The organism is Paenibacillus borealis, from assembly GCF_000758665.1.
In the GTDB taxonomy this organism is placed as follows: Bacteria; Bacillota; Bacilli; order Paenibacillales; family Paenibacillaceae; genus Paenibacillus_AQ; species Paenibacillus_AQ borealis.
In genome coordinates this window covers 576,716-692,058 of the sequence record NZ_CP009285.1, presented here as the reverse complement: position 1 = coordinate 692,058, position 115,343 = coordinate 576,716, and the positions used below count along the sequence as shown (strand labels likewise).

The 115,343-nt window shown below is 52.6% G+C and carries 112 protein-coding genes, 1 pseudogene and 2 riboswitches (2 of these 115 running past the window's edge); of the genes and pseudogenes, 26 read left to right on the top strand and 87 right to left on the bottom strand.

From position 1 onward, the window contains the following. From PBOR_RS03050 to PBOR_RS03030, 4 genes and pseudogenes are all read right to left on the bottom strand, one after another. A protein-coding gene (locus PBOR_RS03050) for a YneF family protein (protein ID WP_042133331.1) crosses the window boundary here: on the bottom strand, window positions 1-95 show its beginning. 157 nt of this gene lie to the left of the window's left edge; the window shows 95 of its 252 coding nt (coding positions 1-95); its start codon is at window positions 93-95; its stop codon lies off the left edge, out of view. 106 nt (window positions 96-201) lie between these two features. Continuing rightward, window positions 202-1,964 (bottom strand): annotated as a pseudogene (gene queG, locus PBOR_RS03040) (tRNA epoxyqueuosine(34) reductase QueG). 38 nt (window positions 1,965-2,002) lie between these two features. Beyond that, window positions 2,003-2,620 carry a signal peptidase I gene (gene lepB / locus PBOR_RS03035; protein WP_081971889.1) on the bottom strand — a complete coding sequence of 206 codons (618 nt, stop codon included), beginning with the start codon at window positions 2,618-2,620 and terminating at the stop codon, window positions 2,003-2,005. 209 nt (window positions 2,621-2,829) lie between these two features. Beyond that, window positions 2,830-3,249: a GNAT family N-acetyltransferase gene (locus tag PBOR_RS03030; protein WP_042210400.1), complete on the bottom strand. Its 420-nt coding sequence runs from the start codon at window positions 3,247-3,249 to the stop codon at window positions 2,830-2,832. Window positions 3,250-3,728: 479 nt separating this feature from the next. Between PBOR_RS03030 and PBOR_RS03025 the strand changes: the two genes are divergently transcribed. Then, the gene (locus tag PBOR_RS03025) at window positions 3,729-4,337 is read left to right on the top strand and encodes a superoxide dismutase (RefSeq protein ID WP_042210399.1); all 609 of its coding nucleotides are present in this window, start codon (window positions 3,729-3,731) and stop codon (window positions 4,335-4,337) included. Between the two features lie 464 nt (window positions 4,338-4,801). Here the strand turns inward: PBOR_RS03025 and mutY are convergent, their stop codons facing one another. Both mutY and acpS read right to left on the bottom strand, forming a co-directional pair. Continuing rightward, window positions 4,802-6,199 (bottom strand): A/G-specific adenine glycosylase, encoded by a 1,398-nt coding sequence (gene mutY, locus PBOR_RS03020; protein ID WP_042210397.1) that lies wholly within the window; start codon window positions 6,197-6,199, stop codon window positions 4,802-4,804. 81 nt (window positions 6,200-6,280) lie between these two features. Next, a complete protein-coding gene (gene acpS / locus PBOR_RS03015) occupies window positions 6,281-6,673 on the bottom strand; it encodes a holo-ACP synthase (protein ID WP_042210396.1) in 393 nt (130 codons plus the stop codon). Between the two features lie 224 nt (window positions 6,674-6,897). On the opposite strand from acpS, the gene PBOR_RS03010 reads away from it, so the two are divergent. After that, window positions 6,898-7,716: an alpha/beta hydrolase family protein gene (locus tag PBOR_RS03010; RefSeq protein WP_042210395.1), complete on the top strand. Its 819-nt coding sequence runs from the start codon at window positions 6,898-6,900 to the stop codon at window positions 7,714-7,716. Window positions 7,717-7,823: 107 nt separating this feature from the next. On the opposite strand, the gene nadE is transcribed toward PBOR_RS03010, so the two are convergent. The 3 genes from nadE to PBOR_RS02995 all read right to left on the bottom strand — a co-directional run bounded on the left by nadE (window position 7,824) and on the right by PBOR_RS02995 (window position 11,092). Continuing rightward, window positions 7,824-8,633, bottom strand: a complete 810-nt coding sequence (gene nadE / locus PBOR_RS03005) for an NAD(+) synthase (protein WP_042210394.1) — start codon at window positions 8,631-8,633, stop codon at window positions 7,824-7,826. Between the two features lie 126 nt (window positions 8,634-8,759). Beyond that, window positions 8,760-9,194 carry a BrxA/BrxB family bacilliredoxin gene (locus PBOR_RS03000; RefSeq protein WP_042210393.1) on the bottom strand — a complete coding sequence of 145 codons (435 nt, stop codon included), beginning with the start codon at window positions 9,192-9,194 and terminating at the stop codon, window positions 8,760-8,762. Window positions 9,195-9,370: 176 nt separating this feature from the next. Next, on the bottom strand, window positions 9,371-11,092 hold the full coding sequence (locus PBOR_RS02995) for an ATP-binding protein (protein ID WP_245648013.1): 1,722 nt from the start codon (window positions 11,090-11,092) through the stop codon (window positions 9,371-9,373). Window positions 11,093-11,252: 160 nt separating this feature from the next. Here PBOR_RS02995 and PBOR_RS02990 point away from each other — a divergent pair, with 160 nt between their 5' ends. Further along, window positions 11,253-12,521: a BaiN/RdsA family NAD(P)/FAD-dependent oxidoreductase gene (locus tag PBOR_RS02990; RefSeq protein ID WP_042210392.1), complete on the top strand. Its 1,269-nt coding sequence runs from the start codon at window positions 11,253-11,255 to the stop codon at window positions 12,519-12,521. Window positions 12,522-12,587: 66 nt separating this feature from the next. Here PBOR_RS02990 and PBOR_RS02985 read toward each other — a convergent pair whose 3' ends face one another. Together PBOR_RS02985 and PBOR_RS02980 are read right to left on the bottom strand one after the other, a co-directional pair. Next, on the bottom strand, window positions 12,588-13,838 hold the full coding sequence (locus tag PBOR_RS02985) for an ABC transporter permease (RefSeq protein ID WP_042210391.1): 1,251 nt from the start codon (window positions 13,836-13,838) through the stop codon (window positions 12,588-12,590). Continuing rightward, window positions 13,835-14,578: an ABC transporter ATP-binding protein gene (locus PBOR_RS02980; RefSeq protein WP_042210389.1), complete on the bottom strand. Its 744-nt coding sequence runs from the start codon at window positions 14,576-14,578 to the stop codon at window positions 13,835-13,837. Before PBOR_RS02980 ends, PBOR_RS02985 begins: the two co-directional genes overlap by 4 nt. Before the next feature lie 401 nt (window positions 14,579-14,979). Between PBOR_RS02980 and PBOR_RS02975 the strand changes: the two genes are divergently transcribed. Further along, a complete protein-coding gene (locus PBOR_RS02975; protein WP_042210387.1) occupies window positions 14,980-15,447 on the top strand; it encodes a MarR family winged helix-turn-helix transcriptional regulator in 468 nt (155 codons plus the stop codon). Between the two features lie 133 nt (window positions 15,448-15,580). Here the strand turns inward: PBOR_RS02975 and PBOR_RS02970 are convergent, their stop codons facing one another. The 3 genes from PBOR_RS02970 to PBOR_RS02960 all read right to left on the bottom strand — a co-directional run bounded on the left by PBOR_RS02970 (window position 15,581) and on the right by PBOR_RS02960 (window position 18,146). Continuing rightward, complete coding sequence (locus PBOR_RS02970; protein WP_425415513.1) at window positions 15,581-17,038, bottom strand: MDR family MFS transporter; 1,458 nt, start codon at window positions 17,036-17,038, stop codon at window positions 15,581-15,583. Between the two features lie 74 nt (window positions 17,039-17,112). Beyond that, window positions 17,113-17,673, bottom strand: a complete 561-nt coding sequence (locus tag PBOR_RS02965; protein WP_042210385.1) for a GNAT family N-acetyltransferase — start codon at window positions 17,671-17,673, stop codon at window positions 17,113-17,115. A gap of 173 nt (window positions 17,674-17,846) precedes the next feature. Then, the gene (locus PBOR_RS02960; protein ID WP_042218848.1) at window positions 17,847-18,146 is read right to left on the bottom strand and encodes a hypothetical protein; all 300 of its coding nucleotides are present in this window, start codon (window positions 18,144-18,146) and stop codon (window positions 17,847-17,849) included. 221 nt (window positions 18,147-18,367) lie between these two features. Here PBOR_RS02960 and PBOR_RS02955 point away from each other — a divergent pair, with 221 nt between their 5' ends. Then, window positions 18,368-18,847: a GAF domain-containing protein gene (locus PBOR_RS02955; protein WP_042210384.1), complete on the top strand. Its 480-nt coding sequence runs from the start codon at window positions 18,368-18,370 to the stop codon at window positions 18,845-18,847. A 138-nt stretch (window positions 18,848-18,985) separates the two neighbouring features. On the opposite strand, the gene PBOR_RS02950 is transcribed toward PBOR_RS02955, so the two are convergent. The 3 genes from PBOR_RS02950 to PBOR_RS02940 form a co-directional block, all read right to left on the bottom strand. Continuing rightward, window positions 18,986-21,418 (bottom strand): glycogen/starch/alpha-glucan phosphorylase, encoded by a 2,433-nt coding sequence (locus PBOR_RS02950; protein ID WP_042210383.1) that lies wholly within the window; start codon window positions 21,416-21,418, stop codon window positions 18,986-18,988. Between the two features lie 105 nt (window positions 21,419-21,523). Further along, window positions 21,524-22,627, bottom strand: coding sequence for a glucose-1-phosphate adenylyltransferase subunit GlgD (glgD, locus tag PBOR_RS02945; RefSeq protein WP_042210382.1), 1,104 nt, complete (start codon window positions 22,625-22,627; stop codon window positions 21,524-21,526). Between the two features lie 22 nt (window positions 22,628-22,649). Continuing rightward, window positions 22,650-23,813 carry a glucose-1-phosphate adenylyltransferase gene (locus PBOR_RS02940; RefSeq protein WP_042210381.1) on the bottom strand — a complete coding sequence of 388 codons (1,164 nt, stop codon included), beginning with the start codon at window positions 23,811-23,813 and terminating at the stop codon, window positions 22,650-22,652. A 482-nt stretch (window positions 23,814-24,295) separates the two neighbouring features. Between PBOR_RS02940 and PBOR_RS02935 the strand changes: the two genes are divergently transcribed. The 3 genes from PBOR_RS02935 (at window position 24,296) to PBOR_RS02925 (ending at window position 27,392) form a co-directional block, all read left to right on the top strand. Further along, window positions 24,296-24,982, top strand: a complete 687-nt coding sequence (locus PBOR_RS02935) for a response regulator transcription factor (protein ID WP_042210380.1) — start codon at window positions 24,296-24,298, stop codon at window positions 24,980-24,982. Continuing rightward, complete coding sequence (locus PBOR_RS02930) at window positions 24,979-26,643, top strand: sensor histidine kinase (RefSeq protein WP_042210379.1); 1,665 nt, start codon at window positions 24,979-24,981, stop codon at window positions 26,641-26,643. The genes PBOR_RS02935 and PBOR_RS02930 overlap by 4 nt, the downstream gene beginning before the upstream one ends. Window positions 26,644-26,825: 182 nt before the next feature. Continuing rightward, a complete protein-coding gene (locus PBOR_RS02925; RefSeq protein WP_042210378.1) occupies window positions 26,826-27,392 on the top strand; it encodes an FAD-dependent oxidoreductase in 567 nt (188 codons plus the stop codon). A gap of 679 nt (window positions 27,393-28,071) precedes the next feature. Here the strand turns inward: PBOR_RS02925 and galU are convergent. The 11 genes from galU to PBOR_RS02870 form a co-directional block, all read right to left on the bottom strand. Continuing rightward, complete coding sequence (gene galU / locus PBOR_RS02920) at window positions 28,072-29,004, bottom strand: UTP--glucose-1-phosphate uridylyltransferase GalU (protein WP_042210377.1); 933 nt, start codon at window positions 29,002-29,004, stop codon at window positions 28,072-28,074. A gap of 22 nt (window positions 29,005-29,026) precedes the next feature. Next, complete coding sequence (locus PBOR_RS02915; protein WP_042210376.1) at window positions 29,027-30,010, bottom strand: glycosyltransferase family 2 protein; 984 nt, start codon at window positions 30,008-30,010, stop codon at window positions 29,027-29,029. 30 nt (window positions 30,011-30,040) lie between these two features. After that, window positions 30,041-32,218, bottom strand: coding sequence for a glycosyltransferase family 39 protein (locus PBOR_RS02910; protein ID WP_042210375.1), 2,178 nt, complete (start codon window positions 32,216-32,218; stop codon window positions 30,041-30,043). A 254-nt stretch (window positions 32,219-32,472) separates the two neighbouring features. Beyond that, window positions 32,473-33,018, bottom strand: a complete 546-nt coding sequence (locus PBOR_RS02905) for a DUF1697 domain-containing protein (protein WP_042210374.1) — start codon at window positions 33,016-33,018, stop codon at window positions 32,473-32,475. A 25-nt stretch (window positions 33,019-33,043) separates the two neighbouring features. After that, window positions 33,044-33,859 carry a phosphotransferase family protein gene (locus tag PBOR_RS02900; protein ID WP_042210372.1) on the bottom strand — a complete coding sequence of 272 codons (816 nt, stop codon included), beginning with the start codon at window positions 33,857-33,859 and terminating at the stop codon, window positions 33,044-33,046. A 17-nt stretch (window positions 33,860-33,876) separates the two neighbouring features. Beyond that, window positions 33,877-34,173, bottom strand: a complete 297-nt coding sequence (locus PBOR_RS02895) for an antibiotic biosynthesis monooxygenase family protein (RefSeq protein ID WP_042210371.1) — start codon at window positions 34,171-34,173, stop codon at window positions 33,877-33,879. Window positions 34,174-34,188: 15 nt separating this feature from the next. After that, window positions 34,189-34,809, bottom strand: a complete 621-nt coding sequence (locus tag PBOR_RS02890; protein WP_042210370.1) for a BTB/POZ domain-containing protein — start codon at window positions 34,807-34,809, stop codon at window positions 34,189-34,191. A 119-nt stretch (window positions 34,810-34,928) separates the two neighbouring features. Continuing rightward, a complete protein-coding gene (locus PBOR_RS02885; RefSeq protein ID WP_042210369.1) occupies window positions 34,929-36,029 on the bottom strand; it encodes a GerAB/ArcD/ProY family transporter in 1,101 nt (366 codons plus the stop codon). A 28-nt stretch (window positions 36,030-36,057) separates the two neighbouring features. Then, window positions 36,058-36,261: a hypothetical protein gene (locus PBOR_RS02880; RefSeq protein ID WP_042210368.1), complete on the bottom strand. Its 204-nt coding sequence runs from the start codon at window positions 36,259-36,261 to the stop codon at window positions 36,058-36,060. Window positions 36,262-36,263: 2 nt separating this feature from the next. Next, a complete protein-coding gene (locus PBOR_RS02875; RefSeq protein WP_052429305.1) occupies window positions 36,264-37,418 on the bottom strand; it encodes a Ger(x)C family spore germination protein in 1,155 nt (384 codons plus the stop codon). Continuing rightward, window positions 37,415-38,962 carry a spore germination protein gene (locus PBOR_RS02870; protein ID WP_052429304.1) on the bottom strand — a complete coding sequence of 516 codons (1,548 nt, stop codon included), beginning with the start codon at window positions 38,960-38,962 and terminating at the stop codon, window positions 37,415-37,417. Before PBOR_RS02870 ends, PBOR_RS02875 begins: the two co-directional genes overlap by 4 nt. 281 nt (window positions 38,963-39,243) lie before the next feature. Here PBOR_RS02870 and PBOR_RS02865 point away from each other — a divergent pair, with 281 nt between their 5' ends. Then, window positions 39,244-39,636 (top strand): MGMT family protein, encoded by a 393-nt coding sequence (locus PBOR_RS02865; protein ID WP_042210366.1) that lies wholly within the window; start codon window positions 39,244-39,246, stop codon window positions 39,634-39,636. On the opposite strand, the gene PBOR_RS02860 is transcribed toward PBOR_RS02865, so the two are convergent. From PBOR_RS02860 to PBOR_RS02820, 9 genes are all read right to left on the bottom strand, one after another. Beyond that, on the bottom strand, window positions 39,612-40,319 hold the full coding sequence (locus tag PBOR_RS02860; RefSeq protein WP_042210364.1) for a DUF1361 domain-containing protein: 708 nt from the start codon (window positions 40,317-40,319) through the stop codon (window positions 39,612-39,614). The two genes, PBOR_RS02865 and PBOR_RS02860, sit on opposite strands and share 25 nt — an antisense overlap. A 173-nt stretch (window positions 40,320-40,492) precedes the next feature. After that, window positions 40,493-42,271, bottom strand: a complete 1,779-nt coding sequence (locus PBOR_RS02855) for a SulP family inorganic anion transporter (protein ID WP_042210363.1) — start codon at window positions 42,269-42,271, stop codon at window positions 40,493-40,495. Between the two features lie 108 nt (window positions 42,272-42,379). After that, on the bottom strand, window positions 42,380-42,706 hold the full coding sequence (locus PBOR_RS02850) for an ArsR/SmtB family transcription factor (protein WP_039306638.1): 327 nt from the start codon (window positions 42,704-42,706) through the stop codon (window positions 42,380-42,382). A gap of 112 nt (window positions 42,707-42,818) precedes the next feature. After that, entirely contained in the window at window positions 42,819-43,196 is a 378-nt protein-coding gene (locus PBOR_RS02845) for a hypothetical protein (RefSeq protein WP_042210361.1), read from the bottom strand. Between the two features lie 64 nt (window positions 43,197-43,260). Continuing rightward, window positions 43,261-44,889, bottom strand: coding sequence for a phospholipase D-like domain-containing protein (locus PBOR_RS02840; protein ID WP_052429303.1), 1,629 nt, complete (start codon window positions 44,887-44,889; stop codon window positions 43,261-43,263). 230 nt (window positions 44,890-45,119) lie between these two features. Continuing rightward, window positions 45,120-46,307 carry a pyridoxal phosphate-dependent aminotransferase gene (locus PBOR_RS02835; protein WP_042210360.1) on the bottom strand — a complete coding sequence of 396 codons (1,188 nt, stop codon included), beginning with the start codon at window positions 46,305-46,307 and terminating at the stop codon, window positions 45,120-45,122. A 26-nt stretch (window positions 46,308-46,333) separates the two neighbouring features. After that, window positions 46,334-46,630 carry a putative quinol monooxygenase gene (locus PBOR_RS02830; RefSeq protein ID WP_042210359.1) on the bottom strand — a complete coding sequence of 99 codons (297 nt, stop codon included), beginning with the start codon at window positions 46,628-46,630 and terminating at the stop codon, window positions 46,334-46,336. A gap of 131 nt (window positions 46,631-46,761) precedes the next feature. After that, the gene (locus PBOR_RS02825) at window positions 46,762-47,397 is read right to left on the bottom strand and encodes a nitroreductase family protein (RefSeq protein WP_042210358.1); all 636 of its coding nucleotides are present in this window, start codon (window positions 47,395-47,397) and stop codon (window positions 46,762-46,764) included. A gap of 39 nt (window positions 47,398-47,436) precedes the next feature. Then, window positions 47,437-47,865 (bottom strand): MarR family winged helix-turn-helix transcriptional regulator, encoded by a 429-nt coding sequence (locus tag PBOR_RS02820; protein WP_042210357.1) that lies wholly within the window; start codon window positions 47,863-47,865, stop codon window positions 47,437-47,439. A 108-nt stretch (window positions 47,866-47,973) separates the two neighbouring features. Here PBOR_RS02820 and PBOR_RS02815 point away from each other — a divergent pair, with 108 nt between their 5' ends. Beyond that, window positions 47,974-48,753: a carbon-nitrogen family hydrolase gene (locus PBOR_RS02815; RefSeq protein WP_042210356.1), complete on the top strand. Its 780-nt coding sequence runs from the start codon at window positions 47,974-47,976 to the stop codon at window positions 48,751-48,753. A 585-nt stretch (window positions 48,754-49,338) separates the two neighbouring features. On the opposite strand, the gene PBOR_RS02810 is transcribed toward PBOR_RS02815, so the two are convergent. Continuing rightward, complete coding sequence (locus PBOR_RS02810; RefSeq protein ID WP_052429302.1) at window positions 49,339-50,235, bottom strand: lipoate--protein ligase family protein; 897 nt, start codon at window positions 50,233-50,235, stop codon at window positions 49,339-49,341. Between the two features lie 286 nt (window positions 50,236-50,521). On the opposite strand from PBOR_RS02810, the gene PBOR_RS02805 reads away from it, so the two are divergent. Continuing rightward, complete coding sequence (locus PBOR_RS02805) at window positions 50,522-51,433, top strand: CHAD domain-containing protein (protein ID WP_042210355.1); 912 nt, start codon at window positions 50,522-50,524, stop codon at window positions 51,431-51,433. A gap of 108 nt (window positions 51,434-51,541) precedes the next feature. Here the strand turns inward: PBOR_RS02805 and PBOR_RS02800 are convergent, their stop codons facing one another. The 4 genes from PBOR_RS02800 to PBOR_RS02785 form a co-directional block, all read right to left on the bottom strand. Then, window positions 51,542-51,883, bottom strand: coding sequence for a thioredoxin family protein (locus PBOR_RS02800; protein ID WP_042210354.1), 342 nt, complete (start codon window positions 51,881-51,883; stop codon window positions 51,542-51,544). A 63-nt stretch (window positions 51,884-51,946) separates the two neighbouring features. Continuing rightward, the gene (locus PBOR_RS02795; protein ID WP_042218844.1) at window positions 51,947-52,312 is read right to left on the bottom strand and encodes a MerR family transcriptional regulator; all 366 of its coding nucleotides are present in this window, start codon (window positions 52,310-52,312) and stop codon (window positions 51,947-51,949) included. Window positions 52,313-52,449: 137 nt separating this feature from the next. After that, window positions 52,450-53,085 carry a ThuA domain-containing protein gene (locus tag PBOR_RS02790; protein WP_042210353.1) on the bottom strand — a complete coding sequence of 212 codons (636 nt, stop codon included), beginning with the start codon at window positions 53,083-53,085 and terminating at the stop codon, window positions 52,450-52,452. Between the two features lie 76 nt (window positions 53,086-53,161). Then, the gene (locus PBOR_RS02785; RefSeq protein WP_042210352.1) at window positions 53,162-53,884 is read right to left on the bottom strand and encodes an SDR family NAD(P)-dependent oxidoreductase; all 723 of its coding nucleotides are present in this window, start codon (window positions 53,882-53,884) and stop codon (window positions 53,162-53,164) included. A gap of 231 nt (window positions 53,885-54,115) precedes the next feature. Between PBOR_RS02785 and ytxJ the strand changes: the two genes are divergently transcribed. Beyond that, complete coding sequence (gene ytxJ / locus PBOR_RS02780) at window positions 54,116-54,442, top strand: bacillithiol system redox-active protein YtxJ (protein ID WP_042210350.1); 327 nt, start codon at window positions 54,116-54,118, stop codon at window positions 54,440-54,442. Further along, entirely contained in the window at window positions 54,439-54,681 is a 243-nt protein-coding gene (locus PBOR_RS02775) for a glutaredoxin family protein (protein WP_042210348.1), read from the top strand. The genes ytxJ and PBOR_RS02775 overlap by 4 nt, the downstream gene beginning before the upstream one ends. A gap of 73 nt (window positions 54,682-54,754) precedes the next feature. Here the strand turns inward: PBOR_RS02775 and PBOR_RS02770 are convergent, their stop codons facing one another. Then, a complete protein-coding gene (locus PBOR_RS02770) occupies window positions 54,755-55,777 on the bottom strand; it encodes an oxidoreductase (protein WP_245648011.1) in 1,023 nt (340 codons plus the stop codon). After that, window positions 55,774-56,175, bottom strand: coding sequence for a MerR family transcriptional regulator (locus tag PBOR_RS02765; RefSeq protein WP_042210347.1), 402 nt, complete (start codon window positions 56,173-56,175; stop codon window positions 55,774-55,776). Before PBOR_RS02765 ends, PBOR_RS02770 begins: the two co-directional genes overlap by 4 nt. Window positions 56,176-56,751: 576 nt before the next feature. Then, a riboswitch (cyclic di-AMP (ydaO/yuaA leader) is annotated at window positions 56,752-56,919 on the top strand. Window positions 56,920-57,094: 175 nt separating this feature from the next. Here PBOR_RS02765 and PBOR_RS02760 point away from each other — a divergent pair. Next, window positions 57,095-57,541 carry a hypothetical protein gene (locus PBOR_RS02760; RefSeq protein ID WP_042210346.1) on the top strand — a complete coding sequence of 149 codons (447 nt, stop codon included), beginning with the start codon at window positions 57,095-57,097 and terminating at the stop codon, window positions 57,539-57,541. A gap of 387 nt (window positions 57,542-57,928) precedes the next feature. Here PBOR_RS02760 and PBOR_RS02755 read toward each other — a convergent pair whose 3' ends face one another. Beyond that, a complete protein-coding gene (locus PBOR_RS02755; RefSeq protein ID WP_042210345.1) occupies window positions 57,929-58,117 on the bottom strand; it encodes a hypothetical protein in 189 nt (62 codons plus the stop codon). 324 nt (window positions 58,118-58,441) lie between these two features. Between PBOR_RS02755 and PBOR_RS02750 the strand changes: the two genes are divergently transcribed. The 3 genes from PBOR_RS02750 to PBOR_RS36770 all read left to right on the top strand — a co-directional run bounded on the left by PBOR_RS02750 (window position 58,442) and on the right by PBOR_RS36770 (window position 59,648). Next, on the top strand, window positions 58,442-59,176 hold the full coding sequence (locus PBOR_RS02750; protein ID WP_042210344.1) for a zeta toxin family protein: 735 nt from the start codon (window positions 58,442-58,444) through the stop codon (window positions 59,174-59,176). Window positions 59,177-59,231: 55 nt separating this feature from the next. After that, complete coding sequence (locus tag PBOR_RS36775) at window positions 59,232-59,393, top strand: hypothetical protein (RefSeq protein ID WP_157763960.1); 162 nt, start codon at window positions 59,232-59,234, stop codon at window positions 59,391-59,393. A gap of 105 nt (window positions 59,394-59,498) precedes the next feature. Next, window positions 59,499-59,648, top strand: a complete 150-nt coding sequence (locus PBOR_RS36770) for a hypothetical protein (protein WP_157763959.1) — start codon at window positions 59,499-59,501, stop codon at window positions 59,646-59,648. Window positions 59,649-59,811: 163 nt separating this feature from the next. On the opposite strand, the gene PBOR_RS02745 is transcribed toward PBOR_RS36770, so the two are convergent. The 14 genes from PBOR_RS02745 to PBOR_RS02680 form a co-directional block, all read right to left on the bottom strand. After that, entirely contained in the window at window positions 59,812-60,009 is a 198-nt protein-coding gene (locus tag PBOR_RS02745) for a hypothetical protein (RefSeq protein ID WP_042210342.1), read from the bottom strand. A gap of 57 nt (window positions 60,010-60,066) precedes the next feature. Then, window positions 60,067-60,261 (bottom strand): hypothetical protein, encoded by a 195-nt coding sequence (locus PBOR_RS02740; protein ID WP_042210341.1) that lies wholly within the window; start codon window positions 60,259-60,261, stop codon window positions 60,067-60,069. 12 nt (window positions 60,262-60,273) lie between these two features. Continuing rightward, on the bottom strand, window positions 60,274-61,563 hold the full coding sequence (locus PBOR_RS02735) for an ABC transporter permease (RefSeq protein ID WP_042210339.1): 1,290 nt from the start codon (window positions 61,561-61,563) through the stop codon (window positions 60,274-60,276). Further along, window positions 61,556-62,458: an ABC transporter ATP-binding protein gene (locus PBOR_RS02730; protein ID WP_042210338.1), complete on the bottom strand. Its 903-nt coding sequence runs from the start codon at window positions 62,456-62,458 to the stop codon at window positions 61,556-61,558. The genes PBOR_RS02735 and PBOR_RS02730 overlap by 8 nt, the downstream gene beginning before the upstream one ends. 3 nt (window positions 62,459-62,461) lie before the next feature. Then, window positions 62,462-63,391 (bottom strand): ATP-binding cassette domain-containing protein, encoded by a 930-nt coding sequence (locus PBOR_RS02725; RefSeq protein ID WP_042210336.1) that lies wholly within the window; start codon window positions 63,389-63,391, stop codon window positions 62,462-62,464. A 21-nt stretch (window positions 63,392-63,412) separates the two neighbouring features. After that, window positions 63,413-63,808 (bottom strand): GntR family transcriptional regulator, encoded by a 396-nt coding sequence (locus PBOR_RS02720; protein WP_042210333.1) that lies wholly within the window; start codon window positions 63,806-63,808, stop codon window positions 63,413-63,415. A gap of 54 nt (window positions 63,809-63,862) precedes the next feature. Beyond that, window positions 63,863-64,594, bottom strand: coding sequence for a hypothetical protein (locus PBOR_RS02715; protein ID WP_042210332.1), 732 nt, complete (start codon window positions 64,592-64,594; stop codon window positions 63,863-63,865). Window positions 64,595-64,879: 285 nt separating this feature from the next. Continuing rightward, window positions 64,880-65,344 (bottom strand): DUF420 domain-containing protein, encoded by a 465-nt coding sequence (locus PBOR_RS02710; RefSeq protein ID WP_042210330.1) that lies wholly within the window; start codon window positions 65,342-65,344, stop codon window positions 64,880-64,882. Between the two features lie 18 nt (window positions 65,345-65,362). Continuing rightward, complete coding sequence (gene ctaG / locus PBOR_RS02705) at window positions 65,363-66,289, bottom strand: cytochrome c oxidase assembly factor CtaG (protein ID WP_042210328.1); 927 nt, start codon at window positions 66,287-66,289, stop codon at window positions 65,363-65,365. Between the two features lie 24 nt (window positions 66,290-66,313). Next, complete coding sequence (locus tag PBOR_RS02700) at window positions 66,314-66,637, bottom strand: cytochrome C oxidase subunit IV family protein (RefSeq protein ID WP_042210327.1); 324 nt, start codon at window positions 66,635-66,637, stop codon at window positions 66,314-66,316. 4 nt (window positions 66,638-66,641) lie between these two features. Further along, a complete protein-coding gene (locus PBOR_RS02695; RefSeq protein WP_039306709.1) occupies window positions 66,642-67,268 on the bottom strand; it encodes a cytochrome (ubi)quinol oxidase subunit III in 627 nt (208 codons plus the stop codon). A 6-nt stretch (window positions 67,269-67,274) separates the two neighbouring features. Then, a complete protein-coding gene (gene ctaD / locus PBOR_RS02690; RefSeq protein WP_042218842.1) occupies window positions 67,275-69,113 on the bottom strand; it encodes a cytochrome c oxidase subunit I in 1,839 nt (612 codons plus the stop codon). 130 nt (window positions 69,114-69,243) lie between these two features. Next, window positions 69,244-70,293 carry a cytochrome c oxidase subunit II gene (gene coxB / locus PBOR_RS02685; protein WP_042210324.1) on the bottom strand — a complete coding sequence of 350 codons (1,050 nt, stop codon included), beginning with the start codon at window positions 70,291-70,293 and terminating at the stop codon, window positions 69,244-69,246. A 403-nt stretch (window positions 70,294-70,696) separates the two neighbouring features. Beyond that, window positions 70,697-70,885, bottom strand: coding sequence for a hypothetical protein (locus PBOR_RS02680; RefSeq protein WP_019913840.1), 189 nt, complete (start codon window positions 70,883-70,885; stop codon window positions 70,697-70,699). Window positions 70,886-71,521: 636 nt separating this feature from the next. On the opposite strand from PBOR_RS02680, the gene PBOR_RS02675 reads away from it, so the two are divergent. Together PBOR_RS02675 and PBOR_RS02670 are read left to right on the top strand one after the other, a co-directional pair. Further along, window positions 71,522-71,860, top strand: coding sequence for a DUF4870 domain-containing protein (locus PBOR_RS02675; RefSeq protein ID WP_042210323.1), 339 nt, complete (start codon window positions 71,522-71,524; stop codon window positions 71,858-71,860). 87 nt (window positions 71,861-71,947) lie between these two features. Next, window positions 71,948-72,895: a diacylglycerol/lipid kinase family protein gene (locus tag PBOR_RS02670; protein WP_042210322.1), complete on the top strand. Its 948-nt coding sequence runs from the start codon at window positions 71,948-71,950 to the stop codon at window positions 72,893-72,895. A 905-nt stretch (window positions 72,896-73,800) separates the two neighbouring features. Here the strand turns inward: PBOR_RS02670 and PBOR_RS02665 are convergent. The 4 genes from PBOR_RS02665 to PBOR_RS02650 are packed head-to-tail and all read right to left on the bottom strand — an operon-like array spanning window position 73,801 to window position 76,424. Continuing rightward, window positions 73,801-74,376 carry a xanthine phosphoribosyltransferase gene (locus PBOR_RS02665; protein ID WP_042210320.1) on the bottom strand — a complete coding sequence of 192 codons (576 nt, stop codon included), beginning with the start codon at window positions 74,374-74,376 and terminating at the stop codon, window positions 73,801-73,803. A 42-nt stretch (window positions 74,377-74,418) separates the two neighbouring features. Continuing rightward, window positions 74,419-74,724: a hypothetical protein gene (locus PBOR_RS02660; protein ID WP_042210319.1), complete on the bottom strand. Its 306-nt coding sequence runs from the start codon at window positions 74,722-74,724 to the stop codon at window positions 74,419-74,421. 43 nt (window positions 74,725-74,767) lie between these two features. Continuing rightward, window positions 74,768-75,586 (bottom strand): TrmB family transcriptional regulator, encoded by an 819-nt coding sequence (locus PBOR_RS02655; RefSeq protein WP_042210318.1) that lies wholly within the window; start codon window positions 75,584-75,586, stop codon window positions 74,768-74,770. Between the two features lie 37 nt (window positions 75,587-75,623). After that, the gene (locus PBOR_RS02650) at window positions 75,624-76,424 is read right to left on the bottom strand and encodes a zinc ribbon domain-containing protein (RefSeq protein WP_042210317.1); all 801 of its coding nucleotides are present in this window, start codon (window positions 76,422-76,424) and stop codon (window positions 75,624-75,626) included. 190 nt (window positions 76,425-76,614) lie between these two features. Here PBOR_RS02650 and PBOR_RS02645 point away from each other — a divergent pair, with 190 nt between their 5' ends. After that, window positions 76,615-76,989 (top strand): hypothetical protein, encoded by a 375-nt coding sequence (locus tag PBOR_RS02645; protein ID WP_042210316.1) that lies wholly within the window; start codon window positions 76,615-76,617, stop codon window positions 76,987-76,989. Window positions 76,990-77,273: 284 nt separating this feature from the next. Then, window positions 77,274-77,948, top strand: coding sequence for a GTP pyrophosphokinase (locus PBOR_RS02640; RefSeq protein ID WP_042218840.1), 675 nt, complete (start codon window positions 77,274-77,276; stop codon window positions 77,946-77,948). A 74-nt stretch (window positions 77,949-78,022) separates the two neighbouring features. Here the strand turns inward: PBOR_RS02640 and PBOR_RS35200 are convergent, their stop codons facing one another. The 3 genes from PBOR_RS35200 to PBOR_RS02625 all read right to left on the bottom strand — a co-directional run bounded on the left by PBOR_RS35200 (window position 78,023) and on the right by PBOR_RS02625 (window position 85,342). Continuing rightward, window positions 78,023-78,808, bottom strand: coding sequence for a hypothetical protein (locus PBOR_RS35200; protein ID WP_052429301.1), 786 nt, complete (start codon window positions 78,806-78,808; stop codon window positions 78,023-78,025). 34 nt (window positions 78,809-78,842) lie between these two features. After that, the gene (locus PBOR_RS02630; RefSeq protein ID WP_042210315.1) at window positions 78,843-81,935 is read right to left on the bottom strand and encodes a DEAD/DEAH box helicase; all 3,093 of its coding nucleotides are present in this window, start codon (window positions 81,933-81,935) and stop codon (window positions 78,843-78,845) included. A 947-nt stretch (window positions 81,936-82,882) separates the two neighbouring features. Further along, window positions 82,883-85,342: a glycoside hydrolase family 31 protein gene (locus tag PBOR_RS02625; protein ID WP_042210314.1), complete on the bottom strand. Its 2,460-nt coding sequence runs from the start codon at window positions 85,340-85,342 to the stop codon at window positions 82,883-82,885. Between the two features lie 230 nt (window positions 85,343-85,572). Here PBOR_RS02625 and PBOR_RS02620 point away from each other — a divergent pair, with 230 nt between their 5' ends. Next, window positions 85,573-86,337: a TspO-related membrane protein gene (locus PBOR_RS02620; protein ID WP_042210312.1), complete on the top strand. Its 765-nt coding sequence runs from the start codon at window positions 85,573-85,575 to the stop codon at window positions 86,335-86,337. An 89-nt stretch (window positions 86,338-86,426) separates the two neighbouring features. On the opposite strand, the gene PBOR_RS02615 is transcribed toward PBOR_RS02620, so the two are convergent. The 8 genes from PBOR_RS02615 to PBOR_RS02580 all read right to left on the bottom strand — a co-directional run bounded on the left by PBOR_RS02615 (window position 86,427) and on the right by PBOR_RS02580 (window position 92,851). Then, window positions 86,427-87,236, bottom strand: a complete 810-nt coding sequence (locus PBOR_RS02615; RefSeq protein ID WP_042210310.1) for an alpha/beta hydrolase — start codon at window positions 87,234-87,236, stop codon at window positions 86,427-86,429. 223 nt (window positions 87,237-87,459) lie between these two features. After that, on the bottom strand, window positions 87,460-88,035 hold the full coding sequence (locus tag PBOR_RS02610; protein ID WP_042210308.1) for a TetR/AcrR family transcriptional regulator: 576 nt from the start codon (window positions 88,033-88,035) through the stop codon (window positions 87,460-87,462). Window positions 88,036-88,196: 161 nt separating this feature from the next. Then, window positions 88,197-88,577 (bottom strand): RidA family protein, encoded by a 381-nt coding sequence (locus tag PBOR_RS02605; protein ID WP_042210307.1) that lies wholly within the window; start codon window positions 88,575-88,577, stop codon window positions 88,197-88,199. A 106-nt stretch (window positions 88,578-88,683) separates the two neighbouring features. Next, window positions 88,684-89,346, bottom strand: coding sequence for an NAD(P)H-binding protein (locus tag PBOR_RS02600; RefSeq protein ID WP_042210306.1), 663 nt, complete (start codon window positions 89,344-89,346; stop codon window positions 88,684-88,686). A 32-nt stretch (window positions 89,347-89,378) separates the two neighbouring features. Continuing rightward, the gene (locus PBOR_RS02595) at window positions 89,379-90,653 is read right to left on the bottom strand and encodes an MFS transporter (RefSeq protein WP_042210305.1); all 1,275 of its coding nucleotides are present in this window, start codon (window positions 90,651-90,653) and stop codon (window positions 89,379-89,381) included. A gap of 117 nt (window positions 90,654-90,770) precedes the next feature. Continuing rightward, window positions 90,771-92,168 carry an ATP-binding protein gene (locus tag PBOR_RS02590; RefSeq protein ID WP_042210303.1) on the bottom strand — a complete coding sequence of 466 codons (1,398 nt, stop codon included), beginning with the start codon at window positions 92,166-92,168 and terminating at the stop codon, window positions 90,771-90,773. Window positions 92,169-92,323: 155 nt separating this feature from the next. Beyond that, on the bottom strand, window positions 92,324-92,590 hold the full coding sequence (locus tag PBOR_RS02585) for a hypothetical protein (protein WP_042210301.1): 267 nt from the start codon (window positions 92,588-92,590) through the stop codon (window positions 92,324-92,326). Between the two features lie 57 nt (window positions 92,591-92,647). Next, entirely contained in the window at window positions 92,648-92,851 is a 204-nt protein-coding gene (locus tag PBOR_RS02580) for a CsbD family protein (protein WP_042210300.1), read from the bottom strand. A gap of 482 nt (window positions 92,852-93,333) precedes the next feature. On the opposite strand from PBOR_RS02580, the gene PBOR_RS02575 reads away from it, so the two are divergent. The 4 genes from PBOR_RS02575 to PBOR_RS02560 all read left to right on the top strand — a co-directional run bounded on the left by PBOR_RS02575 (window position 93,334) and on the right by PBOR_RS02560 (window position 97,868). After that, on the top strand, window positions 93,334-94,251 hold the full coding sequence (locus PBOR_RS02575; RefSeq protein WP_042210298.1) for a hypothetical protein: 918 nt from the start codon (window positions 93,334-93,336) through the stop codon (window positions 94,249-94,251). Window positions 94,252-94,300: 49 nt separating this feature from the next. After that, window positions 94,301-96,178 (top strand): FAD-dependent oxidoreductase, encoded by a 1,878-nt coding sequence (locus tag PBOR_RS02570; protein ID WP_042210297.1) that lies wholly within the window; start codon window positions 94,301-94,303, stop codon window positions 96,176-96,178. Window positions 96,179-96,419: 241 nt separating this feature from the next. Beyond that, a complete protein-coding gene (locus PBOR_RS02565; RefSeq protein WP_042210295.1) occupies window positions 96,420-96,869 on the top strand; it encodes a hypothetical protein in 450 nt (149 codons plus the stop codon). 18 nt (window positions 96,870-96,887) lie between these two features. Continuing rightward, the gene (locus PBOR_RS02560) at window positions 96,888-97,868 is read left to right on the top strand and encodes a polyprenyl synthetase family protein (protein ID WP_042210293.1); all 981 of its coding nucleotides are present in this window, start codon (window positions 96,888-96,890) and stop codon (window positions 97,866-97,868) included. Between the two features lie 954 nt (window positions 97,869-98,822). Here the strand turns inward: PBOR_RS02560 and PBOR_RS02555 are convergent. From PBOR_RS02555 to PBOR_RS37590, 13 genes are all read right to left on the bottom strand, one after another. After that, the gene (locus tag PBOR_RS02555) at window positions 98,823-99,707 is read right to left on the bottom strand and encodes a UbiA-like polyprenyltransferase (RefSeq protein ID WP_042210291.1); all 885 of its coding nucleotides are present in this window, start codon (window positions 99,705-99,707) and stop codon (window positions 98,823-98,825) included. An 18-nt stretch (window positions 99,708-99,725) separates the two neighbouring features. Further along, window positions 99,726-101,021: an aspartate aminotransferase family protein gene (locus PBOR_RS02550; protein WP_042210290.1), complete on the bottom strand. Its 1,296-nt coding sequence runs from the start codon at window positions 101,019-101,021 to the stop codon at window positions 99,726-99,728. Between the two features lie 165 nt (window positions 101,022-101,186). Continuing rightward, the gene (locus PBOR_RS02545) at window positions 101,187-103,112 is read right to left on the bottom strand and encodes a peptidase U32 family protein (RefSeq protein WP_042210289.1); all 1,926 of its coding nucleotides are present in this window, start codon (window positions 103,110-103,112) and stop codon (window positions 101,187-101,189) included. Window positions 103,113-103,133: 21 nt separating this feature from the next. Continuing rightward, on the bottom strand, window positions 103,134-103,925 hold the full coding sequence (locus PBOR_RS02540) for an energy-coupling factor transporter transmembrane component T family protein (protein ID WP_042218838.1): 792 nt from the start codon (window positions 103,923-103,925) through the stop codon (window positions 103,134-103,136). After that, the gene (locus PBOR_RS02535) at window positions 103,918-104,820 is read right to left on the bottom strand and encodes an energy-coupling factor transporter ATPase (RefSeq protein WP_042210287.1); all 903 of its coding nucleotides are present in this window, start codon (window positions 104,818-104,820) and stop codon (window positions 103,918-103,920) included. The genes PBOR_RS02540 and PBOR_RS02535 overlap by 8 nt, the downstream gene beginning before the upstream one ends. Next, entirely contained in the window at window positions 104,796-105,662 is an 867-nt protein-coding gene (locus PBOR_RS02530) for an ATP-binding cassette domain-containing protein (RefSeq protein WP_052429300.1), read from the bottom strand. The genes PBOR_RS02535 and PBOR_RS02530 overlap by 25 nt, the downstream gene beginning before the upstream one ends. Window positions 105,663-105,681: 19 nt before the next feature. Continuing rightward, window positions 105,682-106,245, bottom strand: coding sequence for a Gx transporter family protein (locus PBOR_RS02525; RefSeq protein WP_042210286.1), 564 nt, complete (start codon window positions 106,243-106,245; stop codon window positions 105,682-105,684). Then, complete coding sequence (locus tag PBOR_RS02520) at window positions 106,229-106,618, bottom strand: NusG domain II-containing protein (RefSeq protein WP_042210285.1); 390 nt, start codon at window positions 106,616-106,618, stop codon at window positions 106,229-106,231. The genes PBOR_RS02525 and PBOR_RS02520 overlap by 17 nt, the downstream gene beginning before the upstream one ends. Before the next feature lie 209 nt (window positions 106,619-106,827). Further along, window positions 106,828-108,363, bottom strand: a complete 1,536-nt coding sequence (locus tag PBOR_RS02515) for an HD-GYP domain-containing protein (protein ID WP_042210284.1) — start codon at window positions 108,361-108,363, stop codon at window positions 106,828-106,830. Between the two features lie 542 nt (window positions 108,364-108,905). Continuing rightward, on the bottom strand, window positions 108,906-109,718 hold the full coding sequence (locus PBOR_RS02510) for an inositol monophosphatase family protein (RefSeq protein ID WP_042210283.1): 813 nt from the start codon (window positions 109,716-109,718) through the stop codon (window positions 108,906-108,908). 53 nt (window positions 109,719-109,771) lie between these two features. After that, on the bottom strand, window positions 109,772-110,737 hold the full coding sequence (locus PBOR_RS02505) for an alpha/beta hydrolase (protein ID WP_042210281.1): 966 nt from the start codon (window positions 110,735-110,737) through the stop codon (window positions 109,772-109,774). A 275-nt stretch (window positions 110,738-111,012) separates the two neighbouring features. Beyond that, window positions 111,013-112,875: a choice-of-anchor A family protein gene (locus PBOR_RS36765; protein ID WP_157763958.1), complete on the bottom strand. Its 1,863-nt coding sequence runs from the start codon at window positions 112,873-112,875 to the stop codon at window positions 111,013-111,015. Between the two features lie 80 nt (window positions 112,876-112,955). Continuing rightward, window positions 112,956-113,045: riboswitch (cyclic di-GMP riboswitch) on the bottom strand. A 502-nt stretch (window positions 113,046-113,547) separates the two neighbouring features. Further along, window positions 113,548-115,343: the 3' portion of a choice-of-anchor A family protein gene (locus PBOR_RS37590; RefSeq protein WP_218918878.1), read on the bottom strand. Its footprint extends 1,309 nt past the window's final position; only the last 1,796 of its 3,105 coding nucleotides appear in the window; its start codon lies beyond the right edge, outside the window; the stop codon is at window positions 113,548-113,550.

Here is a 115,343-nt window from a genome sequence, read left to right as displayed (position 1 = left end):
ATCGTTGTCATTTGTCTGCGCAGATAGTACACACCGATAAAGAATCCGCCAATCAGACCTACAACAAGCGTAATAATAGGCAATGCAATATTCATCTGTAGTCCACCTTTGTACTCTATTGTCTGGCAATGCCCCTTTTTAAGGCACGCGAATCTATCATAGCATTTCAACAACTGGACAGCAATTGGCAAATCCCGTGCTTCAGAAGAGATAGGTGCCGCTTAAGCCGGGCCCCGCCTGCTCCGCTTCCAGCTGCCGGCTTTTGATGCCCAGGCCCCCGGCATAACCGACAAGCGAGCCTCCGGCGCCAATAATCCGGTGGCAGGGTACAATGACCGGAACCGGGTTGCGGTTATTCGCCCCGCCGACAGCACGTACAGCCTGCGGGTTGCCGATTCTCACTGCAATATCCTTATAAGAAGCCGACTCCCCGTAAGGCACGCTGAGCAGAGCTTCCCATACCTGGCGCTGAAATACCGTCCCGCGCATATCCAGCGGCACACTGAAGCTCTGCAGCTGCCCGGAGAAATACGCCGCAAGCTGCCGCTCAGCCTCGGACAGACTGCCGGCATCCGCATAAATCTGTGCAGCGGGTCCCAGCTGCGCCTTCACCCAGCCTGCAATCGTCTCCGAGTTCGCTTCATAGGTGCCGAACTTGATCATACACAATCCTGAAGCTGTCGCGCATAGCGTCAAAGGACCAATGATTGAACTGATCTCCTTATAATAGAGTGAAGCTTCTGTCTCACTCTTCTCCAGCCGGTGATTCATTCTTCATCCGCCTCCCTCTGCTCCAGCAGCTTGTCCTGTGCCCGGTTCAGCATCCCCCGCACCGTAACATCCTCTTCCTTGTGCAGTGCCTGTTCCACGGCTGTAAGGGCTTCACTGCCGCCGATGCGCCCCAGCGCCCAGGCTGCAGTCCCGCGCATCTCCGGACGCGGCTCCTGCAGCAGAATCTCGGTCAGCTTCGGCACGGCAGAGGCTTCCTTGAAGTTGCCAAGCGCAATTACCGCATTGCGCTGGATAGGCTTCTTGCCCCGCCATGCAGCCGAGCTGCTGCCGAATTTCTCCTTGAATTCACGATTGCTCAGATCCAGAATGGGCATCAGCAGCGGCTTAACAATCTCCGGATCTGGGAGCAGCTGCGGACGGTGGTTCCAGTTCTTACCGCGGTTATGAGGACAGACAATCTGGCAGGTATCGCAGCCGTACAGCCGGTTCCCGATCTTGGTCATGTAGTCCTCACTGAGGAACCCCTTAGTCTGTGTCAGATAGGAAATGCAGGCCTGGGCGTTGAGCTGTCCCGGACCAACCAGTGCGCCGGTAGGGCAGGCATCAATGCATTTCGTACAGTCCCCGCAGCCTTCCTGCACCGGCTGGTCTGGAGGAAGCGGAATATTCGTCACCATCTCCCCCAGATAGATCCACGATCCCCACTTGGGGGAGATAATCGCGCAGTTCTTGCCGCTGAACCCGATGCCCGCCCGCTCTGCAACCGCACGGTCTACAAGCGCGCCTGTATCCACCATACTCTCCAGTACGGCATCCGGAACACGCTCGCGGATGAAGTTCTCCAGCTTCGCCAGCGCTTCACGGAGTACATGATGATAGTCCTGCCCCCACGATGCCCTGGCCAGTATGCCTCTGCGTGCACCAGGTTCAGACTTGGGCGGATCCTCCATTTTGGAGGGATAGGCTACAGCAATTGCAATAATAGAGAGCGGCTTCTCTCCTGACTTCAGCGCCGGAACCGTCCGCTTGTCCAGATCAGGCTCCTCGAAGCCCGAGTCGTACCCGTTGTCCCTATGTTCCTGCAGGATATTTTTTAAATATAAAAACGGCTCTGCGGTGGTGAACCCGATATCGTCAATACCGAGCGCCGGCGCAGCAGCCTTGATTGCAGCCTTGAGATCCTCCCACTTGGAAGGCGGCGGAGCATAAGGTGACTGGAAGTTAGAATTCATTTCCGCCTCTCCTTTGTTGATATGTCTATACAATAGTCTTACAAAACTCTCATCTTAGCTACAGGCCACCAGATCAGGGATGCCTTCCCCACAATGCTCTCCTGTGCAACAGCGCCGAAATAACGGCTGTCCTTGCTGGCCCCGGCATGGCGGTTATCCCCCATCACAAAGTAGGTGCCTTCCTGCACAGTCATTTCGCTGAAATCCGGATCTTCAATTGCCGTATCGATATAGGGCTCATCCACTACCTTACCATTGACGTAGAGCTGCTGGTCCCGAACTTCCACTATATCACCGGGAATACCTATAATCCGCTTAACCAGATACTCCTTACGGTCCGGTCCGTTACTGGGGTCATGCAGAACAACAATATCACCCCGGCCCGGATTCCCGAAGCTCAGTGCAATCTTATTAATAATCAGCTTCTCCCCCTCATAGAGGGTAGGCTGCATGGATTGGCCTATTACAGTAGATACATTGAACACAAAAATATTAAGCAGTGACATTATTGCGAATACGATCCCCGCGGTGATGATCCACTCCCGCATATCCCTAAGCCAAATTCTTCTTGATTCCAGTTTGGACTTGTTATGGGTGACGGATCTGTATCTTTGCTTGCGGCTCCGCATGAATACTTCTTCAAGCTCCCGGTTCATAGGCCACCTACTTGCTTCGATTGGGTTTATAAGTCCATAACAATAGAAAAGCATATCTTCCGCCCATTTGCAATGCAATGGACACTGGGAAGATATGCTTTAGTATAATGAAACAGACTATGCAGATATGACCTTATTCTAAAAGTCCAGCCCGCAATAGTTCTCTACTCTACCAATTGTTTCCGCTTACAGCACCGGTTCAAAGTAAATTACCCGACAATGCTCAACTTGCGTACCGATTTGAAGATCTGGTCCTCACCATAACCCATGGCCTCATACAGCGGCAGTGCGAAGGAATTGTGTTCATCTACTGCTACAAAAATACCACTGACCTTACGCGCCTGGAATCTGTGTTCCATCGCCGATACGAGACTCTTGCCGACTCCTCTGCGGCGGTATTCAGGATGGACGGCAATGCGGAAATAACAGCCGTGGTTCTTCTCAATCGTACCAATCAGTGCACCGATGATTTCTCCTTCATCCTCTGCAACTACAATGAGATCTGAATCCCATGAAAGCTGCCTGGAGAAGGGCTCGATCGTGCTCTCGAAACATTCTTCCGATAATGCGGTCTGCAGCAATTCAGTCACTGGAGTAACATCGCTTAATTGAAAGGAACGAACGTGCATACTTAAAAGTCTCCCTTTTCTATGGCTTAGAATTTTACAAAAAGAAGGAGTTTCCATAACAGTATAAAGAGGAAAAAAGCATCAAAAACCGAGGAATACCTGCTTTTAAATCTATTAAAGCACACTTTTCTCGCGATATCATCAATTTTCTTTTGAAAGCGCTTGATATAAAGCGTTTTCAATGAATATTGTTTCATTTTTACATGATTTAGGAAATTATGCCGGCTAAAAGCCCGTTCCTGGGGAATTTATATAACTTTAACACAGCCTTAACATATGTAGTGAGCTAGGAAAGGAAAAAGACTTTTTAAACACTAATGTTTGTTTAATGTTGCATTATTGTTCCAGATACGCTTTAATAATAGTATCTCAACGGATCTTTAACCTACAAGCCGCATCGGAAATAAGGGGTTTTGACGTCAAGACCGCCAAAATTCTTTATGTATACAAATTCTAATATACTCAGGAGGGATTTTTCCATGGCATTTCAATTACCGGCACTTCCTTATCCAAACAACGCTCTTGAACCACACATCGACGCTTTGACGATGGAGATTCATCATGACAGGCACCATAACACTTATGTGACGAACCTGAACGCCGCACTGGAAAAAGCACCTGAACTGCAAGACAAGAGCATCGATGAGCTGTTGACTGACCTGAACGCTGTACCGGAAGCTATCCGTACTGCTGTTCGCAACAACGGCGGCGGACATGCCAACCACACTTTGTTCTGGGAAGTTATCGGACCGAACGGCGGCGGCGCACCAACAGGCGCACTGGCTGCTGCAATCGACAGCGAACTGGGCGGATTTGATAAATTCAAAGAAGACTTCGCTACTGCAGCTACTACACGCTTCGGCAGCGGCTGGGCCTGGCTCGTCGTGAAAGACGGCAAGCTTGCTGTTACCAGCACACCTAACCAGGACAACCCGATCAGCGAAGGCGCAACACCAATCCTTGGCCTCGATGTATGGGAGCATGCTTACTACCTGAACTACCAGAACAAACGTCCTGACTACATCAAGGCGTTCTGGAATGTAGTGAACTGGGAAGAAGTCGGCAAACGTTACGAAAGCGCGAAATAAAGAACTGCGGCTGTGATACCGCAGCATTATGGTATAACAGAACCGGGAGCACCCTTGTGGGTGCTCCCGGTTTTTTGTGCTGCTGGGGATGAAGCAGGAAGTATCTTGAAATCAATTGTAGATCTGTTGCACTTAGTACAATCAAATCTTGAATATCCGGGCTTATTAGGGCTGCTATTGTATTCTGTACAACAGAATCTAGTCTGAAGCGCTTAACCGAACCTATTTGCAGATTTCTATTGCACAAACTGCATTAGAACAGTCCCCAGACCGTCCCCTGACCCAAATCTAGTGTACAAAGTGCAATCCCCCGGATGAATGCTCACTATTCTGCGGATGCTCACCTTGTAACGGATGAATCCGGTTATATTTACGGTTAGATATAGAGTGAACTTATGAATCTACCTTGCTGTGCTGGCGAAATCCTGTATCAACAAGGGTATCGTCCTGCTGTACAGGGGGCCTCAGTTATCGGACTTCCCCTCCTGCTCATCAAAATAAGCGTTGAGCAGCTTGAGGAATACATTGGGGAAGGCATAGTTAGCCATGTCGCCGCGATTGATCCAGCGCACTGCGCCGGCATCCTCGGGATTACCGCCTCCGTCCGCGAACCGCTCCGCCGGGGCGGGCTCTTCCGCGAATAGATCGGCGGGAACGGACGCGGTGAGCCCGGCGTTGTACACGCCGGGGCTGGTGCCGGCGGCGGAGGAGGCGGCATAGTCTGCAGCGGCAGCCGGATCAGCCAGGCCGGAGGCTGAGGCGCTGCCCGGATCAGCCGGGCTGGAGGCTGCGCCGTATGGAACCCGCCCTTCCGCAGCCAGCGGCAGGGCCGGGGCCTCTTCTTCCCTGCAGCGGTACACCTGCAGGGTCCAGACAATATGGCTGAATGTATGCTCCGCAGCCATCCAGTGCCCCTCAGGCCGGGCGAAGATCCCGGCCTGAAGCAGGGACCGGCGCAGCCGGTCCTGCGCTGCCGTCTCCGGCAGCAGCGCAGCGGAAGCGCCGCCCTCTGCAGGCGGCGCCGGCCAGTGCGGCAGCTCCCACATGCGGGCAAGGAGCCCGCTGGATGGCCGCTGCCGGATGAGCACCCGGCCCGCGTGCCCGCCGCGGCCCTCTATCAGGGCTGCCAGCCGCTCTTCCGGGCGCGGCGGCTTGGCCTTGGTCTTGACGGGCAGCGAGGTCTCGCAGCCCGCGAGGCGCGCTGAGCAGTGCTCCATCACCGGGCACGGAAGACAGCGCGGTGATTTCGGCGTGCAGATCAGCGCTCCCAGCTCCATCAGCGCCTGATTGAAGTGCGAGGCTTCCCCTTCGGGAATCAGCTCTGCCGCCAGGCGCTCCATTTTGATGCGGGTAGGGCCTTTGGCAATATCATCCTCGATCAGGAAATAGCGGGACAGCACCCGCATTACATTGCCGTCTACCGCGGGCTCCGGCCGGTTGAACGCAATGCTGAGAATCGCTCCTGCAGTATATGGCCCCACGCCCTTAAGACTGAATACAGCATCACGGTCATCGGGAACCTGCCCGCCGTACTCATCCTTCACCTGCTTCGCCGCATGCTGCAGATTCCGGGCGCGTGAATAGTAGCCAAGCCCCTCCCAGCATTTCAGTACATCTTCCTCCGGCGCATCGGCAAGCGATTCCACCGTAGGGAACCGCTCGATGAAACGGTTGAAATAAGGAATAACCGTATCGACTCTGGTCTGCTGCAGCATAATCTCCGAAATCCAGATGTAATACGGATTGCGGTGGCGCCGCCACGGCAGATCCCGCTTCTGCCCATGGTACCACTCCAGCAAATTACGGCTGAAGTACAGCTTGGCTTCCTGTTGCTCTTGCTCTTGCTGTTCATCTATAGTCATCATTAAACTCCTTGCTTCTATATTGAATGTATCTATTTGCCTTGCTTCTATATTCACTGTATCTATTTTCCGCGCAACAGCTCAGTTCACCCGCTCCACCACAGCAAAGGCTGAAGCCAGATCCCCGCTGTGCGTAATAGCCAGATGGATGGTAGGGCGGCTGCCCGGCAGGAGCAGCCGGTCCCAGGCTGCCTCCGACAGTGAAACAACCGGTTTACCCTGGCTGTCCGGCAGGATTTCAATATCCTGAAATCCCACCTTTGCACCGATCCCGCAGCCCAGCGCCTTCACCACTGCTTCCTTGGCGGCAAATCGCCCGGCAGCGAATTCCGCAGCCTTGCCCTTCCGCCCTGCGGCCAGTTCAAGCTCACGTTCTGTAAGAATGCGCTGCAGAAATCCGCTTGCCTGTCCTCTTGACAGCAGAGCCGCAATCCGGCGGATTTCCAGCACATCATTTCCGATTCCGTAAATCACAATTTCCACTCCTTAGCTGTACAGGTATTCCGCAGTTACTGTAAGAAGCCGCCTATCCTTACCTGCTTTAATAATGGTATGATCTTCATAACCATTATCCATAAATATTATAAATTATAGCCGTATAAATTACTTTCTGCTATCTTAAGAAGAAATAACATGCCTTTCTTGCACTTATACATCCTACAAACCGTTTCAGATTATATAGAGAGGGGATTTACCCGATGACCCGTAATTTCCAATTGCCCGCAGGAGAAGATTCTGTGCTTCGCTGCTCGCATTTCCCGGCCCGTGACAAGGCTAAGAGTCTGATTGTTATTGCCCACGGTTACAAGGGATTTAAGGACTGGGGGATGTTTCCTTATGCTGCGGCAGCCCTCAGCCAGGAGCATGAGGTCATTACCTTCAACTTCTCACATGCCGGAATCGGCGAAGATCTGCAGAATTTCACTGAACTTGAGAAGTTCGCCCGCAATACCTACAGCCGTGAGATCAAGGATATGGAGATCCTGCTCTCTTATCTCAGCCAGCACCACAAATTCGGCAGCCTGCCGGTATTCCTGCTGGGCCACAGCCGCGGCGGCGGAGACAGCCTGCTGTATGCGCTGGACCATCCGGGAGAGATCACCGGAGTGATCTCCTGGAACGGCATTACTGACCTCGATCTGTTCACGGATGAACAGAAGCACGAGATGAAGCGCAGCGGCCGGACCCATGTGCTTAATGGCCGGACCGGCCAGCAGATGCCGCTGGATGCCGTGATCATAGAAGACCTGGAACAGCATGCTGAACGCTATAACCTGCTGGAACGGATGACCGCAGCCAGCTTCCCGGCGGTTCTAATTCAGGGAAGCCAGGATAGTGAACGGCTGCGCCGGGGATCAGAGCAATTGACCGAACTCCGCCCGGATATCCGCTGGGTACAGATTCCCGGCGGCAACCACACCTTCGGGACCGTGCATCCGTTCGAAGGGGCTACCCCGCAGCTGGAGGAGGCAATATCCGCCTCCCTTGAGTTTATTAACCAAATCCTGGCCGGCTAAGCTTCCAGGCATACTGCGGCCTTATCTCCGATGATGAAAACCAGAACCGCCGGAAATTCTGCGAACACATGCAGCTTCTCCGGCGGTTCTTTTATCCTTTTGACTGCTTATATTCCAGGGATGGCGTCCCGTTTATGCCCCGTTCTGCGGTAGTAGGCTTCAAGCTTCCCGGCGACCTCGGAAGTCACCGCTTTGCCCTCCAGATAATCACTGTTGTCATCGTAGGTGATCCCCAGCTCGGTTTCATCCGTCTGTCCCGGCCAGAGGCCGGCTGTCGGCGCTTTGGTCACGATATCGGCCGGCACGCCTAAGGCTGCAGCCAATTGCCGCACTTGGCGTTTGTTCAGCGAAGACAGCGGTGTAATATCTACCGCACCATCGCCCCACTTGGTATAGAAGCCTGTAATGGCTTCGGAGGCATGATCTGTTCCTACTACCAGCAGATTGTTCTCGAAGGCCAGTGCATACTGCATAACCATCCGTGTTCTCGCCTTCACATTTCCTTTGCCCTGATGGGTGATATGGCGGTGCTGTCCCAGCGACTTCAGGCTATGCTCCACCTCCAGCGCAATCTCATTTACAGCTTCTTCAATATTAGTCTCCACTGTATGTGTCAGCTCAAACGCCTTGGCCACCGCATAACTGTGCTCAATATCCTCCTGCTCGCCGTAAGGCTGGAATACACCCAGTGTAATATACTCTTTGCCTTCTTCTGCAGTCAGCTCGTCCGTGGCCTGTTTGCATAGCCCCGCAGCCACTGCACTGTCCACGCCTCCGCTGATGGCAATCAGCAGCCCTCTGGCACCCGCCTGCAGCGCATACGCTTTCAGGAAATCCACACGTTTGCGTATTTCCGCCCCGGTATCAATCACAGGCTTGACCCCCAAGGCCTTAATAATCTCTTCCTGCATACCCACTTACCGCACCTCGTTTCTTATAACTTGATTTGTCTGAAGGGACTGATGTGCTTATATATTCAGAAAAAAATCCCGCATGAGCCTAGCCTCCGGCTGATGCGGGAATATACATAATATTAATTGAACTTACTGGCACAGACGATTGAAAACGTCCTTCAGCTCAGCAGCAATTTCAGCAGCTGAACGGTCTTCAACGCCGTGACGTTCGATGAAATGAACCAGCTCGCCGTCCTTCATCAAGGCAATGGATGGTGAAGATGGCGGGTATGGTGCGAAATACTCGCGGGCCTTAGCTGTAGCTTCCTTCTCCTGGCCGGCAAACACCGTGAACAGGTGATCGGGGAGAATTTCGTTCTGCAGCGCCTGGGCTACACCGGGACGGCATTGGCCGGCGGCACAACCGCAAACGGAGTTAACGACCACAAGTGAAGTTCCCTTAACGGCTGGAAGAGTTGCTTCAACTTCATCCGGAGTCAACAGCTCCTGAAACCCGATACTTGTCAGATCATCGCGCATAGGCTGAATGGAATCCTTCATATATTGATTAAAAGACATGGACATTTCTCTGCACTCTCCTTTACCCTTTGAATAGTTGTCAGAACCCGGACAACGTCGCCGCGTTACTGCACTACTTGCTAACTTTATTATACATACATACTCTGCGAAAGCAAGAGAAGCAGCCTGCTCCCGGGCGTTATCCGCGCAGCAATATAACGCATAGTTACTGCTTCGGTTCCTTACGAATAGACTTGAATCTCAGCGGATTCGTCCTTTGGCTCAAAGGGAATTGTAACGATGACCGAGGTGCCTTTTCCCACTTCGGACTCCACATGGATGGTTCCGTTATGCTTCTCGGCGATGCTCAGGCATAGTGACAGTCCAAGTCCTGTGCCCTGGCTTTTGGTTGTGAAGAACGGGGCGAACAATTGCTTCAGCTGGCTCTGCGGGATACCGCTTCCCGTGTCCGTAATGATCAGCTGTGCGGTATCTTCATGCTCACAGGTCTCCAGCGTTAACACCCCCTTGGCATCCATTGCCTCCATACCGTTACGGGCCAGATTGAGAATCAGCTGCTTGATCTCCCTGACATTCAGCCGCAGGAGCGGCAGCGACGGACTAAGCTTCAGCTCAACGCTCTGGCCGCGAAGATTGGCATCCGCCCAGATTAAGGGGGCAAGCTCCTCCATAATCAGATGCAGCTGCACCATTTCCTTGTCCGATACACGGCTCTGGGCCAGCGATAGAAAGTCATTGATGATACTATTGGCCCGGTCCAGCTCCTCCATTACAATATGGTAATAGGAGTGCAGGTCGTCCGGGCTCTTTTCCCGCATCAGCTGCAGGAATCCGCGCACTACCGCCATCGGGTTGCGGATTTCATGGGTAATTCCGGCCGCCATCTGCCCGACCAGCGTCAGGCGTTCGACATTATCAAGCTCGCTGCGGATTTTCTCCTCTTCCGTAAGATCCTGTATAATCATGACAATGCCGCCCGGAACACCGGACTCATGCTGTAACGGCGCCGTGAATATATGATAAGTCATGGAATCATACTTGATTTTGGTATTGGCACGCTGCCTGTTCAGCAGGATCCCCCGTAAGCGTTCATAGATTTCCTGATCCATGCTATGGCCAAAGACCCGGTCTGCCGGCTGGGATAATATAATCTCTCTGGTCAGATGGGGGCAATGACGCTGAATCAGGCTGAGCATGTATTCATTCAGCTCCGTCACATATCCATTGTCATCAAATGACATAATATTCAGAGGCACCACATTAGTAATCTGCTGGAGCTTCTCCGATTCCCACTGGAATCTCTCGGAGATACCTTTCATCCGTTCGTTGACCTGCAGCCTGTCCCAGGCCGTTTCAATATATACAATAAACAGTCCGCCCAAAATAACAGCCGTTAATAAATACACCCCTACCAGAATCGCATCCGTGGGGGGTGTGTTGAAGATGCTTTGTCCCTGCATCTTAGGTACAATTACAATAAACAGCATACTGGGAAACAGAGTACCCCATAGCATGCCGACTTTTTGGATTAAAGAGGCACTCTTGAAGGGCTTGGCCATACCAAACAACAGCGGATACAGCAGTACCCCCGTATTTAATATGAGATGATCAAATCCTGAGGGAACCGAGAATAGTACAGTGCAAAAGATGAAATACATTGCCAGGTAAGCCCCTGAACAAAAAGTCCCGTACAAGATCCCTATATACGCCGGAAGGATAGCCAGATTCAGATACACTACTCCGAACATTGTAGTCGACAAGGCCATACACAATGTAACCCCGAGTGCACAGCATATTATCAGAAAAGTCTGGTCATCCGGAAATCTGCGGTTTCTGCGTGTGAAATGGCCCTGGTCCAACCGCCACTGAAACAGAAACAGGAAGGTGCACGCAGCCGATATTTGCAATAAAATATCCTTAACCGCATGAATAATCGCAATCACTCCCCAATTTGGACAAAATACCCTTTTCCCTTAGATTAAAGCACAACCGCGCACTCCTGACAACGATAATCACTTCAAGCCTCTCCGGGTCTGGCTACACTCCGGCCGGAATGGTATGATGCCGTTAGCAGAGTGTTGCCACATGTAAAGGAGCAGATTTATGAGTAACTATGATGTAATCGTTATTGGAGGCGGGCCGTCCGGATTAATGGCCAGTGTAGCTGCAGCTGAGCACGGGGCCGCTGTATTGTTGGTTGATAAGGGAGCGAAGCTTGGGCGGAAGCTGGGCATCTCAGGCGGCGGACGCTGTAATGTTACCAATATCAAGGAAACCTCAGAGCTGATCGCCCATATCCCGGGCAACGGCCGTTTTTTATACAGCTCGTTCGATCATTTCAACAACCGGGATATTATCGAGTTCTTTGAAGCACTCGGTATCGCCCTGAAGGAAGAGGACAACGGGCGGATGTTCCCTGTATCGGACAAGGCTGCAAGTGTTGTCTCTGCGCTGATTGGCAAAGTACGCAGTCTCGGCGTGCAGATTATGACGGACAGCCCGGTGCGCGAGGTTATATATGTAGAAGGTGCTGCCACAGGAGTGCGGCTGGAATCGGGAAAAGCCTTCAGTGCCGGGGCCGTTATTATTGCCACCGGCGGCAAATCCGTACCGCAGACCGGCTCTACCGGTGACGGATATCCGTGGGCGGCGGCTGCCGGACACACGATTACGGAGCTGTTTCCGACGGAGGTTCCGATCCTTTCAAGGGAAGAATGGATTAAATCAGGCGAGCTGCAGGGCTTATCCCTGCGTGATGTCAGCCTGACCGTCTGGAATCCCAAAGGCAAGAAGGTGATCTCCCACCGCGGAGATATGATCTTCACCCATTTCGGGCTGTCCGGCCCGATTGCCCTGCGCTGCAGCCAGTTCCTGCGCCAGGTTCAGAAGAAATCAGGAACAGATACCGTAGAGCTGTCTATCGACCTCTTCCCCGACCTGTCCCCGCAAGAGGCAGAGTCCCTGCTGCAGAACAAGCTGGAGCTGGAGCCCAAGAAGGCCATCCGCAATTCACTGAAGGGCCTGCTGCCTGAGCGCCTGATTCCGCTGCTGCTGGCCAAGAGCGGGCTGGACGGCGAGCTTACAGGTCATCACCTGCCGCGGACAGGTCTCCAGGCGCTGGCTGCCCTGCTGAAGCGGATGCCGGTTCTTGTATATGGAACGCGTTCCCTGGCAGAAGCATTTGTAACTGGCGGAGGAGTAAATCTGAAGGAGATTGATCCCAGAACAATGGAATCGAAGCTTACGCAGGGCCTGTATTTCTGCGGCGAGATTCTGGATATTCACGGATATACCGGCGGGTATAATATTACGGCTGCCTTCTCGACCGGATACACAGCAGGGAAACATGCTGCTGCGCAGCAGCACGGATAAGCAGCTGCTGCGGTTTAAACACAGGTAAGCCTTCCTCCGAAATTGCGGAGGAAGGCTTATTCTATGTTATCTGGCAAACCGCATGACACTGAAAATACGGCCGATCCAGATGGCTGCCGCAGCGCCTACCGGTATAAAGAGCAGAAGCCCCCACCAGCCATACGCGGGGATGCAGACAACGGCTGCACACAGGACCGCAAACGGCATTAATAGAATCGGCATGGCCTTGGAACCGGCATCCGCCTTCTGCGCTTTGGTGAACGGCAGAATACCGATGTATTCATCCCCGGAGAACAGCAGCCAGAAGGAAGACAGCCAATACGCCATCAGTGTTGTCAGGATGGCAAACAGCAGCCACTTCAGAACGACCGGCACAATAAGGATGGCCACAAGTGCCACGCCGGTAAACGACAAATACAGCTTGAAGTGGGCCGGATTGCGCAGCATCGCTTTAACCGCTGCTGCTGAGAAGCGGCTCTCCGGTTCCTTCGAGGCCAGCAGCGGCTGCGACTTACGGAAGATCCACGGCTTGTACCGCGTAGGCCGCGGCTTATCCAGCACACCGCGCAGCAGAATCGCAGCAATCCTCATCCGCTGCTTGTAGTCCTCACGCACATCGTTCATGAAGGTGCCGCGCAGCCGCAGGCGGGTCCTGAATGCCAAGGCTGTCACCACGGTGAATCCTCCGGCAGCGATGAACAGAAGGACCGGGCTGTCCTTCCAGAGGATAGCCAGGCGCAGATAGACTCCGCAGGGCACGGTGACTGCCGGAATCAGCCACAGCCAGCGGCGGAAGCCCTGCCGCTGTACCTTGACGATATGGCCCAGCAGCTTGACGGACCAGCTGCAGGTTATCGTCAGCGCGAGCAGCCCGTAGGCCCCCGCCGCACTGACTCCGAAGCCCTTGATCAGGAACGGCAGCAGAATGGCAAAGACCGCTGCCATCTTCAGCGTAGTTACCGCAAGGCTATAGACCATACCCCGCAGGATAATGGTGCTGATCCAGTTCTGCCGCTGTCTGAGGAACAGCGAGTCGCCTTCCTGCAACAGCAACACGACTCCTCCGGTAACAAGCAGAATGGCCAGAAGCGCAGGTATAAGCATATATGGAACGGAGCTGATCCACTCCGGCATCTCCCCATTCCAGTAACCATAATAGAATCGCCCTCCCAGCAAGCATCCCGGGATAAGGATATACAGCAGGACTGTCCAGTCCACAGCTGTACGGATGATGGTGGTCTGCTCACGGAAGTGGGAAATCAGCCGGCGCCGGAAAAGAGCCGCAGCCGTAGGAAACGCAAATGAATTCCTGCTCATGCTAATTCGTCGAAGCAATCAAACAACGACCCCTCCGGCAGTCCGGCATCCACGCGGATTTCTTCCAGTGTACCTTCAGCGGCAATTTTACCTCCGGAGATCAGAACGAAGCTGTCACAGATTTTCTCGGCGGTATCCAGCACATGTGTAGACATCAGCACGCCGGCTCCGCGTTTGCGCTCCGCTTCAAGCAGGCGCAGGAAATCCTTGGTTGCCCGGGGATCAAGCCCGATAAACGGCTCGTCCACAATGTAGACGTCGGGCTGGACCAGGAAACCTAGCATCAGCATCATCTTCTGCTTCATGCCCTTGGAGAAGCCGGCAGGCAGATCATTGCGTACGCCTTCCATGCCGAACTGGATCAGCAGCCGCTCCGCCGTAGTTTCAAAGGTTTCATAGCTTAGACCATAGGCTGCAGCCGCAAGATCAAGATGCTCCCACAGCGTAAGATCCTCATAGAATACCGGTTGCTCCGGTACATAGGCGTAGGATTTGTTCTCGCCGCCCAGCTTCACCTTCGCCTTGGCGTGTTTCAGCAGACCGAGCAGAGTCTTGATCGTTGTGCTTTTGCCGGCCCCGTTCGGTCCGATTAATCCAAGCAGTTCGCCCTTGCGGACCTGAAAGGAAATCCCTGATATCCGTATATCTCCGGCTTCGTAACCGGCTTCCTCAATAACAACATCAAGCACGATATCCTCATCGTCTTCACGCTCTTCGTAATAATTCGTAATCTGGTCCATATAACTCTCCATCTCCTAGCACTCGTTCATAGTAATGCGATCATAACACCATAGACGGTCCTATGCTGCAAGAATTTTCACCCCAGCTATCTGTCAGCTGCCTTGTCTCTATATCTCATTATACAAATTACCGGGAACAGACCTCAAACCCGCGCTGGAAGCCGCTATATCTTTCTTCGCTACAGCTTAGGCACAGAACATCATGTGAAAATCATGTGAAATCTGCAGCATCAATGCACCTTCAAAAAATTGTTTGATTTTTAATAATTAAAAGTGTGCTTATTGTGACAAATGACATGTTCTTCATTCCTGGTTTGAAGTAATGTAAAGCTAGATCAGGAAAAGCAGTATTCCAAACCGTGCGGGGAAGCCCGTACGATTAACAATAGAGGTGGAGAAGCATGATACAATCCTATGAACGCGATACTCAATTGACACTGCATTTGTACAGGGTTTTTGCCAAATCTTTCAAGAGCATTAACGAACATGCCGTTACCGGCAGCAAAATTGAAGGTTTCAATCCGACAGCCTTCGCCGTTATGGAGGTCCTCTATTATAAGGGGCCACAGCCTATCCAGCAGATTGGTGCCAAGCTGCTGCTGCAGAGCGGCAATGTCACTTACGTAATCGACAAACTGGAAGAACGCGGCTACCTGCAGCGCAAGCCTTGCCCAAGCGACCGCCGTGTGATTTTTGCCGAGCTCACTACAGAAGGTGAACGACTGATGAACGAGATGTATCCGAAGTATTCGGAACGCCTGCATCTTGCTTTCAGCGGACTGAGCGATGAAGAGAAGGAACAAATGATTATTCTTCTGAAGAAGATGGGCCTGCAGGCCGAGAAGCTTTCCCCGCTTCCACGCAAATAAGCGTAGTTGAGGCAGATGCGGTTGTGAAACTATTCACTATTCCGCGTAATAAGCAAGTAATAGTAAGACGGCTGCGCAATCCTGATGGATGGCGCAGCCGTTTTGTTATGAATGGGCAGGCTTGAGAATTATATTATAGCTTGGACGCAGGGCTTCCCTCCTGAATGGATGGCAGCCCTTTATTAAGACCTGCAGAAATAACCAGAGAGGCCACAGCGAAGACCGCCATCACCATGAAAAGCGAGTGCAGGCCACTCTCCAGCGCACCGTGCAGACTGCCCCAGGCTTCAGCAGACAGTGTGCTCCCGCTATGCGGGTTAAGGAGCTGGTTGATATCAGCCCCCGAAGCAGCAGCTCCGGGCTGCTCTGCCAGCTTGCTGTCAATGTTGTAGTTCAGCCAAGACCCGAAGATCGCCACACCCACCGTCTGCCCGAGTGAACGGGTGAAGGTATTCAGGGCAGTTGACGCACCGCGCTGCTCATGCTGAACAGAGGACTGGGCGATAATGGTGAAGACTGTCGAAGCATAACCGAAGCCCACGCCGCAGAACAGCATCAGAATCAATAACAGCAGCTGGGACGAATCCCCGTTCATCAGGGTTAGCCCTACTGCTGCAATAACAATGAGCGACAGCCCCAGCATCCCTGTACGGCGGGTACCCGCGCGCAGAATCATTCTTCCGCCAGCGATGGAGCCGAGCATCCAGCCCACCGACATCGGTGCGAGCAGCAGGCCCGAGAGGGCCGCACTTTTGCCGAATACGCCCTGCACCCACAGCGGCACATACGTAGACAGTCCAATAATCAAAGTGCTGACCAGCAGGTTCGCTCCTGTAGATACAGCGATATTGCGGATAGAGAACAGCTGGAGCGGCAGCATCGGCTCAGGAGCACGGCGCTCCACGAACAGGAACACGGCCAGCAGCACCGCAGCACCCGCCAATATAGCCAGCAGCAGCGGAGAGTTCCAGGCCAGACTCTGCCCACCTGCCGTAAGTCCAAAGAGCAGCGCTCCCATTCCTGCCGCGAACAGCAGCACTCCAGCCACATCGATCTTCGTCTTGCGCCGGATCTTCTCTTCCTTCAGATACCGGGAGATGAATATTATAGAGAGCAGTCCAAAAGGCAGATTAAAGACAAACACCCAGCGCCAGCTCAAATAATCGACCACATACCCGCCAAGCAGCGGTCCTACGAGAGAGGAAATGCCCCATACCGAGCTGAGCAGCCCCTGGGTCTTCGCCCGTTCCTTAATGCTGTAGATATCCCCGATAATGGTAAAAGTCATAGGAATGAGCGCACCCGCTCCGATCCCCTGTATCCCCCGGAAAATAATCAGCTGCTGCATACTCTGCGAAATTCCGCATAACAGCGAGCCGGCCAGAAAGACCACTGCTCCGCCAATGAACACAGGCTTGCGGCCAATCAGATCACTTAACTTGCCAAAAATAGGCGTCGTAACCGCCATAGCCAACAGATAAGCGGTAAATATCCAGCTGAGCCACTGCATTCCCTGAAAATCGCCGACAATGGCCGGTCCCGCCGGTCCCGTGACCGTCCCTTCAATTGCTGCCAGAAAAGTGGCCAGCAATACTCCAATTAAAATTAACTTGCGTTCAGTTTCACCTGGTGACTTCAACGAATCCAAATCCTCTCTCTATGTTCTCAGCCCCGCACTTTCTCTCCTTGCAGCAAGGAATACATCCTTACATCCTGATAGCCGGAAGCCGTATGCCGGTACTGCCGAAGCAGCCCTTCCTGCCGGAAGCCGAGCCTTGTAATCAGCTTCTCTGCCCGGATATTGTCAGGATGGCATAAGGCTTCAATCCGGTTCAGCCCCATACTGCCGAAGCCGAAATCCAGCATAAGCTCCATCGCTTCCCGCATATATCCCTGCCCCATGGCAGCAGGCGACAGCTCGAAACCGATCTCCCCCCGGTAAGCACCTTCAAGCTGCCAGTAATTATAGCCGCAGCTTCCGATAACCTTCCCTTCCGGTCCCAGAATGCTCCAGCGCAGGCTTTCTTCTTCCCGGGCCATTTGTAACAGCAGAGCAATCAGCGCCTCCGCTTCAGTAGCAGAAGACAAGGGAGGCGCGTCCAGCCAGGGCGCAACCCGGGGATGGCACCAGATCCCGAACAGCGCTTCTGCATCTCCGGCAGCCATGGCGCGGAGCCTTACTCTCCGGCCGGTTAATTCAGGGATTACTCCACCGCATATATACATCCTCCCGTCCCCTTTCCATCCTTATTAGTATACATCAGGTGTAAGCATTCCCTTAAGTCAAATCTGACATGAATCCGAACTCCGCGCAAATAGCGCCTGCTCCGCGCGGCTTGCTCCCGCGTGATCAGACGCTGTCCCTTATGCTAAATATGAGTTTGCTGTCCCATGTAGAGTTAACCCGATGTACCTGCAGCCTTAACCGGCTTAAGCACTTCGGTGCACAGCACTCCCAGCTTCGCCTGGATTGCTTTGAATTCCTCTATTCCCGTTCCGGTAATGCTGTAAGCCTCTCCATGGGAGGTGAGAAAGTTCTCCTGGGTCAGCCGTTCCAGCTCCTGTTTCACTTCGCGTTCCGCTACCCGGTAGCCTAATTCCTCCAGTTCCGGCTGCATCTCCGTCAGTGTCAGGTTCCTCTCATGTGCGAAATAAAGCATATGGATGCCTATAAACAAGTTCTGTACGTCGGCGCGCATATTCCACTCCTTCCGGCTATTAGCCTTCGGTATATTTATAAAAGCATTACCCTGCCCGGGGTACCCGGAAACATCGGCCCTGAGAATATTCATACATCTTCCTGATCTTCCATGAACCGGATAATCCCGTTAATGCTTGACGTATTGCGCTCCGCTGTACTATCTTGTTAGTTAACAGTTATGGATTCATACTGACTCAAGGTACAGGAAGGTGATGCTTCATGTTTCAAGCCATGCCGTATGATGGTACCCGCAGCGAACGGTTTGAAGCCGTTCTAAGCCAGCTCGGAGCACTTATGGAGGGCGAGCCTAATACAATCGCCAACTTAGCCAATGCTTCGGCTCTGCTAAAGCTTTCTCTACCGGACACCAACTGGACCGGTTTCTACTTATTTGACGGCAAAGAGCTGGTTCTGGGTCCGTTCCAGGGACTTCCGGCATGCATCCGCATTCCGCTTGGCCGCGGGGTATGCGGAACAGCGGCCGCTGAACGCCGCACTCTGGTCGTAGGCGACGTCCATGCCTTTCCGGGGCATATTGCCTGTGATGCCGCCTCGAACAGCGAAATCGTAGTTCCGCTGGTCAAAGGGGACACCCTGTACGGCGTACTGGATATTGACAGCCCGCTCAAACACCGCTTCGACGACGAGGAACGCCGTTTCCTTGAACGGTTCGCAGCCATGGTATCCGAGGTGCTGTAATTCTATTCCGTTCCATAAGCCTTAGCATGAAGAAGCCGCTCCATTGCAGGATGTCCTGCTGATGGAGCGGCTTCTTCATGTGGAGAAACAGTACAGGCTGAAGCTCTTCTTGCGGAGCTTCAGCCTGTACCTGCAGTGCTACACCTTGACTGGATTGATATGCCAGATCTCGGAAGCATAGCGGGCAATCGTATTATCACTGGAGAATTTGCCGGAATGGCCGATGTTGATAATCGACTTCTTAAGCCATTCCTTCTGGTTACGGTAGGCCAGGTCAATCTTAACATGGGTCTCCACATAACTGGCGAAGTCCTTGAGGACGAAGAACTCATCATTATTATCAAGCAGCGACTGGTAGAGCGTATCGAATTCCTGGGCATGAGCGCAGAACGGTCCAGGTACAATCAGCTGATCCAGCACTTCCTTCACCCGGCCGTCGCCATTATAGATATCGCGGGCGTGATAACCGCCATACTGGTAGTAATCGAGCACCTGCTCTGCCCGTAAACCAAACAGGAACATGTTATTGTCCCCCACCATTTCGTGCATTTCCACATTGGCTCCATCCATGGTTCCGATCGTCAATGCGCCGTTCATCATAAACTTCATGTTCCCGGTACCCGAGGCTTCCTTGCTTGCTGTAGAGATCTGCTCACTTACATCCGCTGCCGGAATAATCTTCTCCGCGAGCGATACTGAATAGTTCTCCAGGAAGAAGATGCGGATTTTTCCGTTAATGTCCGGATCCTTGTTCACCACATCGGCCACTGTATTGATCAGCTTAATGATCCGCTTGGCGAGATGATAGCTTGGGGCTGCTTTGGCACCGAAGATGAAGGTGCGCGGCACAATATTAATCGAAGGATTATCCTTGATCTGATTGTACAAGTGCATGATATGCAGTACATTCAGCAGCTGGCGCTTATACGCATGCAGCCGCTTCACCTGCACATCGAAGATGGAGTCGGGGTCCACCCGGACACCGTGCTTCCCGTAGATGTAATCGGACAGATGCAGCTTATTGCGGCGTTTGATTGCCGCCACCTGCTCCTGGAAGGAGGAATCCTCACTGTATTTGATGAGTCCGATCATCTCCTGCGGCTGATGGATCCAGCGGGTACCGATCGATTCGCTGATCAGTCCGGCAAGCTCCGGATTGGCATGCTGCAGCCACCGGCGGTGTGTGATGCCGTTGGTCTTATTGTTGAAGCGGTGCGGATACATCTCATTGAACAGGCGCATTTCACGCTTCTGCAGAATTTCCGTATGCAGTGCCGCTACCCCATTTACACTGTGGCTGGCCACGATCGCCAGATGCGCCATCCGCACCTGATCATCATGAATAATGGCCATCTGATTGATCCGGTTCTGGTCTCCGGGATACTTGCTCATCAGCTCACCGCAGAAACGGGCATTGATCTCCTCAATGATCAGGAAGATACGCGGAAGCAGCTCCTTGACCATTCCAATCGGCCATTTCTCCAGTGCCTCACTCAGAATAGTATGGTTAGTATAAGATACCATACGTGTCGTCATGCTCCAGGCCTGATCCCAGCCAATCCCATGCACATCCATCAGAATACGCATCAGCTCAGGAATAACCAGTGTAGGATGCGTGTCATTAATGTGCAGCGCGACCTTGTCAGGCAGGCTGTCAATCGGAGCCCCTGTCTTAGCGAAGGTACGCAGAATACTCTGCAGCCCTGCACTACACAGGAAATATTGCTGTTTCAGCCGGAGCAGCTTGCCTTCGTATTGCGAATCATCCGGATACAGGAATTCCGAGATGGATTCTACGGAGCGCTTGTACTCCAGGAATTTATGATAATCCGTACCACCCAGCGAGCCGAATACCCGCGATGGCTGCGTGATCGACTCTGCACTCCAGTTGCGCAATGTATTCACGTGCCTGCGGTCTGCTCCAATGACCGGAATGTCGTACGGAACCGCCCGCACAGCTTCGTAGTCCTTGTGCTCAAAGAACAGTTCATCATTCTCCCAGCGGGTATCCACATGTCCCCAGAAGTGGACTTCCACCTGTTTGTCTTCACGGCGGACTTCCCACACATTATCATTCTGCAGCCAGTAATCCGGCAGCTCCACCTGATATCCGTCTACAATCTTCTGCTCGAACAGGCCGTATTTGTAGCGGATACCGCAGCCATGCCCTGCATATTGCAGTGAAGCAAGTGAATCCAGGAAACAGGCTGCCAGGCGGCCCAGACCTCCGTTGCCAAGTCCAGCATCCGCCTCAACCTCTTCGATGTCCTGCAGGCAGAACCCCAGCTCCGAGAGACCTTCGCGGACGACCTCCAGAACACCCATATTCAGCAGGTTATTGCCCAGAAGCCTGCCGATCAGAAACTCCATGGAGAAATAGTAGACCTGCTTATCCTTATCAATCTTAAACTTCTGATTGGTGTCCGCCCAGTTCTTGCCGGCATTCTCGCGGATCATATTACCGAGAATATTGTAAATATCGGCGTTTGAAGCTTCTTCCAGCGGTTTGCCTAATTTCCCGATGAGTTTCTCGCGGAACACTTGTTTGAAAGTCTCTTTATCGTTGAACAACAGCAGGTTCCTCCTAACAGATGCTTGTATTTGTGGAAAATTATTGCCTATTACAACACTGGATCAGAAGAACTGCCATATAGCGCAGTTCCCCTGATCCAGTTATTATATCTTGCTGCTCTTGGCAATGACAAACGGACGCCTGCTGTCTCCGACGAGGATCCGTTCCTTGCTCAGATGCACGTCTTTGTCCATGATGACATTCTCAATCACGGCATTCTCTTCAATTACGCATTTCTGCATAATTACCGAATTGATGATTTTGGCTCCCTTGCGAACCTGAACACCGCGGAAGATTACGCTGTTCTCCACCGTTCCGGCAATAATGCAGCCGTTGGCTACCAGCGAGTTGCTGACCGAGGCGCTGTCCAGATAACGGGTAGGGGCTTCATATTTAATCTTGGTCTGCACCGGACTCTCTTTGAAGAGGCCGAAATAATTCTCCTGCTTCAGCAGCTCCAAGCTGTTCTTATAATAGCTCTCCAGCGAATTAATAACAGAATGATAACCTGTGTATTCATAGGCGGCAATCTTGAACTTGTGGCGGTTCTTCTGGATCGCATCGCGGAAGAAATAGCTCTCACCATGGGCAATGCAATGCTCCACCTGCTCCAGGAACAGCTTCTTCTCCATAATGAAGATATCCAGATATACATTGGGATGATGCTTCTCATGGTGAATATTCGTTACTCTGTTGTCTTCATCGACCTCTACCCGCAGGCAGGGATCATGCTCCGGCTGCAGTTGATCAATCTGCTTGTAGACCATGGTCACATCTGCGCCCTGCTCCAGGTGGTATTGGTACACCTCCTGCAAATCAACCGTGTTAATATGCTGGCTGCCCGAGAATACAATATACTTGGCTGATGCCCGTTTGAAGAAATCCAGATTATTATGATAATGCTGCAGATCGCCAAGGGACGTGTCCGTCGGGTCATTCCAGTCCGGCGGCAGAATGAACAAGCCGCCATGCTTGCGGTTCATATCCCAGGATTTCCCGTCACCGAGATGATCCATCAGCGAGCGGTATTTGCGGCGGACGAACAGCCCCACGCTCTCCAGTTCGGCACGCATCATGTTGGACAAGACGAAATCGATCAGCCGGTAGCGGCTGGCGAATGGGACTGCTGCCCCGCAGCGGAAATAAGTCAGTTCATTTAAATTATCCAGTTCATGGTCAAGATTGATTACGCCCATAAGCTCTTTCATCGGTATCCCCCGCCCTCTGTGGTTATATGGTTTTGGCTGCTACGGATTTGTTTTTTTTGCTGCGTTTGTCAATCAGCAGAATTTCATCCTCATTCTCCCGGTCGACGCCGATTTCCATATAATCCTCAATGACTGTGTTCTCACTGATGATCGCTTTGTGAATTCTCACATTCTTGCCGATCTTCACCTTAGGCATAATTACAGAATCCGTAATCACACTGCCTTCACCTACTTCAACCCCGTAGAACAGTACCGAATGCTTCACCTCACCATACACAATGCAGCCTTCGTTAATAATGCAGCTGGATACCTTGGCCCCCGGTGCAACATACTGCGCCGGCTGATTCGGATTGCGGGTGAAGATTCTCCAGCTGGTATCATTCAGGTTCAGCGGAGGAGTGTCACTCAGGAGATCCATGTTCGCTTCCCACAGACTGTCTACAGTACCAACATCTCTCCAGTAGCCTTCAAATGGATAAGCATACAGGGACTCTCCGTCATTCAGCATCAGCGGAATGATATCCTTCCCGAAGTCATGTGACGAGCCGGCGTTCTCCCCGTCCTCGAGCAGATGCTTGCGGAGAACATCCCATTTGAAAATATATACACCCATAGAAGCAAGTGTGCTCTTAGGTTTAGCAGGCTTCTCATCAAACTCGTAAATCTTGAGATCGTCTTCCGTATTCAGTATGCCGAAGCGGCTCGCTTCCTCCAAGGGAACGTCAATGACCGAAATGGTGCAGTCGGCGTTCTTGGATTTGTGATACTGCAGCATAGCATGATAATCCATCTTGTAAATATGGTCGCCGGACAGGATCAGTACATGCTCCGGATCGAATTGATCAACAAACTTAAGATTGCGGTAAATCGCATCAGCCGTACCGCGGTACCAGCTGCTTCCGTTCTCCCGTTCATGCGGCGGCAATACAAATACCCCGCCATCCTTGCGGTTCAAATCCCAGTCACTGCCGACTCCAATATACGAATGCAGCACAAGCGGTTCATACTGTGTCAGTACACCCACTGTGTCGATACCCGAATTCGAGCAATTACTTAAGGGGAAATCGATGATGCGGTAGGTTCCTCCGAAATAAACTGCCGGTTTGGCAATCGATTTGGTTAATCCCTTTAATCTTTTCCCTTGGCCTCCCGCCAATAGCATGGCTACCATCTCTTTTTTCTTCATGGAAGAGCCTCCTTGACTTATGGGTAATAAAACATGTAATAAATAGGTTGAATGATTAGTGCGGTGTAGTAGTGTAGAGCCCAAATAGAAACCCAAAAAGAAATGAAGCGGAAAGAAGCAAACCATAAGAAATGCGCGTGACAGGAATGAATAAGATTTAAAACGGGGAAGGAAACAAAGAATCGGGACATGTTGCCGGTTTTCCAGGAAAATCGCTCAAAACCCGGTTTGTATCCTTATTGTAAAGTGTTCTCTACCCGCCGTCAAAACCCTTTATTGTCCGCTTCAAAAACATTAAATTTATAACTATATTCCTTATTAATAACATTAATATTTCCGTATAATTAGATTAACCATTATGATTAACCATGAACGACAATTCTGAATCCAATCTTTGGCTCCAAAGACCTATTTTCAGCAAACGTTCAACGTATAGCGTCATACTATGGACACTATAATCACTGAATATGGAGGAACTGTTAATGAAAGCTGCGCAAGGCGTCCGGTTGCTTCTGGTGGATGATGAGCCTCATATACTTCAGTTCCTGGAACTGGGACTGATTAACGAAGGATTTGAAGTACAAACCGCCCCGGATGGTACGGGTGCAATCGCTGCGGCCGCAGAATTCAAGCCGCATGTTGTGATTCTTGACGTCATGATGCCCGGCATGGACGGATTCGAGGTCGTCCGCTACCTCCGTTCAGAGGAGGCGGAAGTAGCCGTGATCATGCTTACCGCCAAGGATGAAGTGGATGACCGGGTCAAAGGCCTGTCTATCGGCGCGGACGATTATATGGTCAAGCCCTTCAGCTTCGATGAGCTGCTGGCCAGAATTCAGGCCCGTCTGCGGAATCAGTTCCCCGGATTGCTCGGCGAGGTGCGCTGCGGCCCCTTCCGCATTGACGGCCGCCGCAAAGAAATCCGCCACAAGGATGAGGTGCTGGAGCTCTCGCCTACCGAATACGAGCTGCTGCAATATCTGGTTATTAATCACGGGCTGGTGCTCAGTAAACCCATGATTCTGGACAAGGTATGGGGATATGATTTCGGCGGCGAGGAGAATATCGTTGAGGTCTACATCCGTTCACTCCGCGAGAAGCTAGGCGATAAGGATCACCGGATTATCCGCACCCTGCGCGGCGCGGGGTACCGGGTGGACCTTGTATGATTGCCCGGACCAGGGGCTTCTTCAGCAAACTTCAGGCACCGCGATCCCTGCGCAAACAGCTGCTGGCCACCTCGCTGTTAATCCTGTCCGTATTGCTGATTCTGATCGGGGTACTCCAGTATGCTCTGATGCGGAATTTCATCTACAGCAACCGTGCGGAGGCGATGGAAACCCAGATGCGTTCCGTACCGCGCGAATTCTATTACATCAATCTTAATAATCCGCTGAACAACCCGGCAGTTGAGAACAGCAGTGCCGGAGACAGCACCCAGAGTGGAGCAGCAAACGGAGCTTCTGGCGGCACCTATGCTCCCGGCAATACTGCCAGTATGAATCCGGGCCAGAACAGCAGCCCCCAGAGCGGAACTCCCGGCGGAATGGGGACGGACACCGCTAATATGAGTCCGGACAATAGGCGTTTCTATGGGGACCGCCGCCCGCTGCTGCTGGACGCTCATACCACAATAGCTATCTACAGCTCTGACGGCACCTTCAAGGATCTGCAGGAAGAGACCCTGTCTACTTCAGCAGCACCAAGAATGAGCAACGAGGAGTACAACAGCCTGCTGAAGCAGTCATCCGATAAGGCAACCGGGAAATACAGGCTGATTACCGCAGCAGACGGCAACGAGCATTTGGCAGTTTTCATGAATCTCGGCAGACCAGGCGCCAATAAAATGCTGCTCCAGATGAGTGTCGAAACTGGACCGCTTAGAGATGTAATCATGCAGCAGCTGCTTATTTTTGGTGCATTATCAGTGGTCGCTCTGCTGGCGGGACTCTTCCTGTACTTACCCGCGCTGCGCAAAACGCTGATTCCCTTGTCCAATATGGGCGAATCCGCCCAAAGCATCGACGCCGGCAATCTGGATGTGCGTTTCCCTGTAGATCAGGGACAGCTTGAGGTCGACAAGCTCTCCCAGTCGTTTAACGGAATGCTGGAGCGTCTGGAGATTTCTTTTCACAATGAACGTGAGGCTAAAGAACAGATGCGCCGGTTCGCGGCAGATGCCTCCCATGAGCTAAGAACCCCGCTGACCTCAATATACGGATTTCTGGAGGTATTGCTCCGGGGAGCAGCCGATAACCGGGACCAGCTCTATAGTGCGCTCAACAGCATGCATGGAGAAGCCAAACGGATCAACAAGCTGGTGGAGGATTTGCTGCTGCTCGCCCGTATGGATGGTGCTCCGCAGCTGAGGGTTAAGAATCTGCTGCTCGGAGAGATGATTGACGAGATGCAGCCGCAGCTGCTGGTGCTGGCCGGCAAACGAAAGGTGAACTTCGATATTTCTTATGGCGTACGCGGCCCTGTTGATCCTGATAAAATAAAGCAGGTTATTCTTAATCTATTCCATAACGCCGTGCAGCATACGGATGAGGAATCCGGAGCGATTCAGATCTCGCTGCATGCCAGAGGTAAAGTGGCTGTTCTGACTGTACAAGACAACGGCTCCGGTATTTCAGCCGGTCATCTCCCGCATGTCTTCGACAGGTTCTACCGCAGCGATTCATCCCGCACCAGAAAATACGGAGGTTCAGGGCTCGGATTATCCATTACCAAGTCTATCGTGGAGGCGCATCAAGGAGAGATTACTGTAACCAGCACTCCTGGTGAATCCACAACCTTCAAAGTATCTCTTCCTTGCCTGCCGGATTAGCTAATGACCTGTAATTAACGATATAATAGTAAGCAGAAGAAACGGCTGTCCTCATCGAGAGCTTGGAGCAAATCCGTTGGGTCAAGTTAACAAAACTTAAGGCTAAGGCTTCCTGCGCGGGTATTATCCGAGGTGTATCATTGAGGCTAAGCTAACAAAATTATTAGGAGGTTGGTTATCTTATGTACGAAATCGCTATTATCGGCGCCGGTCCTGCCGGTGCAAGTGCCGCCTTGTTCGCCGCCAAGGCGGGCAAAAAAACACTGCTGATCGACAATGACAAAGGCATGACCCGCAGAGGCTGGTATGAGAACTTTTACGGAATCAGCGAAATCGGCGGGCCGGACCTCGTGGAGACCGGACATAAGCAGGCCGTGAAATTCGGAGCTGAGCTGGTCGCTGAGCAGGCTGCCGGACTGAGCGCAAGCGGTGAAGGGTTTGTAATCGAAACCGAGAGCGGAGCTACTTATGAAGCCAAGCATGTTATTCTGGCTACAGGTGTGCTGACTGATCTGGCCGCCAAGGCCGGAGTGGAAACCAAGGATGGCACGGAGCCGCGAATCAAGACAGTTATTGCAGCTACTGCAGAAGGCAAAACTAACATTGAAGGTATCTGGGCAGCAGGAACGGTTGCCGGAGTGAGTGTCCACGCTATTATTACTGCCGGTGACGGTGCGAAGGTTGCTATTAATGTTATCAGCGAGCTGAACGGCGCGCGGTATGTCGATCACGACTTGCTGAAGGCTTAATTCAGGCAGGCCCGTAAGATCCCGATATAAGAAAATGCAAACGAACCGCCTTTCAATATGGATGAGAGGCCGTTCGTTTTTTTGTTGCGAGGGATAAGAATTAGGCAACCTAACTAGGCTGCTGTTGGCAGATAAATGCATCAAGTTCCGTAAGCTAAGAAATAACATTTATCATCAGAGGGATAAGCGCCACTATACCCGTTGCCGCTTATCCAGTCTGAGGATTGTTGTACTAAATGCAGGATTTCAAGCTCGGGGAGATGGCAAAGTAAATATTGCTGCAGAAAATACAACATTTCATCGTAAGAGAGGCTCCAGCGCGCTAAATTGTTGTATTTCGTGCAGGATTTCCGATTTCCCCAGCTATATTTCTTTGGATTGTTGTATTTTGTGCAAGATTCCATGTTCTTCATAAAAGCCGGGCGCTATAACGGGGCGTTATGCGTCGGGGGTCGGGAACTCGGGAACTCGGGAACTCGGAACTCGGAACTCGGAACTCGGAACTCGGAACTCGGAACTCGGAACTCGGAACTCGGAACTCGGAACTCGGAACTCGGAGTTAACGATACTGCTCCAGAGTTCAGCCGCAACAAAAAACTGCTCAGGATGATCACGGTTCGCTTACCGCAATCGTCCTGAGCAGCCCTCAGTGCCTCTCAGCCGTAACAGCCGGCTCATCCTACCTGCTGCCTCTGCCAGCACCCGCACTCCGCAGCGCAGTCCGGTACGGGACATCACCGGCCTCCATCCCTGAGAGCAGCTCCCGCATGTAGGGCAGCAGCAGCGGGCGCAGCTCTTCCCGCTGCAGCCCCATTTCCAGCGTAGCCTGGATATAGCCGAATTTGGAGCCGATATCATACCGTTTGCCCTGCAGTGTCAGAGCCATCATTCCCTCCCGGCCGCATATTTCATGCAGTGCATCGGTCAGCTGGTATTCGCCGCCGGTTCCGCGCTCCAGCTTATTCAATACGGAGAAGATGGACGGCTGGAGTATATAGCGCCCCATTATGGCATAATCCGACGGCGCATTCTGCGGCGACGGCTTCTCGACCAGCCCGTTCACGGCATGTACGCCCTCCACAGAACCGGCCGAGTCAATAATGCCATACTTATGAACGTCCTGCGGCAGCACCTGCTGTACGCCGACAATCGTCTGCCCGGAATGTTCGTAGAGCCGCATCATCTGCGCGATTGCCGGGGTTTCGGATACCATAATATCATCGCCCAGCAGCACCGCAAACGGCTCATCCCCGATGAACTGTTCCGCACAGGAGATGGCATGTCCGAGGCCGAGCGGCTCTTTTTGCCGGATGTAGTGAATGCTCGCCAGCTCGCTGATTCCCTGCACTTCGCGGAGCAGGTCCAGCTTTCCTTTGTCCAGCAGCGTCTGCTCCAGTTCAACCGATTTGTCAAAATGATCCTCAATCGACTTCTTGCCCCGCCCGGTCACGATGATGATACTCTCAATACCCGAACGGACCGCTTCTTCGACGATATATTGAATCGCCGGCTTATCGACGATAGGCAGCATTTCCTTCGGCTGGGCCTTCGTGGCCGGCAGGAAACGTGTACCCAGCCCCGCAGCGGGGATTACAGCTTTTCTGATTTTCACGGGTGGAGGCCTCCCTGCCGTATTATTTGTTAAGATGCGCTACTCTGTGCTTCTGCGTACTCTGCTGCTTCTTGCCGCCGTAGAACTCCTGAACAATGTAGAGCGGACGCCCCTTGGACTCGTCATAGATCCGGCCGACATACTCGCCCAGCACACCCAGCATAATCAGCACAAACCCGTTGAAGGTTAGCGTAATCCCGATCATCGACGCCCAGCCCTTAACGGCCTCGTCCGTAAAGAGCGCCAGGTAGAGCACATACATAAGGTACAGAAAGCCGGATGCGGACAGCAGAGCTCCCAGATAGCCCGCCAGCTTCAGCGGTTTGTAGGAGAAGGAGGTAATGCCGTCCAGAGACAGCTTAATCATGCGTTTCAGCGGATATTTGGTTTCACCGGCCAGCCGTTCATCACGCTCGTATTCAAGCGCCTTCTGGCGGAAGCCCACCCAGCTTACCAGTCCGCGGACAAAACGGTTTTTCTCCGGCAGACGCTTCAGCTCATCACAGACTTTGCGGTCAATCAGCCGGAAATCTCCGGTGTCCACCGGGATAGAGATATCTGTCGAATAGCGGAGTATCCGGTAAAAGAGGGCTGCTGTCCACTTTTTGAACAGCGATTCCCCATTTCGTTTGATGCGCTTGGCATAAACGACCTCATAGCCTTTTTTCCACTCGGCAATCATATCCAGAATCAGTTCAGGCGGGTCCTGCAGATCCGCATCTATAATGACAACGGCATCGCCAAGCGCATAATCCATCCCTGCTGTAATGGCTATCTGATGGCCGAAATTACGGGACAGATCAATCAGCTTCACACTTTCATCCCAGTAGCTGCACTCCTCGATCATCTGCGCACAGTTATCCGTACTGCCGTCATTGACGAAGAGCAGCTCATAGGGCTCACCTGTTGCTCCCATTACTTTTTTGATCCGCCGGTACGTCTCCTGAATGACTTCCTCTTCATTGAACATCGGTATAATTATGGAATAGCGCACTTGGGTGCTCATGGGCAGCTCCTCCTCAAATGATGTAGTTACTTAATTAAGAGTGACTTCGTATAATGTTCCGCCATTGCCGCCGCTTGAAGCTCCCTGCCAGTCTGCAGACGGAATCTCAGTCCCGTTCTCAGTGATCCAAGATGTAATTTCCGAGCTGCCGCCTCCGCGTCCGCCGCCCATGCCGCCGCTGCTAACCAGGAAGTATTTCACCTGACCGCTCTCTACGAGCGCCTTGAGCGAATCTGTCGTGTAAGGCACGTCTGATGCATTGAAGCCGTTAAGGATGACCACCGACTCGCCCTCGTCGATAATATAAGCACCTGCCGTTCCATAATCCATAGCTGCGAACAGGTATTTCTCACCGGTGTTGTTTTCTTTAAGATAGGCCAGCAGATTCTCGTTAACGCCTGTAGCACTGTTTCTGCCGCCCATACCGCCAGAACTGCTGCTGTCCGGGCCTGCCGCCGGAGTCATGCTGTTGTTACCATAAGTGATCGGCGTAAATGCCCAGTAGAGCGGACCGATCAGCAGAACCAGAAGTCCCGTTACCGCTGCCGCATGCACCAATGAATGCTTATTTGCGCCAGCTTTCAGCAGCCGCAGGATAAGCAGCACTACGGAAGCTGCAACACCTGCGGCCAGAACAACAATGGACCAGCCGCGGCCAATGGTATCGTTATAAGGATGGATGATATATACCTCGAGCACCGTTGTTGCGAGTACCGCTGCCGGAAGCAGCCAGGACAGCCAGGATGCACGCTCCTTGTAATAGCTCCAGAGCTGTGACCAGCCTGCACCTGCCAGCGCCGCAACCGGCGGAGCCATCATAATCAGATAATACTGGTGGAAGAAGCCGGCGATGCTGAAGAATCCCATGACCGGCACCAGCCAGGCGAGCCAGAACAAGGCCTCCTTATGCTTCCGGGTGAAATTCTTCCGGCGCAGGCTGGCAAAGATCCCGATGCAGCCGAACAACACGAACGGCAGCAGCCAGCTGGCTTGGCCCGATAACTCGGATTGGAACAACCGCAGCGGACCGGCTGTACCGGTATTAAACATCCCGCCAGCGCCACCGCCGCCGTTCATCCCGCCGCGTCCGCCTTGGCCGCCGTCTCCGCCGCCAAATGCACGCCCGCCGTCATTGAATCCGCTCCCCGCCTCTTGCCCCTGCATTCCGCCATCCTGTCCGGAAGCGGTTCCCCGGCCCCCGTCGCCTTGGCCCGGAGCGGTTCCGCCGTTACCACGGCGCTGACTATCGCCAGCTGCACTGCTCTGGCCCTGCTCCTGGCCTTGCCCGGCTCCGGCCCACGATCCGCCAGCTCCATTCATCGCCGGCATCTCACCGCCAAACCCCGGCATCTCCCCGTTCATTGCGGGCATTCCGCCGCCGCCAAAACCGCCGCCGCTTCCGGTGCCGCCTGTACTGCGGTCACCGGTCAAACGGGACACACCGTTATAGCCAAAAGCCAGATTGAGCACCGAGTTGGTTCCGCTGCTTCCGATATAAGGACGTTTGTCCGCCGGTATGGAATCAACGATCACCGCCCATGAGAGCGAAACTGCCAGCAGCACTGCGGTGCAGGCGGCCAGAGTCCCGGTCTTCTTCTTCCAGTTGACCCTGGCAGCCAGAATATAGAAGAGATAGAATGCCGGAACAACCATATAGGCCTGCAGCATCTTCTCGTTGAAGGCTACACCAATCAGCCCGAATGCAGCCAGTAAACTCCCCATCCGGCCGGTTCTGATGCCTTTGAACAAAAACCATGCCGCCAGCAGCAAAGTAAACACCAGCAGCGCATCAATATTATTCGTGCGGCTCACTGCGGCTGCTACCGGTGTAGCCGCCATAGCCAGGGCAGCTAGCCGAGCAGCGGCTTTTCCGAAAGTAGGCTTCACAAGCAGATAGACGATCAATACTGAACCTACACCGCCCAGTGCCTGCGGCAGAATGACACTCCAGCCATGCAGGCCAAAGATCAGTGCACTTAACGTCTGCAGCCAGAACGTAACCGGCGGCTTATCGACAGTTACGGATCCGGCAGAGTCAAGTGAAGCGAAGAAGAAATTATGGAAGCTCTGCAGCATGCTCCCTACTGCGGTAGTGTAGTACGTATTGACATATTGATCATTCCAGATTCCATATCCGTACAGAACAGCCGCCAGCAGCAGAATACCCAGCAATACGACGTCGGAACCCAGCCTTTTTAACCAATTCATAGATTTATCCACTCCAATCCGTTCTTCCTGACATCCGGTAAGACGCCTTGTTGAGCGGCTTTCTCTTTGCATAGGTGTATTATTGCATCCTTACCTTAACTCATAATGAATACAGGCTGAATGTTTGCTGAAACGATAGGATATAAAAGGAAACGGCAAACAACCCCGCTTAGCCCTCCATGCTGCTGAGCAGCACAACGGAAGCGGGGTTATAGTATAAAGCACGCAGGGCAATTCCCTTAACCTAAGCTGACCTACGGTTTGCGGGCCAGCGCCGTCACCTTACCCAGAGTGTTCCAGTTGCGTGCGGTGAGATTCGTGCCGAGCAGTTTGTCGAACTGTACTTTGAAGAGTGGAGATTCGCTTACGCTCACCTCATAGTAAGTGTATATCTCTTTGCCGATAACCCGCACCTTGTCCGCTCCCTCTTCATAGGGACGAACCCTCTCCAGTGCTTCAGCTGAAGGCTCCTCAGCCAGAAACGAAACATACAGACGTTTGAATTCCTCCGGCTCCGTCAGCGGGAACGGGTTGCCGGCAATAACCGCTTCCAGCTCCTCCAGGGAACGGAGGATCACAGGCACCTCGAATCCGAAGGTCTCCCGGATACGCTGGCTGATCACCCCGGCGAGCCCGGCGCCGGAAGCCTCCTCACTTTCAAATACCACATTGCCGCTCTGGATATAGGTCCGTACATTCTTATACTGGAGCTCCCCAAACATTGCCTTAAGCTCCTGCATTTTGATCAGCTTGTTGCCGCCGACATTAATCCCGCGCAGCAGCGCGATGTATGTATTCATAAGCGTACCTGCTTTCTATAAAGGGTTATCGGGCGGGTGGCAGTGATTTTAAGCGCTTGCGGATTTCGCGGACAAGCTGCTCCTTCTCAGGTACCGGAAGCCACTCCACCAGCCGTGCAGCGGCAACCGGCAGTATCCAGGCTTCAATATCCGCCCGGGATACCCCTGATAGTCTCATATATTCACGGGTATATTGACTTGTCATCCGCTTTCTGGCGAAGCCTAAGAACATTTTGGTGAACAACGAGGCATGCTTAGGCATCGCACCTATACTGAACATGACTACGGACCGTGCAGCATCTGCCGCAGGATCTCCTGACACGGCAGTCATCCAGTCAATGACCCACAGCTTTCCGTCCATCAGCACATTGTCCGGATGGAAATCTCCATGACATAGCTTATCGCCGTCCGGAAGCAGCTCCAGCAGAGCTAGAATAGGTGCCTTCTCTTCCATATTAAGCATAGGTGCTGCAATAACATTGTGCTTCAGCCGCTTTTTCTGTTCTCCGGCTTCACCCGTGCCCGCAAGCTGATGGAGGCTGTATTGAAGAGCCGCCATCTGCCTCGCGTAGCTGGAGATTAGCCACGGTCTGGTACCCATCAGCTTCAGCAGTGAAGGACCATGTATCTGCTGAAACACTATTCCCTTCCTGCCCTCTTCCGCAACCAGCTCATACGGCTGCGGGGTGTGCACTCCCTGTTCATAGACATATGTACTGATCTGGTATTCCCAGTCCACATGATGCTCCGGAATCTCATCCAGGTAAAGCTTAAGAATCCTTCCATCGCCATACTCCATGACTTCCGCAGTCCGGCCTTTTCCGATCACTTTCCCCAGCATGCCGCTCTTCCTTTCCTCTAATCCAGATTAATACGGGTATAATGCTCAACTACCGGAAAGGGGCTGTAGTAATGATGCAGCATTGCTTTCCATTCCTGGTACTGAGCAGATTCCCTGAACCCTACCGTATGATCCTCCAGGCTGCGCCATCTGACAATCAGCAGGTATTTATGGTCATCCTCCATACAGTGCTGCAGCTCATGCCCCAGATAACCGTCCATAGAGGCAATCAGCGGGGACGCCTCCTTGAAGCTCTGCTCAAACTGCCGGGTCAGCCCCGGCTTCACCTGCAGCATTGCCGCTTCTGTAATCATACTTCCATCGCCCCTTTATAGTGAATCGCGGAAAAACTCATGATAGAAATTAATAATGACCAGCAGCACGGCCAGTGACTCATTGACACTGCCTACCTCCAGAGAATGGTTGGCATCATCGATTCTATATACCCGCACCTGCTTCAGGCCGCTGAGCTCGGCAGAGTGCTGCTCGGTGAACAGCGGATCACTCCCGCCGTAAATAACGCTGCCCCGGCTCTGCTTAATGTAAGGGATACTTTCAGCTACGGGAGTAAGGAACAGATGGGAAATCTTCCCCCCCATTCCCGTCTCTGAAGCTACCTTACCGGATATCACTGTCCCCATGCTTTTGCTGATGAACAGCAGCTGCTCATACTCCGGAAGCGAAGCAAGCGCCACCTTGCATTCCTCTGCGACAATATCGATTTCTTCACGTTTGAAGGGCGCCCGCGCACTTTGGTATCCATATTCCAGCAGCAGCAGATCACAGCCGTATTCCCGGGCCAGCTTGCCCGCATATTCCAGCAGCGGCCGCTCGGCGGAATAATTCTGTCCCGGAAACACAACGGCCAGCGCCTTGGAGCCTTGTGCTACATACTTATGTCTGACTTCCCTGCCCCAATGTGAGGACATTACGATGCTGGATACACTCATCTATTCTCACGCCTTTCGTTACCCTCTTAAATAACATTACTCTCTGCCTCCCATTATAGCCAACTTCCTGGCAGGTTGAAAATAAATAACCCCGCAACGCGCGGTCACGGGGCTGAGGCTTATTTCATAGATGTTGTGCTGCTCTTTCTGCGGGAGAGAATCTCTGCAGTTAGCCATAGCATTACGGGAATAACCACCTGGAACGGGAGGGCGTACACCTTGTAGATGTGATAGGCAAAATACTGCATCTGCATAATATCCTTATAGATGAAATCTGCCAGATACACCATAATGAGTCCCATCTGGAGCACGACAGACCTGTAGCTTTTCAGTCTGAATACTTTACTTACTCCGTTACAGGTGACGTACAGGCACAGGCTGACTTTAATGAACAGCGCTGTTACGAAGATAATGGCCGATGAGCCCTCGATCCGGGTCAGGAAATCTCCAATGTTAATCCGGCTGACAGCCACATAGGAGGGGAAATACAGACTCGACAGAATCTCGGGTCCCAGCACCAGCAGATTGCGTATAGTGACAAAAATAATGATCATTCCAGCGATCAGCGTACTGCTCAGCAGCACCCGTTTGGCCGAGCCTTTTGGAGGAAGCGCATTGAAGGCCCCCAGGAAGATTACAATCTCGGCAAAAGGAAACGTGAATGAGCCCGCTGTATCTGCACCAATAGGCCCCCAGCCGCTGTCCAGCAGCGGCTTAAGATGATGATACTCAAATTTCGGGACGGAAAGAATCTGTATGAACACAATCACAATAAACGTAAACAGCAGCAGGAATTTGGCGCTTCTGCCCAGCACCTCAATCCCAGCACTCACCACCCAGATGCACAGCAGGCCAATCACCAGCATTGGGGCAATCATCGGTGTGGAGGTTAAGGCTACGGTCTTGCTGAATTCCCCGAAATTACGCAGCACCAGCGCCCCGAGATGCAGTGCATACCATATGTACAGGCAGGACAGCACCCGCCCGAAGACCGTGCCGAACACAGCGATCAGCATGTCGTACAGATCCTTGCCCGGAAACAGCACATGGAGTCTGGCATAGATAAGCATGAGCGGAACCGCCAGGGAGATAGCAAAAATCAGGGCAATCCAGCTGCTGTTGCCGGACTCCCCTGATGTGCCCATGAACAGTGAACTGCCGCTAATGAATAATACAGCTATGCTGATCGACTGCCCTGCCGGTATAATCTCTTTGCTCATGCTTTCCTCCTCCCTTCAGGAGCGTGCTCTAGTACAGCCTCTTAATCAAATCTACAATCAGCGGGGAAGGACTGGGTATCTCCCAGTGCATCGACAGCGCGAAGGCCAGGGAGAAGGAAATCAGGTACAGGGCAGAACATACCAGAAAATCCCGCTTCATGCCCCGCTTAAGCAGCCCGTAGGGGTCAAGAATAGCTACAATCGCATAAATGACCACAATATAAATGAACATGACTAATCCCCCAGCCTTATGGCGCGCGATGTTTTGGCGGTACTCTGGATCGTCACCTTGGAGCTAACCGTCACCTCCAGGTCTGCGAACACTTCAGGCCAATGATCCTTAACCTTAGCCCATACCTTAGGCTGGTTCTCATGCACATTCTCGCCAAAGGCAAAGATATCGGCATCGTATTCCTGCTGGACCTTATGGATCAAAGACAGAATATCCGCCTGCAGACGTTCGCTGGCTCTTTTCTCGATATCCTGAATGCTTTCATCTTTGAAAAACCCTTCAGGAGTCATCACTTCATCGAGGCCAGTCTTAGTTACAGTATGAATCTGCATCTGCAGTTTGCCGTCAATCATTATGGGCTTCAGCTTAGTATGATTGGAGATGATTTCCAGAGAATAGGACGGGACTCCGTTTTTATCCTCCACATCCAGCACGCCTCCTTTAATTGAGTTTTTTACAAACAGCATATTTTTGGTCTCATCACCATTCAGCTTACCCACCATTCTGTCCCTCACAAATATGGCAGTGCCTTCCACACGTTCGTTCTTCTGGCCATTCTTCTCATGGATACTAATCATCGGTGCTACCGAGTTATTGCCTGACGTTTCGAGCTTATCAATGAAATCCCATATTTCTACAGTCGGCGCACTGCTGGTATGCTTCTCATCCCGCATCATTTGGGCTAATTCAAACGACATGATTGCTTCTGTCGTACTATTCAGATCCAGAATCTCGCGGGCCGTCTTTTCTTTCGATACAAATATGAATACATCCGATCTCGTCTCCGTATCTCTGCTATACCAGTCAATGGCTTTGATAAGGCCCTCTCTGGCAATCTCCTCACTGAAAACAATGGCCTTGGCATGGCTCCAGAACAGCTTTTTACCGGTCATAGAGATGATATTGCGGACAATTTCAAACATTGTATCCCCGCTGAGACTGATCATCTTGAACCCGGCCTGCGTTTTGTCCAGCCCCCCGTTGGTATCGACCATCTCCACAGTAAGCAGCAGCTTGCCGTCCGCCTTGTTCTTGTCGATCGCTACCCCGGCTACGATGGACATATCATCGACCTCAGCATAATTCCAGCAGCCGGAGATGCTGCCCAGCAGCAGCACAGAGACTAGCACGGCCAGGATTCTGCGCAAGGTTCTCATGACCGCTTCGCCCGCTTGCTGGACGGCTTCCGCTTCATATTACGCGCTCCGATCATCGCAGGCCGGAGGTACATATCCCACCAGGGCGCACGGATCGCGGTATCCTTAATATCCTGCGGCCGGATCGAGCCTACCCCGAGCATATAGGAGACTCCGAAGGAGCGCAGGCTCATCAGATGAATCACCAGACCCAGCAGACCGAAGAAGTATCCGTATATCCCCAGGAAAAAGGTAACGAACAGCAGGGCCAGCCTGGCTATAATCAAAGGGCCTGTGAGTCTTGGATTCAGCAGCGTTGTTATCCCCGTTAACCCTACCACAATCACCATTGGTGCACTGACAATACGCGCATCTACAGCCGCCTGACCCAGCACCAGCGCCCCTACGATACTGACGGCTTGGCCGATCGATGTCGGAATCCGCGCCCCCGCTTCGCGCAGCACCTCGAAGATCGTCAGCATAATCAGCGCCTCAACGACCGTAGGAAAAGGGACAGACAGCCTTGCGGTCGCAATGCTTAACAGCAGCAGCGTCGGAACCATTTCCTGCGCGTAGGTCACAAGTGCAACGTATCCGGCCGGTATACTGATCGACATGAAGGCTCCCAGCACTCTGATCAGACGGTTGAAGGAGGCGAAATAATAGTTGATATAGTAATCCTCACTGGCCTGAAAATTCTCCACAAAAACATACGGTAATGTTAAGGCAAAGGGGGTGCCTTCCATGAGTACAGCTATTCTGCCCTCCATTATTTTGCTCACCAGCGCATCCGGCCGTTCGGTATTTCCGATCGTCTCGAATGGGGAATACGGCTCATCGCGGATAAGCTCCGCCAGGTAACCCGTATCCAGCATGGCATCAATTTCCACCCGCTCCAGCCGGCCGTAGAGCTCCTCAAGAATATCGGGAGAGGCGAGACTCTCCATATAGCAGATGCAGGTCTGTGTCTTCGAGCGCGTTCCGATATCCATGAACACAAATTTCAGATCAGAGTTCTGCACCCTGCGCCGGATCAGGGTAAGATTGACGAGCAGTGATTCGGTGAAGCCCTCTCTGGGCCCCCGTACTGCTTTCTCCGTTGTAGGCTCTTCTATGGAGCGGGTCTCCCAGCCTTGGGCATTGATATTAAGCGCTCCGGCGTAACCGTCCAATAAGAATACTGTTTTCCCGCTGACTACAGCTCCGACCAGTTCATCAAGCTCCGTAGAAACCATAATGTCACTGATATTGATGACTTCCATACGGATTTTCTCCATCAGTTCAGCAGGGCTGCCGCTCTCTTCTTCTGTGAAATGATAGGTCATTACCGGCTTCGTAATCCCATTCTGGATGAGATCCCGGTCGATCATTCCATCCACATAGATCAAGCCGCAGCGGACAGGCAGGCCCTGCTTATTCTCGATCACACGGATTCTCAGGGTTCCATCATTACTAAAAATCTTCCGGAACAAAGCCATCGTATCATCCAGTGAGGGACCCAGCGGCTGAAAAGACGAGATTTTGCCGGCAGATCCATTGTTCAGTTCAGCATCCTTACTCTTCACAGCAGTCACTCCTGTCGCATTTCTATTGCTCTGATTATCCCCCGTCTCTCTAACTCCTATTCGCCATAATTATGCTGTAGAGGAAGAATTCCGGCTTAGAACTGAACGGCAAATAGCCCCTGTCTGCAAAGGCAGGGGCTTGGCCGGGCGGGACCGGAAGACCAATTAACGGGCTAATGCGGCTGCTCCTTCCCCGGCAGATGCTCCATAAGGCGCTTTATGTTATGGTTGTCTTAAGTACACACAACGGATAGTTCTGTTATAGATAAAGGAGCCTGTATATGACGCCATTCACCAAAAGAGTGATCACTATTATTCAGTCGATTCCAGAAGGATCCGTCATGACCTATGGCGGTATTGCCCGTGCGGCCGGAAGTCCCCGGGGAGCCAGGCAGGTGGTGCGCATTCTGCACTCCATGAGCAGGAAGTACAAGCTGCCGTGGCACAGGGTCATCAATTCCAAAGGAATGATCTCGCTCACCGAAGATGAGTCCGGCTCCCTGCAGCAGTTGTATCTGCTGGGTGAAGGTATTGTTTTTGACGGGCGGGGTGTGATTGATCTTGAACGTTATCAGTATGACCCGGGATCCGGGCTGGAGCTGGAGCTGGAACTAGAGCCGGAGCAGGATTTCAACCCCGAACCTGAAGATCATCTTCTGCCGCCCTTCGAATAAGCTCTGCGGCTGCCGTTCCCGCTGGCAAGTCCGTTCAGCAGGCAATACAGCGTGGCGTAAATCACGAGCAGCACAAAGGCCACGAATAAGCTGAAGAACACAGACTGCCGGTTCAGACTGTCCAGCACCAGCTGATACAGCTGATGGCGGTCTGTCAGCACATCCCAGCTGTTCAGGCGGTAGACTCTGCCAAGCAGCACGCCATAGCCGCCCATTACACAGGCAAACAGCACAAAGACCCAGGAGAGCACCCGATTGCTCTTGCGGTAAATTACATGCTGGAACTGGTACAGGGAGAAGAATCCGGTCAGCCAGCCGCTCCAGGTGAACAAGAGCAGGGTGGTGAGGTCGTACCAGTACCGGTTCTGGATCGTTCCATCCACGATGTATTTGCTCTTGCGGATCGTCAAATGCACGAGGTCAGTCATAATATAAGGCGCATTCGGGAAAAACAGCAGCCAGGCTATGCCAAGCGGCAGAATCAGCAGCCCCCCGATCTTCCGCTTATCCAGCTCATGCGCGGCCATGGAGAAGAAGAACGGCACCCAGGCCAGAAACAGATTCCAGAGCAGAAAGGCATAGAACGTATCGGTCTGCAGCGAAACTACGCGATATACGGCCAGTGTTGCCGCCGTCATTCCAGCCAGAAGGATAAATACCTTCGAATAATTCAGTTCCTTCATGAGGGGATAATCTCCTTACCTTGATATAGTTCAGCTATGTACAATCCGGCAATATCCGGTTTGTTCTCTCTAATTGTACAAATATGGATCCGCTTAGTCCAACATTGTATGCAGCAGCTAAATATAAAACAGCCCGGACACGTAAATGTCCGGGCTGGAGCTGCTGAACTTATTTACACCCCGCCGCTCAGCTTCCTGGCGACAGCCGGAGTGCGCCCTTTGAAGGCTGCGCTGCGCGGGTAAGCCTCATCAAGGCCTGAGAAGGCGCTGCATTCTCTGAAGGCAGCGTGCTTGCAGCCCAGACACCGGCTGTAATCAATGCTTCCCAGCGCTTCATTGATCGCTTCCCCTGTATGATCATAGAACTGCGCCGCCCCGATTCTGTCATACAATCCTGTCTTCTTCAGCAAATCCAGCGGCTGGCTCTGGATACCGGAGATCATCAGTCTTCCGCCATCCGCATGAAGCTGCTTCACCAGGGCAGCCAGATTGGCTTCGCCGGTGGTGTCCATTAGAGGCACCTTCCCCATGCGCAGCAGAATGACCTTCGGCTGGTCCGGCCCCAGTCCCGGCATAGTACTGTCGAAACGGTAGGCTGCCCCGAAGAACAGCGGTCCTTCGACATTATAAATCCCGATCTGCGGACAATCGTGGCTGTCCGTCACCATATGTGCCTCAACCTTCACGGAAGAGGGGTCGGGCAGCACTTTGGAGACCATGTGCACTTCTCCCATACGCTTCACGAAGAGTATCACCGCAAGTACCAGCCCCACCTCTACCGCCAGCGTCAGATCCGCAAACACAGTCAGCAGGAAAGTAATGAACAGCACCAGTGAATCGCCGGTCTTCAGCTTAAGCAGGTGAAGGAATTCCTTGCGTTCACTCATGTTCCAGGCCACGACCATCAGGATCGGGGCCATTGCAGCCAGCGGAATGCTGGAAGCATAAGGGGCGAATAACAGCAGAATCAGAAACACAACAACGCCGTGAATGATACCGGAGAGCGGCGAAGCTGCTCCGCTGCGGATATTGGTGGCCGTTCTGGCAATTGCCCCGGTAGCAGGTATTCCGCCGAACAACGGTGCGGCAATGTTAGCGATCCCCTGGCCGACCAGTTCACGGTTGCTGTCATGGCGGCTGCCTGACATGCCATCGGCGACTACTGCGGACAGCAGCGACTCAATGGCGCCCAGCATCGCAATGATGAAGGCCGGTCGGATTAGCAGCCTGATCTTCTCCCAGGTAATGACCGGGAAATGAAAGCTCGGCAGTGTATTCGGGATATCCCCGTAAGCTGAGCCGATGGTGGTCACCTTGCCGCTGAAGAATAGAGCAGCAATAATTGTTGCACAGAGCAGCCCGATCAGAGAACCGGGCACCTTCGGCGCGAAGCGCATGCCCAGCACTACGACAGCCAGACAAATCGCCGCAGTCAGAATACTGTACAGATTGATTGTCGAGATATGTGCGCCGATCTCTTTCATATTGTCCAGGAAGCTCTCATGCCGCTCCATATCCCTTAGTCCGAGAAAGTTGGCGATCTGCCCGCTGAAAATAATAACGGCAATCCCTGCGGTGAACCCGATCGTCACCGGCTTGGGAATGAACTTAATCAGCACCCCCAGCCGCAGGACACCCATCACCACAAGAATGACCCCGGCCATCATTCCGGCGATCAGCAGATTCTCGTACCCGTACTCCATGGCAATGGCGAATAAAATAGGAATAAACGCACCCGTAGGCCCGCCAATCTGAAATTTTGTACCGCCGAATAAGGAAATTAGAATACCGGCCACTATAGTCGTGTAAATTCCGTACTCCGGTTTCACACCGGAGGCAATAGCAAATGCCATCCCCAAGGGGATGGCAATCACGCCGACGATCGTCCCTGAAATGATATCCTTGCGCAGAGAAGCAATGTTGTAGCCCTTGAACCGGCCCCACCCTGTCATCATTTAACCTTCTTTTCTTTAAATATCTGATTATTTGAATATAAGACTCACATTACTCCTGCCTGCCGTTCTTGTCAACGGGGTAATCCGCCCCCGGGGAAGCCGGGGTTATTCGCTGCGGATGCCTTCGAGCAGGGAGATGGTATTTACAAGATGATTGTCGAATATTTGTTTGGCTACAGCCAGGAGGTCTTTGATCAGAGGATCACGGAGGGCATAGATTACGGTGGTTCCTTCTTTGACGCTGGCTACTACATTCTTCGCACGGAGTACGGCAAGCTGCTGGGATACAGCCGAACCTTCCGAACCGAGGATCGCCTGCAGCTCATTCACATTCTTCTCGCCTTCGCTGAGCAGTTCCAGAATGCGGATCCGCATCGGATGAGCCAGCGCCTTGAAGAATTCCGTCTTAAATTGTTGAATATCGCTGTTCATGGGACTTCTGCTCCTTATGCTGTTCTATCCATTCTATATTATCTTAGCTCATTTACCGGAGGGTGGCTACGCCGGAGCAGGAAATAGTTAGTCCGGCACCCGGCCCGCAAGTTCACAGATTCACCGGGTACAGCTTGATCTCACGGGTCCTGATCTCCACGAATCCGCCCAGCGCCATCGGTTCACCGAGGCATTCGAACATAATCACATCACGGCCAAGCCGCAGATAACCGGTTCCGTCTTCCTCTATATTCTCCAGTATCCCCGTCAATATGACAGCATTCCCGTCCATACGTATCTCAAAAGCCCCTCCGCCCGCTGGCACAATATCCACCCAGCACATGAACAGCGTGGGCAGCTCAAACTCTGCCTCGAAGGTCTCACCAGCGGCCGCTGCGGCACCGCACCAGGTTCCTCTGCCCTCACCAAATTCGGACGCGAAGAATACCTCATCCTTCTTCAGGCTGGTCTCAATTATGTTAATGTTCATCCTCTTTAGCTCCATCTTCTATGTTATACCGCTTATTATACAGGACATACGGCAAGTATTCATATCAGGTATAATTCTGTGTCGTCTTGTTCAGATAAGTGCTGGGATGCAGCCAGGGGTGCTTGAAGAATTCATGCTTATCGCTGATTTTACGGGATACCCCAAGATCATAATCAATCATGCGTTTCACCTTGTCTGCGAACTTCTCACCCTTAACCAGCATTCCCATTTCGAAATCATGGCAGGCACTTCGTTCATTGATATTATAGGAGCCGTGGAATACAGCCCGTGCTCTGTGGTCATAAGTGATTTTCCAGTGGGAGAAGCGTTCTGTACAGCTGTAGTCATAGAAGGACACGCCATTGCAGAAAGGAATGTACATATTGCCGCGCACCGCTGCCTTGTTGGTAGGATGATCATTGACCTCGAGCGGATTACATATGGAGATATGGCAGGCACACTCCGGTCCTACTTCACCGAGCCTGTCCCAGAAAGCCTGGTCGATCAGATAAGGATTTACAATAATGGTCTCTTCGGCGGCATACGTAAGCAAATCCAGATAATACTGCTGGATCAGATTCACCGGATTTCCGGGAAAACTTAGAAAGAGCGTGCACTCTTCTCCGCCGAACTCGTAGTTTCCCGCAGGATGGTAGAATGGCGCTTCCACCTCAAAGTGATCTCCTCCAAGCAGAAGCCATCTGGCGTGAAAAGCCTCATTCAGCGGCCGGGCAGCCGCCCCCTGAATCCGGAAGCAGCCGTCATGCCACTCCTCCTCCCTGGAGGGAATCCCCAGCGGACGCCCGTCAATCTGTTCAGTTGCCGATTCCCGGATAGGCGTCGCAAAAGTATACTGGTCACCGATATTGAGACTGCCTATAACGGACGTTGTTCCGTCAATAACCATGAATTTACGGTGGTCGATCACATTCAATCCGGTAATTTTCACATCCTCCTGCACCTTGTCCTGGAGGAAGAGGATACTCTCAGGCACGCCCTGAGACTTCAGCTCCTCACGCTTCACAGCCCATTCCGCAGCAGTGTAGCAGGAATAAAATGTATCCTTCAGCCGGGCCCCTGCCTGCTCGAGGACTGCTGCAAGCTCGGAGAACCTTCCTACTTCAAGATTGCTTCCGTATCCCAGGGCGGTGACGGTGTAATTCACCAGCATCCTCACCTCTACTCCCCGCTGAAGCGCATGGAGCAGCTCCGAGGCGATCAAATTTCCCGAATGGTCATTGAAGAACAGCATCACGGACAGATGGATATAACGCTGTGCATTGCGGATCTCTTCCAGCAGCATGTCCAGGCACTGCGGCCCGTTCACATAAGGATCCACCTTGTTATGCCTCGTAGTCTGCGGCGCCAGCGCTCTAAGCTTGCCGGAATCCAGGCCGGACACGGCCGATGCGAGCTGTTCAAGCAGCTCTGGGCTGAATCCGGGAAGCTCCTTCAGCTGCCGCGCATCTGTAATCACACCCCCATGCTGCGCCTGCCGGTAAGCACGGACAGCAGCGCTGTCCAGAATAGGCTCAATAATAGAATCGGCGGCGTCCGTGTTCTTAGCGACAGAGCTTAGCGAGCCGCCGGAAATCCGGTAATTCACGTAATCTATAAGATCCTGCCCAAGCCGTTCATCCCGCTCCGCTGCAGGTATTTGCGGCAGCCGATTGTTCATATGTAAATTATCCATTCGATTCTCTCATCCCTTTCATCCCCTACTCTCTTCCGTAACGTCTGTGCGTTACTGCTCGTGTAAGGGTAAGGTTAGATACCCGGCACGCCTCCTTTATAAACGTTCCGCCTCTTAGCAGTATTTTCTTCCGCCTCCCGCTTCCGATCAGCCAAAGGGGAAACCCCGGCAGCCGTTAAGACTGCCGGGGTTTCCCCTGGGGTGAGTTTATATGCTAGCTTACAGGAGAGCTATAGACCAGAAGGCTGAAAAAGCTTCAACGCGGCAATCCGCTCTACCGCCTCCGCAAGCCGGGCTTCATCACTGACCAGCCCCACCCGCACATATCCTTCGCCATAGGCGCCAAACCCGATGCCTGGTGCTACCACCACATGGGCTTCGTCAAGCAGAAGGTCAGCGAAGCTCTGCGAGGTATAGCCCGCCGGAACCGGCAGCCAGGCGAAGAAGGAGCCGCGGGGCGCCTCCACTTCCCAGCCGATTCTGCGCAGACCCTGGATCAGGATGTTACGGCGCGCTTCATAGCGGGCTACATTCTCCTGTACCGGGGTCTGCGGGCCAAGCAGCGCCGTTCTGGCTGCTTCCTGTACTGCGCCGAACAGGCTGACATACATATGATCCTGCAGCAGGTTAAGACTCTCGATCACGCTGGCATTCCCTATGGCGAACGCTACGCGCCAGCCAGCCATATTGTAGGTTTTGGACAACGTGTAGATTTCGATGCCGTTCTCCTTCGCACCCGGGGTCTGGAGATAGCTCAGCGGCTTCTGCCCTTCATAACCGATGGCCGCGTAGGCAAAATCATGCACCACACAAATGTTGTGATCCGATGCGAACTGCACCGTTTCTCTGAAGAAATCCCCGGTCGCCACAGCTCCCGTAGGATTATTCGGGTAGTTCAGGAACATCAGCTTGGCCTTCGCTGCGGCTTCCGGGCTGATACTGCCATAGTCGGGCAAAAACCCGCGTTCCGCCGTCAGCGGCATCATCTCCATAACAGCGCGTGCCAGCTCAATTCCCGACCAATAGTCCGGATAACCGGGATCAGGCACCAGCGCCATGTCCCCCGGATTGAGCAGACACTGCACCACCTCAACCAGACCGGTCTTGCCCCCTAACAGGATGGCGACTTCACGTTCCGGTTCAAGCTCTACTCCATATTCCCGCAGGTAGAACTCGGCTACGGCTTCCTTGAGGTAGGTATGGCCGCGAAACGGCGGATATTTATGATTCAGAGGATTCACTGCGGCCAGCTGGAGGGACTCCACGATATGGGCCGGTGTAGGCATGTCCGGATTGCCTTGCCCCAGATTGATTACGTCATGCCCTTCGGCAGCAACAGCTCCGGCTCTGGCGACAAGCGCGGCGAAGAATTGCTTGGGCAGAGATTTCAGCATTTGTGAAGGTTCAAAACGATTCACGGGCATGCCCCCTCTTCAAACCGGAATTATTTGCTCAATTCTTCAGCGTTATACAGCTTAACATCCAGCGGTGCAGTCAGGAATTCTCCTGCTTTGGCGGCGAAGCCGGTGAAGTGCGGGCTTGTATTATGGGCGGCTACAGCCGCCTGGTCACGCCAGATTTCGACCATGATGTAGGTATTTCCGTCCGCTGAATGCTTATACAATTCATATGAGATGTTGCCTTCTTCTTCGTGGGTTGCGGCAACCAGTGTCTTCGCGACTTCAAGGAACTCCTCCTCACGTGCGGGATTTACCTGAAGCAAAGCATGGATAATGATCATTTAGTATTCCTCCTAAAATAATATGCAGCAGAGTCTCCCCGAGCAGTTATGTACACAACCGGCACAGGCAGCCTTTGCTGAAGTTTGATTTTCCTTGAATATTAACTCAACGGTCCAGGATTATCCAATATTTATTTCCACTGGGCAACAGTGTCAATCGGCAGACGGACGGATGCATAGCCTTCTTCAACCGCTTTGCCGATCGATATCAGCATGACCGGAATATAACGCTCTTTGTCCATATCAAACAATTCCGCGATCTGATCCTTCTCAAATCCACCGATGGCATTCGTGTCATAGCCGTGGGCACGGGCGGCCAGCATCAATTGCATCGAGACCAGACCGGCATCAATCATAACCGTTTCTCTGTTCACGTCCGCAGGCAGCTTCGCGAAGTGGGCACCCAGAGAGGCCAGCTGTCTTTCTTTTACCTCAGCAGGCATCAGTCCGCGTTCTACAGCCGTTCCGTAGATTTCTTCAGCATAGTCAAAGTTGTTCAAATCACCGAATACGGCAATCATTGCTGCGGAGGTTTCTACCTGAAGCTGATTGAATTTGGCAATGGTGGCCAGCTTGGCTTTGGCTTCCTGGCTTTCGATAATAAGGAAACGCCAAGGCTGCATATTAACGGAGGAAGGGGCCAGAGTCGCTTCAGTAAGGATCTCTGTCATTTCCTCTTTGCTGATTTTGACGGAGGTATCGTATTTGCGGATTGAGCGGCGTCCTGTAATAATGCTTGTGAAATCATTGTTTCTGGTTGTATTCATGAATAATAAGCTCCTTTATAGTTTGATTATAGGTGACGGCTACAGTAAATTAATATTATATTGCAGCCGGGTAAGCATCTCTGCGAGTACGGTGCGTTCCTGTTCATTGAACCCGGTGAGCAGTTCGCTGATGAAGCGGGTCTTCTCTTCCCGGTAGGAATTAATATGTTCCCGGCCCTGATCGGTCAGGGTGACGAGGGTGACCCTGTTATCGGCAGGATTATTCCGGCGGGCAATCATCCCGCTGTCTTCAAGTCCTCTCAAGTGGCGGGTGACAGCTGCGGCATCAATATCGAGTGTCTTTTGCAGCGAAATCTGGCTGATCTCGGAGACCCGGAACAATTCTTGCAGAAGGCGGAACCGGGTGGGTGTAATGCCCGCACAGCGCTCGAATTTCGGGCTGATCCCCTTATGCAGCGCCTGCAGCAGTTCAAAGATCGTATCTTCATCGGGCAGATGTTCTGTCAAAATTAACCCCCTTACGCAAATATATTGTGCAAAATCTTTTTGACAAAGCTTACTTTACACCGAAATCGTTGACCCGTCAACTAATCTAATTAAAGAGGAGACCGCCGTATGAAAATAGCCCTGATTCAGCTCGATATAGCATTTGGCAATCCGGAGGTGAATTATGCTGCGGCAGAACGCAAAATCCGCGAAGCTGCTACCGGCAAACCGGACTGCATCATCCTTCCCGAATTATGGACGACCGGCTATGATCTGACCCGGCTGGACGAGATCGCAGATCGCGGGGGCCGGACTGCGGGGGCCCTGATTTCCGGTCTGGCCCGGGAATACGGGATTAATATCGTCGCCGGCTCTGTCGCCGTGAGGCAGGATACCGGAGTTACCAACACCATGCTCATCTTTGACCGTACCGGAGCACCCGCCGGGCAGTACAGCAAGCTGCATCTGTTCAAGCTGATGGATGAGCATCTCTATCTCCAGCCTGGGTCAGCCAAAGGACTGTTCAAGCTCGACGGCACCTTATGCGCCGGATTAATCTGTTATGACATCCGCTTCCCGGAATGGGTGCGGGTTCATATGGCGGAGGGCGCTGAAGTGCTGTTCATCAGCGCAGAGTGGCCGCTGCCCCGCTTATCCCACTGGCGGGCGCTGCTGATCAGCCGGGCGATCGAGAACCAGTGCTACGTGGTGGCCTGCAACCGGTCCGGATCAGATCCGGCCAATACCTTTGGCGGCCATTCCTTGATTGTTGACCCTTGGGGAGAGATTGTGAGCGAGGCTTCAGGGAGCGAAGAAATTCTCAGCGGCGAGATCGACCTCGCCAAGGTGCACGAAGTGCGCGGGCAGATCCCGGTCTTCTCCGACCGTCGTCCGGAGCTGTACAGGTAGGGGCGGGTAAGACGCCCTCTCCCGGGAATCAGGGGCACTTCTGCTCCTCATTTCCGCCAAATGACCGCTTCCATCGAATTCAGGGGCACTTCTGCCCCTCATTTCCGCTAATTGACTGCTTCCATCGAATTCGGGGGCACTTCTGCCCCTCATTTCCGCCAAGTGTCCGCTTCCATCGAATTCAAGAGCACTTCTGCCCCTCATTTCCGCCAAGTGTCCGCTTCCATCGAATTCAAGAGCACTTCTGCCCCTCATTTCCGCCAAATGCCCTCTTCCATCGAAATGCCCTCCCACTAACCAACTTAAAGGGATTTTTCCCTCTATCTACCTCCAAATGTCCTCCCACCACCAACTTAAAAGGATTTTTCCCTCTCTCTATCTCCAAATGCCCTTCCACTAACCAACTTAAAGGGATTTCCCCCTCCTCCCCAAGCAGCAAAAAGCGCAGGCGAATTTAGCTCGCCTGCACTCACTCATCTGCATTTACCTTCACCCTTCTCGTAGGCACCTGCCTTCACTCTTCAATGACCGCCCTCTCTCCGCTCTCCACGCTTCCCAGGGCTCCCGTTACATTGCGCGCTTGCTTCAGCGGGCATACCTCTCCCGCAGCACATGCGCCGCCTGCAGTACACGCGGATCGCCGTACTGCAGGCTGTAGCCTGTCTCCTGCTGCAGGCGGTCCGCCGGCTTCAGCAGGGTACCCCGGCGGGCAACCGCCTGCCGGATGCCTGCGGCGAAAGCAGCGGCCGAATCCGGGCCGCCCAGCTCCCCGAGCGCGGCGATCGTCTCCGGGCGCACGCGGGGATAATCCAGCGAATCGTCCCCATTCGCTGCCTCTGCATAGAAGCTGCGGATGAGTTCACCGCGCGCAAGCCCGGTGCCGGACACGACAACAAACGCGTGGACGAAGTACGCGTTGTTCTGTCTCCGCTGGGCAATGCCGCAGAACTTGCGGCCGCCGATGGCCAGATCGAAGTCACCGGGGCAATATGACCCGGTGACTTCTTCGGCACGGATCAGCGCCGCCGCCTGCGGATGGCTCACAGCTACGGCTTCAGTAATCAGCGAAGCCAGCAGCCGGAAATCATCGTGAAAGTCCAGCTTGCCCGGACTCTTGGGCAGCAGCAGGGACACGTTGACAATTCCGGCATCCAGCGGCACCGCAGCGCCGCCTGAATGCCGGACCGCCGTGCGGATTCCCTGCTCTTCAAGTGCCTGCATCGCCGCCCCCGCACGGGGCAGCCTGCTGTCCCGCAGCCCCAGCGCCACACCTCCCGGGTGGCTCCAGAGATGCAGTATCGGCGGAACCGCTCCGCTTCCGACATCACGGCACAGCATTTCTTCGAAGGCAAACGGAAGCAGCATATCCTGCCCGGATTCTGCTTCCTCCGCATCCCCGCTCAAATGTGTGAAGAGCACCATCTCTTCAGGCATCCTGCCCGCCACTCCATTTTCCAGCACATTATATGGTTCACTTCTCATTCGAATTGCCTGCGAGTCCCACTGACTACCTCTTTCCCGGATACGGCAGGCCGGGCACCGCCCTGAGCCCGTAAGTAACGCTGCGTATCCCGCTGTATGATAATTTCAATTTCTTAATAAGTCATATTGTAACCGATCTGCCCCCGGCCGCGAAGCCTGGAGCCTATAAACTCTGTATTTGAAATGGCGGCTGGAACCCGTTATCCTTAGAGGATAAGAAGATAATCCCAGCCATAAGATTCGCGCTGAAGCTCATGCTATACACAACCCTTAGGAGTGATGCCGCATGACAACCGAACAACTGACAAAGGACAGGCAACTAAGCAAGGCCAGACAATGGGAGCAGGCAATGAATAAGCTGTATATCAACTTCCGGGACTATAGCCAAGATGTGCTGAAGGGTTTCGGGGATGAAGATATTCATCAGGCCAGAGTCAATAGCCGCAAGCTGCTGACACTCCTGTCCATTCTTGATCCGGGCCATTCGGTTACGGAAGAGTTGTACAGCACATTCAAGCAGGCACAGAAGAAGCTCGGCAAGGTAAGGGACGCAGATGTACTGATTGCATCCTTCAAGGAACGGCGCAAGACCGCCAAAGAGGCGGGCGATGTCAAAACCGCCGAACTGCTCAAGGCGGTAATCAAACACCAGAAGGATAAGCGGAAGATATTCCGCAAGAAGCTGGAGGAAGCGCTTCCGAAGCTGACCGGCAAGGCCCTCGACGCACAGTGGACTGCTTTTATCGGGACACAGCTGGAGCCGCTCGCCGCCAAAAAAGATGCCAATGTGGTCATGCGCGAGCTTGAAGTCGCTTTTGAGCAGAGGAAAAAAGCCTGCAAAACCTTGTTCAAAGGGCCTGAAGCTGAATCCAAGGAAGCCTTCGAGGCGCTTCATGAGCTGCGGATTGCTGCCAAACATCTGCGTTATACGGCTAATGCGGCCGCTTTTGCGCTGAATCAGAAATTCCATGCCCACGAAGCAATCTATAAGGACATTCAGGATCAGCTCGGAGTGATCAATGATAAGCGGGTGTGGCTCGAAACACTGAATTCCATTGGACGGGAAGAGCTCGATGTCGGCAAAAAAACATGGACGGCGTTCACCGAAAGTCTGCGTGCAGAAGTACTGGAAGCGCTGCATCAGAATGAGGTTGTCCCAGTTGTTCCAGTTGTCCCTGCAGCAGAGAGCGCGAAATAGCGGCATTATATATATTTCCGGAAAATACAAAGGCAGGACGCTGCATGATATTCATGCGGCATCCTGCCTTGTTCACTTGCCGGGAGTCGCCCTCCCCGTTGCCATACCTTAAAGAGTACCGCGCACCGCTCCGGCCACTTTGTTCAGCACGCCCTGATAGACGGATTTCGGCCGCAGGCCGACCAGCTTCTCCACAGGTTGGCCTCCGCTGTATACGATCACTGTCGGCATACTCATGACCCCGGCTTCCGAGGCGAGTTCCGGCAGTTCATCACAGTCCACCTTAATCATACTCACATCGTCCCCATACTCGGCGTTCAGCTCTTCCAGAATCGGCAGCAGAGTTCTGCATGGCGGGCACCAGGATGCACCGTAATCCACCAGCACGGTTCCGCCAGCCTTCAGCTGATCACGCACAGCTGCGGCGTTATCGGCAATTATCATAGCCATCTCAAGCTCCTCCTTCAAAATTTAACATTCAATATTCACAGAAACATCTTCAATCTACCCGCCTTATTCCTCTTCGTTCTGCTGCTCCTGCAGAATCGAAGCCATCCGGTCCTGCAGATTCAGCTTGATCTGATTCAGCTCAACCAGCTGGCGTTCAATCTCCTCCAGCTTGCTGCGGTACAGCGGCATCACTTCCGCACAGAACGCCTCTTTATTCTTCAGAACACAGTGCAGGAATCCTGCAATCTCTTCTGTCGACAGGCCCAGATTCAAATACAGCTTGATCGTTTCCACCGTATCCACGGCAAGCGGCGAATATTCACGGTAGCCGTTGTCCTGGCGCAGCGGTTTGATCAGTCCCTGACGCTCATAATATCGCAATGAACGGACGCTTACGCCCGTAAGTGTGGCTAGTTCACCTATTTTCATGGCAGTCTCCCCGGGGTTCATGAGAAATGGTCTGCTCTCAGTATAAACCCTGACACTAGTGTCAGGGTCAAGGTGTTTTTTTAGAATAAATAAAAGAAACCAGCCTAAGCATAGCTTAAGCCGGTCTCCACATTATCTTACAGCAGTCCTGCTGCCCATAACCCGCCTCTGCGGATCATCCGGCGGAACGGCTCCACCGAGAAGGAAGGCAGATGATGGCCGGGCATCAGGTAGACTACCCGCCCTTGTCCGAATTCATGGCACCAAGCCGCCTGCCTCATCGCCCCTCCATGGGGATATTCTGCAAGAATCGTGGACTCGAAATGCGGCTGCTGCTCGAAATAGTAAGGTTCATCCTCGATAACAAAGTCATTGATGCCCTGCATAATAGGGTGCTCCCGGGCGGGAATCGTCATATGCAGCGCGGTATAATCCGGATGGTGGGTGAAATGGGCACCCAGCATCGCGCCTAACTCCTGATTGCGCTGCAGGGAGATCCCGTTATGCACTACAAGCAGACCGCCGCCGCCAGCCACATAAGACAGCAGTGCGCCGCTCTGCGCAGCGGATAATTTCTCATCAGAGAATTCAGTATAGGAGACCACCAGCCTGCAGTCCGATAACTGTTCCTTGTTCATCAGCCCGTAATCCTCAGTCGATACGACCTGAAATTCCGGGTCCAGCAGCTGCTCAATCTCGCGGTCAACTCCGGCGAACGGATGATACTTAACTTCGGTATAGCTGCCAAACGCAAGTGCTTTGAAGGAAGACATAAGATTCACACCTCTCTTGTGCAAAGTTAATTATCTATTATTGCTTAATCCATTATCCCACAAAAGTCCGCTGCTGTTACCAGGGCCAGAGATTGCCGTCCAGATCGATGTACACCGGTTCCTCGCCCAGATATTTCTTATGATCCTGTACGATATTCATAATCTTATACGCTGATTCCTCCGGAGGAATCGGCGCTTCCATATTCTTCTCTCCGCTCATATAAGACTGCAGCCAGCCGGGATGAAAGACCATCACCTGTCCGCCCAGCTTACGCAGATGATTGTGCATCAGCGAGGACTGCATATTCAGCGCCGCCTTCGACATGCAGTAGCCGTACATGTTAATCCTTTTGTTCCGGCTGATGCTGCCTGCCTCTGAGGAGATGTTAATAATCAGCCGCTGCTTGCCCTGCAGAAGCAATCCCATGAGCGCATTGCTTACTCTGAGCGCGCCGAGCGTATTCACATTATAGAGATGCGCCATGGCCTCATCATCCATATCCACGAGCATGGTAGCATTATCAGCCTGGTGGATAATACCTGCATTGTTGATAATAATATCGATATGTCCCGTACTGCCGGCAATACTCCGCGCTGCTTCCTTCACGCTCTCTGCGCTGCCGATATCAAGAGGGACCAGCATTAGCGTATCCTGGTATTGCCCTTTCAAAGCCTCCAGCGCTTCCACTTCCGGTAAATACCGGCCGGCAAAAACTGTGTATTTATTCTCCAGAAGAAAGCGTACCAGATAAAACCCGAGCCCGCGGTCGGCACCGGTTACAAAAGCGACCCTTGTCATGAATTGCACACCCCTCATACCTGCTTATTTATGCGCAGAGCGTTGCTGCATCACTCTCACATTAGCACGGCAATATGTCTTAATCAACATCCCGTAAGGGAGGGGGATAAGCCTCCTGAACATTCTTTTGCTTTAATTTTGAACTATGTTACAATCAAGAATAATAGTTGTTAACAACACAATTGTTGACAACAGGCTTACTAAATTATATCCCAGGAAGGTGATCCTCTGATGTCTATTCAACAAATCCATACCTTGGATGAACTGCAACAATATGTAGGGCAACCCGGCAAAAAGCTGCTCTTCAAGCACAGCACCACCTGCCCGATCAGCGCCAAAGCAAACGAGGAATTTCAGGCCTATACACAGGATTCCGATACTCCCGCTGCCATTGTACATGTAATCGAAGACCGTCCGATCTCCAATCAGATTGCCGAGGATTTCGGGATTAAGCATGAATCACCGCAGATTTTCCTGCTGGAGGATGGTGAGGTCCGCTGGAACACTTCCCACTGGAAAATCACCCGTGGCGCCATCAAGGAAGCTGTGGAGCAATGAGCAAGAACATAATCATCTATTCCACATCGGGATGCAGCGACTGCAATCAGGTGAAGCAGCTGCTTGAGAGCAAGGGCATTGCCTTCGAAGTCAGAGATGTGATGACCAGTACTGTCTATCAGGAAGAAGTCGAGAAGCTGGGCTTCATGGGTGTTCCAGTCACCGTAGCCGGAAACCGGGCTGTCAAAGGCTTCAACCTTCCTGAGCTTCAGGAGCTTATTGAAGCAGCTGTTCACTAATGAATAATACCAATTATGCAAAATGGTGCCGCCCTCTTTACAGGGCCGGCACCATTTTTGTTGTTTAGATCAATCAGACAGGGAATGTAACCCCCGTCATAGCCTCACTCAGTTCCCACAGCCGCAGGGCGTTGCCCGGATCGATCGCCCAGGCCTGTACGCCCGGCTGTTGCGAATCCCCTGACTCCGCAACAGGAGCGATGTCAGCATCCTCGCAGTACACGCCGCCCTCACCTTCGAGCTGCGGGCTCACCGCGCACCACACACTGGTCGCGGCTCCCTGCTGCACCGTCTTCATATGACTCGTCTGCCCGGCCGGAATGCGGTTGCCCGCTTCATCCAGCGCCCCCATGGCGCGCAGCTCGTCATAAGACAGATGCCGGGCCAGATCGGTCAGGATGCTGCCGGGATGCACTGAGAATGCCCGGACACCCTGCGCTTGCCCGCGTTTGTCCAGTTCAAGGGCGAACAGCACATTGGCGGTCTTCGACTGGCCGTAGGCTGTCCATTTCTCATAGGCCCGGCGCTCAAAATTCACGTCTGCGAAATCAACACCGGCAATACGGTGGCCGCGTGAAGATACGGAGACCACCCGAGCGCCTCCCGCCTTCACCAGCGCAGGCCAGAGCCGGGCCGCCAGCCGGAAATGCCCCAGATGGTTGGTCGCGAACTGCACTTCGTACCCGCGGGCATCCCGGGCCAGCGGAGAGGCCATAATGCCTGCACTGTGAATGAGGATATCCAGCGGCCGGCCGGAGTCCAGGAACCGCTGCGCGAAGGCATCAACCGATGCCGGGTCCAGCAAATCCAGCGCCTCCAGCTGGACTCCAGGAATGCCGGCAAGGGCAAGCCGGGCCTTCTCCGGTGTCCGCACCGGTACTATCACAGTGGCCCCCGCTGCAGCCAGGACACGCGTGGTCTCCAGGCCCAGGCCGGAGTAGCCGCCGGTCACGACCGCTATTTTACCGCTCAGATTATGGCCTTGGATTACTTCCTCTGCCGTAGTGTCCGGGCCAAATCCGGAAGGAATCGGGCGCTGCTTAACTGTCACGTTATTCAACTCTTTGTTCATCTCTTGATTTACCCCAGTATTCATTCTTCGTTCCTCCTCTGTTCCATTTCCGCGATGAACTTGCCGTCCTTTATCTCCCGGAAGTTCTTCAGCTTGTATTTCATAAGCTCCAGCGCCGCCGTCAGTTCTGCGAGCTGCTCTTCAATCAGCGTTTTATGCACGTCCAGCACACTGTAGCATTCCTCGTAGTCCTCTTCCGCTGAAGCCCGGATATATTCTTGAATGGTGCGCAGCGGCATATGGGTTCTTTTGAGAATAGCGACGAAGTGCACCCGGTCCAGCTCACGCCTGCTGTATGCCCGCTGGCCGTTCTCCTTGCGGCTTGCCGGGGGGAGCAGCTTGATTTTCTCATAATAGCGGATGGTATCCTGGCTGAGTCCTGTCCGCTCTGCTACCTCGGCGATCGTATAAACAGGCTCCATTGGCTGCTGGCCTCCTTCTTGGCCTGGCTTTCAGGCTTGGTACTTTATTGACAGTCTGCCCTTACAGAATCAAATGATAATCCCTGGAGTATGGTCCAAGTCAAGCAGGCAGGAAACGGAAAATCACCCCTCTGCAGTGAATCGTTTGCGACGGCTGAAAGTGCAGCTTTTCATAGAATCAGGCTCTAATGCAGGAACAATTTGTAAACATTCATAATTACCTTAATAGCGCATCTACAACTCCAATTATGTATCAGGTAACGCTTACTTTAGCTTCAAACTCTCTGCATCTTCTGTTTACTCATCCTTACGACGATTTACGAAATCATGATCCAAGCTTTAATTCCAAATAAATCATAAGAAATCCAGGAACAACCCCGCCGCTGTCTCACAAAAATAAAAAACGGCGATTGAGCGAGATAAACGGATGATAATCGGCCACATATATGGTTTTAGTCTTAAATATTCATCACCAGGCAGCAATTTATTGCAAATCCGGCGCAGAAGCACTCTTTTCCATTTTTACAAAGACAATCCTGAAAGGGTATGATTCGTGTTGAAAGTTACTAGTAGAAATGTGAATGCACGCTGAATTTCCGCCAAGCGGAAAACGGGGGAACCATCAGGCCGCAGGCCTACTTGGGGTGAATCCGAAGGGGACTATAATTGCGCAGTCTCAAAAGGTAGGGCGACTCTCACCGTCCGAATCCGACAGCTAACCTCGTAAGCGTAAAGAGAGAGATCCTTGATCCGCGACGTTTTTGCATCAGGCTTCTTACGCCTGTTCCAAACCGCAGCAGAGGTCCTCCTCTGCCTGCGGTTTTTTGCGCGCTTATTCCGGCAGATCAGCATTCCGGCATACTGATCAACTACATAACCAAACTACAAATCGCACACATTCAGGAAGGAACGTGTCCACATGCCAGACCCATTATCGTCCAAGGCAGCTGCCGCTGCCGGATTCACCAGCTATATTGAGCAATACAGCGGAACCGTATATGCGCTGAGCTGTCTGCTGCTGGAGAAGGGCGCCCGCGCCGATCAAGCCGCAACCGCCACTTTCGCGGCACTCTATGAGCCTTGGCTGAAGGGCAGCACCCAAGCAGATGCTTTCTCCATTGCCGCCTACAGGGAGTGCATCCGGCAGTGCTCTCTGGTGGCTCAAGACCGCAGCCGCTGCTCTTCTGCCCTGCTCACCTGGGAGGATCAGATCGCCAGCGCCTTATGGTACGGCATCCAGCTGCCGCTGCCTGAGATCAGCCTCATCCTGCAGCGGAGCGTCCCTGAGCTAAAAGTGCAGCTTAGAGGGATACGCGAACAGATGGCGGCTGTGCGGTCAGCTGTCCCGCGTCCGTCGGCGGGATAGGGGGTCTGGGTGGGGTCTGGAACAATAGCTTCAACCATGCTGCTGCGATCCATGCGGACTGTAGATTCGTTATTTCACCCAATCAGGCCAATCAGCGATCCATGCGGACTCAGAGGCCCTTAACTAACCAGTTTCGCCTCATTTTGAGCTCCAAAGAACAATATAAGAGTTCCTGAGTCCGCTACGGGCGGAAAAGAAGTCTTTTTCACCAAATAGGGGCTTCTCAGTCCGCAGCGTATAAATGCTTGACAATAACGAAAAACCGCGGCTTCCGCCACGGCTCTATCTGCTCTCAGTGCCAGCTTAATAACAGCAATGGCACTTGTCTTTGAATTCACTAATCGCTCTACACTATTCTTACTATGCTATCCGTTCCAGTTCCAGAAATCAGCGCTTGCCCTTGCCGCCCTTGGCGAACCGCCAGAAGGCCATGCAGCACCCGAGCAATCCGACGCCGAGCAGGATGGTCTGCAGTGCCCCCAGCCAGGTTGATTTGTCCGACGGGATCAGGCTGCTGATAATGATCAGCAGGATGGAGACCGCGACCAGCACGGGGGTTTGTCTACTTTTCTTCACAAAAAATCACCACTCCTAATTACTAATATTACTAAGGTACACTATCTGCGGCGTTTTAACCAGTTTGGGGTGGGTCCGCATATATAAATGATTAAAAAGACGGAATTTTTCCAGGCTCTGGCAATCTTAGAGACTTGTAGATCAGCGCTTTTTAATCTCATAATCTTTATTTATTTTCTCTTTTCAAAACTATATTATTTGTATTTGAATTCGGTTAGTACGGCCAATCCTCCTCTTCCAATCTCCTACTCCAATGGTATAATTACCCTATGTTTTTGTGTATAAAAAATCACTGTACGATAGCGATCTGTAGGAGGACTCATATTGGATCGGAAAACTTCCAAAGAATTAAATTCCCGTAATAATTATTATTTCCCAAAAAGAAGAATTCTTCATAGAAAAATTGTGGCAGGGCTATTAGAGGGATATCCATCGCAATCAGCGCCAGAGATCAATTTTATGGGCGGAGGAACAGCTGTAGGTAAATCCATGATCCGAGACTTCCATCTTGAAGAGCTTGGGGAAATCGGCAAAGATTTTATCATTATCGACTGTGATCGGATCAAACCTCTGATTCCAGAGTATGTTCACTTCCTATCGGAAGATAAGGAGTCTGCTGCTGACCGTGTTCAGGCTGAGAGTTCCGATATTAATGATATGCTGCTTGAGAAAGCTCTATTAAAGAAGGCACATATTCTATTCGATGGAACAATGAAAGATAGTGATTATTACGGCCCTCTCATTCAAAGAATCAGAGCATTAGGTTATATTGTTTCCGCAGTTATCGTACATGCACCAATTGAAGTTGCTTTCATGCGGGAAGAAGAAAGATTCCTAATCGAAAAACGCCGTGTCCCTGAACATGCTATCCGCGATTCGCACCAGCGTGTCAGCCGGTCCTTTATGGAACTTAAACCCTTATTCGATGCCTATCGCCTCTGGGATAACTCAGTTCAAGGTTCTGCTCCAAAAGTGATACTAAAAAAATTGGACAGAGATTCGGAAGAGGTAACGATTGATTTAGTTAAGGTAGAAGAATTTTTCGGCAAAAAGGTCTAAAACTCTCAGACATACCTATACTAGATAGTAAAAGTCTATTATAGGGGGAGAGCAAATGACAAAAAACTCCGACCATTTTCCCAAAAAAAATATGGCTCGATTTAATGCAGCCCAAGACCGCCTGGAAAATAATATTGGACAACATTTGCGAAAAAAGCTCCTCACCCATAAGCAGAATCTAGAGAAAGCAAGAGAGCAGCCTGGAAATTCTAAGTAATTTGACATCTGTTCATCGGCGTCCCTTGGTGTTAATATATATATAAGAAGCGGCTTTTATGTATTCTATTGTCTTAGTCAATGCCTAGACGTAGGAGGGGTATGTATGTTATTCAACAAAGCACAAGATGCAATTGAATCTAACGTGGACAAACTGTTTGCAAAGAAAATGGCTGAACATAATAAAAGTCTTCAAATAGAAATCGCCAAAAAGGCTATGCGGACCGCCCAGCAACAGGTCGCAGCCTCGAAATAACTGTACTGTATATTATGACGGCCGGTCTGATGACCGGTCTTTTTTATTGTTAAGCAGGCATTTTTGCGAGTTTAGAAATTCGGGGATTATTCCTTACAAATACAATAAAAAGCCCACCCGCCTTCCCGGCGAATGGGCCTTGATCTATGCCTATATCCACTAATTATTTCATGTTCTTAAATCCCTTATACTTAAGGAACATCGAGACGGCCAGCGCCAATACGATGATCCCGCCCCCTATCATGAATCCCTTAAAATATATACGCACTTCAGATCCGTTAGACGGGGTTATCAGACTTACCATAAAGAGCATCAAACCCGAGAATAGCATCATCACGAATTCCTGTTTCTTTTTATCCATCAAGACACTCCTCAAAAGATTAGTAGTCCAGTAGGCACCCCGGACCAGAATCAGTGCTTAACGACTGCGCTTCTGATATCTGCCAAAGACTATAATAGTCACCACCATGCCCGCGATGCCTAAACCCGTTAGCATACCTTGCGTGAAATCCATCAGGTTGCTTCCGTTAGAATGAATTATCCGACCCGCTGTCAGCGCAAGAAAAGAGCCCGCATAAAGCATTGCTATATTTTGCTGATGCTTTTTATCCATAATCCCCGCTCCTTAGATCTTATAAGCCTTCATCGCTTTTCTAATCTCCTTGATGCTAGGGCGCTTGCCGTACATCAGGACGCCGGTGCGGTAGATCTTGGCGGCGAGCCAGCCGAAGATGAAGGTTGTGACCAGCAGGATGGCCAGCGAGACCAAGATCTCCCATGTAGCCACTTGGCCTACACCAATCCGCAACAGCAGACTAAGTGACGAAGTGAACGGAACATAACTTGCTACCTTAACCAGCATAGTATCAGCGTTTGAAATACTGAACAACGGGATGTAGAAGCTGACGAACCCCAGCATCATTACCGGCATAATGGCTTGCCCCAAATCTTCAGTACGGCTGACAATTGAACCTACAGCTGCATACATCAAGGCATACAGGAAGTAACCGAGAATGTACAGGATTAAGCCATATACCAGAATGCTGGCATTCAGCTGTCCCAGATCCAGGTCGAAATCCGCCAGGATGCCGGAATTGTGCGGCAGCATCAGGTTGACAGCGATGCTGGCAGATATAATGGCGATCTGCAGCAGGCCGACGAGGAAGATCCCGATGACCTTGCCGAACATCTGTGTCAACGGGGATGCGCTGGTGATCAGAATCTCCATGATGCGCGAGCTTTTCTCCGAGGTAATCTCAGCGGCGATCATGTTGCCGGTCATCATCACCGACATGAAGAACAGCATCAGCAGGACATAGACAACGACATAGTTAATGGCCGGCTTGGCATCTCCTTCTTCTGAACCGGATGCCGCTGCATCGGCATTCAGCTGTTCTGTGCCTATCGAGACCGGAGCGAATATCGCAGCTACCTGGCTCTCCGTCAGCTTATCGCCGACAATTAGTCCGGTATTCACCTGCTGCAAAGCCGTTTGAAGATAACTCTGCACTTTGTCGCTGATATCCCCGTCTTTGCTGTGATACGTAACCGGCGGTACCCCTTCACCGGCTTCTGAAGCAAACGTGAGATAACCCTCGATCTTCTCGTCCTCCAGCCCTTGCTTCAGCGCAGCGTCATCTGCGGAGGGATAGGCTGTGAATACGACTTGAGCATCCGTATCAGCCGGTGGTGTATATGCAAGAAGCAGTTCAGCAGGCCGGAAGCCCTGCTCGGCAACCACTCCGATTTGTTTAGCGTCCTTGGCACCGTCTTCCCCATTAAACACCTTAATCAGATAAGGAATATTCATCCCGATACTCAGCAGGAGCACCAGAATTAATGTTGTAATCATGAAGGATTTCGTTCTTACCTTGTTCTTGAACGTAAAGTTGATAATGCTGCCCATCTTATTCATTAGATTCACCCACCGCTCTGATAAAGATTTGGTTTAGCGTCGGTTCCTTAATCTCGAAATGCTCTACCTCGCCCTGAGCCATGGCCAGCTGCAGAATGCGCTGCGCTGCGCCAATCTCGCTGATGGACAGCAGATATCCGCGTTCCTGGCGCTCCACTGCAGTGACTCCGGCAATCTCCGCAAGCCCGTTCACTTCCCCGGCCGTACGCAGTACGACTGCTTCGCGCGGATACCCCTTCTTGATCTCACGGATATCTCCCTGAACTACAGTGTTCGAGCGGTCGAGAATCGTAATATTGCGGCATAATTCCTCCACATGCTCCATCCGGTGGGTGGAGAAAAGAATACTGGTGCCCTGATCCCGCATCTCTCTGACTGTATCCTTAAGCAGCTCCACATTCACCGGATCGAGGCCGCTGAAGGCTTCATCCAGAATCAGAATCTTCGGCTTATGGACGACAGCAGCTACGAAGCCCATTTTTTGCTGATTGCCCTTGGACAATTCCTCAATCTTCTTATTGTAGTATTCCGGAACGTCGAACCGGTCCAGCCAGTAACGCAGGCTCTTATCGGCCTCACTTGCCAGCATGCCGCGAAGCCGGGCCAGATAGATAATCTGATCGCTTACTTTGACCTTCGGATAGAGCCCCCGCTCCTCTGGAAGATAACCCATCAGATGCTGAAGCTCCGTACTATACGGCTTGCCGTTATAAAGAATCCGGCCTTCATCTGGATAGATCAGACCCAGCACCATGCGCATAGTCGTCGTTTTGCCGGCGCCGTTTGCACCCAGCAGACCGTAAATTTCGCCTTGTTCTACCTTCAGACTGATTCCGTTGACTGCTGTTTTATCACCGTACTGCTTCACTACCCGTTCCAAATGCAAAGCTTCCATTCCTTATTCCCCTCTCTTCTGGTCAATCAGAACCGGACGATGTCCCCGGCTCCATAAGCTTAGGATTTCATCAAGCTCCAGGCTGCGGCTCTTGATAACCTTTACGCCCAAATCATGAATGCGTTTCTCATATTGATAGATTTGCTGGGTCAAAAATGAAGCCACACCCGGCGCTTCCAGCTTAAGCTCCAGCGCCTGCGGCAGCTCTGCTGCCAGTTCCTCCAGCGCCTGCCCGCCTTCTGCCTGAACCCATATTTCACTCCAGGAGCCGAACAAGCTGTCCTTCTCGGCCATTCCCAGCAGCTGTCCCTGATGCATCAGGACGATATAATCCGCCAGCCTCCGCACCTCTTCAACAATGTGGGTCGAGATTACGATGGTGGCCTCATGCTCATCCATATACCGCTGCAGGGTCTCAATCATGATCTTCCAGGCAAAAGGATCAAGGCAGGAAGAAGGCTCATCCAGCAGCAGCAGCCGGGGCTTCGCAGCCAGCGCTGCGGCAATCTCGAATTTGCGGCGTTCGCCCTTGGACATCTTGCCCAGCTTGGCATTCTCCGGCACCTCCAGCTTCAGGAGCAGCTCCTCGAAATAGCCCTGGTCCCAGGCAGGATACCAGTGGCGGCGGAATTCGGCAGCCTCGCCGGCTGTCCAGAAATTCTCTTCATTCTGCGAGTTTTCCGGTACATAGGCGATCGTCTGGCGGAGCTGCAGCGGAAGCCCGTCACGGTAGGCTTCCTCAAACCAGCGGATCTCGCCTTCCTCTGGAAAAGTCAGCTGCAGCAGCATGTGCAGCAGCGTGCTTTTGCCGGAGCCGTTCTGACCCACCAGCGCCGTAATATAACCCTGCGGCAGATTAACATTAAGCGGCCCTACCGTCTTGCCCCTCCGCTTCTTACACACGTTCCGTAGTTCTATGGCTTGCTGTACCATGAGCTCCCCATCCCCCGTTCTTCATTCCTGTTTCCCGAATTTGTCCTTCACAATTTCATTGAACAGCTCTGTCAGCTCTTCTTCGCTGCACTGTACAGAAAGGCCCACGTCCACTGCGGTTTCCAGCGCTTTGCGGATGGCATCCTGCTTATAGCCCGCCATGGTCCCGTCTCCTACATGGGAGACGAAGGTGCCCGTTCCCTGTCTTGTGCGCAGCAGCCCTTCATTCTCCAGATCCTGATAGACCCGGCGGACCGTGATCACACTGCACTTCAGGTCACCCGCGAATTCACGGATGGAGGGAAGCAGGGTTCCTTCCGTGATCGTGCCCGAGATAATCAGCGATTTCAGCTGGGTTTCGATCTGATGATACAGCGGCTCTGCGCTGTTCTCGTTAATTTGTATTGGTATCCACATCATACGCACCCGCCTTCCACACTCCGGTATTCCGGATTAACACCATGCCCCGTTTCATACGAGATCGCGGCTCTTCAGCCGGTGAACCGTCCACCGGGAGAACAACTGTACCGCTACGATGCCTAGCAGCAGCGATCCCCACATCAGCGGAGACAACAGCCCCCACTCCTTGGAGACAGCTACACTTGCAAGCAGCAGATTCCCTCCGGCCAGATAGACCAGCCCAGCAATACCTATGGCCAGGAACATGACGATGATCATAATCAGGAAATATGCTTTGCCGCTGACCGAGAACTCGATAAAAATGAATATTCCGGCAATGACCAGACCGCAGCCAATCCAGGTAAGGGCAAATGCGAGGTACGCGGTGACCGGCAGCTCACTGCGTATATTGGCGCCGATCGTATAGATTAAACTAAAGTACAGCGTGCTGTTCAGGATAAAGGCAAACAGCATATTCAGTTTTCTTTTGCAGAGAATGACCTCAGCCGGTACCGGCAGGGACCGCATATACGCCAGCATTCGGGTATAGGTATCATCCGCCAAATACTTCATGTTTCTCCGGGAGAAGGTAATGCCCAGCATAGAAATAATGGTGACCAGCAAAACATCGCTCAGCAGCTTCCCCTCGCCCCGGTCAATCGCATCATCCAATACCATTCCGGCCAGTGCGGCCATATACCCCATGAATACGACGGCGAACAGCAGCGCCCACAGCAGCTTCAGCCTGTCACCCTTGAAGTCACTGCGTACAATTACCCAGGCATTCTTAAATGTTGTCATCATCTCTAACCTCGCTTTGTGAGTTCATCAGCGGCAGGCGGCAGCAGATCCACACGGTTTCGTGTTCATTTATCTGTGCTTACTGTATATATCTATATACACAGTATATGACCTGTATTTTCCAGTGTCAAGAGACTTTCAAGAAATTGTATTGGATTACATCCTTATGAGATTGGAGACATGCCTACGCGCCACACCTGTGATATTATGTATAAAAACCAAAAAAGCCTATACATCCAGCCCCGCATAAACGGAACAGCAGATGTACAGGCTTTTCTTCAACAATAGCTAACCGCCCATAATGACTTTCCAGACCGGCAGCGTATGTCCGCCCGGATAGAATATGTACAGCAGCACATAGACGGCCACACCCGTGATAGCGGTGAAAAACCAGATGACAGCCGTCACTCTTCCCCACTTGCGGTGTTTGGCATACTTGGCCTTGAAGCCCAGCGTCAGCGTAGTGATGCCGAATACGGCAGCTACGGTAGCCAGCACAATGTGGAAGATCAGGAAGACATGGTAGAGCGTCGACAGATCATCCGGTCCGCCCCAGGTCGTATTCCCCACGAATATCGTTCTTGACGAGTACACCAGGAAAAAAAGAATTGCTGCGATAGCAGCCGCAATCATTGTCTTCTTGTGCGCTTCGCGTTTGCCTTGAATGATTTGTCTCCAGCCGATAGCCACCAGCACCGCGCTAATGACGATGAACGATGTACTGATCGTCGGAAACAATGTGAAAATATCCATGATTATCCCCCTCGGCACTTACCAGCCCTTATAGTTCAGACCCTCCTCCGCAAGTTCAGAAGCAGGCGCGGACAACTCCGTGTCCTCTTGTCCGTTCTCTTTTTTATACCAATGATAGAACACATAAGCAAGCATCGAGGCAAAAATAAATTCCTGAATGAACTTCATCACGATGCCGCCGACCTGCTGATCTACCTTGGGGGACAGGGATCCGAAGAAGCCGGGACCGCCAAAAGCCTGCAGCAAAGCTGCCGGACTCTGCGGCACACAGTAGCCCATGGCCATTGCCCAGGTATTAGGGTCACTATAAGTAGCATATAGGGGTGAACCGGCAAAAATAATCAACCCGCAGGCCGGTGTCAGCAGGACCATGTTCAGAAAGATGAATCCCACCTGGCCCAGGCCGCCAAGCGCCCGGTATTCCGGCAGGGGATTAATCAGATTCCACCACATAAGCCCTGAGGTCAGGAATAACACAGCGTAATACAGGCGGTGCACCGCGAAATGCAGCATGACATAATCATGAATCGCCGGGATATGATAGAGCGAGAATAATCCGTTGAAGAGCAGTGCGGCCACGATCGGCTTAGCGAGAAAAGCAAGGCCGCGCAGCGGATTCACCCGGAGCAGCGCACGCCAGCACCAGTCAGGAATCCCCAGCATAATCAGCGGTACTGCGACAAGATAAGACAAGGCCATACTGACCATATGGAAGGAGAACAGGATATGCCCCAGCAGACTGACCGGACCGCCCTGCGCCAGATAGAGGGCCAGCATTCCGCATAAGAACAGCCCCCTCCGCCAGAAGGGGACTGCAGTACTGCCTTCAAACCGGGAGGACAGCGGACCGATCAGCACAAAATATCCGGCCGTCAGCAGGAGCATCAGAGCCAGAAACAGCGGGCTCCACAGTTCAGTAAAGCTGAAGTATTGTAATCCCGGCATGATCAGCAGCCTCCCCGGACAGAATTAATCCCACCATACCCAGTAGAGCGACATAATAATGCAGGTTCCGGCGATAAAAAATCCGCCCAGCATGAAGATGATCGGCATCATATGCCCTTTGTCCTTCAGATGCATCCAGAAGCCCATCTGCAGAATTACCTGCAGCACAGCCATCACCAGCAGCAGAATAACGGCGAAGGTGGGATTTACCCCTCCGGCAGCTACTGCAGCAAAGGCGATCAGCGTCAGTACAATGGAGAAGACAAAAACTACAATATGCCGCTGCGGCCCTTCCGGGCGGTGCCGGTGCTTCACCGGAGAGTCCGGAGAATGCTGCTTCGTCGTCATGGCTTCATCCCACCTTTCCGAGCAGGTATACTACCGTGAAGATAAAGACCCATACCACATCGATGAAATGCCAGTACATCGCCGACACATAGATCTTCGGTGCCGTTACCACCGTCAGCCCCTTATGCATTAACTGGCCGATCAGTACGGAGATCCACAGAATACCGAAGGCTACATGGGCACCGTGAAAGCCCACCAGGGTATAAAAGGCCGAGCTGAATGCACTGGTGGTCATTCCGAATTCCTCATGCCTGATGTATACACTGAATTCGTAAATTTCTAAGACCAGGAAGCAAAGTCCGAGCAGTACCGTGACCAGCAGCCAGTTCCGCAGCATAGTGACGCGGCCCCGGTGCATCGCCTGGATCGCGAACACACTGGTCAGACTGCTGACCAGCAGCAGAAAGGTCGCCGCCGCGACCAGCGGCAGATGGAACAGCTCATTCGCAGACGGGCCTTCATTGGTCTGATTACGCAGCGCCAGGAAGGTTGCGAAGAGAGTGCCGAAAAGCACTGCTTCCCCTCCAAGGAACAGCCAGAAGGCCAGCACCTTGTTGCGTCCTTCGAGTGTTGCCTTTTCCGGTTCATGCGGGAGAGTCCCGTTCGCCGCTTCAGCATGTGCTGTAGTCATATCCGCTCACCTTCCTTCCAGCTCTTCGGGTTCAATATGCCAGCCCGGATCGTCAAACAGCGACCGCATGAGCATGGACCCGAAGGTAATAAGCAGGCCAAGTGCCGTAACGATATAGTTATTGAACAGAAAGCTCATTACACTGCTGCTGAACTCATCGCGGCTGAACATGAAGCCGAGACCCGCAATGAAAATACCGACCGACATCAGGAACGGCAGGATCGTTGCCGAAGGCATATGAATCGAACCCACCGGCTCGGATGGGGTCATTGCCTTGTGTCCGGCCATTTTTTCCTTCCAGAAGGCATCCAGGCCCCGCACCAGCGGTGTCTGCTTGAAATTATATTCCGGCGGCGGCGAAGGAATCGTCCATTCCAGTGTCCGCCCGTCTTCCCACGGATCATCTGCTGCATCAGCCGGCCGTCTTGAGGTCAGGAATATATTGGTGAGGAAGATCATCATGCCGACGCCCATCAGCATCGCACCAATGGTACTGACCAGGTTAAGCAGATCAAATTGCTGATTCGGCAGATAGGTGAATACGCGGCGCTGCATGCCCATCAGTCCCAGGAAATGCTGCACGAAGAAGGTTAAGTGGAAGCCGATAATGAACGTCCAGAAGGTCCACTTGCCTAACTTCTCGCTAAGCATCCGCCCGAACATCTTCGGCCACCAGTAGTGCAGCCCGGCAAACAGCCCGAGCACCAGGCCGCCGACAATGACATAGTGGAAATGCGCCACTACGAAGTAAGTATCATGGAACTGGAAGTCCGCAGGTGCGGAGGCCAGCATGACCCCCGTTACCCCGCCCATCGTGAAGGTGGGGATGAAGCCGGCTGCAAACAGGTTAGGGGTGGTGAAGCGTACCTGTCCGCCCCACATGGTGAACAGCCAGTTGAAGATCTTGATCCCGGTCGGAACGGCAATCAGCATGGTGGAGACAGAGAACAAAGCATTCGCTACCGGACCAAGGCCGGTGGTGAACATATGATGCGCCCAGACCATGAAGCCCAGGAAGGCGATCAGGATCGTCGCGAACACCATGGAGCTGTATCCGAACAGCCGCTTGCGCGAGAAGGTCGGAATGACCTCAGAGATGACGCCGAAGGCCGGAAGAATCAGAATGTATACTTCGGGATGGCCGAAGATCCAGAAAATATGCTGCCAGAGCACAGGGTTGCCGCCCCCTGCAACATTGAAGAAATTGGCATCCAGAATCCGGTCGAAGGTAAGCAATACAAGGCCTACAGTAATAGCCGGAAAAGCGAATAGAATAATGGCTGAGGTAATAAAGGTGGTCCAGGCAAACATCGGCATCCGCATGAATGACATCCCTGGCGCACGCATCGTGATGATGGTAGCCAGGAAGTTAATGCCGCCGATCAGCGTGCCGAGACCGGCAATCTGCAGCCCGATGGTATAAAAATCCACTCCGTGTGTGGGGCTGTACCCCGTACTGGAGAGCGGGGTATACGAAGTCCAGCCCGCATCAGGCGCACCGCCCATCACCCAGCTGAGATTGAGCAGAATACCGCCGAACAGGAAGGTCCAGAATCCGAGCGCATTAAGAAAAGGAAAGGCTACGTCACGCGCGCCGATCTGCAGCGGAATGACCGCATTCATCAGGGCGAAGATAACTGGCATGACGCCTAGGAAGATCATCGTTGTGCCGTGCATCGTAATCAGTTCGTTGAAGGTCTGGGCATCGAGGAAGGTATTCATCGGCTTGATCAGCTGAATACGGATCAGAATAGCTTCCAATCCGCCGATGCCGAAGAAGATGCCTCCGGCCCAGAGGTACAGAATCGCGATCTTCTTGTGATCGACGGTGGTGATCCAGTCCATAAGCCCGGTATGCCGTTTAACACTGTGGCCATGCTTCAAGGGCTGGGAGGGATGCAAGGATTGCGCTGCTTCGGCCAAGGTACGTACCCCCTTTTTCAAATATGCTGCTTCCGCTTCAGGCTATAAGGCTTCAGTCCAGCGTGTAACCGGCCAGAAACTCGGCAATGCCGTCAATCTCTTCATCGCTTAGGCCCAGATCCTTGGGATCCGGCATCTTGTTGCCCGGCTTCACACTCTGGGGATCATGCAGCCATGTCTTCAGATTCTCTTCTACCGGTGCTCCGTCCACGCGCGTGTCGTCGTTAAGCAGAATGCCGGCCACCGATTCGCGGGAGCCGATCCCGGTCAGATTGGGAGCCTGGGAAAGATCCTGCATACTTCCAGTCGCATGGCAGGTCAGGCACTGGGATTTGAAGGTCTCCGCGAGCGCCGGATCATCCGGCAGGACGGAATCAGGCGCCTTCATAGAAGCAATCCACTCCTCGAACGCTGCACCGCTGACTGATTTCACCTTGAACTCCATGAAGCCGTGGGAAGGGCCGCACAGCTCCGCGCATTTGCCGCGGTAAACGCCTTCATTCGGCGCACTGAAGCTGAAGCGGTTGACCGTTCCGTCGGGGTTGGTATCCATTTTGCCGGAGAGGGAAGGCACCCAGAAGGAGTGCAGGACATCCTTGGTACTCAGCTCAAAAGCGATATCCTTACCGGCGGGAATCACCAGATCCTGCGCGGTAGTTACCCCGTAATCCGTATATTCAAACTCCCACCAGTATTGATGGCCGGTCACTTTGACCTTAATGGCATCCTTATCCCCCGAGTGATCATTGCCGGCAGCGAACACTGCCTTCACTGTAGGAACCGCCAGCACAACTACGAGAATAAGCGGGATAACCGTCCACAGCACTTCCAGTTTGAAGCTGCCTTCCACCTGCTTAGGAATCTCGTTCTGATCCGGTTTCCGGCGGAAACGGATCCATACATAAGCCGCAATAGAGAAGACGACCAAGAGCACCACGATCATGATTGAGATCGACAGCTTCATCAGTGCAAACGAGCTTTCCGCTGCGGGTCCCTGCGGTCTGAGTACCGACAAGTCTTCCCGCCCGCATCCGGCAAGAATGAGTCCAAGCGCTGCGGTCATGGGAAGAAGCCGCTTTCCAGCCTGCCACGTTTTCATCATTGATCTACCCCGCTTTTCCCGAATTCGTAGATTAGAGTATTTTCCTGTCAATTATAACAATCACTATTAATATAAGTTCGCCCCACTGTTTTGTCAATCGTTCACAACAATTTCACAAAATCATTTTCAAACCGTAAAAAGCTTGTCATCGCTGAATTTAAAAGCGCTTTCAAAATTATCCGAAAACTGTTAAACTACCTTTAAAGCGCATTCATATGTATTTGTGTCTATTAATTCATTTGACTAAATATATGTAGAGTTGCATCCGCTAAACCGGGTATACAAAAAAAACCGATTCCAGCGGCAGCAGGCTGCCCGGGCACGGTTTATGAGAATCCTCATGGATGTTATAGCGCAAAATGTTGTCATCAAAAAGCGGAAGCAGAACAATCCTATCTGTTGTTTAAGAAACGGATGAATTCATTCTTACCAGTTCATGCTCCACAACCATGGTCAGCTCTTCTTCATAGCCTCCCGTGATCCGATACTTCCGGACGTACTCCTTCACAAATTTCTTGGGATCTTTGGGCCGGAAAATGCGTGTCATTTCCCGTAGACTTTCCTTGACTTCGTTATGACCTTTACTTGCCATGATCAGTTCCCTCCCAAAACATTGAAAATGAATGCTCCGTTGTAGAGAATGCATGATGAAAAGTCCGCCGTAACCTTGAAATGCAAGTTAAGAAACCATTACACATACGTGGCTTGCATTATCCGCCTTGACTATCCTTCCGGTATTCCGGAAATCCGCCTTGCCGGTGAAGCAGGTTCGTCGTGATTTGGGCTGAGAGTAAGGATGTCTCAGAGTAAAGACACCTTGACACTTTGATTACCCGAAGAGCCACTTGCTGAATCACTCCTTTCGGGCTTTATCGTTATATTGTATCATATTCCAGTCCAAGTTCCACCTTTCCTTGTAAAATATGCGAATGGAAATTTTTTATACTTTTTAAACTTCCACGGTAAGTAAGCTCCTCATTTTCCGCTGAAACCGCTGCTCTACAATGACTCCAACTGCGCGTCCAAGATCCCTTTGCCTAAAATATAGTGTATTCATGCTGTCAGCCGGGGGAACCTGTTATTAGTCTACCCAATGTGGCAGAGATTATCAGACAGATTCTTTCCTAGGCTCATACGGCTCATACTTTAGCTGGATTCTTCATAGGCTTGTAGGGAAGAAGGAAGATTATTCATGCCCTTCTTCTCCAAACCAAGGAGAGTGAGCCCTTTGTCCCCTTTCAGATCTTCCACCGGACTGCCCGACAATATTGCCGCCGCTCTGTGTTATTTCTTCCCGTTCATAGGCGCCATTGTGTTTCTCGCGCTGGAGAAGCGCAGCCGGTTCGTCCTGTTCCACTCGCTTCAATCCCTGATTGCCTTCGGGGCACTGATGGTAGCTCATGTACTGAGCGGCTTCATCCCTTTTCTCGGGCCAGTGGTGGCAGCCCTTCTCTCCCTGCTGGGCTTCGCCATTTGGTTGCTGATGATCTACCATGCACTGGGCGGACGATGGTTTAAGCTGCCCTGGGCAGGACAAATCGCCGAGAGCCAGCTGCGGCAGCTGTAGCCTCCCGAAAAAGATTCCCTTTTGCCTGTCCTCTCCGTACAATGGAATCAGGACAAACAGGAATCTTTACAGGCTGGAGGAACATCGATGTATCTATTGATCATAAATGCCCGCTCGGGCGGCGGAGCGGGGCTTCGGACATGGCATACCGTTGAGGCATTGCTCAAGGCGCGTGCCACTCCACATGAAGCCCTGTTCACCCAAAGTGCAGAGAGTGCGGAGAATCAGGTGCTGCACGCCCTTGCCCGCCGCGACGACTGGCGCGCCGCCATCGTTATCGGCGGCGACGGCACGATCCACAGCGTGCTTGGCGCACTGCGGCGCAGAGGGGTGCCTCTGGGCGTAATCCCCGCCGGCTCCGGCAACGACACGGCGCGCGGCTTCAGCATCCCGCTGACCCCGGAAGCCGCGCTGGATATCGCGCTGCAGGACCGCTGCCTCGAAGCGGATCTGCTCTCGGGCGCGGACGGGCTTACCCTGACCGCCGTAGCCAGCGGCTTCGACGCCCAGGTGGCCGTCAATGTGAATAACAGCCGCTACAAACGGCTGTGCAATGCCATCGGCGCCGGCCGGCTGGCTTATATCATCGGCATTCTGCATACGCTGATCACCTTCAAGTCCTGCCGCGTCAGCGTGACCTGCGACGGCAAGGAGCAGACCTTCGACCGGGCGTGGCTGGTCTCGGTCTGCAACCTGCCCAGCTACGGCGGCGGGCTGCTGATCTGCCCGCAGGCGGAGCCAGGCGACGGCCTGCTCGACGTCTGCGTCGTGCACGGGATCAGCCGCGGGCAATTGCTGCGGCTGTTTCCGACGGTGGTGAAGGGCAAGCACGTGGCGCTGCCCTATGTCACCATGCTGCGCGGACGCAGCGTAGCCGTCCACTTCGCGCAGCCGCGCCATGCCATCGGCGACGGCGAGGCCCTCGGCACCGCGCCGCTGGCCGTGCGCTGCGAGCCCGGGGCGCTGCGCGTGCTCTCGCCGCTGGCGGCAGCCGGCGCGCAGGGTGCGGCCGGGTCGTGCCACGCGAGCGGCTAGGCGGGGCGGCTGTGGGAGCCGTGGCGTAGCCGGCGTGAGGCAGGGCCGGCTGATCGAGCGCGGGCAGCCGGTTGAGCTAACGGCTGCTTCCACCAACGACGTTCCGGCGATCTAGCCACTGTGTACCCCCTTGCGGACTGAGAGGACCTTATTCTCTCCGGCAAGGGGGTTTTTAGTTGACTTGCGGACTGAGATTCCGCTATCCCCGCAAATTGATCAATATGATGCCCCAAATGAACAAATAAGCGCACTGGAGTCCGTTTGGCAGCAAAAACACACTAAATCCCCAAAATAAGCGCATTTCAGTCCGCAAGGATATTGCACATACTTAACACCCGCCTCAACCCCAGTTACTCACGAACCAGTTCCCACATCCCCTCCCGCTCCCGCACAATATCTGCATTACTCACACCAGCTTCTACAATGCACACTCCCCATTTTCCCCGTAACACCATCATCCCTTTCCCTCATCAACTCACTCTTCAGCCTGCCTCAACCCCAGTTACTCACGAACCAGCTCGCACATCCCCTCCCGCTCCCGCACAATATCTGCATTACTCACACTAGTTCACTCTTCTGCACCTCCAGGCCCCATGTTACCCACAAACTACCTCGCTCATCCCTATAGCTTCAGCCCAGCAGATTCGTCTCAGTTTGGCCCCCGCATTACTCAGCAGGCCAAACCAGCGCCTGACCGAAGCACTGGCGGCATATGACTGGCCGCACGCTGTAGGCATCAGCCGTGAGCGCCCCTGCTTTTACGCGGAGCTGCAGCCAGCACCCCTACCTGCAGCTTCAGCCGTGCTAACTATGCCCGCCTTCAAGCATAACAGGCAGGCCCCCGGATTCCCTCCGGGGGCCTGCCTGTTATTTACGTCTGCCGCAAGTCCAGCTGGCAGTATTCCCTACTCTTCCACGAACCCAATGACGCCATCGTCGAGCGAAGCAATCCGCACCAGCGATTCCACGCGGTAGCCGGCTTCCTTCAGCAGCCGGTTACCGGGCTGGAACGCTTTTTCGATCACAATACCGATACCGACGACGCTGCCGCCCGCCTGCTCAACAATCCGGGCCAGGCCAAAGGCCGCTTCTCCGTTCGCCAGGAAGTCATCAATGATCAGCACGCGCTCACCGGGTGCGATGAACTTACGGGAGACGGTAATTTCATTGGTTTCTTTCTTCGTAAAGGAATAGACCTTCTCCACATAAATATCCTCCGTCAGCGTCAGCGACTTCTGCTTGCGGGCAAAAATCAGCGGGACCTCAAGCTCCAGCGCCGTCATAATGCCGGGGGCAATCCCCGAAGATTCGATCGTCAGCACCTTGGTGATCCCTTCCCCGGCAAAACGGCGGGTAAACTCGCGTCCCACCTCACGCATCAGGAACGGGTCCATCTGGTGATTCAGAAAAGAATCCACCTTGAGCACACCAGGGCCGAGAACAATACCTTCGGTAATGACCTTTTGTCTCAACAACTCCATCCGTGCTCCTCCTCTTCCCTCATATGGACCCTGCTTCGTTTGCTACAGACCCGCAGGCTTCTGGGGCAGCAGGTTACCGACAATCGACTTCAGCTCGTTATCCTGCTTGCCGCTCTTTTTGCCGTTGTCAAAGCTGGTAATCCGAATCTCCGAATACTTTTCTCCCGGTGCCACAGGTTTGAACACTAACTTCTCCCGGTCCTCAAGCCGGACATTGAAATTCATGTCCTTGAACATACCGATTAAATCCTGCTCTGCCGGCGTCTTCCCTTCGTCCAAAAACAGCAGTCCGCGTAACGGCTTAACACCTTCCGAATGCTGCACATCAAAATGAACAATACACTCCACGCTTGTCACCTCCCTAGCTTAGTATCCTATGCATCGCCGGGAGCTACTCCGCCTGTTCTTCTCCGGCCTCATCCTGGTCATGCAATACATATTTGTTGTATATCCGGCTATAGCGTTCCCCGTACCGCTTCTGCAGCTCAGGTCCCATATCTTCTTCAAGCTCGAACAATACCATTTCCTGTGTAAAATGATTCAGCAGCAGCTCCACGAGCACCGGATGCTCGGTAACCACCGCCTGTGCGGTTCCGTCCTCATAACGCATGCCGAGCATACACCAGGAACGGTCGATGACAAAAGAAAACTTCCGTCCACCGCTGCGCTGCGGCTTACCGCCAAGCGGCGGCCATACCGGATATGGCGCTTGGGCCGCGTTGCCGCCGTCAAATGCCCACAGCAGCTTCACTCCGCGCAGCTCTGCCTGTTCGAGCTCGCTGCGCAGCAGCGAGGCTTCCTCCCGCCATACATCGACCACAATCTCCTGAGCCGCGAGATTCAGCTGGCGGATCAGCGCTCCCGTTACGTTGCGGTCACCCTCCACGTTGTAGAATGAAGGGCTAACCGGACCTCCGCGCGGCATTTCACTTTCCATATACGCCAGCGATGCCTGTACCCGGCCTGATATCATCGTCGCCAGCTCTTCAGGGTCCAGCACGCTGTAACGGGCCGGCTCCCCTTCACCGCAGCGTACATAGCCTTGCTGGGTCAGGCGCTGAAGCGCTGCGTATACGTTAGATCTCGATACTCCTAGCTGCTTTGCCACTTCGTAGCCCGAAGCCTGGCCCTTGGTGGCCAGCTCAACCATTATTTTGGATTCCATCTCTGTGAAACCCAAATTGCGCAGATGCAGCAGCAACTGTTCCATCTATGTTGTCCCCCTAAGCTGTCTGTCTAACCCTGAACTAAATTTGTTCCGACCCGCAGCGCGGGCACCACATTGAGCCTTTCGGCAGATCGGCACGGCAAATCTGGCATTTCACGATATCCCGCACACCCGATTCGCTTACGTCAATCTCTTCTGCAGGCTCACTGGCCTTCCAGTCGCGGATCCGGCGGTCCAGCTCCAGCTGGCGCTCACGTTCACGCTCCAGCTCATCGGCCTCACGGCGGCCCCGTTCTGTATCCGGATGAACCCGCTCATACTCCTCAGGCTCTACATCTGCTTCAATTTCCGGCAAGGCTTCGGCGTACTGGACAGGCTGTTCAGGTCTCTTAGCGAGTTCCCGCTCCGCTTCTGTCAATTCTTCCTCACCGTAGTATTGATCTTCCTCATCTTCGTGCTCATGTACGGTATGTACCGTAACGGTTGGCGCCGGGTCCTTGCGCAGCACCGGTTCCTTGCGCAGTGGCAGCTCCTCAAGCTTACGTCCGCAGTGCGGGCAGAAGTTGGCATCCAGTGCTACGATCTGGCCGCAGGCGCAGAGCCGTTCATTCTTCAGTTCGGCAATTCTTGAGCGCACGCCCTCAATCTGCTCCTGAAGCTTGTTACAGCCCCGCGCCAGCTCGATCATCTGCCCCTCTGCCACCGACATATCTCTGGAACGATATCCTTCGTAGAAAAGCTTTCCCATTTTCAAAAATTCAAGTTGCATCTCATGTTCGATATCAGCAATTTGCCCGTTCAGCTTGCCTACTTCCACCGAGCTTTGCGCTTTTTCACTCACCCGGCTGGCACCGTCTTTAATGCGTTGCAGAAAATTCATTGTAGTTCCTCCTTCTCCAGAGTGAGAATAGGCTGATTCCCAGCCGCAAAATAACCCTATACATCCTTATCGCCCCGTGCAGCAGTGGAAACGTGACTCTATCATACCAAAAGTCCCTGACAGATTCATTATTTGTCGTCAGGTGTTAAATACTACATGATGAACATTATCGAATAATGGAGGGATAACATTGCCTGACGATAATCATAAACGATATTTCGTATCTGTGAATCATGGCCTGATTCAGGATGTGCGTAACGACTCGAACGAATTCGAGGTTCTGCTCTCGGATGAAGAGCTTACCGTGCTCCAGGATCTTCTGAAAGGTCTGGCCGGTGAGGACGACTACGCCTTCCGGCGTGCTTTTGTCCCCTATAAATCAGCCGATCATGATGATGCGGCGGAGCAGTTTGACGATGCGACCATTCATCTGTTCCAGTATTTGCATGACCACGGGACAGAAGAAACGCAGCGGCTCATCGAAGAGATGAATGTCCTGCAAAGGCTCGGGAACACGGGCTATCAGGATGAGGGATACGGAGACGGCTCCCCGACCAACAAATGATTCATGGCTTGATATGCCGCCCTATTTGATATGTATGCCTATAGTGAGCTAATACGCTTCTGCGGGGAGAATGTTTCTCTTCTGCTTCATCCGGCTTTGTTTTGCGTCGGGGGCTGTACTTCGGTTAAAATAGAATTACATAAACTGCAGCGCATTTTATGTGAACGCCGTAGTCATCCGTTCCTTGTCTACAGTCACAAATAACGAATACCGGGAGAGTTTCAGTGGAAGAATATGATAGTACACAGGTTACCCTCCACAAGCTGCAAGTCCATGTGAAGGATATGCAGAAGTGGCAGGTACACGAGGATTTTGCCAAGCAGGTTGAGAATTTCAAAGCTTTGCCGGCGCTTTACCGACATGCTCTGAATGAGCTTGAGAATAAAATTGATGTCATCAGAACAGAGTGGCAGGTACGCGACGGCTTCAGTCCCATCGAGCATGTGAAGTCGCGGATCAAGGAACCCAAGAGCATTGTGCAGAAGATGGAGCGCAAAGGCCATGATTTCACGCTGGAAAATATGGAGCAGCACATTCACGATATTGCGGGCATGCGGATCGTCTGTGCTTTTGTGAAGGATATTTACCGGCTGGTGGATCACCTGTGCGCGCGCGAGGATATCCGTGTGCTGGAGATTAAGGATTACATCGCCCATCCGAAGCCGAACGGCTACCAGAGTCTGCATCTGATCGTCGCCATTCCGCTTGTGCTGCTGGAAGGAACCCGCTGGGTCAAAGCCGAAATCCAGCTCCGCACGCTGGCGATGGATTTCTGGGCCAGCATGGAGCATATTCTCTACTATAAATTTGACAAACAGCTGCCGCCGCATGTGGCTGAGGAATTAAAAGAGGCTGCTCGTGCCGCTGATGAACTGGATCAGAAGATGCTCCGCCTGCGCCGGGAGATCCTGGAGCTGTCGGAATCGGAAGGCAGCAGTAATAACGGACCGTTAGCTTAAGATCAGATGTATACAATTAAGGCAGTACATTAGCAGCCTAGCTGTTAACGTACTGCCTTTGTTTGCGTCTACTTTTACAGTTTGTTCAGGCCTGCCGCACGTTTCGCGGCAGCTTCCGATACCCGGCGCATCAGCAGCGCAAGCCCTTCGCGGGCTCTGGGCGTCTGCGGCAGAAGTGTGCTCCAATCCTCTTCCGGTTCAATCACATCAGGCATAGCCGGAAACGGCCGGGCCGAGATCTCATGAAACAGCGGCCCCGGCTGATGCAGCGAGCCTTCTGCAGCCGCCTCGGCCAGCCATTCCCCGGAGGATACCGCAGGGCCTTTGCGTTCCAGCCGGGCCAGCTCGGACGCAAGCGTTACGGGCGCAGGCGTCCCCTCTTCAATATCCCGCTCATTCTCCTGCTCAGCCCAGAGAGCAAACACCCCGGAGAGCAGCTCCTCCTTCGTCAGGCCGCGCAGGGCCAAGGCCAGCAGCGGCTCCTTCAACAGCTGCTGCTTCACCCGCAGCAGCAGCTCTTCCCGGGGCAGCAGGCCTGTACCCTGTTCATCTGCCGCCTGGTCCAGCTCCGCGTCAGGCAGCAGATCCAGTTCAGCGAGGCCGCCGGTCAGGCTGCCCTGCAGCAGATCGTACAGCTCCCCGGGATGCGCTGACAGCTGATGCAGCACTTCATCCTTCCGGGCGGCCGGCCACTGCAGGATATTCAAGGTGCATACCACACGCTGCGCAGGTTCCTCAGAACCTGTCCCAGGCTTGTTGCTCCGCTTGCCTGCCCCCTCCGCAGCAGCGGTTCCGAGGCTCCCGGTAGCCTTGATCATTCCGGGCAGCATCTCCAGCCGCAGCTCCAGCAGTTCACTCATAGATGATTCCCCTCTTTCTGCAATCCGCTTGCATCTACATCCAGTCCTGGCCCTGCAGCTCGATCAGCTCTTTCAGCTCATGGTTGGACATTTCGGTCAACCAGTTCTCGCCGGAGCCGACTACCTGCTCGGACAGACTTTTTTTGCGTTCAATCAGTTCATCAATCCGTTCCTCCAGCGTTCCCTGGCAGATCAGCTTATGCACTTGTACATTCTTGTGCTGCCCGATCCGGAAGGCCCGGTCCGTAGCCTGGTTCTCTACTGCCGGATTCCACCAGCGGTCATAATGCAGCACATGGTTGGCTCTGGTCAGATTGAGGCCTACGCCCCCGGCTTTGAGGGACAGGACGAAGAATGCAGGACCTTCCCCCTCCTGAAAAGCATGCACCATCTCGTCGCGCTCACGCTTCGGAATACCGCCATGCAGGAAGAGCGGAGTCTGCCCGTATCTTCTGGCCAGCCGGCTGACGAGCAGCTCGCCCATCGCCACATACTGTGTGAAGATCAGAGCAGATTCCCCAAGCTCGGAAATGCTGTCCAGCACCTCGAACATCACGTCCATTTTGCCGGAAGGCTCACTGCGCAGGCTCCGGCCGTCATCCTTGCGGAATAGCTGCGGATGATCACAGATCTGCTTCAGCTTGGTCAGGGAAGACAGCACCAGCCCCCGCCGGGCCATGCCCGACCGCTCACCGATTACTCCGAGCATCTCATCCACAACGCCCTGATACAGGGCTGCCTGCGTTTCTGTAAGCGGACAATACGACTTCAGCTCAATCTTCTCAGGAAGATCCTTCGAAATATCCGGATCACTCTTCAGGCGCCGCAGCAGGAATGGCGAAACGAGGCGGTGAAGCTCACGCAGCCGTTCTCCGCCTTCACCGGATACATACCGCTGGCGGAAGGAATGATAGGTTCCGAGATAACCCGGGTTCAGGAAGTGGAAAATGGACCATAGCTCCCCCAGCCGGTTCTCCACCGGCGTACCCGTCATCGCAATCCGGTGCGGAGCGGTCAGCTTCATGACACTCTGCGCCTGTTTGGTGCGGTGATTCTTAATATACTGCGCTTCATCCAGCACAACGGTTGACCAGTGCACCCCGGCCAGATCCTCACTGTCCCGGCCTGCCAGGTGATACGTAGTCAGTACAATCTCATGGCTGGCGGCAAGCTCGGTGAATCCCTCTCCGCGTACCCGCCGGCCGCCATGATGGATATGCACGCTAAGGGAAGGTGCGAAACGCTGCAACTCCCGCTGCCAGTTCCCCAGCAGTGAGGTCGGGCAGAGAATAAGCACTGGCTCCTGCTTCTCTCCCGGCGGCGCATTCAGGGCACGGTCCAGCAGGCAGGTGATCACCTGAACGGTTTTGCCAAGCCCCATATCATCGGCCAGACAGACCCCGAAGCCAAGACCGCTAAGCGCAGTAAGCCATTGATATCCCCGCTCCTGATAAGGCCGCAGGGTGCCGTTCAGATCGTCCGGCACCGGACGCATCGGCAATCCGCGCAGCACATCGCCATGCATGAGGGAGGCCAGCAAACCCGAGGTTTCCATACCCGTGACCGACATACCCTTCCATAGCCGTTCTTCCCCATCCTCGGCCTCCAGGCGCATCCAGTCTGCTGCCGTCATCTCTCCGCTCTCGTTGCGCTTCATATATCTCAGGACCTGACGCACTTCCTTCGGGTCCACTTCGATCCATTCCCCCCGGAAACGTACAAAAGGCACTCCGGCTTCCACCAGAGCATTCAGCTCCTCCTCGCTGATATCCGAATCACCCAGGGAGGCCTCAATGCGGAAGGAGATCAGCTCCTCCATGCCCAGTGCTGCTTGTACAGGGCCGTCGACCCCGCCCGGCGGCGGCTGCATCTTCATTCTCATGCCAATCCGCCGCCGTCCTTCACGGCTCCAGCGTGAAGGCATCTGCACTGTAATTCCCCGTTCACGCAGCTGCTGCACACTCTCCTTCAGGAAGAAATACAGCCGCTCCGGAAGCAGCTCCACCCCGCGGGGTGCCGGTTCGGCCAGTGCACGCTGAATATCCGGCGATATCTTGGCTGCCCGCCCCAGCGCAGCAAGCAGCTGCTGCTGAATATTGCGGTAGCGCTTGCCCCACAGCATGAATTCCCGTTCCCGGCTGCTCCAGACCGCTTCAGCAGGAATCCAGAACTCACCTTCCTCCCGGCTCTCCGCCCAGAACGTCAGCCGCCACAGCTCGCTGTCATCCGCAGGCGGCTCCAGCCGCAGGCCCAGGCTAAGCTGTCCGCTGCGGGCTTCCTCTGTCTCGAAGTGCGGCACCTCATTGCCTGCCGTCTCACTCACGACAGTCAGAAGCTCGGTCACTTCAGCCGGAGTCCCCTGAACAGGGATATCCCGGCTGCCGGTAAGCAGACTGTTCCACCACAGTTCTGTAAGTGGTGAGTATCCGCGGCGGTAATTCGCTTTGAATGGACTCAGCACACTCTCGTTAGCCGCAACCACATTCTTGATCTCCGCCGTCATCACAGCCTGCAGGAACGAATACAGCACATACCCGCCGGCTTCCTCACGCGAGGACAAATCCCCTTCCTCGGCTACGTGAGTGCCGAGTGCAAGCACCGGCATGGACGCCGCCATCTGCAGGAAGAATTCCTTATCCGCCTCTTCCCGGAAAGCCGGTGACCAGCATACTGCCGCCGCCTGCTCGCCTCCGCGGCGGCGTGAGCCCACCTTGCGCGGCGGCTGGGCGCCGGGTACAATCCCGCCCTTGCCCATCAGCTCCAGCGCAAAACGGGCAGCAGCTGACCAGTAGCGCAGTTCTCCGCCCGGCTCTATGCCCTGGGCACGGCTCGCCTGCTCATCCCAGGCAAGGAGCAGCTCGAAAGCATCCTTGGGTGACAGGGCCAGCCCTTCGAGGGTACGCCCCGGCATCCCGCGCCGCGCGGGCTTTCCTTCCACGGCGGCAGCGGCGACCGGATATTTCACTTCTGCCAGCCTTAGCGCAGCACCCGCAAAAGGACGCCAGCCGCTCCGGAGCTCCAGCCGTTTGATTACACGTGTCCACGCGTCCACTTTCGGCTCAGAAGTTTCGCCCGAGAAGCAAAATAATACGTCCCCTAACCATATTGCATACAGATGCTTAATCATTGATGATCTCCATTCTTTTAAGCAAACAGAAAGAGCCAGTCCGTCCCAGCCGGAAGACTGTTTCCTTCTCCGCGAGAAATATATTATGAAGCCGTACTAGCAGCAGTAACTGTACAGCCATTCCACTTGAGGTTATCGCTGCAACTTTTTTCTTCATCCCTTCATCTTATACGAAAAAGACTATATTTAAAAACCTTTCTGCAATTTTTCCGCAGATTTTCTGCAGTTTTTTTGCAAATCTGCTCCATTCGCAGTTCGGCCAGCATTCCGGGGCACCGGAAAGACCGATTTTTTAATTTTTCACAGCATTAGGATAGGCTCTCCATTGTAGCTCAACCCCTAGAACCGCCTATGTAAATTTACTTACCCAATGTTGGATATACACCATCAGCTGGCTGCTACACTAAGAGCCGGATCAAACCTCTTACTCTTAGCTCTTACTCTTACTCTTAGCACTTACCCTTAGCTCTTACGCCAACATTAAGTGGAAAAACGTATCTTAATTTCGTTTCATTTAGGCATTTGGAATAAATAAATGGATAAACGACACTTAATTTAGTCCATTTCCCCTTCCACGGCATGTATGCAAATAATTAAGTGCTCTTTTTCCATCTACTGTTCAATAGCGTGCCCTTCAGGACTCAGCAAGTGGAGAAAATCCAACTAATTCAGTTAGTTGCATTACCCGACAGTCAAAAGTGTTCATTTTCAAGACAGCACAAAGAACCGTCTTCCCCTCCCGTCAGGCGAAACCGGCTCTTTATGTTACAAGGTCCGCTTTACTTCGTTATTGCTTGGTTATTGCTTATTTAATGCTTAGTTATTACTTGGTCATACTCCGGTCATTTTTCCACATATCCTGGATACTCCTGCCTCACCCTATATCTCACTAATATCATCCTCTATCTTCCCCGCGTCTTTCCTAAATCTGTTTACTTCTCCTGCGTCTATTCTCCATCTTCATCGTCCGCCTGAATCCGCAACTCTCCGCCCCCCGGAACATCGGCCGCCTGCAGAATAATCGCACCCTTCTTCCCGTTGTAGGCCCAGCCCTCCACGCCTTCATTCAGCTGTTCGAGGCTGATCTCCTCAAGTCCGTCCACCGCAGCCACGGTGAAGAAAGGATAACATAGCGCAAACCGCAGCATCTCCCGGCGCGGCTTATAATCATGCACACCATACACCCATTGCAGCACCAGACCGCCTTCGGTACCCGTAGCCTGCACAGCAAGCTCCGTATATTGCCCCTTACGGTACCCGAAGCTGTGCCCGTCGTCCTCATACAGCTTGAATGCCGCCGAGAACCCCTTGGCAGCTTCCGCCCCGTACAGATGGAAGATGACCGTCTCTTCCGTGTCCTCCAGCGCATACTGCTTCAACGGACCTTCGGCCGTGAAGCTGCCCGCCTTCACATACATCGGCATGATGTGCAGCGGCGCTGCTGCGAGGATATGACGTCCGCCTTCATGAATCTCCCCATCCCAATAATCAATCCAGCAGCCTTCCGGCAGGTAGACCGAGCGGTGATCTGTATCCGGGCGGTAGACCGGGGCAATCAGCACATTGTCGCCCAGCAGGAACTGGTCGCACAGATTCGTCACATGAGGGTCCCGCGGATACTCAAGAATAAGCGGACGGATCACAGGCAGCCCGCTCGTCTCCGCCTCATGAAACAGATTGTACAAATGCGGCATCCAGCGGTACCTCAGTCCGATGAATTCGCGCAGAATCCCCTCCACCTCTTCACCGAAGGACCAAGGCTCCTGGCGCAGCGTTCCGATGGAAGAATGATTGCGGCAGTATGGGAAAAACACGCCCATTTGCGTCCAGCGCACCAGCAGCTGTGCGGACGTATGATGGGCGAACCCGCCGATATCCGGCCCGGAGAACGCCAGTCCCGACAGTCCCATATTGAGCACCATCGGCATCGCCATCGCCATATGCTCCCAGAAGCTGCGGTTATCCCCGGTCCATACGGCTGCATACCGCTGGATGCCCGCATAACCGGCCCGGGTTAGCACAAAAGGCCGCTCGCCCCCCATATGCTCGGCAAGCCCCTCATACGTGGCTTTGGACATCATCATGCCGTACAGATTGTGGTATTCCTCATGGGTAACCGGACGTCCGTTGTTGAAATGCATCACATCGAGATCCATCGTCTTGGTCTCATTGAAGACCGCCGGCTCGTTCATGTCATTCCAGATCCCCTGGATGCCGAGGTCCGTGTAGTACTTATGCAAATCGCCCCACCACTCGGCGGTCCGGCTGTCGCTGAAATCGGGAAATGCGCTGATCCCCGGCCAGACCTCGCCGAAGAAGATATCCCCCTCCAGGCGGCGGCAGAAATGCTTCTCCAGCACACCTTGCTTGTACACCTCGTATTTGGGGTCTTTTTTGACTCCGGGATCCACAATGGGCACGATCCGCACGCCCAGCTCCCCGAGCTCTGAGATCATTTTCTGCGGATCAGGGAAGTTGACGGGGTCAAAGGTGAATACGCGGTACTCGTCCATATAATGGATATCAAGATAAATGACGTCGCACGGAATGTTCTTCTCACGGAAGGTACGGGCAAGCTGCAGCACCTCCTGCTGGTTCATATAGCTGTAGCGCGACTGGTGGTAGCCGATCGCCCATTTGGGCGGAAGCGCTATTCTGCCGGTGAGCGAGGTGTATCTTCGGACAACATCCTTCATCTCAGGCCCGTTAATGAAATAAATGTCGTATTCCCCTGTAGAGCAGCCAATGGTAAAAGCAACGCCATGCGAACGCATGTCGAAATCGCTCCGGCCCGTGTTGTCCAGAAATAACCCGTAGGAGAGATCGCCGTGCATGTGAATAAGCAGCGGAATAGATTCGTAGAGCGCCTCAATCTCCGGCAGATGCGGGGCAAACACATCGGTATTCCAGTTCGTATAACGCTCCCCGCGTTTATCAAGGAAGCTCGACTTCTCACCCAGTCCGTAAAAATGCGAATCCGGCTGCATATCATACTCCGCATGGCTGGCGCCGCGCGGGTTCCAGCTGGTCAGATTCTGCTGCATAATCACCTTGCCTGAGGTATTCTCCACACGGAGAAGGAACGATGATTTCTCGATAATCAGCCGGATGGCGCTCGTCGTGAAGATCAGCTGCTCCTCCGTCTCATCCACAGGAAACAGATGCGGGATACAGCTCTCATTCATCACCGCCTGCGATGTGGTCAGATCGGGCACCCTTCCATGAAAGACTTTCATCCGGAACATATCATCACTCAAAAAGATTAAGACAACCCCGGCACATTCCCCGCGGCAGATATAGACATTCTCCGAACGTTCCCAGGAAACCACGCTGCCCGGGGTGTTCCAGGTCTCCTTCATCACCAGTGGTCCCATCTTCTCGGGGCGTATCGCCTCGCTGCTCTCCATGCCTCATGTCCCCCTTCGGCTATTGCCTGCTTGTTCATTCACGTATTCCCGTATTAGCACTTCTTCTCTACATATTACCCCGGGCTTGCGGAATACTATCCGCAAATTTTATGACTTGTTGGTCATTTTTTTGCCGGAGATAGTCTTAATTGCCGTGAATGCGGGTATATTCTATGTAGGCCAAGGATGGGCACATACTAAATAACCTAAACTTAGGGAGTGACAAGAACATGAGAAGAAGCAACCCTTATAAGTGGTGGAATCTGCTGCTGTACCTCGGCGTAATTGCCGTCAATACGCTGTCGGTAACGCTGCCGCTTGGCGGGAACAGTACCGGAGAAATTTCGGACAGGTATCATACTTACATTACCCCGGCCGGCTACGCATTCTCTATCTGGTCTCTGATTTACCTGCTGCTTGCCGGGTTCATTATTTATCAGTTCCGCAGGGATACCGGAGGAAGGGATTCCGTGCAGAGTATAGGCATCTGGTTCATGCTCAGCTGTATATTTAATATGGGCTGGCTGGTCCTCTGGCATTATTTGTACATTGAGCTGTCGCTGGTTGTCATGGTGCTTATGCTGATTTCACTGATCGTAATCTACCGCCGCACCCGCAGCATCACGGCCCCCACCTCGGGCGAGAAATGGCTGGTTAGACTGCCCTTCAGCATATATCTCGGCTGGATCTCCGTAGCCACCATCGTTAATGTAAGCATCGTACTGGAGAAGAATAACTGGGACGGCTTCGGGCTAAGCGGTTCGCTCTGGGCTGTGATCATGCTCTGTGTGGGGGCAGTGCTCGCTGTTATTGTGAGCTTCCCTCACCGGGACAGCATCTATCCGCTCGTCTTCGTCTGGGCCTTCATTGCCATTGCCATCGAACAGAAGGATACAGATAATATTTTCTTCACCGGACTGATTGCCGCTGGACTTCTGCTGCTCTACAGCATCTGGCTGCTGCTGACCCCGCCGCGTAACCGCAGCAGATATTAACGATATCGGTGAAAAGACATAAGGCTGCCCCCTCTTGCAAAGAGGCGGGGCAGCCTTTATCATTACTATCCGTTCTGTGCAGCTGCTTATCAGATCAAACCAGACGGCAGCTGGCGTTCCAGCCAGTTCTCCATATACTCTGCAACCTCTTTCCAGCCCGGCTCGGCAATAATCCAATGGCTCCGGCCGGCAAACTCCTTGTATTCGGTCACCGCTCCCGAGTTCTGATTGTAGAAGCCGAAGTTTTTGCGCACCATCTTTGCAGGTATGATCCGGTCCAGCTCGCCGGCAATCATGAGCAGCGGCCCGCGGTCACCGTTGTCATAATTGACCGCTGCCGGTGACTTGGCAGAGAATGGTGCGGCGGCTGCCTGGAAGAAGATCCGTGATGTCTCCGGCACCACATGCTCCCGGTATGCCTGCTCCTGCTCAGCTTTGGGCATATTATGAACGAAGCCGTACTTGAATTCCTTCGGGTTCATCAGGAAGGTTTTCTTCCAGGGGGCCAGGAAGATGCGGGCAATGGTCCGGGTAGTTGTCGGGTAAGCCGCCGCGACGATCCCTTTGGTGCCTGCAGAATCAATCGCTATTCCGGCCAGGCCCAGATTACGGTCCATCAGGAGCTGGGTCAGGGCTCCGCCGAAGGAATGGCCGATGATAACCGGCTTCTGCGGCAGGGTGCGGATGATTCTGGCATAATGCTCAACCAGCTCCTCTAAGCCAATTTTCCCCAATTGGCCGGAAGAATCACTCTTCAGCTCAGCGGCTTTCGTTTCATGATAAGGCCAGGCTGGTGCAAGTACCGGAAACCCCTGGCTGCTGAAATAGGCCATCAGTGTTTCAAAGCTCTTAGGGGTTACAAACGCACCGTGGATAAAAATTAGGGTTGGTTTTGTCATTATAAACATCTCCTTTGTTTTTACCTACTAGTAGGTAGGTTTATATGAAAAAAATATGATCTCACTCTAATTTTCTCACTCTAATTTCCTCAATCTAATTTCCTCACTCTAATTTCCTCAATCTATATGTTATGCCTTACGGCTTATATCTTTGTATGAAGCTCGTTCTGCTTTACCCGTCACCCTGCCGCTTCAAGTATATGACGGGTATCTTTAACTGGACTTACTTTGCCGGGCTAATCTGATGCAGCAATCCGCTTTTGATCATCCGGAATTGCCCTACATCATTAAATGTCCGTGCAGCAAGCATTCCGCCGTGGATGCCTGCCAGTATTCCATGAGCCATTTCTTCATCCGATACGTCAGCAGTTGTATATTGCAGCGGCACCTTGCTCTCCTGGAGCAGCTTCATGAACCAGTCTGTCAGCTCCTGAAAATGCGCCTTAATCTCACTGCGGACCTCTTCCGGGAGAATCGGAATTTCCGACGCCAGCAATGCACAGAGACATATATCTGTTGCCTGCGCCTCCAGGCAGACCTCCCAATAGTTCAAATATTGAGTCAGCTTCTCCTGCGGATCACCTTCCATCCCGTCCAGCAAGGCCAGATTGGATTTAATCTGCTGCCGGTAACGGCCTACTACACTCTGCACCAGATTAGCCTTGGAAGGAAAATGGTAGTGGATGCTTGCCTTCTGAATCCCGATCTCCCCTGCAATATCCGCATAGCTGAAAGCACTGTACCCCCTCTCAAGAATAAAATGGTTGGCCACATTCATGATGTCATCGGCTCTGCTCATTTCCTTCACCTCTTGATTCGAGTATACCTACTAGTAGGTAGAATGTCAACAACTTCAATAATTTTTTCTATTCCACACCCATCCGCAACAAAAATCCCACGCACCTGCAAAGAGGTACATGGGATTCGGCCCGGCATTTCGGGTTCTATCTTCAGTAAAGCTTATTTCTTGCGTGCTACCGCTTCAATCTCAACAAGCGCATCCTTCGGCAGACGTGCAACTTCGACTGCGCTGCGGGCCGGATAAGGCTCTGTAAAGAAAGTAGCGTAAACTTCATTAACCGCTGCGAAGTCATTCATATCCTTCAGATATACCGTTGTTTTCACTACATGCTCCATGGAAGCGCCGGCTTCTTCAAGAATGGCCTTCACATTGCTAAGCGACTGGCGTGCCTGCTCCTGCACATTGTCTGCCAGTGCAGCCGTTTCCGGGTCCATGCCCAGCTGGCCGGAAGTGTAGACCCAATTGCCGGCCATGATTGCCTGGCTGTAAGGTCCGATGGCACCCGGGGCTTTGCTCGTTGCTACCTGCTTTTTACTCATGTCTCGTTCCTCCTGCTTGCTGTACGCGGCCTGCGGACCGCTATGTACATATCATTTATGTCTCATTGTAAGTCCTGAGGTCTGTTTATTGCAAACCCGCTGTTATCTAGTGCTTGCCGATTACATGAATCACTTCATTGGTATAAATATGCACGCCGCCTGTATCGGCAAGGGCAATATTCTTCATCGCCCGGGCCACCTTGGCCGCAGGGATGGCCCGGTACTTCGCAGCTTTGCCGACCATGGCGAAGTCCAGACCCTTCATGATCACGGAAGCCACACGTTCCCCCAGTCTGAATTCCTCCCGGTCGCCGAGCAGCTGGGAGGGCCGGAACAGATGCAGACCGTGGAATCCGGCCGCAATCAGCCCGTCCTCCACCCGACCCTTGGTACGGGTATAGAAGTTGCGTGATTTCGCGTTCGCGCCTATCGAAGACACCGCTAGGAACTGCTTCACGCCAGACGCTTTGGCAATAGCGGCGGCGGCAAGCGGATACTCCAGATCCACCTTCTCGAATTGCTCCTGTGAACCCGCCTTCTTAATCGTGGTTCCCAGACAGCAGAATACCGCATACACTCCTGCGAACTGTTCCTTATATTGCCCAAGCTGATCCCAGTCGATCTGGATCTGCCTGAGCTTCGCATGCTGCAGCTTCAGCGGCCGGCGGACAAGCACGCGGACCTCATCCCAGTCACCATTCAGTAAATCCTCCGTCAGGGCACTGCCCACCAGACCCGTAGCTCCCAGTACTAACGCAATTCTTGTCACCCTGATTGCCTCCCTTTCTTCAGATCCTCTTATTACTCATCCCGCAAAATACGCCGGCCCAGCAGCAGCGCCAAAGTGATCATCAGCGTCCCTACCACAAGCTGCATGCCGTACACCTGCGTCCATTCGGGCCAATGCTTAATCCATTCATAGATCCGGCCGCCCAGCAGCGGACCGAAAAAGGCTGCCAGACCTGTAAGTGCCGCATACATAGCCATATACATCGGCCGTTCCTTCTTCGGCGTATCCCCGATAATGAAGTTGAAGGCCAGCTGGTTGAAGCCCCCCACGCCCATGCCAAATACAATATGCGCGGCAAACAGAACCGGCAGCATCGGCAATACGGACAGCAGGCCCCACATCAGCGAGGAGACTGCGATAATCGGCAGCGTCCAGAGCAGCAGCCGTTTGTTGCTGTACTTGGCGTTCAGGTTGCCCCATACATAGAAGCTGCCCATCATGAAGATCGTCTGTGATACATTCAGCAGCGAGAGCTTCTCATAATTAATATGAAGCAGCTGCAGCATTACATAGGAATACAGCGGAACGGTCAAATTCTGCAGCAGCAGCCACGCGGCCAGGAACAGCGTAGATTTCATAAACAGCTTATCGTGAAGCGGTTTCTTAAACATCGGCAGAAAATCTGTCTCTTCTGATTTCTCAAACGGTACATCAGGATAGAAGAAGAATACAACAACGTTCAAAATCGAGAAAACCCACACGATAATATACAGGATAAGGAAGCCGTGCCCGCCCGGATAGCGGTCCAGAATAATGCCGCCTCCGTACATTACCAGACTTCCCAGCGCATTAAGCAAGGTATTACGGATGCCGAAATAACGGCCTCTGACCCGTGCCGGTACCAGATCGCTGATAACAGAACTCCACAGCACACCGCCTGCTGTATTAGCAATGAAAGCGATTGTATACATAACTATGAAAGCGGTAACCCAATACTCTTGCGGAAAGATGAACGGCACAAGGCCGGTAGATCCCCAGAGCAGTCTGTGCAGTCCGATAAAAGTAACCATTGCCCATTTACGGCTCGGCAGCTTCTGGATCAGGAAAGCTACGCCAATCTGCGCTACATTCACCAGGGTGGTAAGCGCCAGGACAAATCCGATCTGGCTGGAGCTCGCCCCTAGATATAACAGAAAGCCTGTCAGGAACTGCCCTTGCAGCAGCACCTGAAAGATAGTGGCTGGTATCCCCTCAAAGGTAGCAATCTGCAGATTCTTGCGATGTATCGAGGCCTTGCGGACGTCCCTGTAGCGGTTCCGCAGCGGCCGGTTTCTCATGATGTTCATGGGGTGATGACACTCCTTTGATGCGGCTTTTGCTTCATTCTACTCCGCATCAATCTCCTGTCAATACACCGATATCACAAATAAAGTTGGAGCCCGGAATCTACCCATTCTCAGGGGTTAAAGCGGCAAATACAGGGAGAATAAGCTTCCCTGTCCCTCGCGGCTGTGCAAAGTAATGAACCCGCCAAGCAGTCTGGCCAGATCATTACTGATCGACAAGCCCAGCCCTGTTCCGCCGTACTTGCGGCTGATGTTCGTATCCGCCTGCTCAAACGCTTCGAAGATCAGATCATGCTTCTCCGGCGGAATGCCAATTCCGGTATCCTGCACCTCAAAGGCGACCCATTTCCGCGAGGAAAGGCCCTCTTGCTGTTCCACTACGCGCACATTCAGCGATACACCGCCTGTCATAGTGAATTTGAAGGCATTCGAGAGCAGATTGCGGAGAATTTGCTGCACCCGCTGGGGATCCGTATAGATAACCCCCGGCATTTCTGTATCCAGGGAAATATCGAAGGCAAGCTGCTTCTGTTTGGCCACTACACTGAACTGCTGAAGGAGCAGATCAGGAATCTCACTGACATTGAAATCTTCATGAACGATATCCAATTTCCCGGCTTCTACCTTGGACAAGTCCAGAATATCATTAATAAGCGAGAGCAGATCTTCACCCGAGCGGTGAATGATCCCGCCGTATTCTGCCAGCTCTTCCACACTCAGTTCATCTTCGCTTTCTTCAATTAGCTGGGACAGGTTAATGATACTGTTAAGCGGTGTTCTCAGCTCATGGGACATATTGGCCAGGAACTCCGACTTGAACTGCGAGGCAAGCATCAGCTGTTTGGCCCTCTCCTCCAGCACGATTTTATTCTTATGAAGCTCCTCCGTCTGCTCTGACAAAAGCTCATTGGCACGTACGATTTGTCCGGTGCGCATCAGATCCAGCTGGAAGTCGCGGATGATCAGCGCAAACAGTACGCTGAGAGCAAAGCCTGCCGGGAACGTGACCGGCAGAATATCCGTTATGTATTCCTGCGCCGGGATAACTCCAAATACCGTAATATTCAACGCATTCACTACATTTACCACCAGGACAGCAATCAGTCCCTTTTGGATCACAGAGGCAGAAGAACGCTGCATCCAGAGGCTCAGGCCAGCGCAGACGAAGCCCAGGATAGATAAATTCAGCACGCCTACCACAGCTGCTTCGGTAACCCCGAAGGTCAACCGCGTAAGCCCGGTGCCGACACCAATAATGATAAGAACCAGAGGCTGGGGATAAGCCAGTGTAGAAATAATAAGCGGCACAAACCGCAGGTCAAAAATCACATGCTCGTCCAGCCTGTATCCGAAAATTGTACTTACCCACCCGGCGAAGATCGCGAGCAGGACCCAGCTTACTTTTTTCACAGGTTCAGAAGCATAGGTCACCGTATGTTTGTATATTAAGTTTGCCAGATAAGATAATGTAATCAGCAAAGCTGTGTTCACAAAAAAGATTTTTACATATTCCATAGCCTCACTCCTGGAACAAAAATAAGATAACAACGATTATTATTTATAGTATCATAGAGAAATGAAATCATGAAACCGCAGTGATGTTGCATATGTATAGGAAGTAGGATTTTTCGCAATCTCCCTTGTGCATGCTTACAGAAGAAGAGCGCAAATCAGATGCGATTTGCGCTCTTCTTCTGCGGCGAGAACCAGTGCAGCCTTGCCTTCCACCGCCTTGTGGGTACGGAAGCTCTGCCTATGCCGCCAAGCTGTATAACAGGTGCCTCATTCAGATCACATTCGGCCGGTGTCCATGTCTCTGCTTCCGGCAGCATATAGTACCGGGGGTGATAAGTACAGAGGGTCTCTCCTTGCTGTGTAAGCACCCGATTATCATTTATCTCAATAATCCTGCCTGTGACGACGCGGGAATGATTCATAGACATCCGCCTCTCCCTGCATAGATGATGATCTGATCTGAGGCCTTATTCATTTATTTAGCTGCGGATCGACTGCTCCCAGTTGCGGTACTCCGCCTCTGCATCATCCTTCGAATGGCCGTAACGCTCCTGCAGCTTGCCTACCAGTTTATCTTTTTCGCCAGCTATCACATCGAGGTCATCATCGGTCAGTTTGCCCCATTGCTTCTTGGCTTCACCTTTGATCTGCAGCCATTTTCCTTTTAGCACATTATTGTCCACTACAAGCTCATCTCCTTAGTTGTCGATTAATGTATGGCACAAGCTTATAATTCCTAGTGAAATATTACCCTTTAGCCCTTTGAATGAATCGAACCCCCCGGACAGGCCCCTATAACGGGACAGCAACGCAAAGCGCAAAGAAAGTCATAGTTTGTCACATAATAGTCTTTTAAAAAGCTGTTCATATATTTTAAAATTTGATATACTTCAGAAGTAAATTTATTTATCATTTAAGTGATTATTTTCACATGAGTATTCTTCAGCTTGTGCTAGAATGCCATCGAACAAGAAACGAGATAATTAAATTTTTTCTTATTGTCTGCCGATATATGTCGTATGGCTGCTACAAAAAGGGACCTTAGACCGATTTCAAAGTGACAAATGTCATTTATAAAGTGATTTTTATCACTTCCAAATACTATTAAAATGTTTTACATTTTAATATATATATTTTAAACTATTTTCTTGGAGGTCATATCAAAATGAAAAAAGCTTCTGTAATCTTGTCGAGCGCCCTGGTACTTGGCACTTTACTCGCGGGTTGTGGCAACAACAACAATGCGGGCAACGCTGCTGCAACTACTGCACCTGCTGCTGCGACCGCTGCTCCTGCTGACGCAACAACTGCTCCGGCAGCTGACGCTGGAACAGAAACAGGCAAATACCAAGACGGCACCTACTACGGAACAGTTGATGTTGATGCAGAAACTGGCTGGCAGACATTCGTTCTGCTAACTGTAGAAGGCGGCAAAATCACCAAAGCTGACTGGAATGCTTTCAATACCAAAACAGCCGGCGATCTGAAGAAAAAAGTATCTGAAGACGGCAACTACGGCTTGGTTAAAATTGGCGGCGCTCAATCCGAATGGCACGAGCAAGCAGCTAAAGCTGAAGCTTTCCTGATTGAAAAACAAGATCCGGCAGCACTCGCTTTCGATGCTGAAGGACATACTGATGCTGTATCCGGCGTATCTGTACATGTTAGTGACTTCGTAGGCGCTGCTCAAGCTGCTCTTGCTGCTGGTCCAGTACAAGTTGGCCCTTACAAAGACGGCGGTTACAAAGCTGAAGGCGAAATGGATGCTGAATCCGGCTGGAAATCCACTGTAGCTATATCCGTTGCAGGCGGCAACATCGTAGCTGTTAATTTCAGCGGCGTGAATGCTGCAGGCGATGATAAGAAACAATATTCTGTAGACGGTAAGTATGGAATGAAAGCTGGCGGTGCTTCTGCTGAATGGCACGAAGAAATCGCTCTTGCTGAGAAATACTTCCTTGAAAATAAAGGCGCAGCTCCTACCCTGGATGCTGAAGGCAAAACAGATGCAATTTCCGGCGTATCTATCCACGTTGGTGAATATTTCACACTTGCAGAAAAAGCACTTGAAGGCGCGAAATAATTATTCGCTATCCTTTTGCAGCTAATCAGACGAATGAGGTGAGTTTCTCTTGAAGAAAATAGTCATTTTGGGCGGCGGCTACGGCGGCGTACTCACGGCTAAGAAACTGGCAAAGAAATTTAAGAACGACAAAGATGTAGAAATCAAACTGATCGACCGAAATCCATACCACACTCTCTTGACTGAGCTGCATGAGGTTTCTGCGAATCGCGCACCTGAGGATTCGATCAAAATTGACTTAAAGAAAATCTTTGCCGGCCTGAAAGTAGATGTTGTTCTCGACGAAATCAGCAATATCGATTTCAAGAGCAAGAAGCTGAAATCCGACAAAGCTACCTATGCTTATGATTACCTGGTAATCGGCACAGGAAGCAAACCAACCTTCTTCGGAATTCCCGGAGCTGAAGAGAATACCTTCTCCTTCTGGTCTTACGACGATGCCGTTGCTCTGAAGCGTCAAATCCGCGACATGTACACCAAAGCTGCGAAGGAAAAGAATGCGGCCGTACGCCGTTCCATGCTGACCTTCGTAATCATCGGTGCCGGCTTCACTGGCGTCGAGCTGGTTGGTGAAATGGCTGAGCAGCGTGAAGAACTGTGTAAGGAATTCTTCATTGATCCTTCTGAAGTAAGACTGATTGTGGCTGATATGGCTCCGAAGATTCTGCCTATCCTTCCAGAGAAGCTGATCCAGAAAGCCGAAGCTCGCCTGCGCAAGCTGAATGTAGAAATCGTTACCGGCGCCAAAATCACCGAAGTAGGCACAGGCTCTGTAGCCCTCGGTGAGAAAAACATCGTGGATGCTCAGACCATCGTCTGGACTGCCGGTGTTGAAGGCTCCGAAATCGTTGGCAGTCTTGATGTTCAGCAGCAAGGCCGCAAACGTATTGTTACGAATGAACACCTTGAAAGTGTTGACCATAAGAACGTATACGTTGTAGGGGATAACATCTTCTTCATCCCTGAAGGCGAAGAGCGTCCGGTTCCGCAAATGGTTGAGAATGCTGAGCAAGCTGCACCTGTTATCGCAAACAATATTACTGCCGATATCAAGGGCACGCCTAAAAAAGCTTACAAACCAGGATTCCACGGTACCATGGTTTCGATCGGCAGCCGCTACGGTGTAGCGAACGTTGGTCTTCCTGGCAAGTTCTTCATGCTGACCGGCTTCATGGCTATGCTGTCCAAACATTTCATCAATATGTTCTACCTGTCCCAGGTTGTAGGCTTCAACAAAGTATGGACTTATATGATGCACGAGTTCTTCCATGTTGAGAACCGCAAGAGCTTTGTCGGCGGATACTTCTCCAAGCGCTCGCCGAACTTCTGGCTCGTTCCGCTCCGTATGCTCTTGGGTGGTATGTGGCTATATGAAGGTATAGAGAAGATCAGAAAAATTTGGGTTGATCCCAATAAGATTTTCCTGATTCCTGCAGCTCCTTATGCAGACGCCACTTCAGCTGCCAGTGTAGCTGTTGATGCCGTCAAAACCACCGTAGATGCCCAATCTGCCGCTTCCGCAGTATCCACTGCCAAAGAAGCAGTATCGGCTCTGCCGGTTCCAGGTTTCATCTACGATATCTCTAACTGGTTCATGGATCTTATGTTCTACAACCCGGACGGTTCTTACACCTTCCTGGCTAAATGGTTCCAAATCGGCATGGTTTGTGCCGAAATCGTCTTCGGTGTTATGCTTATCGTTGGTTTGTTCACTGCTATTTCTTCCCTGGCTACTATAGGTATGGCGGTCATGATCTGGACCACCAAGATGGCAGCCACAGAAATGCTCTGGTACGTTGCGGCAGCTATTGCCTGCATCGGCGGATCCGGCAGCGTGTTCGGTCTGGATTACTATGTTCTTCCTTGGCTCAAGAAGCAGTGGAAGAAGATACCCCTCGTCCGGCGCTGGTATCTGTTTACCGACTGATCTTACGGGTAACTTCTTAAGTAAGTGCATACTAACTTATTACAGTAGCAGCGCACGCACATGCTGCGTTGCTACAAGCTGAATATGCTGTTCTTAAGAGTAATGTGTCCCTAGGACACATTACTCTCCTTGTTTAATAAGGTGAAAGCACATATTCGTGTAAATTTGCAACAGAATGGTTTTGTAGGGATAATCAGGGCTTGGTTTCTTCCGGCAAAACCGACAAGAAGGAGAGAATCTTGTGAACAAAAAACTCATTGAAGATACGTTCCGGATGCTTCAGGCTGAAATGTCCCCGATCGCCGGAATACGATTGTCTCTCTCTCCGGCAGAATGTGAGCAGCTGCTCTCGGTACTGGAACGCCATGATCTGGAATATGACCGCAAAGTCCATTTGCTAGGTATTTATACCATTCTTACCGTGGCTGCACAGCGCCATATGGAATGTGTCCCACATCATCCTGAGCTGACCCGCAACATTTTGGATGGAGATTACCTATACAGCTTTTACCTGCAGTTTGCAGTGAAATGCCGGGAGCTAGATCTGGTTGCATATTTGGCTCCCTCAATCAAAAAAATGCAAATCGGACGTTCAAATGGAGATTTCACGGAACACAATCCGGCCCAGGGGTTTGATGAATTCCTCATTCAGGAGCGCAGACAGCGAAGCCGCACAAGCAAAGCCATTTGACAGGTGGGAACACAAAAGATGAAGCTGCATGAGGCCTTGAATATTGATCTGAATGAAATTAACCGCGAAATTAAGAATTTGGTGACCCGCGATAAGGATGTACCCAAAAAGTCACAGCTGGCGCAGAGCATTCTTGAACTGATCGGCTCCGGCGGCAAACGGCTACGCCCGCTGATGGTCATTGTCGGCAGCCGTTTCGGACGCAAGCCGGCCGTACGCAGAACACTGCAATTATCCGCAGCCGCTGAATTCATCCACGTTGCCTCATTGATTCATGATGATATTATTGACGACGCCGAGCTGCGGCGGGGCGAGCCTGCGCTGCATACCAAGACCGGCATCTTATCTGCTGTGCATATCGGCAACTATATGTCCGCCCGCGTTATCGAGCTGCTAAGCAAGTATTCGGGTGACAAGAACCGTTATGTTCACGATTTATCTTCCGTGGCCACTGCCCAGCTATGTCTGGGAGAATACCAGCAAATGGAGCATGCCTTCGATTATGACCTTACGCTGGAGCAGTACCTGGAGAAATCACTGAACAAAACAGCGCTGCTGATGGCTACCTGCCTGCGGGTAGGTGCACTATCCACAGAAAGCACCGAAGACGTCGCCGATCTTCTATACAATTTCGGCGAATCGCTCGGCATGTCATTCCAGATTCAGGATGACATTCTCGACTTCACGCAGTCGGCGGATGTGCTCGGCAAGCCCGCAGGCAGCGACCTACGCCACGGCCAGGTTACCTTGCCTGTACTCTTCGCCCTGCAGGACCCTGAGCTTGCTCCTGTCATCCGCCGGATTGGCCCCTCTTCTTCTTCCGAAGAGGTCGCGCATGTACTGGAACTGGTTAAGAACAGCGGCGCTCTGGCCCGCACAGAAGCTGTCAGCCAGGACTACCTGTCCAAGGCTGCAGCGATCGTGCAGCAGCTCTCCAGCTTCCCGGCGCATGCCGATCTGGAAACACTGCTGCAGTATTTCGCCGGCCGTGACCACTGAGCCGGAGCTGCCATCCGTGCAGCCGGTTAGCAACTGCACACTTTCTAAATTCCTGCTAAACGGGCCCTTTGGGGCTCGTTTTTTTTGCTTTATGCGAGCCCCCGCCTATATCCCGCTGATTTTTTCGAAAATCCTGCACAGAATACAACATTTCCCTCATAAACTGGGCCTTAAACTAAAATTGTTGTACAAACTGCAGCATTTCTCCTCTTCAGAGCCGCTTAACGGAACAATTGTTGTATTTCATACAACAATCTGTCCGAACACCCCTTTATCGTTGAATCAGAGTTGTAATACGTACAACATTATGCCCGTACAGATTTACACAGGTACTTTATGGAGACCAAAACTATAGAAGAACCTAATAGGTAGGATTCATTCGTGTTTTTTGATGGATTCTACTGTACGGCGTGCACCAGAAATAGTTAAGCCGGGCATTAATTCTACCCGTTTGATGTTGCTAATCAAGCGAACGCAGCAAAGCGAACGTGAGCGTGTTTAGCTTAGTGGTTTGCTTTTTAGGTTTGCTTTTTAGGTTTGCTCTTGTGGGTTGTCCCTTGGGGGGTTATTCTTGGGGGTGTCTCTTGGGGGTGTCTCACGGAAGCAAAAAGAAAAGCGCGAAGCCTAAGCTTGTCGCGCTCTTTGCCGCCCGCCCCGCTGGGTAGGCTTGTTGTCTTTTTGAAGTTAATCTTGCCTGGGGAGAGGTTAGGACTGAACGGAGAGGAATTTTGGAACTGGAGAAGCGTCAGCGTTCGCCTGAAAGCTTTCCGTAGGAAAGCTCGCATCGGAAGCATATGCTAAGCTCGGATTCCTACCGCTCACAGCGGTTCTAATCAGGGAATCTGAGCTTAACAGCGATCGGAGGTCCAAATATTCCGCGCAGTGCAGCATCCTAACCTCTCTCGCTTTCCAGCGCCGGCCAGCCGCCAGCCGCCCCCACAGCGCCCCCGCAAACTAGCTAACGTAAAAATAATCAATCAGCGTACACAGCAATATCACCATACTGATCACCTGATTCAAATTATAAGAAGCCACCTTCATCATCTTACGGTTCGAAGGCTTGATGATCTTGTGCTCTGTCATCAGCAGCAGTGTAGCAATCCCGATACCGACCAGATACATCCAGCCGAGATCACGCCAGAGGTACAGGAAGAGCAGCAGCATAATCATAATGAAATGCAGACCCTTGGAGATCCGCAGGGCGTTCTCCAGTCCGAAGAAGCTCGGAATGGACCATAAGCCATTTTTCCGGTCGAAATCAATGTCCTGGGTTCCGTAAATGATATCAAATCCGGCGATCCAGAGCATCACCACAGTTCCGATAACGAATGGCGTAAAGGCAATATTCCCCGTTACAGCAAACCAGGCTCCGATGGGAGCTGAAGCAATCACGAAGCCCAGATACAGATGGCTCAGGAAAGTAAAGCGTTTCGTATACGAATAGGTCGAGATCAGCACGATGGCCACCGGCGACAGGAGCAGGCAGAGCAGATTCAGCATCCCGGATGCGACAATAAACAGCGCATAGTTGATAATGATGAACAGGATGACTTCCTTCTCAGCAAGCAGACGCTGCGGCAGATGCCGGTGTGCTGTACGCGGATTATTGCCGTCAAAGGTACGGTCCACCAGGCGGTTGAACGCATTGGCCCCGTTGCGCGCGCCGATTAGAGCGATCAGCCCCCACAGCATCATATGGCCGGAAGGCCAGCCTCCCGCCGCCCATACCATCGAGATGATGGCAAAAGGCAGGGAGAATAGCGTATGGGAGAACATGACCAGCTCGCTGAACATTTTCAATTTAAGTGCCGTATGCTTAAAAGCATTAATGATAACCATAATGTTGTGCCTCTTTCTTCAATGAATCGCTTGCTTGACCAGGGACAGCACTTCATCCAAGGCAGCAAGCATAGCATCAATATTCTCTGCGGTGACGACCAGCGGCGGCTGGAAGGCGAGAACATTACGGCCTATGCCGTTTTTGCCGATCAGGTAGCCGCGGTCCTTCATCTCTTCAAGTACAAGGTCTGTCCGGTCAGCCGCACCCTCAGCTTCGGAACCGGCAAGCTCGGCACCCAGCATGAATCCGGTCCCCCGCACATCGGTGATCAGCGCAGGATAACGCTCCTGAAGCAGGAGCAGGCCCGCCTTCAAACGTCCGCCCAGCTCAGCCGCACGCTCCGGCAGCCGCTCACTCTGGATATAATCCAGCACAGCCAGTGCTGTAGCGGCGGATACAGGGTTGCCCCCGAACGTCGAGGCTGATGGCTTGTTCAGTGAAGCTGCAATCTCATCTGTAGTTGAAAAGGCAGCGACAGGTACTCCGTTGCCCAGTGCCTTAGCCATACTGATGATGTCCGGAACTACGCCGAAATGCTCCATAGCAAACATAGCTCCCGTACGGCCATAGCCGGTCTGAATCTCATCGTCGATCAGCAAGATACCATTCTGCTCCAGCAGCGCCTTCACCTCACGGAAATACGACAGGGCAGGCATAATCATGCCGCCATTTCCCTGAATCGGTTCGACGATCATGGCGGCGATGGTGTCGCCTTTCTCCGCGAGAACACGCTTCAGGCTCTGAATCGACCGCGCAGCAGCGTCTTCCAGCGTCATCTCCGGATGGTACGGACGCTCAATGAACGTCACGTCTTCATCCAGGTAAGCGTCTGTCCGCCACATTTGCAGGCCGGTCACGCTCATGGTAAGGTTGGTCCGGCCATGCAGGCCGGCTTCCAGGGCAATGAAGCCTTTTCGTCCGGTATGCATCCGGGCCAGCAGCAGCGCCCCTTCATTTGCTTCCGAGCCGCTGTTAACGAAGAATGTCCGGCGTAGTGTGCCCGGCAGCAGACCTTCCAGACGCTCGGCTAAATCTACATTTGGCTGGGTCAGATAGACGGTCGAGGTATGCTGCAGCTGCTGCAGCTGCGCTATCGTGCGGGAAGTAATCGCCGGATTGCAGTGGCCGCAGGCGACCACCGATACCCCGGCGAAGAAATCCGTATATTCTTTGCCGTTCTCATCGTACACGTACTGCATGCTTCCGCGTACCAGTTGCGGTGCATCCCGGTAAAAATGTGCGGTGCACGGGTAGAAATACTGCTTTCTTTTGGCGGCTACCGCATCTCTTCCAATGATATTGCTCTGTTCCATGAAGGTTCCCTCGCTTTCAGCTGCTGATAATCCAAGATGATGGCTAAGATGTTGAATTGATATGAAATATAATTCAGCTCATTAGTTTGTGAAAATAATAACTTATGAATGCGCCACTTACCGTTATTATACTCGCCACAGCGTTATTTTAAAATTGAATTATTATTAATTGAATTGCAGTGAGCCCAGTGTGTAGCCCGCGTATACCGGCTTCAGTCCGCCCAGCAGATCATTGTCCGGCTTCGCCCCATTCATCGCAGCCTGATAGGCCGCAATAATCGTGCGCAGTTCATCCGTGCTATAAGTAGCCCCTTCAATCCGGAAGCTCGTTATCCCAAGTCCGTTCATCTCATCCAGCATCGGCAGATAACATAATTCTTTGGCAAACAGCAGGTGGCAGCGGCCGTATTGGTCGCGGTAGACCGGGTTCTCACCTTTGTCGGTTTTGAGCACCAGCACATCATTGCTGACAAACTGGTTGTCTTCCTCACCAATCGGCTCCATCACTTCCGTATTCTCGAACAGATCATGCTCCATATACATCAGCGCCGGCGTTCCGTGAACCACAACTTCCAGAGGCAGATCACTGCGGGAGATGAAGGAGGCAAAGTGCTCCAATGTCATTTCCGGTGAAACTGTAAGCTTCGTAAGTCCGAGTCCGGTATACAGTCCGGCAGACAGATGGTTGTAAACATTCAAGTTGGCGTCACCAATCATCGGGTAACCGGTCCCGCGGTATCGGCGGATTGCTCCGAGGTTCGTAATCATTAAGCCGTCAATCGGCAGCTTCTCCCCGTTCAACAAGTGGTCATATTGATCAAAATGCAGCTCCGTCATCATCCGCGGCATTCCGAGATACAGCTTGGTCCGGCCTTTGATGGCTCCTAGATCCTTAATATCCTGCTTCGTGAACGGACGGTCCGGTTCAAACACATCTCCCGGCAGATACAAGCTCTCTACACCCATCTCCAGCACGAGGCGCGCCTGTTCCATATTGTTCACCCGCACAGCCAGCTCCGGCTTCGTCTGCTTACTGCGTTTGTCTTCGGCCATCCGTTCGCGCAGCTGCATTACCCGTGCTTCGGACAGCTCACGCTCTGCAGTCGGCGTACTGAATACTTTGCCCGTGCTGTAGAACTTGCCTGTACCTTCATAGCGGCGGTTAATATTCGTAAGTCCCGGTTTGCCAAAAGCGTATGCGGTGGAAAAATCACGTTTGCGGTTCTTGTACAGCTCTTTGGAATCTGCCGTGCGGTCAAAGCCCAGCGGATCATCGATATAGCGGTCAATCGCATCGCCATAGCTGTTGGCCAGACTCACCATAAATTCCTGGTCGCGCATGCGGCCTTCGATTTTGAAGGACGTAATGCCGGATTCAATCAGCTCCGGAAGATGCTCGTACATGAACATATCCTTCACGGCCAGCGGGTACTCCGCAGGGAAGACATAGCCGTCGCGCTTAATCCGGTAATCCCAGCGGCAAGGCTTCATGCATTTGCCCCGGTTGCTGCTCATCCCGAACACCTGGGAACTGAAATAGCAGTTCGCTCCATGCACGGAACACATATCGCCATGGATGAAGTATTCCAGCTCCACACCGCTTCTGTTTCCCAGCAGCTTCGCTGTCTGCAGATCCATCTCACGCGAGGTAACGACCCGGCTGACGCCAAGCTCCTTCAATGCGTGAATCATCTCCAGATTATGCACATTCATCATGACCGAAGCGTGAACCGGAACGGTAAGCTCCATCTCGCGGATCAGCTCCAGCACAGCCATATCCTGCACGATCAGCGCATCCGGACGGGCTCCGTCAAGAAACCGCAGGTACTCTCTGGCTTCTTCCACATCTTCTTCGCTGAACAGATTATTTACAGTGACGTATACTTTTTTATCCAGCTTGTGGGCGATCGACACGGCTTCAATAATTTCCTCATGACTTAAGTTATAGCCCTTGCGCATCATTCTCATATTCAGCACCGGACCGCCGAAATACACCGCATCACACTTCGATTCAATCACTGCCTTGAAGATTTCAAACGTTCCTGCTGGTGCCAATAATTCAATCTCTTTACCATTAAAATAACGTGCCATTCTTGTTTCCTCCTAAACTTCCTACAATAATACTACTGCAATACCTAAGACAACGAACATAGCAACAAACAGCGTATCAGCGGCGCCCCACCTGAGGCGGTGATACCGGCTGCGCGGCGCATCCATGCGAAAGCCCCGGGCTTCCATGGAATACACCAGGTCCTGGGCACGGCGGAAGGCACTGGCGATGACCGGAACCAGCAGGGAGACAAGCATCCGCGCCTTCTCCTTCAAGGGCAGCTCCTTCAGATCGGCGCCGCGCGAGGCCTGCGCCTTCAGAATAATCTGCGCCTCATCGAGAATCGTCGGGATAAAGCGCAGCGCGATGCTGATCATCAGGGTAATCCGGTCCGGTGACAGGCCGAGCTTCTTGAACGGAGCAAGCACACCTTCAAGGCCCTGGTTCAGCTTGCCGGGTGTTGTCGTAAAGGTCAGCAGTGCCGTGAAGGTCAGCAGGAACAGCATGCGGATGACCGAGAATGCACCCAGCCGCAGGCCTCCCTCATGCAGCGAGAAAGAGCCCAGCGACCACAGGACATCCCCTTCCTTCACGGACAGGGCCTGCACAATGAAGATGAATAACATCAGATAACGCAAAGGCTTCGCAGCCTTAATGAAATATTTAAGCGGGATGCGGGTGGTTGCCATAACAATGATGGAGAACACAGTTATGAGCCCGATCGCCATCCACGAATTCGACAGCAGGATAATCACTACGTAGAGCAGCATGCCCGTAATTTTGGACCGGGCATCCAGCTTATGGACCCAGGAGCCCGTATCAATGCTGCGGCCCAGCAGCAGACGCTCATTCATGGCCATTCCCCATTTCTTCCGTCCCGGAGGCAATCTTGCGCTCTGCGAGCAAGGAGGCGATCCGTTCCGCGAGAGCCTCCGCCGTAAGGAGCGGCTTCTCGCCGGTCAGGCCGAAGCGCTGGGAGGCGGCCTGCCAGTACCGGAGCGACTGCGGAACCGTCAGTCCGCAGCGCTCCAGAATCGCCGGATCAGCGGCCAGCTCCTGGCCGCTGCCCTGGAAGGCGAGCCCGCCGTCCTTAAGCAGGGCCCAGCTGTCGGCATACGGCAGCAGCTCATCCATCCGGTGCGTCACGATGATGATCGTCCGGCCCTGCTCGCGGCACAGCCGCTCCAGCAGCGCGATCAGCTCAGCGCGGCTTACCGGGTCCAGCGTGGCTGTCGGCTCATCCAGCACGACAATATCCGGGTCCATCGCCAGCACCGAGGCGATGGCCGCTTTGCGCATCTGCCCGCCGCTCAGGCGGAACGGATTGCGCTCCAGCAGGGCAAGGTCCAGGCCCATGTCCGTCATCGCTTTGCGTGCCCGCTCCTTGGCCTCCTCCAGACTCATGCCGAAGTTAAGCGGCCCGAAGCAGAGATCCTTCTCCACCGTATCCTCGAACATCTGCTGCTCCGGGAATTGAAAGACCAGTCCAACCCGCCGGCGCAGCGGCAGCAGCTTCGGCGACTTCTCTCCTGCAGTAATTGTCACATCAAGCACCTGCACCGTGCCTTCTGTCGGTTTGAGAATCCCGTTGAACAGCTGGAGCAGTGTGGACTTGCCGGAGCCCGTTGCCCCGGCAATCCCGGTCAGCGACCCCTGTGCAATATTCAGATTAATCCCATGCAGCGCCGTCTGCTTCCACATACTGCGGTCAGCATACGTGTAGCTTACTTGCTGTAGTTGTATGGCCATAGTGTGTCTATAAGCTCCTTTTCGCTGGCGGGTACATCCACCGTAATTCCCCGGCTCTGCAGTTCACGGGCAAGACGCCAAGAGTAGGGTTCCCGCAAATGGTATTTCTCCAGCAGCTCTTCATTACGGAACAGCTCCGCAGGCGGCACATCCGCCGCAATGCTTCCGCCATGCAGAGCAAGGACACGGTCGGAGGCCAGTATCTCATCCGCATCATGCGTGATGACCAGAATGGTGTATGTCCCTTCTGCCTGCATGTCCCGCAGAATACCCATAAGCTCGTCGCGGCTGCCTTCGTCCAACATAGAAGAGGCCTCGTCGAGGATGACGATGCCTGGCTTCATGGCAAGAATCGAAGCAAGCGCGACACGCTGCTTCTGTCCGCCCGACAGCTCTCCGGGATGCTTGGACAGCAGATGATCAATGCCCAGCTTCACGGTATAGAGATCAAGCCGCTGCTTCATCTCTTCGTAGGGCAGACACAGGCCTTCGAGGCCGAAAAGGATATCTTCCTCTACCGTCTGCCCGATGAACTGGTTATCCGGATTCTGAAATACCATCCCGATGCAATGCCGGATGGCCCCGATTGTCTCTTCCTGCAGCGTATGACCGCAGACAGAGATCTCCCCGGCACTCTTCGGCAACAAGGCATTCAAAAGCTTAACGAGCGTAGACTTCCCGCAGCCGTTAGGTCCGACAATGCTTACCCATTGGCCCTGCGGAATAGACACGTTAATATCATGGAGAATCGGATGCTCCGGATCATATCCGAAGGAGACCCCTGCAAGCGTAATAACGGCCGGTTCCTCACCAGCCTCTGTATCTTTGTACGATTGATTCATGTTAGTCATCCTTCCGCTGCTAGTGGCCCGGTCCGTTCAGGAACTCTTCAAACAAGGATATTTTGGACAGAGAGGCTACGACATACCGGACGGCAAAGCCGACAGCAATCCCCGTTACGATCCCGGTAATCAGCAGAATCGGCAAGTAGTAGAAAATACTCGTTGAATTGAAAACAAACGACGCCGCAAGCAACTGGCCGGTATTATGAGCTAGTCCCCCTGCAATACTGATTCCGATCACACTGAACTTCTTGCCGCCGAGCTTCACGAGCGCGAACATGACTATAAAGCTGAACAGCGAGCCGAACAGGCTGAAGAGCAGACTGGATAGTGTGCCGAGCAGAAATGCGGTCAGCAGCGTCTTCAGAATGACCAGCACGAACACATCTCGTCCACGCAAAAAGTAAATACAGGTCAAAATCATAATATTGGCGAAACCCAGCTTGGCCCCGGGCATCAGCCCCATTCCTGCAAGCGGAATCTGAGCCTCGACAATACTCAGCACTACGGCTACGGCAGCGAAGATCGCAATAATGACCGTCCGTTTCAGCGCTGTAGCTGATTCACTACTGGACATAGGCATCTACTTCATCCTCCCCCGACGCACTTGCAATTTCAACTAATACCCGGTGCGGAAGGCATACTATGGTCTGCTTCGGCAGAGTGATAAATCCAAAGCCGAGGCATACCTGATCGGGACAATCCGCATCGTACATCTCAATCCCATAATCATGCACCTTCAAAATGTTATAGCCGCGTTCTGTACGGATATCAATGGTTTGCTCTTCTTTGGTAAGCGTGACTGTTTTGAACAGCTTGCCGTCTACCGTTATATTGGCCGTAAGTTCCTTGCCGGGCCCACCTTTATCAGCATCGTTTGACAGCCATCTCGGCACGAGAAAAGCGAGCGCAGCAATCAGAACGATAGAAATCAGCAGCACATCTGCGCGTTTCATAGAAATCTCCCTTATTTTTTAATTAAAATCCAGACTTAATAATTATAACGGTCCGCCCTCAATCCTTCAATGAATGTAGTCGTTAATTGTCGCATTTCAATGGCAGTTCACAAAATAGGCACGCAAAGCAGAAGCGGAACCCTCCATAAACTGGATGGCATCCGCTTCAGCAAGAAATATAAGGATAACTGGTTTAACACCGCACATCCTTATCCTGTTTTGATTGGATAACCTGTCTGAAGAGGTTCCGGCTTCCGTCCAAAGTACGCCAGAAATAGTCCGGCAAATTCCGGGTCCCATTGAGTGCCCCTTCCCTGCTCCAGAATAGCCAGCGCCCGGTCGTGATCCATCCCTTTGCGGTAAGGACGGTTAGAGGTCATAGCATCATAGGCATCCGCCACAGCGATAATCCGGCCATGTAAAGGAATATCCGTACCGGCAAGACCGTCCGGATATCCTTTACCGTCATAGCGCTCATGATGGGAACGGACGCCTCCCAGATAGGGTGCCATTTTTTCTACCGGTTCAATCTGCCGCAAAATATTCTCTCCTAACACAGGATGGCTCTTAATCTGGTCGAACTCCTCATCCGTAAGGGCTTCTTCCTTGAACAGGATGCTGTCCCTCACCCCAATCTTGCCAATATCATGCAGCAGGGCCGTCTTGCGTAAATCATCCAGCTGCTGCCCGGTGAGTCCGGCCAGCTGGCCGATAATGACCGAGTATTCCGCGACACGCAGTGAATGCCCTGCGGTGTAAGGATCACGGGCATCCAGCGCCACGGCCAGTGTAGTGAAGTAGCTGTCAAGCAGCTGCCTGCTCTGTTGTTCCCGGGTCTGCAGCCCCCGCACCATCATATTAAATCCTGCGACAAGCTTGGAGAATTCATCGGAGTACTCATCCTGTACCTGGATCAGATTGCCGTCCCTTACATGGTTCATCGCCTGATACAGCTCATTAATAGGATGCTGCACACTGTTCGTCAGAAGCCAGGCCGCTATCGATGAGAAAAGGGTTCCGATCAGCAGCACCATACTCGCCCACGCCCAGTAGCTTTGAAGTCCGACCACTCCTACAGGACCTCCATTACCATGCAGACGGATTTGCGTAGCCATGATAAACAGAAATAGCGGAAATGTGCCGATTAGCATACAGCTTACCAGAAATTTGGGACGGATCGGCACAAATACATGGCCTTCCAAAGAGAAATCAATACCATACTGCTCCAGCGCCCGGTTTCTGAATTCTTTGATCAGCGGAATAATGGCCGTACAGGTCAGGAAAAATTCAATTAGCGCATGCATGCATGCCACAAGAATGGCTCCGCACACAGCCAGGATCAGATAGAAATACGGAACCGTAATCCAGCCATTGTAAATCATCCAGAATGTCATCAGGCAGGCCGGCAGGGAGAGGCCCAGAAGATGCGGCCCCATAATCCGCTGAACGGCACGCCTCGGCATCTGATGTGTATGCAGATACGCTTCTTCCAGCATTGGCAATGTCAGGTTTTCTTCATACAGTGCTGTGCGGATCGGTCTGATCTGATTGAGAAAAACACCAATCTCCATGACCGCCATGATAATAAATGACAGCCCGAGCACAAGCAAGAGCCGGAAATATTCTATGCTGCTTATCTCCAGAGATGATAGCAGAATCAGACTTCCTACTGCCAGCACCGCTACTACTGAGCCGAATATATAATTCCGGATCTGATTTTTAATGAATATTCTGTATAGTCTCATCTGTCCATCATTCCCGTCCCGGCCTCAGCCCAATATCCGCTTGCATTCCTATATGACACATGTTATAATAATAGAATATTTGTTTTCGAGTATGTTTATCCCCATCAAGAAGATGTCAGGCCGATAAATCACTTGTCTCTATTATCGGCAGTTTGGACACTAAATCTTACGTTTTCTTGCAGTACTCTTCCTTTTTATGAGATTAAATTCGAACATAGCATTCCGATTCGCACTGGCGCGGCCACGGAGCCGCAAGGACAAAAGAGAGGTAGGGCTTTTGTCGTATTGGAAGGATTTCTCTCGCCACACGGCTGCTGGAAATAAACAAGGAACAACGACACCCGTTTCGCTAACAAACGGCGGGGGATTCATATACCGATAAGACATGGCTGTGCTGCTTCCCTGACGCAGGGAAAGGCCCCATGTGTGGAACATAATAAGCGCCCGATACCCGCTGTTTGCGGATATCGGGCGCGTCTACGTTCCGGGGACTTTTTCAGACTGAATCACACGTACAACAATGTTGAAGGACACTGAGCCTTTTATTCTGATTCCTTCCGCAATAATGTCAAGAGATCCCCGAAGATTCCAGGTGTCGTGAATACGACCTCTTCACCATAAAGTTCAGCAGGAATGTCATCTGGCACCCCTTGTACATTGCAACTCAATGCGCCCGCCTCCCGTGCAATCAAGCCTGCGGCGGCTACGTCCCACGGTGAAAGACTTTCCGTATGCGCATCTAATTTTCCGGACGCCACATAACAAATGTCTACTGTTGGCGCAGCAAAACGCCTAATGTCACGGCAGTTTCTTCTGAGCCGGTTCACTCTTTCGATTGCCGGCTGCACTTTGGCCGGATCATGAGGAAAACCTGTGCCAATGACAGCATCTAATAGTGAAGTACATGTACGAGTTCGTAAACGCTCACCATTGCAATAGGAGCCTCTCCCTTTAATCCCAACATAAGTACAGTTCAAATCTGGCGCATATACTGCTCCTGCCAGGACTACGCCATCAAGGGCAAAAGCCAATGAAAGGCCGTAATGCGGTAGGTTCCGGGCAAAATTAACCGTTCCATCTAAGGGATCAATCACCCAAACCGGACCGTCAAACTTGAAATCATCCCAGTTATGTACTCCATTTTCTTCCGAAAGAATTCGATGACCTTGAAATTTACCTATTATGGCTTCTTGAATGATTCTTTCCGATAGTAAATCAGCAGATGTCACAAGTTCACCATCATCCTTGAAATTCACTTCAATTTGTTCCCGACTGCGCAATCCGGAAATTGTGTCACCTGCTTTTGTTACAGCCTGTTCTGCAAACAACGCTAATTCTCGAAGGTCAAAATTCATTCCGTTCCCATTCCTCCTTACAGTGCGTAATCTTATTGAGCATTTCTGCCAGTCTAATACTTTATTTCCTCTGAACAGCTGTGTATATATCGTTCCACGAATTCGCCTACAGTGCGAACATATTCCTTTTTATCCGTATCATAGGCAAGACCATGCCCCGCTCCATGCACCACCAGCTTCTCCTTCGGACTCTTGCAGGCACTATACAGCTCATCCATCATAGCAAAAGGTACAAACTTATCCGCATCTCCGTGAATAAATAAAATCGGCACCCGGGCTTTGCGCACCTGCTTCAGCGCTGAAGCTTCGCCGAAATAATAACCGGCCTTCATCCGGGTTACCAGGCTGGCACTCTGCACAAAGGGGAAGCTTGGCAGATGATACATCCGCCACAGCTGGTAGGACAGCTGTGCTTTGACCGAAGTATATCCGCAATCAGCAACAATGGATTTGACCTGCGGAGGAAGCTCTTCTCCAGCCGTCATCAGTACCGTCGCTCCGCCCATAGATACGCCATGCAGTACAATTTGCGCTTCCGGCCCAGTCTCCTTCAGAACGAACCCGATCCATTGCAGATAATCACGGCGCTCCGGCCAACCGAAGCCAATGTAGTCCCCTTCGCTCTTCCCGTGGCCTCTGGCGTCGGGCAGCAGCACATTATATCCTAGGTTGTCATAATAGTTTTTGGCGGTTGCCCCCATATCCTTAGCTTTGCCGGAATAACCGTGGGCAATGATTACGGTACGGCCCGCAGCACGCTCTGAAGCCAGATAGTAGCCTCTCAGCTTCAGGCCATCTTCCGAGACCAGCTCCACTTCCCGGAAGTTCTGCCGCGCCACCCACTCCGCACCTTCCCCCCACGAAGCTCCGGCTACCGGCGGGTCCACCTTCAAATCCGGTGTCTTGCCAAGGAATTCCTTGGGAGCCCGCTTAATAGCCACTCCATAGAAATAGAATCCGGCATACGCCACAATCCCGGCAACAACAGCCAGTATTACTAGCAGGTATATACTCCACATAATCGTTCCCCCTCTCAGTAAGCAACCCTCCCTTTAAGGGAATGTGAATTTTTGCTTATGAATAATTTGAGCCTAGTATAGCACGGTATCCGTTCAACTAAAAACACTGCCGGGAGTCCGGCATTACCTTCTTCACCCAAGTGGTAAGCTACAGATAGAATACGCCACCCGTATACAAAAAGGCTGCTTCCTGGAGAATATCTCTCCGGCAGCAGCCTTCGTCCAAAAACAGCGGCTTAATCACTTTTTACCCTGATGTTCTTCGTTTAAGTGAATCATTTTCGCTTGTTCGCCCTGGCCGTTCTTCTAAGAAGCAGGCCCAGACCGGCAAGGGCGATACCGGTAATATAGTACGGTGCAGGACTTGATTCACCCGTCTGCGGCAGGGTTTGCTCTGCAGTCACACTGCCGAGAGGAATCTCGTCATCGATAATGATTTCTTCAGGCGACGGTCCCGCCGCTGGTGCAGGTGCTGGTGTAGGCTCCGCTACAACCGGCTGTGGCGCTGTTGGCAGCACCGTCACAACAGGTGATGCCGCCGGCCCCAGAGGAACAGGGTCATCATTGATAGTAGTATCAGTCACAATAGTCCCAATCACTACCGGAGCAGTTGATGTCGGAAACACGAAGCTTGGAACAAATACGCTCGTGCTGGTTGCCGTTGGTGCTGCGGTCGGCACTGTTGTTGGTGTCGCCGTTGGTGCTGTTGTCGGCGTTGCCGTTGGTGCCGCTGTCGGCGTTGCCGTCGGCGCTGTTGTCGGCGTTGCCGTTGGTGTCGCTGTTGTCGGCGTTGCCGTTGGTGCTGCTGTCGGCGTTGCCGTCGGCGCTGTTGTCGGCGTTGCCGTCGGCGCTGGTGTTGGTGTTGCCGTTGCTGTTGGTGTTGGTGTTGCTTCTGGTGTCGGTACCGCTGTCGGTGTCGCCGTTGGCGTTGTTGTCGGTGTTGCCGCCGCTGTCGGCGTTGTTGTTGGCGTTGCTGTTGCTGTTGGTGTTGCTGTTGCTTCTGGTGTCGGTACCGCTGTCGGTGTCGCCGTTGGAGCTATTGTCGGCGTTGCCGTTGGCGTTGTTGTCGGTGTTGCCGTTGCTTCTGGTGTCGGTGTTGCCGTTGCTTCTGGTGTCGGTGTTGCTGTTGATTCCGGCGTCGGTGTTGCTGTTGGCGTCGGCGTCACTGCCGGCGTTGCTGTTGATTCCGGCGTCGGTGTCGCTGTTGGCGTCGGCGTCACTGCCGGCGTTGCTGTTGATTCCGGCGGATCTTGCCCTTTATAAGGAACATGGTGAGATTCTCCTGTTCCTGAGAGCGAAGCTCCGATCAAATTTCCGTTGATTTGACCATTATTGAATTGAATGGAGGCATATGGAGCCAGTATAGAACCCATAACTCCGATACTCTCAATTTGAAGATGGGTTGCCTGACTGAAGTTATATAGCACTTTGCTATTCATAGAGTTGTCCTTATTATCACTGCCATTAATTCTAATGCCCATATTTTTCATCGTAACTGAAGTGCCCGATACATTTACTACAGCCGTCGAACCGCTGGGAATCTCGATTCTCAGCCCATTAGCACTAGACAGCTTACTGCCATTGACAACAAATACGTTAACATCTGAATTTGTACCTACGAGAATCAGACTGCCATAATCGTCAGTTGTAGTACTATTTGTAGGAAGCCCTGCAAGCTGCTGCGATTTATCACGGAGCAAGCCGAATTCGGCTGTGAAGTCTATGGCGTTCGCTATCAGCTGTAAGGTTCCTGTACCATTACGGGGGCCGCCGCTACCGCTGTATTTCCCGCCGTACACCGCGTCTCCGACAGTTTCTCCACGTTCATAGTAAAGATCGCCCCCGGCAACAAGAGAATAAGCCTCCTGCGTTTCCTGAGAGCTTAGTTTGTGCCCCACCGAGTAACCCTCACTTAGTTTCACATTTCCGCCTGCGGCTAATCTGCCTTCAATATCGCTTCTGTAGGCATCGACACTTCCCAATATGAACACATTATACTTGGACGCATTGCCCGGCAGAGAAGCCCCCTCGGCTCTAACTGAAATGCTCCCCAGTGAAATGATTCCGCCGCCTCCAACAATCAGAACTGTTATAAGTCCGAACACCATAAGACGCTTGAATTTAGTTAATTGGAACATACAGACTCACCTCACAGTTAATATAGATATAGGCCACGTTTATAACAAAAAAAGACCGCCGGAAAGAGGGATACTCTCTTTACGGCAGTCGGACGATCGTTGCGCTTCATCGCGCTTTAGACTCCTGGACTTTGCGTCCCGTTCTTTCGAACGGTTTGCGTTTATACGTCAGTGAACTATTAGATTGTGAAATTATGTACTAAATCAAACTTCCATACTAAAGTCTATGACATTAGTTACTTTAGAACTAATTTTAGTTTATCCGCTATCTAGGCTTATTGTCAACGAAATCCTTTGAAACATTTGGCAATAGATTATATCTACCGATCCGCTCCAAAGTACTGTTACAAAAGGTTTTTTCAATAGAAAGCTTAGTCTTTCCGCCCAAAACCCTAATCCCTATACTCCCTCGGATTCGACTTTATAGTATTTTTGAAACTATGTAAAAAGAACTAATTTTCATATTGTAAATTTAAACTTAAATAATAACTCTGACAGCCGTAAAATCGCAACTCCGTTTCCCTTAGCACATTCGCTTTCACGAGAAATATAGAAATAAATATATATTGTTATAAAAAAGGCTGCTTCGGGAGAACGTCTTCTCCCAAAGCAGCCTTTTCCCGATTCAGCGGTGCTACCAACAATCTTTCATAAAGATCTTACGGATTGCATTTATTTACGTTTATCTGTTCTGGATCTTCTACTAAGGAATATCCCCAATCCTGCAAGAGCTATACCAACCAAATAATAAGGAGCCGGACTTGATTCACCAGTCTTCGGCAGCGTAGCATCCGCAGGCACATTGCCTAACGGAATATTTTCATCAATGATGGTCACAACCGGCGTCGGGCTTGGTGTTACTGATGGTGTTGGGGTTAGGCTTGGTTTCACCACTAACGGCTGAGGTGTTGCTGTTGCCACAGGGCCCAAAGGCAGCGGATCATCAATGATTATTGTATCGGGATTTACGATATAACCGATTATTGGAGTCGGCGTCGGCACTACATTAATAAAGACAGGCGGTGCAGACGATGGCACTGGTGCCGGTGGTGATGTCGGTGCTGGTGTTGGTGTCGGAGTAGGCGTTGGCTCTACCGTCGGTGTCGGTGTTGGTGTTGGCTCTACCGTCGGCGTTGGTGTCGGTGTCGGCTCTACCGTTGGCGTTGGTGTTGGTGTCGGCTCTACCGTCGGCGTTGGTGTTGGTGTCGGCTCTACCGTTGGCGTTGGTGTTGGTGTTGGTGTCGGCTCTACCGTTGGCGTTGGTGTTGGTGTTGGTGTCGGCTCTACCGTTGGCGTTGGCGTTGGTGTTGGTGTTGGTGTTGGTTCGGCCGTTGGCGTTGGTGTTGGTTCAGCTGTTGGCGTTGGTGTTGGTTCAGCTGTTGGCGTTGGTGTTGGTTCTACCGTTGGCGTTGGTGTTGGTTCGGCCGTTGGCGTTGGTGTCGGTGCTACTGTTGGCGTTGGTGTTGGTTCGGCCGTCGGCGTTGGTGTTGGTGTCGGTTCGGCCGTCGGTGTTGGTGTCGGTGCTGCTGTTGGCGTTGGTGTTGGTTCGGCCGTTGGCGTTGGTGTCGGTGCTGCTGTTGGCGTTGGTGTTGGCTCGGCCGTTGGCGTTGGTGTTGGCTCGGCCGTTGGTGCCGGCGTTGGTGTTGGTGTCGGTTCGGCCGTCGGTGTTGGTGTCGGTGCTGCTGTTGGCGTTGGTGTTGGCTCGGCCGTCGGCGTCGGTGTCGGTGCTGCTGTTGGCGTCGGTGTTGGCTCTGCCGTTGGCGTTGGTGTTGGCTCTGCCGTTGGCGTTGGTGTCGGTGCTGCTGTTGGCGTTGGTGTTGGCTCGACCGTCGGCGTTGGCGTTGGTGCTGCTGTTGGCGTTGGTGTTGGCTCGACCGTCGGCGTTGGCGTTGGTGCTGCCGTTGGTGTTGGTGTTGGCTCTACCGTTGGCGTTGGTGTCGGTTCTGCCGTTGGTGTCGGCGTTGGTTCGGCCGTTGGCGTTGGTGTTGGTGCGGCCGTTGGTGTTGGTGTCGGTGCTGCTGTTGGCGTTGGTGTTGGTTCGGCCGTTGGCGTTGGTGTTGGCTCTGCCGTTGGCGTTGGTGTCGGTGCTGCTGTTGGCGTTGGTGTTGGCTCGACCGTCGGCGTTGGCGTTGGTGCTGCCGTTGGTGTTGGTGTTGGCTCTACCGTTGGCGTTGGTGTCGGTTCTGCCGTTGGTGTCGGTGTTGGCTCGGCCGTCGGCGTTGGTGTTGGTGCGGCTGTTGGTGTTGGTGTCGGTTCGGCCGTCGGCGTTGGTGTCGGTTCAGCCGTTGGCGTTGGTGTCGGCTCTGCCGTTGGTGTTGGTGTTGGTGCGGCCGTTGGTGTCGGCGTCGGCGTTGGTGCGGCCGTTGGTGTCGGTGTCGGTTCAGCCGTTGGCGTTGGTGTCGGTTCTGCCGTTGGTGTCGGCGTTGGTTCGGCCGTTGGCGTTGGTGTTGGTGCTGCCGTCGGTGTCG

Bases quoted from the DNA above. Each gene is read 5' to 3' on its own strand.
- lepB (WP_081971889.1), bottom strand. From the start codon at position 2,620: ATGAACCGGGAGCTTGAAGAAGTATTCATGCGGAGCCGCAAGCAAAGA.
- PBOR_RS03030 (WP_042210400.1), bottom strand. From the start codon at position 3,249: ATGCACGTTCGTTCCTTTCAATTAAGCGATGTTACTCCAGTGACTGAA.
- PBOR_RS03025 (WP_042210399.1), top strand. From the start codon at position 3,729: ATGGCATTTCAATTACCGGCACTTCCTTATCCAAACAACGCTCTTGAA.
- mutY (WP_042210397.1), bottom strand. From the start codon at position 6,199: ATGACTATAGATGAACAGCAAGAGCAAGAGCAACAGGAAGCCAAGCTG.
- PBOR_RS03010 (WP_042210395.1), top strand. From the start codon at position 6,898: ATGACCCGTAATTTCCAATTGCCCGCAGGAGAAGATTCTGTGCTTCGC.
- PBOR_RS03000 (WP_042210393.1), bottom strand. From the start codon at position 9,194: ATGTCCATGTCTTTTAATCAATATATGAAGGATTCCATTCAGCCTATG.
- PBOR_RS02990 (WP_042210392.1), top strand. From the start codon at position 11,253: ATGAGTAACTATGATGTAATCGTTATTGGAGGCGGGCCGTCCGGATTA.
- PBOR_RS02985 (WP_042210391.1), bottom strand. From the start codon at position 13,838: ATGAGCAGGAATTCATTTGCGTTTCCTACGGCTGCGGCTCTTTTCCGG.
- PBOR_RS02980 (WP_042210389.1), bottom strand. From the start codon at position 14,578: ATGGACCAGATTACGAATTATTACGAAGAGCGTGAAGACGATGAGGAT.
- PBOR_RS02975 (WP_042210387.1), top strand. From the start codon at position 14,980: ATGATACAATCCTATGAACGCGATACTCAATTGACACTGCATTTGTAC.
- PBOR_RS02965 (WP_042210385.1), bottom strand. From the start codon at position 17,673: ATGTATATATGCGGTGGAGTAATCCCTGAATTAACCGGCCGGAGAGTA.
- PBOR_RS02960 (WP_042218848.1), bottom strand. From the start codon at position 18,146: ATGCGCGCCGACGTACAGAACTTGTTTATAGGCATCCATATGCTTTAT.
- PBOR_RS02955 (WP_042210384.1), top strand. From the start codon at position 18,368: ATGTTTCAAGCCATGCCGTATGATGGTACCCGCAGCGAACGGTTTGAA.
- glgD (WP_042210382.1), bottom strand. From the start codon at position 22,627: ATGAAAGAGCTTATGGGCGTAATCAATCTTGACCATGAACTGGATAAT.
- PBOR_RS02940 (WP_042210381.1), bottom strand. From the start codon at position 23,813: ATGAAGAAAAAAGAGATGGTAGCCATGCTATTGGCGGGAGGCCAAGGG.
- PBOR_RS02935 (WP_042210380.1), top strand. From the start codon at position 24,296: ATGAAAGCTGCGCAAGGCGTCCGGTTGCTTCTGGTGGATGATGAGCCT.
- PBOR_RS02930 (WP_042210379.1), top strand. From the start codon at position 24,979: ATGATTGCCCGGACCAGGGGCTTCTTCAGCAAACTTCAGGCACCGCGA.
- PBOR_RS02925 (WP_042210378.1), top strand. From the start codon at position 26,826: ATGTACGAAATCGCTATTATCGGCGCCGGTCCTGCCGGTGCAAGTGCC.
- PBOR_RS02915 (WP_042210376.1), bottom strand. From the start codon at position 30,010: ATGAGCACCCAAGTGCGCTATTCCATAATTATACCGATGTTCAATGAA.
- PBOR_RS02910 (WP_042210375.1), bottom strand. From the start codon at position 32,218: ATGAATTGGTTAAAAAGGCTGGGTTCCGACGTCGTATTGCTGGGTATT.
- PBOR_RS02905 (WP_042210374.1), bottom strand. From the start codon at position 33,018: ATGAATACATACATCGCGCTGCTGCGCGGGATTAATGTCGGCGGCAAC.
- PBOR_RS02900 (WP_042210372.1), bottom strand. From the start codon at position 33,859: ATGCTGGGGAAAGTGATCGGAAAAGGCCGGACTGCGGAAGTCATGGAG.
- PBOR_RS02895 (WP_042210371.1), bottom strand. From the start codon at position 34,173: ATGATTACAGAAGCGGCAATGCTGCAGGTGAAGCCGGGGCTGACCCGG.
- PBOR_RS02890 (WP_042210370.1), bottom strand. From the start codon at position 34,809: ATGAGTGTATCCAGCATCGTAATGTCCTCACATTGGGGCAGGGAAGTC.
- PBOR_RS02885 (WP_042210369.1), bottom strand. From the start codon at position 36,029: ATGAGCAAAGAGATTATACCGGCAGGGCAGTCGATCAGCATAGCTGTA.
- PBOR_RS02880 (WP_042210368.1), bottom strand. From the start codon at position 36,261: ATGTTCATTTATATTGTGGTCATTTATGCGATTGTAGCTATTCTTGAC.
- PBOR_RS02875 (WP_052429305.1), bottom strand. From the start codon at position 37,418: ATGAGAACCTTGCGCAGAATCCTGGCCGTGCTAGTCTCTGTGCTGCTG.
- PBOR_RS02865 (WP_042210366.1), top strand. From the start codon at position 39,244: ATGACGCCATTCACCAAAAGAGTGATCACTATTATTCAGTCGATTCCA.
- PBOR_RS02860 (WP_042210364.1), bottom strand. From the start codon at position 40,319: ATGAAGGAACTGAATTATTCGAAGGTATTTATCCTTCTGGCTGGAATG.
- PBOR_RS02855 (WP_042210363.1), bottom strand. From the start codon at position 42,271: ATGACAGGGTGGGGCCGGTTCAAGGGCTACAACATTGCTTCTCTGCGC.
- PBOR_RS02850 (WP_039306638.1), bottom strand. From the start codon at position 42,706: ATGAACAGCGATATTCAACAATTTAAGACGGAATTCTTCAAGGCGCTG.
- PBOR_RS02845 (WP_042210361.1), bottom strand. From the start codon at position 43,196: ATGAACATTAACATAATTGAGACCAGCCTGAAGAAGGATGAGGTATTC.
- PBOR_RS02840 (WP_052429303.1), bottom strand. From the start codon at position 44,889: ATGGATAATTTACATATGAACAATCGGCTGCCGCAAATACCTGCAGCG.
- PBOR_RS02830 (WP_042210359.1), bottom strand. From the start codon at position 46,630: ATGATCATTATCCATGCTTTGCTTCAGGTAAATCCCGCACGTGAGGAG.
- PBOR_RS02825 (WP_042210358.1), bottom strand. From the start codon at position 47,397: ATGAATACAACCAGAAACAATGATTTCACAAGCATTATTACAGGACGC.
- PBOR_RS02815 (WP_042210356.1), top strand. From the start codon at position 47,974: ATGAAAATAGCCCTGATTCAGCTCGATATAGCATTTGGCAATCCGGAG.
- PBOR_RS02810 (WP_052429302.1), bottom strand. From the start codon at position 50,235: ATGAGAAGTGAACCATATAATGTGCTGGAAAATGGAGTGGCGGGCAGG.
- PBOR_RS02805 (WP_042210355.1), top strand. From the start codon at position 50,522: ATGACAACCGAACAACTGACAAAGGACAGGCAACTAAGCAAGGCCAGA.
- PBOR_RS02800 (WP_042210354.1), bottom strand. From the start codon at position 51,883: ATGGCTATGATAATTGCCGATAACGCCGCAGCTGTGCGTGATCAGCTG.
- PBOR_RS02795 (WP_042218844.1), bottom strand. From the start codon at position 52,312: ATGAAAATAGGTGAACTAGCCACACTTACGGGCGTAAGCGTCCGTTCA.
- PBOR_RS02790 (WP_042210353.1), bottom strand. From the start codon at position 53,085: ATGTCTTCCTTCAAAGCACTTGCGTTTGGCAGCTATACCGAAGTTAAG.
- PBOR_RS02785 (WP_042210352.1), bottom strand. From the start codon at position 53,884: ATGACAAGGGTCGCTTTTGTAACCGGTGCCGACCGCGGGCTCGGGTTT.
- ytxJ (WP_042210350.1), top strand. From the start codon at position 54,116: ATGTCTATTCAACAAATCCATACCTTGGATGAACTGCAACAATATGTA.
- PBOR_RS02775 (WP_042210348.1), top strand. From the start codon at position 54,439: ATGAGCAAGAACATAATCATCTATTCCACATCGGGATGCAGCGACTGC.
- PBOR_RS02770 (WP_245648011.1), bottom strand. From the start codon at position 55,777: ATGAATACTGGGGTAAATCAAGAGATGAACAAAGAGTTGAATAACGTG.
- PBOR_RS02765 (WP_042210347.1), bottom strand. From the start codon at position 56,175: ATGGAGCCTGTTTATACGATCGCCGAGGTAGCAGAGCGGACAGGACTC.
- PBOR_RS02760 (WP_042210346.1), top strand. From the start codon at position 57,095: ATGCCAGACCCATTATCGTCCAAGGCAGCTGCCGCTGCCGGATTCACC.
- PBOR_RS36775 (WP_157763960.1), top strand. From the start codon at position 59,232: ATGACAAAAAACTCCGACCATTTTCCCAAAAAAAATATGGCTCGATTT.
- PBOR_RS36770 (WP_157763959.1), top strand. From the start codon at position 59,499: ATGTTATTCAACAAAGCACAAGATGCAATTGAATCTAACGTGGACAAA.
- PBOR_RS02745 (WP_042210342.1), bottom strand. From the start codon at position 60,009: ATGGATAAAAAGAAACAGGAATTCGTGATGATGCTATTCTCGGGTTTG.
- PBOR_RS02740 (WP_042210341.1), bottom strand. From the start codon at position 60,261: ATGGATAAAAAGCATCAGCAAAATATAGCAATGCTTTATGCGGGCTCT.
- PBOR_RS02735 (WP_042210339.1), bottom strand. From the start codon at position 61,563: ATGAATAAGATGGGCAGCATTATCAACTTTACGTTCAAGAACAAGGTA.
- PBOR_RS02730 (WP_042210338.1), bottom strand. From the start codon at position 62,458: ATGGAAGCTTTGCATTTGGAACGGGTAGTGAAGCAGTACGGTGATAAA.
- PBOR_RS02725 (WP_042210336.1), bottom strand. From the start codon at position 63,391: ATGGTACAGCAAGCCATAGAACTACGGAACGTGTGTAAGAAGCGGAGG.
- PBOR_RS02720 (WP_042210333.1), bottom strand. From the start codon at position 63,808: ATGTGGATACCAATACAAATTAACGAGAACAGCGCAGAGCCGCTGTAT.
- PBOR_RS02715 (WP_042210332.1), bottom strand. From the start codon at position 64,594: ATGATGACAACATTTAAGAATGCCTGGGTAATTGTACGCAGTGACTTC.
- PBOR_RS02710 (WP_042210330.1), bottom strand. From the start codon at position 65,344: ATGGATATTTTCACATTGTTTCCGACGATCAGTACATCGTTCATCGTC.
- ctaG (WP_042210328.1), bottom strand. From the start codon at position 66,289: ATGCCGGGATTACAATACTTCAGCTTTACTGAACTGTGGAGCCCGCTG.
- PBOR_RS02700 (WP_042210327.1), bottom strand. From the start codon at position 66,637: ATGACGACGAAGCAGCATTCTCCGGACTCTCCGGTGAAGCACCGGCAC.
- PBOR_RS02695 (WP_039306709.1), bottom strand. From the start codon at position 67,268: ATGACTACAGCACATGCTGAAGCGGCGAACGGGACTCTCCCGCATGAA.
- ctaD (WP_042218842.1), bottom strand. From the start codon at position 69,113: ATGGACTGGATCACCACCGTCGATCACAAGAAGATCGCGATTCTGTAC.
- coxB (WP_042210324.1), bottom strand. From the start codon at position 70,293: ATGATGAAAACGTGGCAGGCTGGAAAGCGGCTTCTTCCCATGACCGCA.
- PBOR_RS02680 (WP_019913840.1), bottom strand. From the start codon at position 70,885: ATGGCAAGTAAAGGTCATAACGAAGTCAAGGAAAGTCTACGGGAAATG.
- PBOR_RS02670 (WP_042210322.1), top strand. From the start codon at position 71,948: ATGTATCTATTGATCATAAATGCCCGCTCGGGCGGCGGAGCGGGGCTT.
- PBOR_RS02665 (WP_042210320.1), bottom strand. From the start codon at position 74,376: ATGGAGTTGTTGAGACAAAAGGTCATTACCGAAGGTATTGTTCTCGGC.
- PBOR_RS02655 (WP_042210318.1), bottom strand. From the start codon at position 75,586: ATGGAACAGTTGCTGCTGCATCTGCGCAATTTGGGTTTCACAGAGATG.
- PBOR_RS02650 (WP_042210317.1), bottom strand. From the start codon at position 76,424: ATGAATTTTCTGCAACGCATTAAAGACGGTGCCAGCCGGGTGAGTGAA.
- PBOR_RS02640 (WP_042218840.1), top strand. From the start codon at position 77,274: ATGCAGAAGTGGCAGGTACACGAGGATTTTGCCAAGCAGGTTGAGAAT.
- PBOR_RS35200 (WP_052429301.1), bottom strand. From the start codon at position 78,808: ATGAGTGAACTGCTGGAGCTGCGGCTGGAGATGCTGCCCGGAATGATC.
- PBOR_RS02630 (WP_042210315.1), bottom strand. From the start codon at position 81,935: ATGATTAAGCATCTGTATGCAATATGGTTAGGGGACGTATTATTTTGC.
- PBOR_RS02625 (WP_042210314.1), bottom strand. From the start codon at position 85,342: ATGGAGAGCAGCGAGGCGATACGCCCCGAGAAGATGGGACCACTGGTG.
- PBOR_RS02620 (WP_042210312.1), top strand. From the start codon at position 85,573: ATGAGAAGAAGCAACCCTTATAAGTGGTGGAATCTGCTGCTGTACCTC.
- PBOR_RS02615 (WP_042210310.1), bottom strand. From the start codon at position 87,236: ATGACAAAACCAACCCTAATTTTTATCCACGGTGCGTTTGTAACCCCT.
- PBOR_RS02610 (WP_042210308.1), bottom strand. From the start codon at position 88,035: ATGAGCAGAGCCGATGACATCATGAATGTGGCCAACCATTTTATTCTT.
- PBOR_RS02605 (WP_042210307.1), bottom strand. From the start codon at position 88,577: ATGAGTAAAAAGCAGGTAGCAACGAGCAAAGCCCCGGGTGCCATCGGA.
- PBOR_RS02595 (WP_042210305.1), bottom strand. From the start codon at position 90,653: ATGAACATCATGAGAAACCGGCCGCTGCGGAACCGCTACAGGGACGTC.
- PBOR_RS02590 (WP_042210303.1), bottom strand. From the start codon at position 92,168: ATGGAATATGTAAAAATCTTTTTTGTGAACACAGCTTTGCTGATTACA.
- PBOR_RS02585 (WP_042210301.1), bottom strand. From the start codon at position 92,590: ATGAATCATTCCCGCGTCGTCACAGGCAGGATTATTGAGATAAATGAT.
- PBOR_RS02575 (WP_042210298.1), top strand. From the start codon at position 93,334: ATGAAAAAAGCTTCTGTAATCTTGTCGAGCGCCCTGGTACTTGGCACT.
- PBOR_RS02560 (WP_042210293.1), top strand. From the start codon at position 96,888: ATGAAGCTGCATGAGGCCTTGAATATTGATCTGAATGAAATTAACCGC.
- PBOR_RS02555 (WP_042210291.1), bottom strand. From the start codon at position 99,707: ATGGTTATCATTAATGCTTTTAAGCATACGGCACTTAAATTGAAAATG.
- PBOR_RS02550 (WP_042210290.1), bottom strand. From the start codon at position 101,021: ATGGAACAGAGCAATATCATTGGAAGAGATGCGGTAGCCGCCAAAAGA.
- PBOR_RS02545 (WP_042210289.1), bottom strand. From the start codon at position 103,112: ATGGCACGTTATTTTAATGGTAAAGAGATTGAATTATTGGCACCAGCA.
- PBOR_RS02540 (WP_042218838.1), bottom strand. From the start codon at position 103,925: ATGAATGAGCGTCTGCTGCTGGGCCGCAGCATTGATACGGGCTCCTGG.
- PBOR_RS02535 (WP_042210287.1), bottom strand. From the start codon at position 104,820: ATGGCCATACAACTACAGCAAGTAAGCTACACGTATGCTGACCGCAGT.
- PBOR_RS02530 (WP_052429300.1), bottom strand. From the start codon at position 105,662: ATGAATCAATCGTACAAAGATACAGAGGCTGGTGAGGAACCGGCCGTT.
- PBOR_RS02525 (WP_042210286.1), bottom strand. From the start codon at position 106,245: ATGCCTATGTCCAGTAGTGAATCAGCTACAGCGCTGAAACGGACGGTC.
- PBOR_RS02520 (WP_042210285.1), bottom strand. From the start codon at position 106,618: ATGAAACGCGCAGATGTGCTGCTGATTTCTATCGTTCTGATTGCTGCG.
- PBOR_RS02515 (WP_042210284.1), bottom strand. From the start codon at position 108,363: ATGAGACTATACAGAATATTCATTAAAAATCAGATCCGGAATTATATA.
- PBOR_RS02510 (WP_042210283.1), bottom strand. From the start codon at position 109,718: ATGAATTTTGACCTTCGAGAATTAGCGTTGTTTGCAGAACAGGCTGTA.
- PBOR_RS02505 (WP_042210281.1), bottom strand. From the start codon at position 110,737: ATGTGGAGTATATACCTGCTAGTAATACTGGCTGTTGTTGCCGGGATT.
- PBOR_RS36765 (WP_157763958.1), bottom strand. From the start codon at position 112,875: ATGTTCCAATTAACTAAATTCAAGCGTCTTATGGTGTTCGGACTTATA.